The organism is Oceanobacillus sp. Castelsardo, assembly GCF_001659985.1.
In the GTDB taxonomy this organism is placed as follows: Bacteria; Bacillota; Bacilli; order Bacillales; family Amphibacillaceae; genus Oceanobacillus.
In genome coordinates, this window is the sequence record NZ_LYCS01000004.1 from 230,685 (window position 1) to 333,291 (window position 102,607).

At 34.4% G+C, this 102,607-nt stretch carries 106 protein-coding genes, 2 rRNA genes, 1 pseudogene and 1 other annotated feature (1 of these 110 running past the window's edge); of the genes and pseudogenes, 26 read left to right on the forward strand and 83 right to left on the reverse strand.

The window, feature by feature from the left end; translation table 11 throughout:
* The 4 genes from thiI to refZ all read right to left on the reverse strand — a co-directional run.
* Positions 1-191: the 5' portion of a tRNA uracil 4-sulfurtransferase ThiI gene (gene thiI / locus A9178_RS09590; protein ID WP_068674708.1), read on the reverse strand. Its footprint begins 1,006 nt before the window's first position; only the first 191 of its 1,197 coding nucleotides appear in the window; it begins with the start codon at positions 189-191; the stop codon falls past the left edge of the window.
* Between the two features lie 6 nt (positions 192-197).
* On the reverse strand, positions 198-1,337 hold the full coding sequence (locus A9178_RS09595) for a cysteine desulfurase family protein (RefSeq protein ID WP_068674710.1): 1,140 nt from the start codon (positions 1,335-1,337) through the stop codon (positions 198-200).
* A 248-nt stretch (positions 1,338-1,585) separates the two neighbouring features.
* On the reverse strand, positions 1,586-3,280 hold the full coding sequence (ezrA, locus tag A9178_RS09600; protein ID WP_068674712.1) for a septation ring formation regulator EzrA: 1,695 nt from the start codon (positions 3,278-3,280) through the stop codon (positions 1,586-1,588).
* A gap of 230 nt (positions 3,281-3,510) precedes the next feature.
* Entirely contained in the window at positions 3,511-4,143 is a 633-nt protein-coding gene (gene refZ / locus A9178_RS09605) for a forespore capture DNA-binding protein RefZ (protein WP_068674714.1), read from the reverse strand.
* 122 nt (positions 4,144-4,265) lie between these two features.
* Between refZ and A9178_RS09610 the strand changes: the two genes are divergently transcribed.
* Together A9178_RS09610 and rpsD are read left to right on the forward strand one after the other, a co-directional pair.
* Positions 4,266-4,748, forward strand: a complete 483-nt coding sequence (locus A9178_RS09610; RefSeq protein WP_068674721.1) for a GAF domain-containing protein — start codon at positions 4,266-4,268, stop codon at positions 4,746-4,748.
* 313 nt (positions 4,749-5,061) lie between these two features.
* The gene (gene rpsD / locus A9178_RS09615) at positions 5,062-5,664 is read left to right on the forward strand and encodes a 30S ribosomal protein S4 (protein WP_068674723.1); all 603 of its coding nucleotides are present in this window, start codon (positions 5,062-5,064) and stop codon (positions 5,662-5,664) included.
* Positions 5,665-5,879: 215 nt separating this feature from the next.
* Here the strand turns inward: rpsD and A9178_RS09620 are convergent, their stop codons facing one another.
* The 24 genes and pseudogenes from A9178_RS09620 to tyrS form a co-directional block, all read right to left on the reverse strand.
* Positions 5,880-6,167: a hypothetical protein gene (locus A9178_RS09620; RefSeq protein WP_068674725.1), complete on the reverse strand. Its 288-nt coding sequence runs from the start codon at positions 6,165-6,167 to the stop codon at positions 5,880-5,882.
* 542 nt (positions 6,168-6,709) lie between these two features.
* Positions 6,710-6,889, reverse strand: a complete 180-nt coding sequence (locus A9178_RS19650; RefSeq protein WP_369801964.1) for a hypothetical protein — start codon at positions 6,887-6,889, stop codon at positions 6,710-6,712.
* Entirely contained in the window at positions 6,879-7,091 is a 213-nt protein-coding gene (locus A9178_RS19655; protein ID WP_369801965.1) for an aspartyl protease family protein, read from the reverse strand. The genes A9178_RS19650 and A9178_RS19655 overlap by 11 nt, the downstream gene beginning before the upstream one ends.
* Entirely contained in the window at positions 7,075-7,335 is a 261-nt protein-coding gene (locus A9178_RS09630) for a hypothetical protein (RefSeq protein WP_068674904.1), read from the reverse strand. The genes A9178_RS19655 and A9178_RS09630 overlap by 17 nt, the downstream gene beginning before the upstream one ends.
* Positions 7,336-7,548: 213 nt before the next feature.
* Complete coding sequence (locus tag A9178_RS09635) at positions 7,549-7,827, reverse strand: hypothetical protein (RefSeq protein ID WP_068674727.1); 279 nt, start codon at positions 7,825-7,827, stop codon at positions 7,549-7,551.
* 172 nt (positions 7,828-7,999) lie between these two features.
* On the reverse strand, positions 8,000-8,344 hold the full coding sequence (locus tag A9178_RS09640) for a type II toxin-antitoxin system PemK/MazF family toxin (protein ID WP_068674728.1): 345 nt from the start codon (positions 8,342-8,344) through the stop codon (positions 8,000-8,002).
* A complete protein-coding gene (locus tag A9178_RS09645) occupies positions 8,337-8,534 on the reverse strand; it encodes a DUF2281 domain-containing protein (RefSeq protein ID WP_068674729.1) in 198 nt (65 codons plus the stop codon). Before A9178_RS09645 ends, A9178_RS09640 begins: the two co-directional genes overlap by 8 nt.
* 151 nt (positions 8,535-8,685) lie before the next feature.
* The gene (locus A9178_RS09650; protein ID WP_068674730.1) at positions 8,686-9,111 is read right to left on the reverse strand and encodes a hypothetical protein; all 426 of its coding nucleotides are present in this window, start codon (positions 9,109-9,111) and stop codon (positions 8,686-8,688) included.
* A gap of 139 nt (positions 9,112-9,250) precedes the next feature.
* Entirely contained in the window at positions 9,251-9,628 is a 378-nt protein-coding gene (locus A9178_RS09655; RefSeq protein WP_068674731.1) for a DUF3888 domain-containing protein, read from the reverse strand.
* A gap of 376 nt (positions 9,629-10,004) precedes the next feature.
* Positions 10,005-10,310: a DUF3784 domain-containing protein gene (locus A9178_RS09660; protein ID WP_068674733.1), complete on the reverse strand. Its 306-nt coding sequence runs from the start codon at positions 10,308-10,310 to the stop codon at positions 10,005-10,007.
* Between the two features lie 140 nt (positions 10,311-10,450).
* Positions 10,451-10,923 (reverse strand): annotated as a pseudogene (locus A9178_RS09665) (GNAT family N-acetyltransferase).
* A 70-nt stretch (positions 10,924-10,993) separates the two neighbouring features.
* A complete protein-coding gene (locus tag A9178_RS09670) occupies positions 10,994-11,323 on the reverse strand; it encodes a type II toxin-antitoxin system PemK/MazF family toxin (RefSeq protein ID WP_082918154.1) in 330 nt (109 codons plus the stop codon).
* Entirely contained in the window at positions 11,313-11,483 is a 171-nt protein-coding gene (locus A9178_RS18940) for a hypothetical protein (RefSeq protein WP_156520735.1), read from the reverse strand. The genes A9178_RS09670 and A9178_RS18940 overlap by 11 nt, the downstream gene beginning before the upstream one ends.
* A gap of 216 nt (positions 11,484-11,699) precedes the next feature.
* Positions 11,700-11,900: a hypothetical protein gene (locus A9178_RS09675; protein ID WP_058950415.1), complete on the reverse strand. Its 201-nt coding sequence runs from the start codon at positions 11,898-11,900 to the stop codon at positions 11,700-11,702.
* A gap of 460 nt (positions 11,901-12,360) precedes the next feature.
* Positions 12,361-12,573 (reverse strand): hypothetical protein, encoded by a 213-nt coding sequence (locus tag A9178_RS09680; RefSeq protein WP_068674740.1) that lies wholly within the window; start codon positions 12,571-12,573, stop codon positions 12,361-12,363.
* 714 nt (positions 12,574-13,287) lie between these two features.
* The gene (locus A9178_RS09690) at positions 13,288-14,157 is read right to left on the reverse strand and encodes a cation diffusion facilitator family transporter (protein ID WP_068674743.1); all 870 of its coding nucleotides are present in this window, start codon (positions 14,155-14,157) and stop codon (positions 13,288-13,290) included.
* A 305-nt stretch (positions 14,158-14,462) separates the two neighbouring features.
* Positions 14,463-14,882 (reverse strand): hypothetical protein, encoded by a 420-nt coding sequence (locus A9178_RS09695; protein WP_068674745.1) that lies wholly within the window; start codon positions 14,880-14,882, stop codon positions 14,463-14,465.
* Between the two features lie 13 nt (positions 14,883-14,895).
* The gene (locus A9178_RS09700; RefSeq protein ID WP_068674748.1) at positions 14,896-15,897 is read right to left on the reverse strand and encodes an ABC transporter ATP-binding protein; all 1,002 of its coding nucleotides are present in this window, start codon (positions 15,895-15,897) and stop codon (positions 14,896-14,898) included.
* Positions 15,890-16,915, reverse strand: coding sequence for an ABC transporter ATP-binding protein (locus A9178_RS09705; protein WP_068674749.1), 1,026 nt, complete (start codon positions 16,913-16,915; stop codon positions 15,890-15,892). Before A9178_RS09705 ends, A9178_RS09700 begins: the two co-directional genes overlap by 8 nt.
* 21 nt (positions 16,916-16,936) lie before the next feature.
* The gene (locus tag A9178_RS09710) at positions 16,937-17,794 is read right to left on the reverse strand and encodes an ABC transporter permease (protein ID WP_068674751.1); all 858 of its coding nucleotides are present in this window, start codon (positions 17,792-17,794) and stop codon (positions 16,937-16,939) included.
* Positions 17,795-17,818: 24 nt separating this feature from the next.
* Positions 17,819-18,763, reverse strand: a complete 945-nt coding sequence (locus tag A9178_RS09715) for an ABC transporter permease (RefSeq protein ID WP_068674753.1) — start codon at positions 18,761-18,763, stop codon at positions 17,819-17,821.
* A 345-nt stretch (positions 18,764-19,108) separates the two neighbouring features.
* Positions 19,109-20,710 carry an ABC transporter substrate-binding protein gene (locus tag A9178_RS09720; RefSeq protein WP_068674755.1) on the reverse strand — a complete coding sequence of 534 codons (1,602 nt, stop codon included), beginning with the start codon at positions 20,708-20,710 and terminating at the stop codon, positions 19,109-19,111.
* Between the two features lie 18 nt (positions 20,711-20,728).
* A complete protein-coding gene (locus A9178_RS09725; RefSeq protein WP_369801970.1) occupies positions 20,729-21,892 on the reverse strand; it encodes a M20 metallopeptidase family protein in 1,164 nt (387 codons plus the stop codon).
* Between the two features lie 260 nt (positions 21,893-22,152).
* Positions 22,153-23,424: a tyrosine--tRNA ligase gene (gene tyrS, locus A9178_RS09730; protein WP_068674759.1), complete on the reverse strand. Its 1,272-nt coding sequence runs from the start codon at positions 23,422-23,424 to the stop codon at positions 22,153-22,155.
* A gap of 175 nt (positions 23,425-23,599) precedes the next feature.
* Positions 23,600-23,811: a binding site (T-box leader), on the reverse strand.
* A 122-nt stretch (positions 23,812-23,933) separates the two neighbouring features.
* Between tyrS and A9178_RS09735 the strand changes: the two genes are divergently transcribed.
* The 4 genes from A9178_RS09735 to A9178_RS09750 all read left to right on the forward strand — a co-directional run bounded on the left by A9178_RS09735 (position 23,934) and on the right by A9178_RS09750 (position 29,581).
* Positions 23,934-26,804, forward strand: a complete 2,871-nt coding sequence (locus tag A9178_RS09735; protein WP_068674760.1) for a transglycosylase domain-containing protein — start codon at positions 23,934-23,936, stop codon at positions 26,802-26,804.
* A 309-nt stretch (positions 26,805-27,113) separates the two neighbouring features.
* Positions 27,114-27,767 carry a GNAT family N-acetyltransferase gene (locus A9178_RS09740; RefSeq protein WP_068674761.1) on the forward strand — a complete coding sequence of 218 codons (654 nt, stop codon included), beginning with the start codon at positions 27,114-27,116 and terminating at the stop codon, positions 27,765-27,767.
* Positions 27,768-28,424 carry an acetoin utilization AcuB family protein gene (locus tag A9178_RS09745; RefSeq protein ID WP_068674762.1) on the forward strand — a complete coding sequence of 219 codons (657 nt, stop codon included), beginning with the start codon at positions 27,768-27,770 and terminating at the stop codon, positions 28,422-28,424.
* Positions 28,421-29,581, forward strand: a complete 1,161-nt coding sequence (locus A9178_RS09750) for an acetoin utilization protein AcuC (RefSeq protein WP_068674763.1) — start codon at positions 28,421-28,423, stop codon at positions 29,579-29,581. The genes A9178_RS09745 and A9178_RS09750 overlap by 4 nt, the downstream gene beginning before the upstream one ends.
* Positions 29,582-29,636: 55 nt before the next feature.
* On the opposite strand, the gene motS is transcribed toward A9178_RS09750, so the two are convergent.
* From motS to A9178_RS09810, 12 genes are all read right to left on the reverse strand, one after another.
* Positions 29,637-30,428, reverse strand: a complete 792-nt coding sequence (gene motS / locus A9178_RS09755; protein WP_068674764.1) for a flagellar motor protein MotS — start codon at positions 30,426-30,428, stop codon at positions 29,637-29,639.
* A complete protein-coding gene (gene motP, locus A9178_RS09760; RefSeq protein ID WP_068674766.1) occupies positions 30,418-31,242 on the reverse strand; it encodes a flagellar motor protein MotP in 825 nt (274 codons plus the stop codon). Before motP ends, motS begins: the two co-directional genes overlap by 11 nt.
* Positions 31,243-31,314: 72 nt before the next feature.
* Positions 31,315-32,313 (reverse strand): catabolite control protein A, encoded by a 999-nt coding sequence (gene ccpA, locus A9178_RS09765; RefSeq protein ID WP_068674767.1) that lies wholly within the window; start codon positions 32,311-32,313, stop codon positions 31,315-31,317.
* A 151-nt stretch (positions 32,314-32,464) separates the two neighbouring features.
* Positions 32,465-33,541: a bifunctional 3-deoxy-7-phosphoheptulonate synthase/chorismate mutase gene (locus A9178_RS09770; RefSeq protein ID WP_068674768.1), complete on the reverse strand. Its 1,077-nt coding sequence runs from the start codon at positions 33,539-33,541 to the stop codon at positions 32,465-32,467.
* A 170-nt stretch (positions 33,542-33,711) separates the two neighbouring features.
* Positions 33,712-34,113, reverse strand: a complete 402-nt coding sequence (locus tag A9178_RS09775; protein ID WP_068674769.1) for a YtxH domain-containing protein — start codon at positions 34,111-34,113, stop codon at positions 33,712-33,714.
* Positions 34,114-34,124: 11 nt separating this feature from the next.
* Positions 34,125-34,538: a DUF948 domain-containing protein gene (locus A9178_RS09780; protein ID WP_068674770.1), complete on the reverse strand. Its 414-nt coding sequence runs from the start codon at positions 34,536-34,538 to the stop codon at positions 34,125-34,127.
* Positions 34,539-34,816: 278 nt separating this feature from the next.
* Positions 34,817-36,124, reverse strand: a complete 1,308-nt coding sequence (murC, locus tag A9178_RS09785) for a UDP-N-acetylmuramate--L-alanine ligase (RefSeq protein WP_068674771.1) — start codon at positions 36,122-36,124, stop codon at positions 34,817-34,819.
* Positions 36,125-36,231: 107 nt separating this feature from the next.
* Positions 36,232-37,347, reverse strand: coding sequence for a nicotinate phosphoribosyltransferase (locus A9178_RS09790; protein WP_068674772.1), 1,116 nt, complete (start codon positions 37,345-37,347; stop codon positions 36,232-36,234).
* Between the two features lie 95 nt (positions 37,348-37,442).
* Positions 37,443-39,932: a DNA translocase FtsK gene (locus A9178_RS09795; RefSeq protein ID WP_068674777.1), complete on the reverse strand. Its 2,490-nt coding sequence runs from the start codon at positions 39,930-39,932 to the stop codon at positions 37,443-37,445.
* Positions 39,933-40,141: 209 nt separating this feature from the next.
* On the reverse strand, positions 40,142-40,747 hold the full coding sequence (ytpR, locus tag A9178_RS09800; protein WP_068674779.1) for a YtpR family tRNA-binding protein: 606 nt from the start codon (positions 40,745-40,747) through the stop codon (positions 40,142-40,144).
* A 299-nt stretch (positions 40,748-41,046) separates the two neighbouring features.
* Positions 41,047-41,844, reverse strand: coding sequence for a DUF1444 domain-containing protein (locus A9178_RS09805; RefSeq protein WP_082918157.1), 798 nt, complete (start codon positions 41,842-41,844; stop codon positions 41,047-41,049).
* Positions 41,845-41,901: 57 nt separating this feature from the next.
* Positions 41,902-42,219, reverse strand: a complete 318-nt coding sequence (locus tag A9178_RS09810) for a thioredoxin family protein (protein ID WP_068674782.1) — start codon at positions 42,217-42,219, stop codon at positions 41,902-41,904.
* Positions 42,220-42,386: 167 nt separating this feature from the next.
* Between A9178_RS09810 and A9178_RS09815 the strand changes: the two genes are divergently transcribed.
* A complete protein-coding gene (locus A9178_RS09815; protein ID WP_068674783.1) occupies positions 42,387-42,827 on the forward strand; it encodes a YtoQ family protein in 441 nt (146 codons plus the stop codon).
* A 34-nt stretch (positions 42,828-42,861) separates the two neighbouring features.
* On the opposite strand, the gene A9178_RS09820 is transcribed toward A9178_RS09815, so the two are convergent.
* Together A9178_RS09820 and A9178_RS09825 are read right to left on the reverse strand one after the other, a co-directional pair.
* Positions 42,862-43,371 carry a DUF84 family protein gene (locus tag A9178_RS09820; RefSeq protein ID WP_068674794.1) on the reverse strand — a complete coding sequence of 170 codons (510 nt, stop codon included), beginning with the start codon at positions 43,369-43,371 and terminating at the stop codon, positions 42,862-42,864.
* Between the two features lie 45 nt (positions 43,372-43,416).
* Positions 43,417-44,481 (reverse strand): M42 family metallopeptidase, encoded by a 1,065-nt coding sequence (locus tag A9178_RS09825; protein ID WP_068674796.1) that lies wholly within the window; start codon positions 44,479-44,481, stop codon positions 43,417-43,419.
* Positions 44,482-44,657: 176 nt separating this feature from the next.
* Here A9178_RS09825 and A9178_RS09830 point away from each other — a divergent pair, with 176 nt between their 5' ends.
* Complete coding sequence (locus A9178_RS09830) at positions 44,658-44,972, forward strand: PepSY domain-containing protein (RefSeq protein ID WP_068674797.1); 315 nt, start codon at positions 44,658-44,660, stop codon at positions 44,970-44,972.
* A gap of 32 nt (positions 44,973-45,004) precedes the next feature.
* On the opposite strand, the gene A9178_RS09835 is transcribed toward A9178_RS09830, so the two are convergent.
* On the reverse strand, positions 45,005-45,859 hold the full coding sequence (locus A9178_RS09835; RefSeq protein ID WP_068674799.1) for a YtnP family quorum-quenching lactonase: 855 nt from the start codon (positions 45,857-45,859) through the stop codon (positions 45,005-45,007).
* Positions 45,860-45,989: 130 nt separating this feature from the next.
* Here A9178_RS09835 and A9178_RS09840 point away from each other — a divergent pair, with 130 nt between their 5' ends.
* Positions 45,990-46,577: a Maf family protein gene (locus A9178_RS09840; RefSeq protein WP_068674801.1), complete on the forward strand. Its 588-nt coding sequence runs from the start codon at positions 45,990-45,992 to the stop codon at positions 46,575-46,577.
* A 28-nt stretch (positions 46,578-46,605) separates the two neighbouring features.
* Here A9178_RS09840 and A9178_RS09845 read toward each other — a convergent pair whose 3' ends face one another.
* Positions 46,606-47,583: a ring-cleaving dioxygenase gene (locus A9178_RS09845; protein WP_068674802.1), complete on the reverse strand. Its 978-nt coding sequence runs from the start codon at positions 47,581-47,583 to the stop codon at positions 46,606-46,608.
* Between the two features lie 199 nt (positions 47,584-47,782).
* Between A9178_RS09845 and A9178_RS09850 the strand changes: the two genes are divergently transcribed.
* Positions 47,783-48,346 carry a MerR family transcriptional regulator gene (locus A9178_RS09850; RefSeq protein WP_068674804.1) on the forward strand — a complete coding sequence of 188 codons (564 nt, stop codon included), beginning with the start codon at positions 47,783-47,785 and terminating at the stop codon, positions 48,344-48,346.
* 321 nt (positions 48,347-48,667) lie between these two features.
* Positions 48,668-48,811, forward strand: coding sequence for a BA3454 family stress response protein (locus A9178_RS18945; RefSeq protein WP_156520737.1), 144 nt, complete (start codon positions 48,668-48,670; stop codon positions 48,809-48,811).
* Between the two features lie 149 nt (positions 48,812-48,960).
* Here the strand turns inward: A9178_RS18945 and putP are convergent, their stop codons facing one another.
* From putP to pruA, 3 genes are all read right to left on the reverse strand, one after another.
* Entirely contained in the window at positions 48,961-50,439 is a 1,479-nt protein-coding gene (putP, locus tag A9178_RS09855; RefSeq protein WP_068674806.1) for a sodium/proline symporter PutP, read from the reverse strand.
* A gap of 160 nt (positions 50,440-50,599) precedes the next feature.
* Positions 50,600-51,685: a proline dehydrogenase family protein gene (locus A9178_RS09860; RefSeq protein ID WP_068674808.1), complete on the reverse strand. Its 1,086-nt coding sequence runs from the start codon at positions 51,683-51,685 to the stop codon at positions 50,600-50,602.
* Between the two features lie 57 nt (positions 51,686-51,742).
* Positions 51,743-53,290 (reverse strand): L-glutamate gamma-semialdehyde dehydrogenase, encoded by a 1,548-nt coding sequence (pruA, locus tag A9178_RS09865; RefSeq protein WP_068674810.1) that lies wholly within the window; start codon positions 53,288-53,290, stop codon positions 51,743-51,745.
* A gap of 228 nt (positions 53,291-53,518) precedes the next feature.
* On the opposite strand from pruA, the gene A9178_RS09870 reads away from it, so the two are divergent.
* Complete coding sequence (locus A9178_RS09870) at positions 53,519-54,892, forward strand: sigma-54 interaction domain-containing protein (protein ID WP_068674812.1); 1,374 nt, start codon at positions 53,519-53,521, stop codon at positions 54,890-54,892.
* A 60-nt stretch (positions 54,893-54,952) separates the two neighbouring features.
* Here the strand turns inward: A9178_RS09870 and A9178_RS09875 are convergent, their stop codons facing one another.
* From A9178_RS09875 to A9178_RS09905, 7 genes are all read right to left on the reverse strand, one after another.
* Complete coding sequence (locus A9178_RS09875) at positions 54,953-56,026, reverse strand: tartrate dehydrogenase (RefSeq protein WP_068674814.1); 1,074 nt, start codon at positions 56,024-56,026, stop codon at positions 54,953-54,955.
* A gap of 1 nt (position 56,027) precedes the next feature.
* On the reverse strand, positions 56,028-57,179 hold the full coding sequence (gene alr / locus A9178_RS09880; protein ID WP_068674816.1) for an alanine racemase: 1,152 nt from the start codon (positions 57,177-57,179) through the stop codon (positions 56,028-56,030).
* Between the two features lie 34 nt (positions 57,180-57,213).
* On the reverse strand, positions 57,214-58,059 hold the full coding sequence (dat, locus tag A9178_RS09885; protein WP_068674818.1) for a D-amino-acid transaminase: 846 nt from the start codon (positions 58,057-58,059) through the stop codon (positions 57,214-57,216).
* A gap of 45 nt (positions 58,060-58,104) precedes the next feature.
* A complete protein-coding gene (locus A9178_RS09890; RefSeq protein WP_068674820.1) occupies positions 58,105-59,073 on the reverse strand; it encodes a pyridoxal-phosphate dependent enzyme in 969 nt (322 codons plus the stop codon).
* A 10-nt stretch (positions 59,074-59,083) separates the two neighbouring features.
* Positions 59,084-60,265 (reverse strand): M20 metallopeptidase family protein, encoded by a 1,182-nt coding sequence (locus A9178_RS09895; protein WP_068674906.1) that lies wholly within the window; start codon positions 60,263-60,265, stop codon positions 59,084-59,086.
* Between the two features lie 197 nt (positions 60,266-60,462).
* Entirely contained in the window at positions 60,463-61,896 is a 1,434-nt protein-coding gene (locus tag A9178_RS09900; RefSeq protein ID WP_156520738.1) for an NAD-dependent succinate-semialdehyde dehydrogenase, read from the reverse strand.
* 70 nt (positions 61,897-61,966) lie between these two features.
* The gene (locus A9178_RS09905) at positions 61,967-62,629 is read right to left on the reverse strand and encodes a GntR family transcriptional regulator (protein WP_068674822.1); all 663 of its coding nucleotides are present in this window, start codon (positions 62,627-62,629) and stop codon (positions 61,967-61,969) included.
* A gap of 206 nt (positions 62,630-62,835) precedes the next feature.
* On the opposite strand from A9178_RS09905, the gene A9178_RS09910 reads away from it, so the two are divergent.
* Positions 62,836-63,819, forward strand: coding sequence for a 2-hydroxyacid dehydrogenase (locus A9178_RS09910; protein WP_068674823.1), 984 nt, complete (start codon positions 62,836-62,838; stop codon positions 63,817-63,819).
* Positions 63,820-63,915: 96 nt separating this feature from the next.
* On the opposite strand, the gene A9178_RS09915 is transcribed toward A9178_RS09910, so the two are convergent.
* From A9178_RS09915 to A9178_RS09965, 12 genes are all read right to left on the reverse strand, one after another.
* Positions 63,916-65,103, reverse strand: coding sequence for a M24 family metallopeptidase (locus A9178_RS09915; protein WP_197482173.1), 1,188 nt, complete (start codon positions 65,101-65,103; stop codon positions 63,916-63,918).
* A gap of 205 nt (positions 65,104-65,308) precedes the next feature.
* Positions 65,309-66,010 carry an alpha/beta fold hydrolase gene (locus tag A9178_RS09920; RefSeq protein ID WP_068674824.1) on the reverse strand — a complete coding sequence of 234 codons (702 nt, stop codon included), beginning with the start codon at positions 66,008-66,010 and terminating at the stop codon, positions 65,309-65,311.
* Positions 66,011-66,056: 46 nt separating this feature from the next.
* Positions 66,057-66,383, reverse strand: a complete 327-nt coding sequence (locus A9178_RS09925) for a CHY zinc finger protein (RefSeq protein WP_068674826.1) — start codon at positions 66,381-66,383, stop codon at positions 66,057-66,059.
* Positions 66,384-66,455: 72 nt separating this feature from the next.
* A complete protein-coding gene (locus tag A9178_RS09930) occupies positions 66,456-67,628 on the reverse strand; it encodes a hydroxymethylglutaryl-CoA synthase (protein WP_068674828.1) in 1,173 nt (390 codons plus the stop codon).
* Between the two features lie 170 nt (positions 67,629-67,798).
* Positions 67,799-68,452, reverse strand: a complete 654-nt coding sequence (locus A9178_RS09935; RefSeq protein WP_068674830.1) for a ribonuclease H family protein — start codon at positions 68,450-68,452, stop codon at positions 67,799-67,801.
* Positions 68,453-68,692: 240 nt separating this feature from the next.
* Positions 68,693-68,854, reverse strand: coding sequence for a hypothetical protein (locus tag A9178_RS19150; RefSeq protein WP_197482174.1), 162 nt, complete (start codon positions 68,852-68,854; stop codon positions 68,693-68,695).
* 181 nt (positions 68,855-69,035) lie between these two features.
* A complete protein-coding gene (locus A9178_RS09940; protein ID WP_369801967.1) occupies positions 69,036-69,842 on the reverse strand; it encodes a mechanosensitive ion channel family protein in 807 nt (268 codons plus the stop codon).
* Positions 69,843-70,019: 177 nt separating this feature from the next.
* Complete coding sequence (locus A9178_RS09945) at positions 70,020-70,748, reverse strand: tyrosine-protein phosphatase (RefSeq protein WP_068674832.1); 729 nt, start codon at positions 70,746-70,748, stop codon at positions 70,020-70,022.
* Positions 70,749-70,946: 198 nt separating this feature from the next.
* Positions 70,947-72,188 carry a PcsB-like coiled-coil domain-containing protein gene (locus A9178_RS09950; protein WP_068674834.1) on the reverse strand — a complete coding sequence of 414 codons (1,242 nt, stop codon included), beginning with the start codon at positions 72,186-72,188 and terminating at the stop codon, positions 70,947-70,949.
* A 340-nt stretch (positions 72,189-72,528) separates the two neighbouring features.
* Complete coding sequence (locus A9178_RS09955) at positions 72,529-73,653, reverse strand: M20 family metallopeptidase (RefSeq protein ID WP_068674836.1); 1,125 nt, start codon at positions 73,651-73,653, stop codon at positions 72,529-72,531.
* 107 nt (positions 73,654-73,760) lie between these two features.
* Positions 73,761-74,072, reverse strand: coding sequence for a DUF378 domain-containing protein (locus A9178_RS09960; RefSeq protein WP_082918155.1), 312 nt, complete (start codon positions 74,070-74,072; stop codon positions 73,761-73,763).
* A 95-nt stretch (positions 74,073-74,167) separates the two neighbouring features.
* Positions 74,168-74,896: a YkgJ family cysteine cluster protein gene (locus A9178_RS09965; RefSeq protein ID WP_068674838.1), complete on the reverse strand. Its 729-nt coding sequence runs from the start codon at positions 74,894-74,896 to the stop codon at positions 74,168-74,170.
* Positions 74,897-75,057: 161 nt separating this feature from the next.
* Between A9178_RS09965 and A9178_RS09970 the strand changes: the two genes are divergently transcribed.
* Entirely contained in the window at positions 75,058-75,930 is an 873-nt protein-coding gene (locus A9178_RS09970; protein WP_068674840.1) for an ATP-binding protein, read from the forward strand.
* A 15-nt stretch (positions 75,931-75,945) separates the two neighbouring features.
* On the forward strand, positions 75,946-77,856 hold the full coding sequence (locus A9178_RS09975; RefSeq protein WP_068674842.1) for a vWA domain-containing protein: 1,911 nt from the start codon (positions 75,946-75,948) through the stop codon (positions 77,854-77,856).
* A gap of 57 nt (positions 77,857-77,913) precedes the next feature.
* Here the strand turns inward: A9178_RS09975 and A9178_RS09980 are convergent, their stop codons facing one another.
* From A9178_RS09980 to nadC, 3 genes are all read right to left on the reverse strand, one after another.
* Positions 77,914-79,884 carry a TRAP transporter permease gene (locus tag A9178_RS09980; protein WP_052771642.1) on the reverse strand — a complete coding sequence of 657 codons (1,971 nt, stop codon included), beginning with the start codon at positions 79,882-79,884 and terminating at the stop codon, positions 77,914-77,916.
* Positions 79,885-79,983: 99 nt separating this feature from the next.
* Positions 79,984-81,000, reverse strand: a complete 1,017-nt coding sequence (locus A9178_RS09985; RefSeq protein ID WP_068674846.1) for a TAXI family TRAP transporter solute-binding subunit — start codon at positions 80,998-81,000, stop codon at positions 79,984-79,986.
* Complete coding sequence (gene nadC, locus A9178_RS09990) at positions 80,993-81,844, reverse strand: carboxylating nicotinate-nucleotide diphosphorylase (RefSeq protein WP_047184215.1); 852 nt, start codon at positions 81,842-81,844, stop codon at positions 80,993-80,995. The genes A9178_RS09985 and nadC overlap by 8 nt, the downstream gene beginning before the upstream one ends.
* Before the next feature lie 488 nt (positions 81,845-82,332).
* Between nadC and A9178_RS09995 the strand changes: the two genes are divergently transcribed.
* Positions 82,333-82,872 (forward strand): transcription repressor NadR, encoded by a 540-nt coding sequence (locus A9178_RS09995; protein ID WP_068674848.1) that lies wholly within the window; start codon positions 82,333-82,335, stop codon positions 82,870-82,872.
* Between the two features lie 26 nt (positions 82,873-82,898).
* Here the strand turns inward: A9178_RS09995 and A9178_RS10000 are convergent, their stop codons facing one another.
* On the reverse strand, positions 82,899-83,468 hold the full coding sequence (locus A9178_RS10000) for an O-acetyl-ADP-ribose deacetylase (RefSeq protein WP_068674850.1): 570 nt from the start codon (positions 83,466-83,468) through the stop codon (positions 82,899-82,901).
* A gap of 275 nt (positions 83,469-83,743) precedes the next feature.
* On the opposite strand from A9178_RS10000, the gene A9178_RS10005 reads away from it, so the two are divergent.
* Positions 83,744-85,318 carry a peptide chain release factor 3 gene (locus tag A9178_RS10005; RefSeq protein ID WP_068674851.1) on the forward strand — a complete coding sequence of 525 codons (1,575 nt, stop codon included), beginning with the start codon at positions 83,744-83,746 and terminating at the stop codon, positions 85,316-85,318.
* A gap of 68 nt (positions 85,319-85,386) precedes the next feature.
* Here A9178_RS10005 and A9178_RS10010 read toward each other — a convergent pair whose 3' ends face one another.
* The 3 genes from A9178_RS10010 to uraA form a co-directional block, all read right to left on the reverse strand.
* Entirely contained in the window at positions 85,387-86,094 is a 708-nt protein-coding gene (locus tag A9178_RS10010) for a YqjF family protein (RefSeq protein ID WP_068674852.1), read from the reverse strand.
* Between the two features lie 168 nt (positions 86,095-86,262).
* On the reverse strand, positions 86,263-86,523 hold the full coding sequence (locus tag A9178_RS10015) for a YppG family protein (protein ID WP_068674853.1): 261 nt from the start codon (positions 86,521-86,523) through the stop codon (positions 86,263-86,265).
* 164 nt (positions 86,524-86,687) lie between these two features.
* A complete protein-coding gene (gene uraA, locus A9178_RS10020) occupies positions 86,688-87,947 on the reverse strand; it encodes a uracil permease (protein WP_068674854.1) in 1,260 nt (419 codons plus the stop codon).
* A gap of 349 nt (positions 87,948-88,296) precedes the next feature.
* On the opposite strand from uraA, the gene A9178_RS10025 reads away from it, so the two are divergent.
* The 4 genes from A9178_RS10025 (at position 88,297) to A9178_RS10035 (ending at position 89,635) form a co-directional block, all read left to right on the forward strand.
* Positions 88,297-88,503 (forward strand): heavy-metal-associated domain-containing protein, encoded by a 207-nt coding sequence (locus tag A9178_RS10025; protein WP_068674856.1) that lies wholly within the window; start codon positions 88,297-88,299, stop codon positions 88,501-88,503.
* 12 nt (positions 88,504-88,515) lie between these two features.
* A complete protein-coding gene (locus tag A9178_RS18950; protein WP_156520739.1) occupies positions 88,516-88,683 on the forward strand; it encodes a hypothetical protein in 168 nt (55 codons plus the stop codon).
* A gap of 102 nt (positions 88,684-88,785) precedes the next feature.
* On the forward strand, positions 88,786-89,031 hold the full coding sequence (locus A9178_RS10030; protein ID WP_156520740.1) for a hypothetical protein: 246 nt from the start codon (positions 88,786-88,788) through the stop codon (positions 89,029-89,031).
* Between the two features lie 145 nt (positions 89,032-89,176).
* Positions 89,177-89,635, forward strand: a complete 459-nt coding sequence (locus A9178_RS10035) for a YndM family protein (RefSeq protein WP_197482175.1) — start codon at positions 89,177-89,179, stop codon at positions 89,633-89,635.
* An 89-nt stretch (positions 89,636-89,724) separates the two neighbouring features.
* Here A9178_RS10035 and A9178_RS10040 read toward each other — a convergent pair whose 3' ends face one another.
* Positions 89,725-90,909 carry a DHH family phosphoesterase gene (locus A9178_RS10040; protein ID WP_068674861.1) on the reverse strand — a complete coding sequence of 395 codons (1,185 nt, stop codon included), beginning with the start codon at positions 90,907-90,909 and terminating at the stop codon, positions 89,725-89,727.
* Positions 90,910-91,169: 260 nt separating this feature from the next.
* On the opposite strand from A9178_RS10040, the gene A9178_RS10045 reads away from it, so the two are divergent.
* Positions 91,170-91,352 (forward strand): hypothetical protein, encoded by a 183-nt coding sequence (locus A9178_RS10045; protein ID WP_068674863.1) that lies wholly within the window; start codon positions 91,170-91,172, stop codon positions 91,350-91,352.
* A gap of 92 nt (positions 91,353-91,444) precedes the next feature.
* On the opposite strand, the gene trmB is transcribed toward A9178_RS10045, so the two are convergent.
* Entirely contained in the window at positions 91,445-92,080 is a 636-nt protein-coding gene (gene trmB, locus A9178_RS10050) for a tRNA (guanosine(46)-N7)-methyltransferase TrmB (RefSeq protein ID WP_068674865.1), read from the reverse strand.
* Positions 92,081-92,252: 172 nt separating this feature from the next.
* Between trmB and A9178_RS10055 the strand changes: the two genes are divergently transcribed.
* Positions 92,253-92,537 (forward strand): YtzH-like family protein, encoded by a 285-nt coding sequence (locus tag A9178_RS10055; protein ID WP_068674867.1) that lies wholly within the window; start codon positions 92,253-92,255, stop codon positions 92,535-92,537.
* Positions 92,538-92,555: 18 nt separating this feature from the next.
* Here the strand turns inward: A9178_RS10055 and A9178_RS10060 are convergent, their stop codons facing one another.
* The 5 genes from A9178_RS10060 to A9178_RS10080 form a co-directional block, all read right to left on the reverse strand.
* Positions 92,556-93,368, reverse strand: coding sequence for a phosphotransferase family protein (locus A9178_RS10060; RefSeq protein WP_068674869.1), 813 nt, complete (start codon positions 93,366-93,368; stop codon positions 92,556-92,558).
* Positions 93,369-93,542: 174 nt separating this feature from the next.
* The gene (locus tag A9178_RS10065) at positions 93,543-94,490 is read right to left on the reverse strand and encodes a hypothetical protein (RefSeq protein ID WP_068674871.1); all 948 of its coding nucleotides are present in this window, start codon (positions 94,488-94,490) and stop codon (positions 93,543-93,545) included.
* Between the two features lie 41 nt (positions 94,491-94,531).
* Entirely contained in the window at positions 94,532-95,098 is a 567-nt protein-coding gene (thpR, locus tag A9178_RS10070) for an RNA 2',3'-cyclic phosphodiesterase (RefSeq protein ID WP_068674875.1), read from the reverse strand.
* Between the two features lie 10 nt (positions 95,099-95,108).
* The gene (locus A9178_RS10075) at positions 95,109-95,822 is read right to left on the reverse strand and encodes a pseudouridine synthase (protein ID WP_068674877.1); all 714 of its coding nucleotides are present in this window, start codon (positions 95,820-95,822) and stop codon (positions 95,109-95,111) included.
* Positions 95,823-95,947: 125 nt separating this feature from the next.
* A complete protein-coding gene (locus A9178_RS10080; RefSeq protein WP_068674879.1) occupies positions 95,948-97,564 on the reverse strand; it encodes a putative polysaccharide biosynthesis protein in 1,617 nt (538 codons plus the stop codon).
* Positions 97,565-97,993: 429 nt separating this feature from the next.
* On the opposite strand from A9178_RS10080, the gene A9178_RS10085 reads away from it, so the two are divergent.
* The 3 genes from A9178_RS10085 to A9178_RS10090 all read left to right on the forward strand — a co-directional run bounded on the left by A9178_RS10085 (position 97,994) and on the right by A9178_RS10090 (position 100,800).
* Positions 97,994-99,262 (forward strand): BaiN/RdsA family NAD(P)/FAD-dependent oxidoreductase, encoded by a 1,269-nt coding sequence (locus A9178_RS10085; protein WP_068674914.1) that lies wholly within the window; start codon positions 97,994-97,996, stop codon positions 99,260-99,262.
* 76 nt (positions 99,263-99,338) lie between these two features.
* A complete protein-coding gene (locus A9178_RS18955) occupies positions 99,339-99,515 on the forward strand; it encodes a hypothetical protein (RefSeq protein WP_156520741.1) in 177 nt (58 codons plus the stop codon).
* Between the two features lie 109 nt (positions 99,516-99,624).
* Positions 99,625-100,800 (forward strand): dicarboxylate/amino acid:cation symporter, encoded by a 1,176-nt coding sequence (locus tag A9178_RS10090; protein ID WP_068674881.1) that lies wholly within the window; start codon positions 99,625-99,627, stop codon positions 100,798-100,800.
* Positions 100,801-100,908: 108 nt separating this feature from the next.
* On the opposite strand, the gene A9178_RS10095 is transcribed toward A9178_RS10090, so the two are convergent.
* From A9178_RS10095 to A9178_RS10105, 3 genes are all read right to left on the reverse strand, one after another.
* On the reverse strand, positions 100,909-101,835 hold the full coding sequence (locus A9178_RS10095; protein WP_068674883.1) for a ketopantoate reductase family protein: 927 nt from the start codon (positions 101,833-101,835) through the stop codon (positions 100,909-100,911).
* A gap of 304 nt (positions 101,836-102,139) precedes the next feature.
* Positions 102,140-102,254, reverse strand: a 5S ribosomal RNA gene (gene rrf, locus A9178_RS10100).
* A gap of 165 nt (positions 102,255-102,419) precedes the next feature.
* A 23S ribosomal RNA gene (locus tag A9178_RS10105) occupies positions 102,420-102,607 on the reverse strand; the annotation flags it as partial.

The window sequence follows — 102,607 nt, forward strand, 5'->3', positions numbered from 1 at the left end:
TCCATAATTGGTTCTGGTTCGTTCCCATTTAATAAAACAAACATTCTACCTTGTGTGCGTTTCACTTTTACATTGGGAAAATCTTTCACTTTTTGCTGTACATTTTGTTGTAGTTGATTAATAAATTGCTTAATATTTTTACCCTTTAGGGCCATTTCTCCATAACGAATTAATATATGATCAAATTCCATTGTTATCTACTCCAGTGCTTGTTTAAATTCATTTATTGCCCATTTTAATTCAGTAATAAATGTTTTGATTTCTTCCATTGTATTATCGTAGGAAAGGCTTATTCTTAATGCCGAAGTTGACCTATCCGCCTTAAAACCACATGCAGCAAGAACTTTACTTTCATCTTTTAATTTAGATGAGCACGCAGATTTAGTGGAAATAAATATATCTTTTTCTCCTAACATATGAATAATTACTTCTGGTTTAACCCCGGGTACAGAAATATTAACTATATGAGGTGCTGCCTTTTCCGGAGTATTTACTGCAACACAATCGATTTTTTTAACCTCTTGTATAATATACTGTTGTAGTTCATACATTTTAGATACTTCGTTTTTTTCTTTTTCTTTAATTAACCGTAGAGCCTTCACCATTGCCACGATACCAGCTAGATTTTCGGTACCAGAACGTAAATTTAATTCCTGACTACCCCCATGAAATAATGGAAATAGTTTAATTCTTCTATTAACATACAACATTCCCGTTCCTTTTAAACCATGTATTTTATGACCAGAATACGTACATAAATCAATTCCATGTTTTTTAAGATTTAACGGAACTTTTCCTAATCCTTGTACATCATCCACATGAAAAAAGAGTTTCGGATGTTGTTTTGCAATTTCTCCAATTGCTTCAATCGGTTGTATGGATCCTACCTCATTATTCACATGCATAATACTGATTAAAATAGTATCTTCTCGAATAGCATTTTTTAAATCCTGCAAAGAAATAATTCCTTGTTCATTAACAGGTAAGTAAGTAATTTCAAAGCCTAATTTTTTCAATCCTTCACAAGCTTCGTAAATAGAAGGATGTTCAATTTCTGTAGTAATAATATGTTTCCCACGATTTTGATGCTCTAGTGCTATCCCTTTTATTGCTATATTATTACCTTCCGTACCACCAGACGTAAAAATAATTTCTTCTTTATCTACGTGTAATAAATCAGCTGCTTGCGTTTTTGCGGATATAAGTAATTTTTCTGCTAAACCTCCAAACTGATGGATAGAAGAAGGATTACCGTAATATTGTGTAGTAACTTGATTAAAACTTTCCAAAACAGATGGGTCTGGTCTAGTTGTTGCACTGTTATCTAAATAAATCATTGTAAAACCCCTTATATTAAAAATAAAGTGTAAGGTGAAAAAAATTAAGAGCTTATCGATAAGTAAAAATCCCTATACTTATCGTAAGCCCTTAAAGATGATGTTCAAAAAGTCCGGTAAAAATGACACATCGAATTTCTTCGTTAGCTCGCTTTTCCGGTACTCACGTATTAATTGCATACGTTCTGTTCCTCAAAGCTACGCCGACTCGGTCCTTTTCATCCTCCTTTTTGAACTCGAACTTAAATTTAAACAGAAATGACAGCCTGTGTTTCTTCGATTTTTTTGAGTGCACCAGGTTCAATTTCTTCTATGGCCTTTGCAGCAGTCTCTAAAGCTAATTCATATTCATAAGATCTAAATAGTCGCTCTGATTCAGCTAATTTTGCAGCTAATAATGGATACTTACTGCGATATCTATTCGCATATTGAATGACCTGCTCTGTTAAATATGCTTGGTCAAGCATTAGGTCTGTATCTTCTATTGTTTGATCTAATGTTGTTTTAGCTTCTGATAACGCTTCTTGGACTGCCGTCATATCTAGCGGTGTCTTCTCTAACGCTGTTATTACTTGATTATTCTTAAACGCCGTATTCTCAATACGATTCCAAATAAACGTAGGGACTCCAGGGATATTGCTTTTCTTCAGTTTTCTATTTAGATTGTATAGCTGTGCTCGCATTTCTGCAAGTCTATCCCTAGCTTCGAGTTCATCCTTACGCAGATTTTTAATACTTTCTTTAAATTCCTCAAGATTTTCTTCTAATTCTTCCAGTTTTAGAAATCCATCTTCCAGTCTTTCCCTTAATTCGGAATGCCCCATTTCTTTTTTATCCATATTGATAGATAATTGTTCCAACTGATCTTCCATGGAGGAAACCAATTTTCCGAGGCTTAAATATTTTTCCATATCTGCATCTTCAAAATAATAAGCTTTTTTTAATTCCTCAACTTCATCTTGTGTAATTTGAAACTTGTTTCTAGCATTCTCAAAAGCTTCCCTAAAACTCGGAATTTTTGATTCTGTAAAGCTTTTAGCTATTGCTTCTCTTTCTAATAATTGGTACATTTCATTAATTCGTTCCTCAGTATCTACTAAGAATTGCTCTGCACCTTCTGTCTCACCTTTTTCGAGTTTTTGTACTAAGTCTTTCAGCTTCCCATGATATGTATGAATTTCTTTTTCAAATCCTAAGTGCTCAACTCGATAACCATCTTCTCTCATCTCTTTAATACCAGCTAAAAGATTATCTAATTGTGATGGTATATCATTTTTACACTTTTTAAAGGTAACAGGAAAATGATTAATTACTTTTTCTAGTTCTTCTTTTTCCAGTTTAATTTTCATCACAAGTTCTTTAGCTTCAAAATAATTACCATCATCCACTAGCTCATAATACTGTTTAAAGAAGTCCTCAAGCTTATCAATTTCTTTTTCAAAGAACAACTCTGCTTTTCCATATTGATATCGATTTTTTGAGAGAATTCTTCTTAAGCCTTTTATACTAGGTTCTAGTTCTTCTACTTCTTTTCTGCTAACCTCTTCAGATTCTAACAGTTCATCTAGACCATTTAATATTTCATCAATTTCTTTTTCGATGGATTGTAGAACTTCCTCTGCCTTTAGAAGAACTCTTTTCGCTTTTGGTATAAAAAATCGATCAGCGGCTTCTTCAGCATCCATTAAACATTCTTCGATATTAGGTAATTCTTTTGTAACGATAAGTTCCCATCGTTCTTTCCACTCTTCAAATCTCTCCAAAGTTTCACCAGAAAGATTTAAACCTTTTATACGACTTAATTGTCCTGCTACTTCTCTCTCCATAACATCCAATTTCCAAGTTTCCAGGCGGTCAACTGTGTCGTAAATCCTTTTTCTTAAGATCAACCCTATTATTAATAATACAATGACGACTAGTAATAAACTAATGAATAATGCCATAAAAAGCCTCCCAACCAATTCCAACAAAGAGGATACTCTATAAGAAATAAATGTAGTTCAATAGGTTATTTTATCAATTAAAACCTGATAAATATTAATCCTAATAGAACGAACACATTTGTTATTTAATCCACATGAATGAAAATTTAAAAATTATATAACTATGATATCATGGAATTGATATTTTTGGCTAAAATTATACAAATAATTTCATCTTTCGTCACGTTTTTTTAATATACTGCTTTTCTTTTTATTCCTTCACCACTCATTACAGTGAAATCTAGCCAATCTTTTATTACTCTTACATACTTTTTAACAAACAGTTGATGTGAATAATCACCGACCACTTGGTTTTTCCAATCATTGTGTAAAATATATGGTGTAATAAGCATCCCTTTTAATTGCATGAATAGATATTGTTTATAGTCATTTTTTAACCGTTCACCTAATAATTCAAAAAAAATATTTTTTAAATAAAAGTTCTCTTTTGCTAGATAGGTAACTGTCATTTCACGAACAAATACCGAATCTAGCGATAACTCCCTTTGTATAAAGCATGTTAATTGATAGTTGTTTTGTTTATATTGTATAATTGTCGAAATTAATGAATGTAATTTATCTATAGGAGTCAATAAATTAGTCTCATTAAACGTTTTTTCAATGGTAAATAAATAATTTTCATAATAATTTGTTACAGCGTATTCCAAAAGACCTTGTTTACTATTAAAATAATAGCTAATGGAAGACACGTTAACAGAAGCTCTTTCTGCAATATCACGAACCGAAGTGCCATGAAAGCCTTTTTGAAAAAATAAGGTAGAAGCAGCTTTAATTACTTTTTGTTTTGAAGGATTCTGTTTCATTTCGACTCAACTCCTTATTAGTTGAATACGACATTTTATCAATATATCCTTCATTTTTCACTCGACAAATACCGCCTTCGCTGTCGAAGTTTAGTATGATTAAAAAGGAGAGATTGCAAAGTATGTTCCAAGCAAGCCTGTATTCTGGAGATAAAACAAAAGACTATGAATTAACAATCAAACAATTAGAAGCTTTAATGAAGGATGAATCCGATAATATTGCGAATTTATCCAATGCATCAGCATTATTAAACCAGTTTTTAACAGATATTAATTGGGTAGGATTTTATATATGGAAAGGACAGGAGTTAGTTCTTGGACCATTCCAAGGACTTCCTGCATGTGTTAGAATAGCGTTTGGAAAAGGGGTTTGCGGTACAGCAGTGGAAGAAAGAAAAACTCAAAGAGTAGCAGATGTACTTGCTTTTCCAGGACATATCGCATGTGATAGTGCAAGTAGATCAGAAATCGTTATCCCTATTATAAAAAATGATCAAGTTTTCGGGGTTTTAGACATTGATAGTCCAAATACGAATCGTTTTGACGAAACCGATCAAATTTATTTAGAAAAATTTGTTAAAGTTTTAGAGAAATACTTAAATTAGAATATTCGACATTCATTATTTTGCAGAAAACACCTAAGTTGCACTTATAAAAAACTATAAATTAGAGATATTATTCTAATTCCTTATGATAAAGTTGACATTCATATTTTAAAATATTATACTAGTCTTTGTGTAAAATAATAGGTAGCCTAAGTGAACCGACGCTTGAACCCATTTCGTTCCTTGTAAATCAAGGTGTATCGTGTAACTCTCTGCTGCCAGAGCGATGGTACATGAAAATGAAATGGACAACGTAAGGAACACGCTCTTTTTATTTTATGCAAATAAAATAAATAAAAGGAGGACATTCTATATGTCTCGTTATACTGGATCGGTATGGAAAAAATCCCGTCGTCTTGGAATCTCTTTAACTGGAACTGGTAAGGAATTAGATAAACGCCCTTACGCTCCTGGTCAACATGGACCAAACCAACGTAAAAAAATATCTGAATATGGCTTGCAAATGCAAGAGAAGCAAAAATTACGCTTCATGTACGGATTAAACGAACGTCAATTCCGTAACTTATTTGCTAAAGCTGGTAAAATGAAAGGTATTCACGGTGAAAACTTCATGATTTTACTTGAATCTCGCCTAGATAACTTAGTTTACCGTTTAGGTTTAGCTCGTACTCGCAGACAAGCTCGTCAGCTAGTTAACCATGGTCACGTTTTAGTTGATGGAAAACGTTTGGATATTCCATCTTATAGCGTAAAACCTGGTCAAACAATTAGTTTACGTGAAAAATCTCAAAACCTAGAAATCGTTAAAGAAGCTTTAGAAGTTAACACATTCGTTCCTGAATTTTTAACTTTCGATGCAGATAAATTAGTAGGAACATTCTCTCGTTACCCTGAGCGTTCTGAACTACCAGCTGAAATTAACGAAGCACTTATCGTTGAGTTCTACTCTCGTTAATATTTGCATTAAGCATTTTAATGCAAATAAAACCCTTGAAATGTTGTTAAATCAACGTTTCAGGGGTTTTTTTGTTTTTATTTATTATGCAAAATAATGCACTAATTTGGGGCTACTGGGCCCAAATTGGGGCCAAAAAAATAATAGCATGGGTGAAGGAATGGAAAGAAAGAACACATCACTAGCAATTAGAAATCGTTGTAAATAAAAAGCAATCATTGTAACAACAAAATCTTTGGACACAATGATTGCTTTACTTCTCTATAATATTTCATATTTATATTATTAGCTTTTTTTTGCTCATATTCCCGATATACGTACTCAGCCCAATATTCCTCATCATAGTGATGAACATAAATTGGATCCTCCGAAAGTCGTTTTAGTAAACTCGATTTTGCCAGTACTGATGGGGCTTCATCTTTATAATATCTTTCAAGTACTATCTGAACATATCCTAAAAACTGAATATCTAGTTCATCAAACTGAAACTTTGAATAATTCAATTCAACTTACCCCCATTTTAAATACAATCTAATACTTTAAATTATATATAAGGATAACTATTTCAACGTATTAATACGTCGAACAAAAAATATTTATAGGAGTTTTCTTAACCTTATAAGTTGAGAGTGATTACTGCCTTTTGCTTGTGAAACTAAAGCACCATAGAGTGTTGAAGATGATAAAGAGACTTTTATTAAACAATGACACCCTCTTGATGAACATTAGTTTTTACTTTATTTCAGCTTTCGGAAGCAACTTATCTCCTATCAAGTAACCGATTAAGGCTGCTATTGCACCAATAATTATTGATATAAAAGAGTTTATAACAGGAAAAAAATTCCTTAACAAAAATAATAATTCCTACAAATACGCCTGTAAATAGAGCTTTATCAATATTTCTTATCTTCATAATCACCCTCCTTTGCAATATGGACCAATCCAGAAGGTCTTCGATTATTCCATTTTCGCACCAGTTAGTGGAATCTTCTACTTGTTGTAAATGTCTAAAAACAAAAGAGAGCTTTTTTATCTAAGGCTCTCTTTAGCTATTTCTATTCATTTCAAGTCGCATTAAGTCTAGTGTAAATTCAGCCTGCAATAACAAATCTAATCCAAGTAACCCATTAATATCTTCGTATCCAAAATCATTGAAATCTATTTCAATTTTATCAACTACAAAATCACCAATTTGAATTTGGTCTATTTGTTTTCTAAAGGGCATGTTCTTTTCCACCTACACCAAAATAGGTTACAATTTTATCGTGAAAATCAACTCGAAGATCAATATCTTCAACAACATCTTGGGAAATTAGTGTTCTAGCAGCTCCTGTATCTACTACCATATTTTCTATTACTTTACTATTTCCATTAAACGTTAATGTAATATCAACCAAAAGTAATCCGTATTTATACTTGATTTTCATGATAGTCGAATCTCCTTAATCCTACATCTTGACGGACTTCAAGCACAATATTTTCGTTAGCAGTATGATAAACTAACTCGTCACCTTTCGAATTTAGTAATTCCTTTGTTGCTCTTTTTTCGGTAACAGGTTTAATAACCGCCATATCTTCAATGAGTTCCTGACTATCCTCAATGTGAGATGATAACACTTTTAATTTAACAAATTGATTCGGGTATATTTCTCTAACCTCCGACCATTTCATACCTCTCACCACCCCTTCTTTTAATACCATTATTATAACACCGTTTTATACTTCAACCCTATAAATTGCTAATACTTTTTCCAGAAAATAATGAGAAATGAAAAGTCCCTCATTGTACATCATTTATACCGATTCTTGCGGAACTCTATTGCTTTCTTATGAGCATCCTCAATAGAAAGAAGATAATAATATGGTTCTTCGGATTGCTTTGTTTTAGTCACTGAATATATAGAATCCGAATTTTTGTTCCATTTCATAATTTAGATGACGAATGCTTTCCCATACCCTTTCTTCATATGGTCTATCCCCTGGAAACGGTACAGGGTGGTATCCTCTATAGGATTCAAGATATACCTTCTCATAATTGCTCTTATCATTGTCGAACCTTTTTACGGTATAAGTCTTTCCCCCATTGAATTGTATAATGTCACCAATACCAATCACATCAAATTTTTCCTTTTTTTGTAAGCTATTTTTAAACTTACGAAACACATTACCTCTCCTTTTTTATTCTGTTTTTGTTGTTAAACTCTACTGCCATTTAGTTAAAAAGACCGCCATATTGACGATCTTCTTGTTGTGTTAAAGCACCCGTTAGTTTAAGTGAAAATTTTCACAAATTCAAAGGAACAAAAGGAGTTTCCTAATAATTTTGGAAACTCTCTTACACAAGATCATTTATTAAAACATTAATTTTTGTACGAACATCTTCTAAAACTTCAGGTTTAACTTGGCCAAATCTTTTTATAACTATATTTTTTGAAAGTGTGTAAATTTTATCCGCTCTTATAGTAGAAGTTATTTTAAGAATTCCTTCTGTTAGGTCCTCTGAATCAATCATTACTGAATAATCAAGTTCTTTTAATTTTGAAGTAATAGCCACAACTATAAGATCTTCTCGCTTAACGTTGTAACTATTATTTGAAATAATTAAAACTGGACGTTGTTTTCTACTTGTTAAATCAGTAAATGGGACTGGAATTAAAACAATATCACCTTGTTTATACATTATTCCAGACCTCATCATCTATATCGTTATCCCAGAAATCCAAACTACTTTCACTAGCCTTAGATAAATCCTCATATAACTTATCTTCTTTCTTAGCCTTTATTTGCTCAGCAAAGTCTAAAATTTTTCTAATTTCATTTTCAGGTACTTCATCAATAATTTTCATTAAACGCTCTTTGGCTGTATTCATGTTGTGTATTCACCTCCATGAATATTTTATTCTATTATATCACTTTATTTTCCTTTTTGTTATTTAGGCATGTCTAAAAAGTTGTACAATATAAGGGATATTTATTATACAAAACGCCTCCCTTGAAGAACAGAAACAAAAATTATTAAGTTTAGTCAACTCTTTCAGCTATGTTGAACATATCAATAAATTCGATTTCAGTTGTTTTCTTATTACGGGAAAAAGCTGGAGGTAACACTTTTAATTTCATATGGGCTTGACCATCAGTAATCTTATCTTCATTATTCTTGAATTTATATATTACCGATACGATAATCTCAAACCACCTAGGGTCAAGTTGTTCGTGTACTAGCTTTAAATCAACAATCTCCTTATCTCTATAATTCCAGCGAACAAAATTTTCTCCATATTTTTCCCTCAAAATTTGCTCAACATCTGGCTTAATTATGTTTAGAATAATATCTTCTGCGGTAGCGTAAGACTCTAAAAACTCATCCTCATTTTCAGCATGGATTTCATTTGGTTTAAGACTTAAAAATAATAGCAAGCAAATGCTGATTAAAATAAACTTTTTCATATAATTCACCTCAACATTAGCTTTTCTAAATAATATTCTACTATGCAGCTATTCTACCTCCATAAAAAATTAACGACTGCTGCATATTCAGCAATCGCAACCGATAGCAAAAAATAGTATTGCTTTGTTCAATTTTATATTATTCTTTGTAAGAACAATGCTTTTTTAACTGTTCGGGTGATATATTTTCAGTACGATTAACATCAGTAACAGTTATCTTATCAGGAGTATCAATAAGTTTAATTCTGAACAAATCATGCGGTGGCATATGAGCCTTTTCAAACGTTACTACTTCTATGACTACTTCATGATCACGATTTCCGCCAAGTCTTTTTATATTAGTAATTCGTTCACACATAAATAATTTATCTGTCACTTCTAAAATGTATGGAAGATATCTTACAATTAGTGCTTCTTCTAATAATTCTTCTCTTTTGGGTTCCTTTTGAGCATGGACATTAGTTGTTGTTAAAAGTAAAAGTGTAATACTGAATATTAAAATTAAAGGTTTTCTCATGGCAATCACCTTCCACTGTTTTCTTAATGGAATAGCTTAACCATTTTCAATTTCCTTTATTAAACTCTACTGCCCGTTAGTTTAAGATCAATCCTTCACAAACACCTTATTACTCTTATTACTTACTTGTATATAAAGTAATTAAAAATTATTCCGTTAAATAGCCCTATTGCAGCAATAATTTACGTCAATCGCACCCCGATTATAGTATAGTTTTTATTTATCTCTTATGTCTTCTAAAACTTCTATAATACGGTCGTTTTGATTTTTTATATTTTTTAATTTTCTCTATTTCTTTTGTTCTATCTCCACTTCCTTCAGGATAGAGTTCCTCATTTTCATTGAAATTAAAACTCTTAAAATAGAAACACTTCTTTCAACGCCCCATTTGATCCAATCCGATTACAATAAAAATCATAATCCCATCAATAAGGGCTAGGATTGCAGAGATTTTCCCAACCACAGCTCCAAACCATATGGTAAATATAGCTGTTAAAATGGCAAGAACACCCAAAATGATAAAAAGAATACCAATCCTGTTGCCCAGTTTTTCGCTATTAACTGGTTCCCACGTTATCCAGAAGCCGGCTAGTAAGGAATATATCCCTTTTGTCCGAACAATATAGCCAACCCAAATTAAAAATACACCGATAATAAGACCGATTCCCGTTTCAATTCCCATTTTTGTCCTCGTCTCCTGTTATGCTATTTTCAATTGGAAGTAACGGATATTCCCAATGCTTTTTGAGGGAAAAACCATTGAATCACTTCCTTCTCTATTAAACAATCTGGCCCGATTCCTGAAGACTTAAAATGCTATAGTTAAGAAATCTTTTTCCCGAAGATAACCAAATCTCTCTTAATGCCGTCTAATTTAGCTACTTCCGGTAAATGAGCCCACTTTTCAAAACCAAAACTTGAGAATAGTTTAATACTTGGCTCATTATGTGCAAAAATAAATCCAAGTAAAGTATCAATCTTCAACTTGGGACATTCCTCTATTACCTTGTTTAAAGTCCTATTCCCAAGTCCTTTACCTCTTCGACAGTCTCATTATAGGCTGGTCTTCCGTAGAATGATTCGAAACTTATCCAACCACAAATTTCACCTTCATACTCAACAACCCATAAAGGTCTTTTTTTAGGGTTATGTTCCTTAAACCAATCTAGTCTATCGTTTACAGATATGAATTCAGTATCAGCGGTCGCCATTCTGCCCGGAATAGCTGAATTATAAATATCCACTATGATTGGTAAATCTTCAATGCCTGCATCTCTATATGTAATATTGTCCAATAAGAAAACTACTTTACCATATTCAATTAAATGGTCCTTTTGCAGAACTAAAAAACAACAAATTGCATTACTAAAATAACTTTTTGCACATATTAAGTACCCGCTCAAGATCATGGTTATGTAACTTGCCAATATGACGCTTCAATTCAGAACCGTGAATAGAAGTGATTTTTGAAGTACGTGCGACAGACGGTTTTAATAATCCTGCTTCCTCCCAATATTCCAAAACAACATCAAATGGATTTCTAGCCATTTGGTTTGTGACCGGTGCAATAATGACATCTACATCCAAAGCTAATTCATTTCCAACAATAATAACAGGGCGCTGTTTAGTTTGACGTGCTCCTTTAAAAAGAACATCTGCCACCCAAACATCACCCTGCTTCATTTTACTGCTCATTGTATATGTCATCCTCCTCATTATCCCACCAAGAGTAATTTTCGCCTACCACAAGAATATCCGTAGCCATATATTTTTCTTTAATTTTGTCGAGTACTTTTTTTCTATCTTGTTCACTCAGCATGTCAATTTCCTTTATAATTCTTTCGGGGATGGACATATAACACACCTCCATTAAGCTTTACTCTTATTATAACTTATATGTTCAGTAACATAAATGTTAAAATTAATTCTAGGTTAAGGAATGTATGCTAAAAATACTTGCTATAAAAGTCGTGTCTTAATTTCCCACTTCCCCCCTATCCTCCGACAATATGACCAAATTTCGCCACTGTGTTATTGGGTTATCGCGCCCGATTGGTGAACAAAAGCTATCTTATTCTTCGATATTTATTAATTCCGCTTTAACTATTTGATATTTCGTTAATTCAACCGTTTGACCATCTTCATTTTCTACAGGAATAAAATCCGTTGTAATACCTGAATATCTACTGCTAATTGACCCTTCGATTCGTACATTTTTAAACTGCTCTCCAGTTGATACTGTAATGTTGTATACGTGTATCTTTTTCGCCATAATATCCTCTTCTCATTTTAAAGTCTTTTGCCCCTTAATCTAATTTAGATTTAGTATCAACTCCTCAACAATCTTGGCCCGATTGCCGTATATTATTTAGAATTGGTTAAGGCTTTTAAAGAGCCTTAATAAAAACATTAGTCAATAAACAAAGAAAAGATTTTGTCTATGACGTAGTTTGCTCACTACGCCACACATGACTACTAGAATAATACCTAACACATAGCCTGTATGTTCAAAAATGTTATAGGCGTTTAATATATACAAAGCAATTACTGCAACAACAACGCCTATTAATTTACGCTAGTCATTTCTTCTTATTTTTCCTTTTTTACTTTCAAAGTCATCTTTGTTGTCATTTTTATTCGCCATAAAACCACCTTATATATATGATGTTCAGTTCCATAATCATGGCCGGATTGAGGCACAACCTTCTTTCACAAAGATGTTCGTTCTTTACTTAATTTGTAAAATTGATTTTAAAGGCTTTTTTCCAAAAAGGAATCAATAAAACCAACAACAAAATGGAACCGCCTGCCGCAAGTAATTTAGCAGCAATTGCCGTTTGTTCAAAAAACGTATATATTCCGTAAAGAAACATTAGGGTAAGTATGGTGCCTCCAACGAAAAATCCTATATTTGGATTACTTGTATTTGAGTTATTTTGTTGCATTAGGATCACCTCTCTCTAACTAAAGTTTAACATAGCGTTATTCAACATAAGTAATGTTATCTACAGTATCACCGACAAAAAGATTGATAGAATGCACCTTTTTATCATTGTGTGTATGTATGCCAAGATAAGTGGTTAAGGACTTGACGTGGAGACTCTTTGGGTACGATTTGTCTTGAAAGGCTGAAGCAGTTGTTTCATTGGCAACCGAGCCTATCATACCCACCCCTCCACAAAGATAGAGAGTAGCCATTTTTATTACTGGTTTAAACGTTGATATATCAAGGGTTAAGAGATTCGTTGAGTTCTACTCTCGTTAATATTAGCATTAAGCATTTTAATGCAAATAAAACCCCTGAAATGTTGTTAAATCAACGTTTCAGGGGTTTTTCCGTTTTTATTTACTTTGCAAAATAAAGCATGATAATGCACTAACTAATTCAGAGCAAAAAATTATTAGCATGGGTGAAGGAATGGAAGGTAAAATCATTTTCTTGAGTGAAATTTTAATTTAGTAAGCTCAGATCAATGACTTTCCTAATATTTATTATTTAGGATTTCTGCAAGTTCTGGTAATATTATATTTTTCACCAATAATTCATATCCAAGATTCCAGCACAAACATTGTACGACAAGCTTAGGTTTAAATTTTAACTATTTCGGAACATAAAAATACCCCGAAAGTTAGATTTCTTACTCTAACTTTATGGGGTATTAATTCGGTTCAACATGTACATGAACATTATATATATCATTTACCTCTTTTAGTTTCCTTTCTACCTTTGAAGAGATATCATGGGCATCCTTAATATCTAATGTAGAGTTAACTAGAATCACAGCATCAACTACTACGTTATTTCCGTAATTTCTTGCCTTTAAATCCTTTACTCCCTTAACACCTTGAACTTGTAGAATAGTCTTTTTATAAGAATTAAGTAAGTTCTGATCAAAACCATCTGTTAACTGATGGGAAGCCCCTTTAAAAATATCCCAAGCGGTTTTACAAATAAGAATTGCAACAACGATTGCAGTTAAAGGGTCAAGCCAAGGTATGTTAAACTGAGAACCGAGAATTCCAATGGCTGTACCTACACTCACCCATGAATCCGAAAGATTATCTTTTGCCGCTGCCATTACTGAGTGACTTTTTATTTTTTTTGCTAGGTTTTTGTTATATCGATAAACAAAGAACATAACTACTGCCGAAAATACACCTACCCATGCAGATAAGATGTCAGGAGGTTCATGCCCACCTTGATATATTAAAGTGATAGCGCCAATCATTACTTGAATTCCTACAACCATCATAATAAATGATGCTATCATTGAAGCTACCATTTCTGCTTTCCAATGCCCATAAGGGTGATCCTCGTCTGCAGGTTTCTGTGATAATTTTAATCCTATTAACACTGCGATTGATGCTAGTATATCCGTTATATTGTTCAAGCCGTCTGCTTTTAATGCCTCCGAATTACTTACATTACCTATATAAAGTTTCAACACTGATAAACCTATGTATGAAATGATACTTACTATTGCACCACGCTCACCCATTTTAAGTTTTCGATATTTTTGTTCATCCATAGTAATTCCCTCCATAGACCACTTGAACATTATATCAAGTCAAATTCGTGTGGGTCTATAGAAATCTTATTAGGGTTGGTAATATTATTAAGAAATAACCAAAAAAGTTGCTCACAGGAAATATCATAAAAGTTAAAGAACGTCCTTGAATACATAAAATGTATGTAAATTGTTCGTTTTAAATCTATAACTATAAAAAAATATCAATTACGATAGTAAGATACCACTATTCGTAATTGATATTAATTTAACATTTAACATCTATTTTTTATATAAGATTAAGTGGGGATTTTAACTTTTACCAGTTAAATCAACTCAATATGAAGAACTGTCTTCTCGTCAACCGCTTCTTCTTTTACAGCCCAATTTTTAGAGAGAAGTTTTTTTATTTGATCACGTTCCTCTGTGTCAAGATCTAAACCTTTAATACCTTTTTCCACCGTTTGATAATCGATTCCTTCGATTCTATTAAATTTTAATTTTAATAAGTTTTTTAATCCATTAAAAGTAACGAATTTCACTTGATATCCATCATTAACAATGGTTTGAAAGGCATCGGGGTCTTTCTTCCTTAAGCTTATCAAATCACCAAAATCAAAAGTGTCATGCAGATCATTCCAAACTTCAATGTCCTTTTGTTCTACTAACTCTTGATTCGTGACCCCCTTACTTCTTAATGTTTCTATCATATATGCATCCATTAAAGAAATCTTTTGTAGCTCCATACAATTTCCCCTTTCATTGGCGGATAAACTCTTCTTGTTTGTTTTCCATCGGATAGAAGCATGACACATAATGGTCTGCTTCATTGTTTTCATCCAATGTAGGTACATTTCCTTTACAAAATTCTGTAGCAAATGGACATCTCGTGTGAAAAACACATCCACTTGGAGGATTAGATGGGGATGGTAGCTCCCCTTTTAACACAATTCGTTCACGTTTCTTTTCCTTCAAAGGATATGGTAAAGGAATAGCGGAAAGTAATGCATTTGTATAGGGATGACGGGCATTCTTATACAATGATTCACTATCAGACATCTCCATCATCTTACCTAAATACATCACACCCACTCTATCAGAAATATGTCTAATAACTGATAAGTCATGAGCAATAAATAGATAGGTTAGACCTAATTCTTCTTGTAAATCTTCCAATAAATTAATTACTTGAGCCTGAACGGAAACATCCAACGCACTTACTGGTTCATCTAATATAATTAATTTTGGATTTAGTGCAAGGGCACGTGCAATACCAATTCGTTGACGTTGTCCTCCAGAAAATTGATGTGGCAACTTCTTATAATCATCCGCTTTTAAACCTACTAACTCCATTAATTCCAGTACACGTTTTCTTAAATGATCTCTTTGGTTGTACGCTTTTAATGGTGCGGCAATAATATCTCCCGCCCTCATTCTTGGATTAAGGCTTGTGTAAGGATCCTGATAGACCATTTGTACATCTCGCCTTAGTTGGTGTAATTCTTTTGAATGATATTGTAAAATACTTTCTCCTTCAAATAAAATATCTCCGGAAGTTGGTTTTAATAAGCCAACGATGGTACGAGCAAGAGTACTTTTCCCACATCCAGATTCACCAACAATCCCTAAGGTTTCTCCCTTATTTAAAGTAAAACTTACGCCATTTACCGCTTTAACATAGTTTGTCGTTTTTTGAAATACTCCTTGTTTCAATGGAAAATGCATGTTCAAATCTCGTATTTCCAATAAAGGTTCAGACATGATTCAAATCCCCTTCCCGTTCTACATTTTCCATACGTTTCTTCGCTTCTTTAAACTCCATTTCGGATAAAATGCAAGCTACATAATGCTCAGGCGATCTTTTCGTTAATTCAGGATCAACCATCTTACATTGTTCCGAAGCAAATGGGCAGCGAGGATGAAAATTACACCCACTTGGTGGATGAATTAAATTTGGGGGATGCCCTTCTATATTAAGTAGACGATTACGAGATTCGGAATCAATACGGGGTAAGGACCTTAGCAACGACCATGTATAAGGCATGGAAGTACGATAAAAGATATCTTCCACGTCCCCCTTCTCTACAATTCTTCCTGAATACATGACAAGAACTTTCTCTGCCATTTGAGCAATGACACCCAAATCATGGGAAATAATAATGATAGCCGTACCATATTTTTCTTGAATATTTTTCATTAGTTCCAGGATTTGTGCTTGTATCGTAACATCAAGTGCTGTGGTTGGTTCATCCGCAATCAAAATCTTCGGATTACAAGCGAGTGCAATAGCAATAAGGACCCGCTGACGCATACCTCCTGAAAATTGATGTGGATATGCATTCATTCTTTTTTCCGGGTCAGGGATACCTACATCTGTTAATAATTCAATTGCTCTCTGTTTTGCTTTACTTTTCGGCAAATGATGGTGCGTCAATATCGCTTCCATCAATTGATCTCCGATTTTAAATACAGGATTTAGACTCGACATAGGATCTTGGAAAATCATCGCTATCTCTTTACCACGTATTTTCCGAAGTTCCTTATCTTGTAATTGGAGCAAATCTTTTCCTTCAAATATAATTTCTCCTTGCGGGTAGAATGTAGGGGGCTTCGGGTTAAGCTGCATGATAGAATGAGCTAGAACACTCTTCCCACTTCCCGATTCACCCACTATTCCGACTGTTTCACCAGGTTTAATAGTAAAGGACACTCCATCAACCGCTCTTACCACCCCATCTGTTGTATCAATATGAGCTTTCAAATTCTTTACTTCTAGCACCGTCTATCCCTCCCACTATAATCATGAAGCATATTGTTTTTTATGTTTGAACATTCGTTTTTTAGCTTTCTTCTTCCCCTTCGCATAAGGATCAAAGGCATCTCTGAGCCCGTCCCCTAATATATTTAATGCCAGGACAGTAATAACAATAAAAATACCAGGAAAAATGGAAAACCAAGGAGCCATCGTAATATAAATCTGCGCTTCTTGTAACATGTTCCCCCATGTTGGTATAGACGGCTCAACCCCAACACCTAAGAAACTTAGTGCTGCTTCTGCTAATATAGATTTAGCAAAAATAAACGTTCCTTGCACAATAATAGGAGATAAAACATTAGGAAGAATGTATCTAGACAAAATTACAGGATCTTTAATCCCCGAAGTTTTGGCAGCTTCAACATATTGAATATTTTTTACTTGAAGAACACTTGAGCGTACAACTCGTGTCATGACAGGCCAAAAAGAAAAGGTTAATGCGATAATAATATTCGTTACACTTCCACCTAAAGCTGCTACAAGGGCAAGCGCCAATAATAGTGAAGGAAAAGCTAACATCCCATCAATAATTCGCATAATAATAGAGTCTAATTTTTTATAATATCCTGCAATAAGACCGGTTATTGTTCCCAATATCGTTGAAAGCAAGGCAACCGTAAAGCCGACTAATAAGGAAACCCTCGCAGCTATTATGGTTTGACCAAATATATCTCGCCCAAAGTGGTCCGTACCAAACCAATATTCTGCGGAAGGCGCCATTAATCGTAGACTTGAATCCATAAAGCTTGGGGATACAGGAAGCCACCATGTAGCTGTTAATGTTGCTAATAGTAATAAAATTAAAAAGATGAAAGGAATAAGATTTCTTTTTCTTCTTAACACGTGAGCACCTCCTCTTTGACTTTATCAATCATAACGAATTCTCGGATCTAAAAAGGCATATAAAAGATCGACAATTAGATTAATGAGTACATAAACAAAGGCAATAACTAATACTACACCTTGTATTACTGGATAATCCCTGCGATGAATCGAATCGATTAATAACTGACCAACTCCTGGGATAGTAAATATCGTTTCAATAATTACGGTCCCTCCTAGTAGACCAGCAATTGTTACACCGATAACGGTTGTTGTTGGAATAAGTGCATTGGAAAACACATGCTTCATTAAAACTGTACTTTCTTTTACACCTTTTCCTCTTGCTGTTTTTGTATAATCCTGGTTCACCGATTCAAGCATACTATCTCGTAGCATACGAGCAATTAATCCGATTTCCACAGCAGCTAGAACTATACCTGGTAAAATTAAATGATGTAACCAGTCCATCAAACTTTCCGAAATGGATATATAACCAGCTACCGGAAAAATAGGTATGGTGACACCAAAAACAAGAACTAGCAGTAACGCTAACCAAAACTCTGGAATGGAAGTTCCTAGTAAAGAACCTGATAAAAATAATGGATCCAACATTGTATTACGTTTCCATACAATAAATATAGCAGTTGGTATTGCAACGAGCAGGGTTAGTAACATTGATATAACCATAAGACTAAATGTCGGACCAATTCGTTCTGAAATGATTTGTGTTACTGGTTCCTCAGAATAGATTGACTGTCCTAGATCACCTGTAAAAATACTTCCTAACCAATCAAAATATTGGGCAACTTTCGGTTTATCAAGTCCTAATTGTTGTTCTAATTGTTCAATTGCTTCCGGTGAACTATCTTCCCCTAAAATAAGATAAGCCGGATTACCTGGAGTTAGATGAACAATCATAAATACAATAATACTAACAATTAATAAAACGGGAATGATAGCTAAAAGTCTTCGTAACGTGTAACGTAACACTTTTGTCCCTCCTTTATATGAATCTATGAAAAGCACAAAGGCGAAAGCGGCCGTTAGCAACGTACAAACTGGAGCACTTCGCAATGAGATAAAGGAAACATGCCCCTTAATAGGGGTATGCCGACGTTGGCCGCAAAGGCCGTACTTAGTCGGCCTTCCTTTAGTACCTCAAACCGATGTTGACTTATCGTAGTGTAGAAGTGTGAAGTTTGTACGTTGCTGGGCGCTGGAGCCGGACGTGGCTATTCCTTAAAAAGAAATTTTCCACTTCTCACCATTTTATAGTTTCCTAAATAAAACAAGGGAGCCAGTGTCATGGAAAACCGACAGTGACTCCCTTTAGACTTATTTATTCTTATAAGTATTCCAGAATCGTGGACCAATCCAAGCATCATAATCTTGAATTTCGTCACTCATTATATCTAATGTCGTTTCATTCGCAACTTTTAAGAAAGGAAGTTCGTCATATACCGTTTGGTTCATTTCTGCTAATATTTCTTGTCTTTCCTCAGAAGAAGCTGCTAACCCCCATTGATCCATTAATTCTGACCAACGCTCACTGTTGTACCAACCACTACTACCCGTATCTTGAACAAGGAACCCTAACTCGTTTGGTGAAAATCTAGTAGAATATCCAATAACAACGATGTCCCAATTACTAGGGTCTTGCCATCTCTCAAGATACGTCGCCCATTCATATGGATCAAGCTTAACAGTAAACCCTACCTCTTCAAGTTGTTGTTGTATCATTTGGGCAATACGTTTATATGTTTCCGTGTTATTAGCATACATAATTGTGATAGGTTCACCATTATAATCGGACTCTTCTAGTAATTCTTTTGCTTTATCCGGATTATGCACCAAATAAGCATCTATCCCTTCACCCGAATATAATTCTGTTTGGGTTGGATCAAAAAGTGCCCCATCCATCGCGTAAAACTCTTCATTCCCATATGTTGATTGAGCGATTGCCTCTTTATCCACTGCCTGGTTTAATGCTTGACGTACTTTTAAATCATCAAATGGCGCTTCTGATTTATCAGGTATAATCATTGAATAACCATTAATGTACGTTACTGGATTGGTATTTGGTGTTGTTTCAATGACTTCGTATAAATCTGTTGGTATGGCTTGGGCATAATCATATAAATCTGTTTTTAACCCATTCAATTTCACTTGTGGATCTTTTACAATTAAAAAGTTTAGTTGATCAAGGGTTGCTTCCTTCTTGCCTGTAAGTCCTCCCCAATCGGTTTCTACACGCTGTGAATATTCGTCAAACTTAGATAGAACAATTTCATTGCCACGTTCCCATTTTTCAAATTGGTATGGTCCTGTCCCAATAAGCTGTTCTGGAACTAGTGGTTTTTCCCCTGCTTCTTCAGCAATTGCTTTTGGAATAATTGCTAACCCTGTTTTCGGTGCTGCCATATCGTCAAGAAAACCGTTATACACTTCATTCAATGTAATTTCTACCGTTAATTCATCGACTTCTTTCACGTCTTCGATATATTCACTGGCAACTTTTCCTACTGAAGATACGAGTCTCCATCTTTCAATGGATGCTACTACATCTTCTGCTGAAACAGTTGTACCATCATGAAAATTCACATCTTCTCTAATGGTTATTGTGTAAACCTTTTGATCATCTGAAATGCTATACTCCTCTGCAATCATTGGCTTAACAGCAAAATCTTTATCAAGAGCTACTAATGTTTCAAATATATGCCAAGCAATGTCCCTAGTCGGACTTGAAGCATTTTGCATAATATCTAATGTATCTGGCTCATTAGCATAGGCAATATCAAGTGTTCCACCAGTTTGTTTTTCTTCAACTTCCGTATTTCCATCTCCCGTTTCTTCACTTGAACTTTCATTACTACATGCCACTAAAACCAGTGCCAATATGAATATAGTAAAAAGTTTTAAAGTATGTTTTATATGCACGCTGATCTCCCCTAGTAATTAGTCAACTAAATAGTGTGAAATAATTTTAATAAATGCCTTTTCAATATTAAGTAAAGCCCTCTCATCTATATCAAATTTCGGATGATGGTGAGGGTAGTGAGTGCTTTCGCTTTCATTTCTAGATCCTACTCTGAAATACGTTCCAGGTTTTTCTTTTAAAAAGTAAGCAAAATCCTCCGCTCCCATTGTTGGTTCCAATGCAACAATTTCTTCTTCATTAAATACTCCTTTTAAAATACGATCTACAGTTGCTGTCTCTTCAGGATGATTAAATAAAGATGGATAACCACGTAAAAAGTCAATTTCACAGTTTGCTTGATTAGCGTTTGCAATTCCCTTTACGATAGAACGAATTTCCTTTTCAACTAAATCACGCACATCCTCATCGAAGGTTCTAACTGTTCCCTCAATTTTAGCTTCATCTGGAATAACATTAAATGCAGCACCAGATTGGAATACCCCCAACGTAACAACGGCAGATTTCAACGGATCCACTCTACGGCTTACAATTTTTTGCAAGGATTGAACAATTTCACTGCCAATAACAATTGGGTCAATCGCTTCATGCGGTCTAGCACCGTGTCCCCCATGCCCTTTCACAGTTATCTCAAACTTATCTACTGCAGCCATTTGATACCCATCACCAACAGCAACTTGACCTAGCGGGAGCTCTGAAGCAAGATGAGCAGCAAATACATAATCCACTTCATCAAGTATCCCTTCCTCAATCATAAATTTTGCACCACCTGGCGGCTTCTCCTCAGCTGGTTGGAAAACGAAGAGAACTTTTCCCTTTATTCGATTTTTATATTTACTTAGTGCTTGTGCCGTCCCTAGAAGTGCTGCTGTATGACCATCATGTCCACAAGCATGCATGACACCCGGATTTTCGGATGCATACGGAGTGTTATTTTCTTCATGTATAGGTAAAGCATCGAAATCCGCACGTATAGCGATTGTTTTCCCCGGCTCTTCCCCTTCTAATTCCGCAACAATCCCATGGCCACCTATTTCCGTTTTCACAGGTAATCCAAAGCTTCTCAATCTTTCTTCTATAAATGAGGCAGTATTTTTTTCTTCAAATGATAACTCTGGATGTTTATGTAAATGTCTTCGCCAATTCTGAACGTCCGAAAATTGACCATCAACTTCATCAAAAATGGATGAAAATTCTTTAACTTTACTCAAATAAATCCCCCCACACTCTATTTTGATTATTATTTTTTTAAATTTATAAATAATAATAACCACATTATTCCTAGTTGTCAACTAGGTTTAGGGTATTTTTTATAGAAAAAAGTTAAATTTTTACTATCTTTATATAATACCTTGGATACATTTATCCCCTAGCAATTTTCTCAATAAAAAAAATACACTGACCATGTATAAGTCAATGTATTTTTGATTAGATCCCCCCCCAATTAATTAAAGGAGATTAAGAAATATTTTTTCTTCCCACGACGGATAATAGTGAATTTCTCTTCAATACGGTCTTCAGCAGTCACAGTATATTGAATATCTTGCTGACGTTCACCATTAATGGAAACTGCCCCATTAGAAATGTCTTCCCTTGCTTGACGCTTGGATGAAGAAATTTTTGCATTTACTAATAGATCAACTAGACCTATATCTTCTTTTGCCATTTCAAAAGTTGGTACATCTTTAAAACCTTGTTCAATGTCATTGGCAGATAATTGTTTTAATTCTCCACTAAACAATGCTTCTGTAATTTTTTGCGCTTGTGTTAAAGCCTCTTCACTGTGAACTAATTTAGTCATTTCTTCTGCAAGGCGTCTTTGAGCTACACGATTTTCCGGATGATTAGCGACTTCACTTTCCAATTGAGAAATTTCTTCTTCATTTAAAAATGTAAAATACTTAATAAACTTAATAACATCACGATCATCTGTATTAATCCAGAATTGATAGAATTCATACGGAGTGGTCTTTTCCGGATCAAGCCATATTGCTCCACCAGCTGTTTTACCAAATTTAGTTCCATCCGCTTTTGTTATTAATGGAACAGTTAAACCATATACTTTTATTTCATCATCTTGATTTTCCCTTGCACGGCGAATCAATTCCATTCCAGCGGTAATATTCCCCCACTGATCACTTCCACCTATTTGTAATGTTACATTTTCTTCTTCATATAATTTCATATAATCTAAAGACTGTAAGAGCATATAACTGAACTCAGTAAATGAAAGCCCGTGTTCGATACGCGTAGAAACGGATTCCTTGGCTAACATATAATTAATACTAAAATGTTTACCCACATCTCTTAATACATCAATAAAAGTTAATTTTCCTAACCAATCATGATTATTTCGTACTTTCACAGAACTTTCATTGTTCTCCACTTTTAAAATTTTATTTATTTGCTTTTTTAATGAATCTGCGTAATGTTGTACTGTTTCAGGTGTATTTAATGATCTTTCCGTGGAACGTCCACTTGGGTCACCTATCATCCCAGTTCCACCACCAACTAGAGCAATGGGATTATGACCAGCTAATTGGAATCGCTTCAGCATAATTAATGGTACTAAGTGACCAATATGTAAACTGTCTGCAGTAGGGTCAAAACCACAATACAAACTTACCTGGTTAGTTTCTAAATGTTTGATTAAACCTTCTTGATCGGTAGTTTGTTGAATTAGTCCACGCTTTTCTAAATCTTTTATAATATCCACTTCATGCACTCTCCTTTTTTTATTAGAAAACTTGGCATTCGTCAAGCCTTTCGGCGAATGCCTTAGTTGCACTTATGCAATTCTTTACGGTGGGGCGAGTAATCGGAGCCCCAGACGGGAAAGATTTTATACTTTCCTTACTGCTTAAATAAAAAAACTCATCCCTTTACTATAATAAAGGGACGAGTTTTCGAACACGCGTTACCACCCTTGTTGCACAGTTGTGCCACTCGGTCTTTGTTATCGATGTTTCCACCGTTTCTTTCATTTAAGAAAAAAATTGCTCCAGAACGTAATTCGCTTTACAAATATATACTAGTTTCCACCGACCACTAGCTCTCTTTGATAGGGATCTGTAAAACTACTTCATTCTTTCTTAGCTACATACATATATATAGAATGTTATTAATAATCTTTATCATATTCATTATTAAAATGCAACTAAATGCATCTATCTCGAAAAATATACTTATGTTATAATTATAAAAGAATTTTAGGGGGTTTTGCAAATGAAACTGAAAGAAATGTTTCATCAATTAAAAACGAAAACTAATTCAGCATGGAATACCTTTAAAAACTATGAATCTATCAATAAAGTAATAACAATATGGAAAACTGGTAAAATCCAGAAAACTTCACGTATTACATATGATGTTGTTTGGAATATCATATTATTCTTTTTAATTATAGGTTTTATAGGTGCATTCTTTGTTGGAGGGTTAGGTGCAGGTTACTTTGCCTCCCTTGTAAAAGATGAGTCCATTCGTAGCTATGAGGATATGAAGAAAGATATCTATAATTATGAAGAAACATCGAAATTATATTTTGCTAATAATGTTTATATAGGAGATGTACGAGCAGAACTTTATCGAGAAGAAACGACCCTTGATAAAATATCTCCTACATTAGTTCAAGCCGTTATTGCAACGGAGGATGAATATTTTGAAGAACATCAAGGTATTGTGCCAAAAGCTATTTTTCGTGCCTTATATCAAGAAGTATCCAATGCAAGTATGCAAAGTGGTGGTAGTACACTCACTCAGCAATTAATAAAAAACCAAATTCTTACAAATGAAGTATCTTTTGAACGTAAAGCAAAGGAAATGCTTTTAGCATTACGTTTGGAACGTTTATTTGAAAAAGATGAAATATTAGAGGCGTATTTAAACATTGTTCCATACGGACGTAATTCATCTGGTGGAAATATAGCGGGCATCCAGACAGCTGCACAAGGTATTTTTGGTATTAATGCTGATGAAGTAAATCTTGCTCAGGCTGCATATTTAGCAGGACTGCCACAAAGTCCGTCCTACTATACTCCATTTAAAAATAGTGGTGGTTTAAAAGAAGAGGAAGGAATCAATCCTGGACTAAATCGGATGAAAATTGTATTAAACCGGATGCTTGATATGGAATATATTACAAATGAGGAATACGAAGAAGCAATAAACTATGATATTGTTGCCGATTTTAAAGAAGAGGAAAAATCGCCGCATGAAAAATATCCAATCTTAACTAGAGAAATTCAATCAAGGGCAACGGATATTATCATGTACCACTTAGCCGAAAAAGATGGATATTCTAAAAAAGACCTTGAAAAAGATGATAAGAAGTTAGAAAAAGAATACAAAGAATTAGCAGCTAGAGCAATCCAATCAGATGGATATAAGATTCATTCAACCATTGATAAAGGGATTTATGATGCATTCCAAGAAGTTGCAGCTAATTATCAGTATTATGGAGATGATCGGTATACAACTGTCGATGGAAAAAAAATACTTCAATCCATTCAAGCTGCAGCTGTGCTTTTTGACAATAAAAGTGGAAGAATTATAAGCTTTCTCGGTAATCGTGATTATAGTGAAGATAATCAAACAAACTACGCAACATCTAAAAGACAGATTGGTAGTACATCGAAACCAACAGTAGTTTATGGGCCAGCATTAGAATTCGGAGTAGTTCAACCTAGTACAACCATAGTGGATGAACCGAGAAGTTGGGGTAAGTACTCACCTAAAAACTATGGTGGCGGAAATTACGGCACGGTCACTGTAAGAAAGGCTTTAGCTAGTTCTTACAATATCCCCGCGGTAATTACCTATGATAAAATACTCTCAAAAGACCCTGCTAGTTATTTAGAAAAAATGGGTGTTACTTCTTTAGTAGAAGAAGACCATTATAACCTATCATTTGCACTCGGGGCCTCTAAATACGGTGTACCTGTTGAAGAAAACATTAATGCTTATACCACATTTGGTAATAACGGGAAATTTGCAGACGGCTATATGATAGAAAAGATTACAACAGCAGATGGCGATCTAGTATATGAACATGAGACGGAACTTGTTGATGTTTTTTCACCGCAAACAACATATCTAACATTGGATATGATGCGTGATGTATTATCAAGTGGTACGGGAACTTATGTAAAATCTAGATTAAAATATGGTGGTGTTGATTGGGCTGGTAAAACAGGGACATCACAAGATTATAAGGATGCATGGTTTATTGCCACCAATCCGAACGTAACGTTTGGAACGTGGCTCGGTTATGAATATCCAGCTTCGATTTATAGTAGCTCTACTTCTTTAAGTTACAGCCAGCGCACTCAAAATTTGTGGGCTCAATTAATAAATGCAGCTTCTGATATCAATCCCGTACTTATAGCACCTTCTGAGAAATTTAAACAGCCAGATGGTATTGTATCAAGAAGCTACTGCAGCATTTCAGGTAACCTCGCTTCTGATTTGTGTCAAAAAGCTGGATTAGTGAAATCGGACATCTATAATTCCCAATATGTTCCAACGAAAGTTGATGACAGCTTAATTGCTGGTTCACAAATCGTTCTCGGTGGAAAAGCTGTTGCAGCAGGTTCTAATACTCCTCAAGAATTTGTATTAGGAAATGGCCTGATGTTTAACCCTGAATGGTTAGAACGTAACGGAATTAAAAGTGTAAGTAAACTAATCCCTCGAAACGAAACAGATAAATGGCAACGAATAGGTGCTCCTAGAGGTCAAATAGCATCATATAAGATTGAAAATGACGGTAAAGCTCCAGTAGCACCAACGTCTGTAAACTATTCGGATAATAAGCTTAAATGGAGTAGACCCGACTCGGGTGACATAGTAGGGTACCGTGTTTATCGCAAATCAAAACCTGACGGAAACTTTGAACTTGTTGGAAACACTTCAAGCACCGAATTCTCTGTTGAAACTGACGACGGGACTTATCAAGTAAAAGCAGTTGATTATTTCGGCTTAGAGTCGGAGCCCTCTAATGAAGTTGTAATTGGCAAAACTTCTGAATCAACTGAAGAAACAAAGCCGGAAAAAGTAAAAGAAGACAAGGAACAAAAAAAGAAAGAAAAGCAAGAGTAGTAGTCCCAATCAGAAAGCTATCTCATACTAAAGAAGATACTCGTTATGGAGTATCTTCTTTTTTTCTAATACATTCATTAGAAAACTAGACATTCGCCAAGCCTTTGGGCGAATGACTAAGTTGCACTTATGCAAATCTTTACGGTGGGACGAGTAATCGGAGTCCCAGACGGGAAAGATTTAATACTTCCCTACCTGCGAACACAAATTAAAAATCATTTACGAAAATGTTATAAAAGACTAAAAAAATTTTGAATTATCTTGTATACTATAGATAATACGGATGACCTGAAATTAGGTGGTGAAAACATGGAACACATCAAGAACTATTATAAGATGCAACGCGAGACCTCAACAGATACTATAGTGATTGAGGGTCCACTCACTACAACTGAATTACAGCAATATCATTTTCATGATAAATTAACTGCATTCAGACCAGCCCATAAACAATTTGAGGCTATCCAAAAAATTGCTGACTTTCCAGAGGGCAGAATAATAGTAGCTCGTACACAGGATACTATAATCGGTTATGTTACTTACGTCTATCCCGATCCACTCGAAAGATGGTCAGAATTTAATATGCAGGACTTGATTGAATTAGGAGCAATAGAAATTATACCGCAATTTCGTGGTGAAAAAGTTGCTTCAAACCTTCTAGAGATTTCGATGCGTGATGAATTTATGGAAAATTATATAATAATTTCTACGGAATATTATTGGCATTGGGATTTAGAAGGAACCAACTTAAGTATATGGAATTATCGGAAAATTATGGAAAAAGTGATGGCAGCTGGCGGATTATTACCCGCTCCAACAGACGATCCGGAAATTATCTCTCATCCTGCGAATTGTTTAATGGTCCGTATCGGAAAAAATGTTCCGGAAGAATCTGTAAAGAAGTTCGATGAATTACGATTCCTATCCAAAAATAAGAATCGTTCTTTTAGGGAGGGTTTATAGATGTTAGTCGAGGAAATCATGAAAACAGAGGTGATTACTTTACCACCAAATGCAACGATAGCTAGCGCCTTACAATTATTACAAGAACATCGTATTCGCCATATACCAATCGTCAATAGAAACAACGAAGTAATTGGTATTGTTTCTGATCGTGACGTAAGGGATGCTAGCCCCTCTGTCTTCATAAAAAATGAAAGTACCGAACATAGTGAATTAGATAATGAAATAAAAATGATTATGAGTACACCTGTTATTACCATTCATCCGCTTGATTTTGTAGAAGAAATTGCGCGTGTATTTTACGATAAGGAAATTGCTTGTTTACCAGTTGTGAATGAAAATAAATTAGTCGGTATTGTAACAGAAAAAGACATGTTATATACTTTAATTCAATTAACAGGAATTACTGTACAAAGTTCCGTTATTGAGGTAAAAGTTCCAGATATACCAGGAATTATTCCAAAGGTTGCAACTGTTTTTGGAAAACGTAAAATAAATATTGCATCCGTATTAGTATACCCATATAAAAACGATCCAAATTTTAAAATACTTGTTTTTCGTATCCAAACTATGAATCCGCTTCCAATAATTCAGGACTTGCGAAATGCTGGCTACAGATTACTTTGGCCTAATAATATTCCGGAGCCAAAAGCATGAAAAAGAACGCAGCTTTTATATTTTCTAATAAATTTTTAAATTACCACTTTCATGAAAAGCACCCATTTAATCAAAAACGACTTCAATTAACAAAGGAATTATTGGAACAATCGAATGCATTAACTTCTGAAGATTTAGTTTTACCAAGAGAAGCCTCAGATAAAGAAATAGCATTATTTCATGATGAGGACTATATAGAAGCCGTTAAAAGGGCAAGTTTTGGCCAATTAAGTGATGATGAAAAAAGTGAATTCGGTCTTGGTACGGAAGACACTCCCATTTTTGAAGGTATGCATGAAGCATCTGCCTTACTAGTCGGAGGTTCATTAACAGCCGTAGATGAGGTACTAAATAGACGTGTCAACCATTCTTTGAATTTGGGCGGTGGACTACATCATGGATTTAAGCGCAAAGCCTCTGGATTTTGTATTTATAATGATGGAGCTATTGCCATTAGATATATAAGAAAGAATTATAATTTAAGGGTATTGTATGTTGATACGGATGCCCATCATGGTGATGGTGTGCAAAGCGCTTTTTATGATGACCCTGATGTGTGTACATTTTCTATTCATGAAACAGGTAGATATTTATTCCCGGGCACAGGAAATGTGGACGAACGAGGAATTAAAAAAGGATTTGGTTATACATTTAATCTTCCCATTGATGCTTTTACTCAAGATGAATCCTTTTTGGAAGTTTATGAAGCTGCGATAAGAAAAATTGCGAAATTCTTTAAACCCGATATTATAGTTACACAAAATGGAGCAGATGCACATACATACGACCCCCTAACCCACCTTTGTACTTCTATGAAAATATATGAACGTATTCCTGAAATTTCCCATGAATTAGCCCATGAATACTGTGGAGGTAGATGGATTGCCCTTGGAGGTGGAGGCTACGATATTTGGCGAGTTGTTCCTAGAGCATGGGCGCAAATTTGGAATGTCATGAAGATGGATACAATCAACACAGGTCCTCTCCCACGTACATGGATTGAAAAATGGCAAAGAGAATCAACTGTAAGTATTCCTAATCATTGGCATGACACAAACATAGAAGCATTCCCCTACATCCCTAGAAAATTAGAAATTAGTGAAAAAAATAGTAAACTACTAAATCAACTATTGAAATATACTTTCCATGTCCAGTAATAGGAGTAGCACCGTTTCAAATCAAACTTTTTATTAAAAAGAGCAAGATGCTAATCTATTCAGCCTCTTGCTCTTTATATTCCATGATTACAATTTCTACTCTCCTATTTTGACTCCAGTTTTTTTCAGAGTCGTTTGGAGCTATTGGTCTTGTATCAGCATAACCAACAGATGAAAATCTTTTATCATCTAAATCATATTCACTAGTTAAATAGCGAATGACGCTACCAGCACGTGCAGCTGATAATTCCCAGTTCGATGGATACCTATAGCTTATTATCGGCCTTGAATCTGTATGTCCTTCTATACGCACTTTATTAGGTACATCTTTTAAGAAAAGTCCTATCTTATCTAAAAAGGATTGAGCTGAATCTAAAACAGTCGCCTCTCCGGTTTCAAATAGGATACTTTCCTGTAAAACTAATACAACACCTTCATCAGAACGATTAGCCGAAATTACGCCATTTAAATTATTTTCATCAAGAAAAGACTCTACCTCACTTACTAGGTTGTCAAGGGAATCTTCCTCTGTCGCAGGATTTTGCTCATTTGAATTACTTTTTAATTCATCAAACTCACTATCATTATCCCCAGTTTGATTATCTTCTTTATCATGTTTAGATTGATCAGTAGGATTATCTAACGGAACCATCGACGGATAAAAGTCAAAAAGCATTCTATTCTGGAATGATTCCTGGACCGCTTCAAATCGGGCTTCATCAAGGTTTGACATAGCAAATAATAAAATAAAGAAAACTAAAACTAATGTTACCATATCCGAATAGGTAGTCATCCACTTTGGTGCACCTGTTTGTTTATTTGACTTCCTATTTCTCCTACGCTTCATTGACGCTTTCTCCTACGAGATTAGAAGTTTCGCTCATCTTTTGCTTCTCTAGATCCTCACTCGAAAGAAAAGCATTTAATTTTTCCTCAAGGATACGTGGATTCTGCCCGGATTGTACACCAATAATTCCCTCAATTATAATTTGCTTATAAAAAGTTTCTTCTTCCGTTTTCCCCTCTAACTTATTTGCCATCGGCGTGAAAACAAGATTAGCTAACACTGTTCCATACAATGTTGTCAGTAAGGCCACAGCCATAGCTGGTCCTAAAGTTGATGGATCAGTTAATTTATTTAGCATCAATACAAGTCCAATTAACGTACCTATCATTCCCCATGAAGGTGCGTATTCAGCTGCCTTTTCAAATAAAGACCTACCTTTTGCATGTCTTTCTTCCAATGCTATAATTTCTGCTTCTAGAATGTCATTAATCACTTCAGGTTCGACACCATCTACAACAAGTAATATACCTTTTCGTATAAACGGATCATCAATTTCATCTAAATGATTTTCTAAAGCTAATATGCCCTCTCTTCTTGCCCTTTCAGCTAATCGAGAAAAAAGATCAATAAGATCAGGTAACTGCATACTATTTTGAAGTGAAGTTGCTTTAAACAATTTGAAAATTAATTTGAGTTGTTCCATTTTAAAAGTAATTAACATGGAGGCAATTAAGCCACCGATTACAATTAAAATACTTGATAGATCAACAAATGATATAATACCTTCTGTACCGCCACTTGAAAGTATGGCTAGCATAATTACTATAAAACCAAATGTAATGCCGATAGGAGTTAATATATCTTTTTTACTCATTTTCTAAATCTCCCCAACTATCTAAAAGTATAGATGAATGTAATTTACATCCATCTATATCTTTTATCGGCATCATTTTTCTAAAGTTGAATTTCTTATCTCAATTCTATGGGGTAATATAACATTTTTTTCTGTAACTTCTTCTTTGTTCATAAATTTTGTCAATAAACGCATAGCAACTGCACCGATATCATACATCGGTTGTACCACTGTTGACAGTGTTGGACGTACCATAGTGGCAAGTCTAGTATTGTCAAACCCAAAAATTTCTACATCATTTGGAACATTATACCCCATATCTTGAACACCATGGATAACACCTAATGCCATTTCATCAGAAGCGACAAAAACAGCCTCTGGTTTATCCTCCAAAGCAGCTAATTGTTTAGCTGCTTCAAGTCCAGATTCATAAGAATAATCACCTTGTACAATGAATTCTTCCTTCATCGTAACATTCGCTTCGGTTAATGCACGTTCATAACCAGCAAATTTATGTTTACTGATACTTGAATCTTCCCCGCCACCTACATATGCCGGGTTTTTGCCTTTATCAACAAAATGTTTAGTTGCTTCATAAGCAGCTTCTTTATAATCAATATTAACGGATGCCAATTCCTTTGTATCATCATAAGTTGCTGCTAGCACAATCGGAACATTTGAAGTATTAAATTGTTGCAAATGTTCTTCTGTAATGGTTCCACCCATAAATAATATTCCATCTACTTGTTTTTCTAACATTGTATTTATTAATGCTAACTCTTTATCTTTATTTTGGTCTGAGTTACTTAAAATAACATTATATTTATACATTGTTGCAATATCTTCTATTCCACGAGCCAATTCTGAAAAGAAAATACTGGATATATCTGGAATGATTGCCCCTACAGTAGTTGTCTTTTTGCTAGCTAATCCTCTAGCTACTGCGTTTGGTCGATAACCTAAACGTTCTATTGTTGCCAAAACCTTTTTACGTGTTGTCGGCTTTACATTGGGATTTCCATTAACTACTCTCGAAACCGTAGCCATAGATACATTAGCTTCTCTTGCTACATCATAAATTGTTACAGTCATTACTGTGTTACCTCCTATATTCCTAAATCCAGTTCTTTTGTTTATATCATACTCTAACATGATAAAAAAAACAAAAATAACTTCTTTTATTATTAAATTCTTAAAAAAGAAATAAAGACTAATCAATAATGATTAGCCTTTTCTAAACATCTTACTTTAAACGATTTTCTAGGTCTGTTAATTCTTCATAGAAACGATCGAATGTTGGAATGTCCATTTGTTGCGCTGAATCGGATAACGCTACAGCAGGATCTGGATGAACCTCTGCCATAATTCCATCTGCTCCGATAGCAAGAGCCGCTCTTGCCGTTGGAAGTAATAAGTCACGGCGACCAGTTGAGTGTGTTACGTCAACCATTACTGGTAAGTGTGTTTCTTGTTTTAAAATTGGAACAGCAGAAATATCTAATGTATTTCTTGTTGCTTTTTCATAAGTTCTAATACCTCGTTCACAAAGAATAACATTACGATTACCACTAGATACAATGTATTCAGCAGCGTTAATATATTCAGATATTGTAGCAGAAAGGCCACGTTTTAATAAAACTGGTTTATCAATTTGACCTGCAGCCTTTAACAATTCGAAGTTTTGCATATTTCTCGCACCAATCTGGATGACATCAATATACTCGACTGCTTTTTCTAAATCTGTTGGTGTAACAATCTCACTAATCGTAGCTAAATCATATTCATCTGCAATGCGTTTTAAGATTTGTAACCCTTCTAGTCCTAGACCTTGGAAATCATATGGTGATGTTCTAGGCTTAAAGGCGCCCCCACGTATCAATTTAAGTCCTTTACTTTTAATGGATTCAGCAACTTGTGCTACTTGGTCATAACTTTCAACTGCACATGGACCAAACACATGGTTAATATTGCCATTCCCTATTTTAACGCCTTTAATATCTATAACTGTGTTTTCCGGCTGTCTCTTACGGGATACAAGTAGCGCTTTTTGATGATCCTCTTCTTGCAATTCGAGTCCAGCCTTAAAAATTTCTTTAAATATATGAACAATGGTTGAGTTTTCAAATGGTCCAGTATTTTTTTCAGAAATAAGATCTAACATTTCACGTTCTCTAACAGGATCAAACTCTTTTCTAATACTTTGCTTTGTTTTTATTTGTCCAATTTCTTGAACTAGCGATGCGCGTTTGTTGATTAATTCAAGTATTTCTAAATTTACTTCGTCTAATTGATTTCTTAATTGCTCAAATTGATTCGTCATTTTATGCGCCCCCAGAAATATATTAACATTTATAATTAGTGACAATTATAGCTAATATTCTTTCATTTGTCACCATTAGTTTTACGATTTATGATATTTTTTCATTATTTCTTAAAATTAAAAAAGAAAAACTACAACCCTTTAAGGATTGTAGTTTAAGAAATAACTTTTTACTTGTCGGAATCTACTGCTTCAACTAAAGACTTTTCTTCATTATCTGTACCATTTTTAAACTTAGTGGATAACGTATTAGTTAAGTCTTGTGTTTTTTTACCTAGATCCTGAGTTTTTTGAGAAACGTTTTTCGTTAGGTTTGATGTAGTATCCATTGCTCGTTTTTTAAATTCAACGCTTGTAGTAAAAGCTTTATCTTTCCAGTCACTGCCCTTTTCCTGTGCAATTTCTTTCCAATCTCCTGCACGGTCTTTCACCTGTTGAGCACCTTGATTAATATCATCTCTTAACTCTCTTCCTGATTTAGGTGCAAAAATCAAAGCAACAGATGCCCCAACTATCGTGCCAACTAATGTCCCAATTACAAAATCCTTCGTGTTAATGTTGTTTTCACTCATATTTTTACCCCCTATTTAGTCTTGTTCTTCCTTCCATTTACAAAATCTACTATTGCAGCACCCCATTTAACAGCTTGGGCAGCTTTTTCTTGGTCAACCCTGGAAGCAATAGAAATACTATTTGATATCTCATTTAGAGATTGACTAAAATCTTTCATGGAATCCCCTATTCCCTTTGCGCCTTCAAATAAAGTATCTAATTTTCCGGTCTTTTCATTCATATCTTCAGCTAATTTATTAGTTTTAGATAATAACTGAGTCGTTTCTGTTGTAACGCCTTGCATCTGTTTTTCGATACCTTGAATTGTGACTGAAACATCGTTTAAGGTCTCTTTTGTAGCCTTTAATGCAATCACTACATAAATAACTAGAATAACAAACGCTAAAGCCGCAATAAACGCAGATATGTATAATAAAAATTCCATATCTCTTTCATCTCCTTATGTATAATAACTTATGTATGGCTTGACAACTATTCACTTTTAATAATTCCCTAATTGTCAATACCTAAACCTATCTTTAAATAAAATTCTAAAGCAGGTCTAGCTCTAGTATATAACTTTCTAATAATTAATTCGACAATAAACAGGTAAAACCTTTTTTGTCATAAAAAAAATTAGAATGTATGAGTTAAATTTTTTTCGTGGCCAAAAGAAAAAAGCCTGAAAACAATCAGACTTATTATTTTTTAATGAATATTAATTTAATGTTGTATTGCATTGTTTGCACTTTCATATGCTTCTTGGAATTTTTGAATATCTCCCGCACCCATAAAGATAAGTACACTGTCTTGATATTCAGCTAGAACTTCTGTTTGATCCAGTTCTAATATTTCGCTATCTGCAATTAAATTTTGTAGATCTTCAATCGTTAGTTTTCCTGAATCCTCTCTAGCAGAACCAAAAATATCACATAAATAAACTTGATCAGCATCACTTAAACTGTCAGCAAATTCTTGTAAAAATGTTTTTGTCCTAGTAAATGTATGAGGTTGAAAAATAGCAATAATTTTTTTATTTGGATATTTCTTTTTTGCTGAGTCAATTGTTGCAGTTATTTCTTTAGGATGATGTGCATAATCGTCAATTAAAACTTGATTTCCTAGTTTCTTTTCAGAAAACCGTCTTTTGACCCCTTGGAATGAAGAAATATTCTTAATGTCTTCTGCCTTTATATCTTCATAATGACACATCGCAATAACCGCCAATGCATTTAATACACTGTGATCTCCAAATAATGGTGTTGTAAAAGTATCATAGTAAGTATTTCTCACAAAGACATCAAAGGTCGTACCTTCTTCTGATTCATGAACATTTTGCGCTTGAAAATCATTTGTATCGCCAAATCCATAGTACACAACTGGGACTTTAGCCTGAATTTGTTGTAGTTGTTCATCATCCCCACAAGCAATAATCCCTTTTTTCACTTGATCTGCCATGGATTGAAAAGCATTAAATACATCATTAAGACTAGTAAAATAATCCGGGTGATCAAAATCAATGTTTGTCATTATTGCGTAATCTGGTTCATAGTTTAAAAAATGACGTCGATATTCACATGCTTCAAAAACAAAATATTCACTATCAACATGTCCCTTACCGGTTCCATCCCCTATTAAATAAGAAATCGGGAATGTTTCATCTAAAACGTGGGACATTAAACCGGTTGTTGACGTTTTACCATGTGCTCCAGTGATTGCAATACTTGTATATTGTTTTAGCCATTCTCCCAGAAACTCATGATAACGATAAAATGTACATCCTAATCGTTTTGCTTCTTTAATTTCTACATGTTCATCCGAAAAGGCATTTCCTGCAATTATCGTATAATCTTCTTTAATATTTTTTTCCGAAAAGGGAAGGATAGGAATGTTTTTCTCCTCTAAAGCAACCTGTGTAAAGAATCGTTTATCCACATCCGAGCCTTGCACGTTTTCCCCTGAATCGTGAAGTATCTGTGCTAGTGCACTCATTCCTGTTCCCTTTATACCAATAAAATGGTAAGTTGTCATAGAACGAACCTCCATTGTTCATCAAATACAAATAGCTTCTTAAAAATAAAATACACAATACTGAACTATTATATCAAAAAACGGATTAGATTTAAATGTAATATAATCTATTCATCAAAGTTCAAATATTCTACTCTTTCCAGACGTGGATTCGGACGGTATCTTCTTCCCTCTTTTGCTTCAGGTTCTCCGTTCAATAAAACATTATCCCCTGTAAACCCTATATTTAGGGTTAGGAGACTTCTTCCTACCCCATAAATATCTACCGGTACATTCTTTGACTCAAATTCTAAAATGCGCTTTTCATTAAATCCACCTGAAACCATAATTCTTACATGGTTATATCCTTCATCATCTAACGCTTTTCTTAAAGCGAAGATAAGTTCTGGATTAACTCCCCTTGGATCAAATGAACCCATTAAATGATGATTTCTTAAGAAATATTTATCAACTAGTGTTCGTGAAGTATCTAATCGAACAGAAGCTAATGTATCCCCAAATTCTCTAGCCACTTTTAGTGAATCAGTAATAACATCGTTGTTATAATCAACTAAAGCTGCTAATTCGTCATTTGGATAAATTTCATGATAAGCTTTAGTCGCTGCTACGACATCCCCGCGGAACATTTGAATTAATGCATGAGGCATTGTTCCCATTCCTTCTTTACCCCACCATTCATTCATCGCATGTGTTGCTTGAGCAGTAGAGCCTCCGATATAAGCCGCATATCCATCCCCAGCTTGAGTTGTATAGTGGTCATCTCTATCTCCCATAAAGATAACTGGTTTTTGTTTACCAGAGGACTTCGCAGCTTTTACCACATTGTATACATTTGTAGCTACTGATGTTCTTCTTGCAAGAATCCCATCAATAATTCCTTCTAAATAACCAAAATCTTGATATCTTCCGGAAATGGTTAGAACTGTTTCAAAAGGTTCAATTTTATCTCCGTCTTTTAATGAATGGATTTCTAAATCTTGCGGGTTTTCAGCAAATGTATGGACTAAAGCTATTGCTTCATCTGTACCACATAAAACCGCATTTTCTTTTTGGAAAAACTGCATCGTAACATGATTGTTCGAGACTTTTTCTTCCACAATCTTTTTCGTCTTCAGAAAATAAACAGCTGAAAACCAACCCTCTTTAATACGTTCATCAAATTTAAATGTTCTATTCGTTAATCTTTTAATTTCGCCATTTAGTTTTAATGTAATTTCTTTCATGTCTGCTACTCCTTCAGAAAATCATGAATATAAGCTATTAATTTGCATTTAACCTTCATGATGATGTGACTTTTTCAATAATCTTAACATAAATTTTACATATCTTCCTGTTTTTGTCTAATTAATACTTCTCTAGGTTTGCTGCCATTTTGCCCAGAAATGATTCCCTTATACTCTAATGTGTCCATGAGTCTTGCAGCACGATTATATCCGATTTTAAAACGGCGTTGAATCATGGAAGTACTTGCGCTATTTTGACTTAATACAAAATCAATAACTTCATGGAGAAGTTCATCTTCTTCCTCATCCACATGGATTTGTTCTAACAAATCTTCTTGATCGAATAAATAATTTGGTTCCGCTATACTTCTTGCATAGCTTGTAATCCGCTCAATCTCTTCATCTGATACAAATGGACCTTGAAGACGAACGCTCTTTCCTGCTCCATTTTCTACAAACAACATATCCCCTCTTCCAAGTAATTTTTCCGCCCCACTAACATCAATAATAGTGCGTGAGTCTACTTGAGAAGATACACTAAATGCAATACGGGTAGGGATATTCGCCTTAATTAAGCCAGTAATAACATCAACGGAAGGTCTTTGCGTTGCCAAAATAAGATGAATTCCACATGCTCTTGCTTTTTGTGCAATTCGACTTATCGAGTCTTCTACATCCTGTGGTGACGTCATCATTAAATCTGCTAATTCATCAATTACAATGACGATAAACGGCATTTTTTCGTCCATTCTATTTTGTTGTCTTATTTTTTTATTATAAGCTGCAATATTCCTAACACCTTCATGGACAAATCTTTCATAACGGTCTTCCATTTCCGTTACTGCCCATTTCAAACTTTGTGTTGCAGCTTTCACATCTGTAATGACAGGTGTCACTAAATGGGGAATCCCATTATATGGTGCAAGTTCCACCATTTTAGGATCGATTAACAATATTTTCACATCTTCATGACTCGCTTTATATAGGAGACTTACAAGCATTGTGTTAATACAAACACTTTTACCTGACCCCGTTGCACCTGCAATTAACCCATGGGGCATTTTTTGAATATCAGTAATTTTGGGGTCCCCTTCAATACTTAACCCTAATGCAACTGTTAACGGTGATTCACTTTCTTTAAAAGCTTCCGTCTCAAATATTTCTTGAAGTCCAACCATTTGAGATTTTTGATTGGGTATTTCAATCCCAACCGTATTTTTCCCTGGAATCGGCGCTTCAATTCGAATATCTCTTGCTGCCATATTTAATTTCAAATCATCACTTAAATTTTTGATTTTACTTACTTTTACTCCAAGTTCTGGGTGTACTTCAAATCGAGTAACAGATGGACCTTGGGTTGCCTTTACCACTTTTGCCCTTACATTGAAATGTTTTAACGTTTCTTCAAGTAAACGTTGCTGTTCTTCCACCCAAACACCATCTGAATCACTTCTTTCAACCCGATCGTTTAGTAAATGATTCGGGATTAAGATTTCATTTCCACCACTTGCTTGATTTAATGGATTCATTTCAATTTGTTGAGTTTTTTCATTTGGTTGAAATTGATTTTTACTTTCATTTGGTTTATCCTCATTAAAAGTTGTTTTCATCTTTTCCATTTTTCTTCTATGCAAGTTCCGTTTGTCACTTGGTGTCATAATTACATTAAATGGGATGACTGAGGTCCTTTCGTTATCTTTTATCTTTGTAGAATTATTATCAGATTCTGTATTCGTACTTATGGATTCTTCCTGTTTGTCAACTTCTGACGTTTTTTCTTCTACTGTAGCTGCAACTTCCTCTTCATCCTCAATTACTTGTATATTTTGTATTTGTAGATTATCCTTTTCTTTCTCAACTACCTCTATACGCTCATCTATATATTCTTCTCCGTTGCTCTTAGAATTATCTATTTCTCGTATTTCCTGTTCATTCGAAGATTCTTCTATTACATCGATTTCATTTTCCTTTAATTCATTCTTCTTTTCCATTCCTATTGAAGAGGTAGTATCAGTTATATTATCTTCATCATTATTATTGTTTTGATTTTCTACTTCCCTAGAATAAAAATCCTGTGGTCTGCCTTTTTGTTCAATTTCAATTTCCTTTTGTTTATTATCTTGACTTATGTAAGTTGGAATATCGGATGTCTGTTCTTCTTTTCTTTCCCTTTTTTGAAATCCATATATTGGCGATGGAATCTCGGATACTTTAAATGGCTCATCTGTTTTTTTATATATTTTTTTATTATTTGAATTAGGTGGATTACTGTGAACATTGGGCTCTGTATGAACCGATCTAATTTGTTCATTTCTAATACGTTTATTCATATCCGTTTTTATTTTATTTTGTTTGACTACAGTTTTTTCCTCTTCAAAACTTCTTACGTTAGTATTTTCCTTTTTTTCATCTGGAATAACAGGAAAACGAAACGGTTTCTCCTTTGGATAACGATACGTAACTCTCGCCTTTAAATCTTGTTGAACTTCCTGGTTATACCCAGATTTAATTTCATGATGTTGATTTTCTTCAGGATCACTTTCGTTAAATAGTTCTCTTATTTTACTTTTCCATTTTTCAAACATAAAACTCACTCATTTCTATTTCCATCAAATTTCTTGGTGTCTATTCTTGGTGTATAATCATTACTTAATAAGTTCTATTGTAGCATGTTTTACATTGATTAAAAGGAAAATTGTACCTAAATAGCACTCATGGTTAGATAGGTAAAAGGCTTTAGTTAATGAACAAAAGCAAAAGCAACCCTTAAAAGAACATTGGGTTGCTTTTGCTTTTAAAATGTAAATTCCTCACCTATTTGGTTTGAATCATCCAATACATAAATTCCTTTTTCAGTTGGCGCATTTGGCATTCCCAATTCTTTTTGAGAACAGATCATGCCATTCGATGCTACACCACGTAATTCGGTAGGTTTAATTTTCAATCCACTCGGCATTGTTGCACCTACCTTAGCAACTACTACTTTTTGACCTTTGTCTATATTTGGTGCACCACATACGATTTGAAGCGGTTCTTCCTCACCAACATCTACTTGACATATACTTAATTTATCGGCATTTTCATGCTGTTCTTTACTCATCACATAACCTACAACAAACTTAGGACTTAAATCAAAATCCAAACTATCTTCTACTCCGTTTTCGACAAATAAATTCTTAATTTGGCCTAATAATTCTTCAGTTAATTTGACTTTTCCTGTTTGATTTAATGGAAAATGACTTTTCGCATTGTAAATATTATATCCAAGTACTTTACCGTTACTTGTTAAAATCCTTGTAATGTCGGCTATTTTTTCAAATTTAATATCATAACGTTCTCCATCCTCAATAGGAATGATTAGTACGTCACCTATACCTTTTGGATTATAAAATACATCCATCCTAAACTTCCTCTCTTAAAGGCTGTTCGAAAAAGTCCGAAGAAAATGACACTTCGCATTTCTTCGTTGGCTATAGGGGAATTTCTACTAAGACCGCCCACGTCCTGTGGGCAACGTAGAAGTCAGCACCTCCCGTGCAAGTCCGATACTCACGTATTCCCCTATACGTTCCGTTACTCAAAGCTACGCCGCCTCGAACTGCTACGCACAGGACGTGCTAGTGTCGGCGTTGCAATAGGACGTTGCGCATTTAGCCGACCTTGGTCCTTTTCATCCTCCTTTTTGAACACGCACTCTTACTATTTCTGTGGTCTATTTTTCGCAAGTATGAAAATGGGTTCTAATTTTTTGTTTTCATATATAAACGGAAGGGACGTAATCGGAATTCTTCCTTCTGCAAAAAACTTCATTGTCATTTGCGCTAAAATATCGTAACCAGTACTATTTTGAATATCCCCAATAATTAGTACATCTTGATGAGGGACAGCCACTGCAACCTCACCTTTTGCATTAACTTTCATTTCTTCTAAAAAAGCTTCGTTAAGAATTCGGCTTGCATCGTAACCATCTTGTGTAGCTATGAAGTAAAAGTCATTATCTGCTACTCTATCTTTTTTAGGCTCTACAGAAAGAGAACGGACGTTAAAAGAAGCAACTTCATCAATATGCTCTTTAACCCATCCTTCTTTTTCCAGCAATTCTTCATCTAATAGTTGATAGGATCTGCCTAAGTCTAGAGCATAGAAGATTCTTGTTTCCGCAGTATGCTCCTTCGTAAGCAGCTTTTTTCCTTTCTTCGTTTCTGTCGGAAAAGAAGTAGATCTTATTACTGGAAAAATATTTTTTTCCATACCAGAAAGTTCTGGTGTTTGGTTCATGATTCTTAAAGCCTCTCTAATATGAGATTCAAGATCATCGATTGCTTCCTCACCGCGCTGATTATACTTGCCAATCACATTTGGCAAGGAAATAGTCATACCTTGTTTTGTATCTTTCCATTCCACTCGGAACGCGTCTTTATCACGATCAAAGGACGTTCTCCAATTTTCGTTCTTTAAGCGCTCATCTAATTTCTTTTTCATTTGTAAACTAGTCATCTTCAAAATAAGTCCCTCCTTTCCTTAAACTGATAAGCGTCATGGAAGCTGATTTATTTAAGCTGGTAAACCTTTTATAAATTCCATGATTTCTTCTTTTGTTTTACGATCTTTACTAACAAATCTACCTACTTCTTTACCATTTCGATATGCAAGAAAACTTGGAATTCCTAAAATATCATTTTCTTGACAGATTTCAATAAATTGATCACGATCAATTTTAATAAATGTATATTCAGGAAATGCTTCCTCAACTTCGGGTAGTTCTGGTTCAATAAAACGGCAATCTACACACCAATCTGCAGAAAATACCATAATTACATTACTATCTTTTACAAGCTCCTTATATTCTGTTACAGATTCTAATTGTTTCATTCATAATCACTCCTTCTTTGATTACTATAACGTTGATTCTAATATGTTTCAATTAACAAACATTATATTCAACATATTTGAAAGGAAACTAATTTTATGCAATTTCTTGGAAAATATGTAAAAATTCATATAATATTAAAATCAAGATGAATAGGGAGGAAGAAAACATGGAACTTATTGTATATTTAGCTGGACAAATTCACGACAATTGGAGAGATGAGGTAGAGCAAATAGCACAAACAAAACAACTACCACTTACATTCGTATCTCCCCAAACGAATCATGACCGTTCTGATGATATTGGAGAAGCCATTCTAGGGGAACAGCCTGGTGATCTATATAAAGACGATGCTGCGTCAGATGTTAATAATTTCAGAACACAAGTATTAATGCAAAAAGCGGATATTGTTATTGCTTTATTTGGAGAAAAATATAAACAATGGAATACTGCAATGGATGCAAGCACCGCAATTGCTATGAATAAACCGACTATACTTGTTCGACCTACATCATTGATTCATCCTCTTAAGGAACTTTCTAATAAAGCGAATGTTACAGTTGAAACGGTAGAACAAGCTCTAGAAGTAATTGCATATATATATGAATAATAATAAAAATAGGAACTAGAATGACCACGGCATTCTAGTTCCTATTTTTATTTTCATATTCCCACTGGCCACGCAACAGTTTTACTACATGACTGAACATTTCTTTTCGCGATATCAAATCATTAGTAAAAATTCCAATTGCACCTTCATTATTTCTTACTTCTTTTCGCATAGAATAATTATCCATAATGTTACCCAATTCCATGCCTTCTTGTAACTTTAAGTCTATTTCTTTCGGTAAAAGAATACGAGCACCACTTGCAGTAAATGTTTGGTTTGCTGTCATAAGTGCTCCCCAATTACATAAATAAAGCTCACTTCCTACGTACATTACTCCACCTTCAAGGCCAATCCCGATTACATTTGCGGATGAATCCTGACAATACTTAGCACGATTAATCGCACCTTTTCTTGTTTCCTCATCGGAAAAGGGTTGTGCGGATACATCAGAAGATACATTTAGTGGAGTCACTTTAGCTTCGGGAAATATTTCTTCTACTGCTTTAATCTTTGTTGGGTTTTTAGAACCTACTATAATATTCAATTTAAAGCCACCTTACTGCTGTTCATTTAACAGCAGTTACCTTTGTTATTTTCCACGTATTAATTCAACTGTGTTTTGGTCTGTTGCTTTTACTAATTTAATTAGTAACTCTTTTGCTGCTGCATAATCATCTACATGAATTAAAGAAGCAGATGTATGAATATAACGTGAACATATTCCTACTACTGCCGTTGGTACTCCTTCATTAGAAAGATGAATACTACCTGCATCTGTACCACCTTGAGAAACAAAATATTGGTATGGAATATCATTTGACTCGGCAGTATCTAGGATAAACTCTCTCATACTTGGACTAGTAATCATAGTACGATCAAAAATTCTTAACAGTGCTCCTTTTCCTAATTGGCCAAAGGCTGTTTTATCCCCAGAAGCATCGTTAGCAGGAGAGGCATCTAATACATATGAAATATCAGGCTTTATCATATTTGACGCTACTTTCGCACCTCTTAATCCAACTTCCTCTTGTACAGTTGCCCCCGAATATAATTTATTTGGTAAATTCTCATTTTGTAGCTCTTTTAATAATTCAATGGACAATCCACATCCATAACGATTATCCCAAGCTTTTGCTAATATTTTTTTGGGGTTAGCCATTGGTTGAAACGGCGTTACTGGTACAATCGAATCTCCAGGTCTAACTCCCATTTTTTTAACATCCTCTTTATCATCAGCACCAATATCCAATAACATATTTTTAATTTCCATCGGCTTCTTACGTTGTGCTTCAGACAATAAATGTGGAGGAATAGATCCGATTACTCCTATTACTGGTCCAGTTTTAGTTAGAACTTGCATACGTTGCGCTAGTAATACCTGATCCCACCATCCTCCTAGCGGCTGAAAGCGAATCATTCCATTATCTGTAATTTGTGTCACCATGAACCCAACTTCATCCATATGGCCTGCAACCATCACCTTTGGTCCATTCCCATGTTTTACTCCAAACAAGCCGCCCAAATTATCTTGAACGATTTCATCAGAATACTTTTCTAATTCTTTTTTCATAAAAGCGCGAACTGCATGTTCATTGCCAGACGCACCCGGAAGCTCTGTTAATGTTTTAAATAGATCAAGTGTTTCTTGATTCATTTCATCCCCTCCAATATTAATATATGTATGTCTTAAGTGTGAACAACCTCTTTTAAGTATAACGGAAATAGTATATTTTATTCCAATCATGCTCTTCATTTCCATTTAGAAATAGATAATGTATACTAATTTATAGAAAGCACAACACTACAATGAACGGTCCAGGAGGTTTAGTTATGAAAAAGAGAAATATTTTTTTAGCTGCGGCAATTGGTTTTACTTTCGGATATATAACAAATCAACAAGTACAATTACGCCAAAAAGTAAGTCCTGAAACAGCATTAAAAAACGCAAAAGAACTTTTTAAAAAATCAGGTCCAATTATTGGCTCTTGGATTTATATGAAACCTGAATCCGTTGTGAAGAATGGTCTTCCATATCAAGCTTACCGCGGCGGTATAACACGAAATATTAACGGAGAAAACGTCCAATACGAATTCTATGTTGATATTGAAACTGGTGGAATCATTTCTTCCGACAAAACCGAATAAGAAATTGGCAATCGCCAATTTCTTATTCATTATCAATATTCATAACGCTCACGCTTTACTTCATCTACTTTTTTACCTTCTTGGTTGAATTTGATCGCTCTATAATAAGCATCATGATAAAAGGTATACCATGATCCCTTGTTGTACCCAAATTCCATCCAGTTTTCCTTTTCATGAACGGATGTTACAGGATAATCATCATATGCCATTGCCCATAGTTTATTTTGATGGGCGTGAGTACCCATTAAATCAGCCATATGAATAAAAGATTCTTCCCCTTCTTCAAAAACGATTATAGCATGTCCATCACTATGGCCGCCTGTATAAATCATACGTAAACCTTCCAAAATTTCTATTTCATCCGCAAATGTTTCTACTTGCTCTTCAACAGGCTGCCAATTACTTTCCCAATATGTATTGACAGATCTGATATTCGGATTTCTCATTTCATTCCATTCTATTGCCGATGTATAAATCGTTGCATTTTTAAAAATAGACTCATATTCTTCCTCATCTGTTTTCTTTGTTAATCCCGAAGCATGATCATAATGGAAGTGAGTCATTAAAATCATATCAATATCATTTACACTTAAATTTAGTTCTTTTAGAGACTTATTTATAGATGATTGTTCTAATATACCAAAGTTTCGTATTTGCTTTTCAGTAAATTTATCATTACCCAATCCTGTTTCAATTAAGATATTTTTTCCATCTATTTGTAATAGTATGGGATCAGCTCTTAATTCAATTTGATTTTTATCATTATATGGATATAATTTGCTCCATAAGGCTTTAGGTACCACACCAAACATAGCACCACCATCTAAGAACGACACTCCACCGTTTAACCAAGTTAAGTTTGCTCTTCCAACTTTCAATTTCTCCAATCTATTCATCCCCTTTCTCTACTCATATCTTAAATTAATTTTGAATATTCCGCAATCAATAATTGAATCTTAAAATTCTTTCATGTTAAAATTAATCTGATTCGCATACTTACAAAGAAGGATGATAATAATGGAACAACGGTTAATATTAGCTTCTGGTTCTCCTAGAAGAAAAGAATTGTTGCAAAATATGAATCTTTCATTTGATGTTATCGTTAGTGATGTTGAAGAAACGATAGATAGAACATTATCACCTGAAGAATTAGTTCAATCAATTTCCTACCAGAAGGCTTTTTCAATTGCCAAAAATCATCCAAAAGCATTCGTAATCGGGGCGGATACGGTGGTGCTTTTAGATAATCAAGTACTTGGAAAACCTACAACCGAGGAAAATGCTTTTCAAATTCTTCATCAATTATCCGGACGACAGCATGAAGTGCTAACAGGAGTCACTATTATAAAAGATAAGCAAATCATTTCTTTTTATGAAAAGACCCTTATTGAATTCTGGCCGTTAACAAAAAGTGAAATATGGGACTATATTAAAACAGGTGAACCAATGGATAAAGCAGGTTCGTACGGAATTCAAGGTCTCGGTTCCTATTTAGTTAAGAAAATAAATGGTGACTATTGTACAGTTGTCGGTTTACCTGTAGCAAGATTATTAAGAGAATTAGAACAGATGGGATATAAGAAAGAACAAAAACCTACACCCTGAAATAATCTTGGGTGTAGGTTTTACTCTCTTATTCTTTTTCAAATTCAATTGTACTTCTTACTGTATCAATTGGTCTTACTAATTTCTCAATTTGTTCACGTTTATCCTCAAAAAATGGTGGTAGTGCTAGCTTTTCACCTAACGTTTCATATGGCTCATCATCCATGAATCCTGGTCCATCTGTTGCGAATTCAAATAATATATATGGTGCAACACGTACATATAAAGATTTAAAATAAAAACGATCTACTAAACCAGACGTTTGGAAACCGAAGTTTTCCATCCTCGTCATCCAATGTTTTAACTCTGATTCATCTTTTACACGAAGAGCTGCATGGTGTACCGTACCAAACCCTTGCATTGCTTGAGCTAATACGGTATTTTCTTCCACTATTACCCTTGCACCATTCCCACCTTCATTCACTTCAAATAAATGCAGGGAACCCTCTTGATCTACTTCTTTAAATTGTAATACTTTTTCCATCATATCTTTAAAGTATTTGAAATTTGCTATTCTAACATGGATTGGACCTAATCCTGTAATAGCGTATTCTAAAGGTACCGGACCTTTTTGCCAAGGAATTCCCGATTGAACTCCATCTATGCCTTCATCAGATACAAGTTGATATTGTTGGTCATCATAATCAACAAAAGGAAGTGTTTTTACCCCAAATTGATTTTTAATTCCACTATGCTTCACTTCTAATCGATCAAATCGTTTCACCCAGTATTCCAATGCTTCATCACTAGGCACACGAAAAGATGATCTAAAAATTTCGTTCGTACCATGTGAACCCTTTGGAATATTTGGAAAGTCAAAAAATGTCATATCTGTGCCTGGATTTCCTTTATCATCAGCAAAGAATAAATGATATGTCTGTATATCGTCTTGGTTTACCGTTTTTTTAACCAATCGCATTCCTAATATATATGTGAAAAATTTATAATTTTCTTCCGCACTACTTGTAATTGCTGTTACATGATGAATCCCTTTTAGTTCATTCATTTAATATGCCTCCAAGCCAAATATACTCTTAATTTATATTTCTTTAATTAAGTATAATTTACCACCCATTCATTTAAAAGTCAATCGAATTAATTTTTTCAAGAAGCAAATATTTTATCAAAATTTGTCATACAAAACACAGTCGCATCAAAGAGGATTAATTCATTTCATGTTGAATTGTTTAATATGGGGTGATTACATGCATGAAAATGTAGAATGGAACAAAAATGCTTATTCTACAGGTGAAATAGCTACAATGTTAGACATGGGTGTGACAACAGTTAGAAAATATGCACAGCATTTAGAGAAGGCTGGATATGAATTCCAAAAGACAAAGAATAATGCGCGAATGTTTGTGGATAATGATATAGATAAGATACGACATTTAAAGGAATTAAGAGAAAATCCTAATATAACGGTTCAACAAGCTACAAAAATCGTGATGGGAAAGATGAAAGATAAAAAGACTCAGAATATTATTGCCCTACCAAATACTACTTCCCGATTAATAAAAGATGAAAAAGTAATTTCAAAAGAGATCCTTGAAATGAAAGAGTTAATAGTAAAACAAAATGAAACGATCATTTCTTTAATAGAAAGACTGGACCAACAACAAACCATCATTAATGAATGGTTAAATGAACGAGATAAAGAATTAATGAGAGCGATTACCGAAAGATTAGAAACTCAAAGACTTATCGCAGCTACCACAGAGGAAACAACGAATAAAAAGTCTTTTATGGGAAAACTTTTTGGAAAATAAATGATATGTATGATATTTTAACCCTTTCCTTTCTTTTTTTATTAACGGAATATCACATGGGACAACATCCTCGAATAATCTGTATTTATTACAATTTAATGATAAAGAAGACTTGGTTCAGGTGGAGTTTTAGTAACGCCGCGTAGATAAGGAATAAAAAAGCAGTAAAATCCTCGCTTTCAATTTCGGGATCTTACTGCTTATTAGTTAATTTTTAACACGTGTAACTTGCGTTTTGTTATTTTTTATAGAAAATTATGAATATTGACTCATCAATTAGGTTGTGATATAATTAATTATCTTATAGAAAGGGTGATATGAATGATACAAGTTAATGTAACTGTCGATTATGAAGGACAACTTTACCACACAAATGTGATTACCAACCATTATGTGACACAAGATAAAATCCTTGAATTAGCATTAAACCAAGTAAAAAAACAATTGTCTGAGACGGAAAATTAAGCCTTTCTATCTCTTCCCCTTTTTCTCACCCTGTCATATCATCTTCCATGAATTCTCCTTTCATTTCAATATTTAATAGCACTTTTTTGTAAATTAAAAACTAAAAATTGGGATACTATTCTGTACCCCAATTTTTTTATTTGCTATATTTACTTTTCTTCTAAAATTTCCAACGTTTTATCGAATTCTTTTTCAATTTCCTTATTCGGTTTATAAGTTAGAATACTTACAATGTAAGCTACAATTAGATTTAAAATGAATCCTGGTACAATCTCATACAAATAACCTGACAAAGCAGTAGATCCCCATATAAATGCTGTTACCGCACCTACGATCATTCCTGCTAAGGCACCTGTACCAGTAATTCTCTTCCAATATAATGAAAGTAAAATAATCGGGCCAAATGATGCCCCAAACCCAGCCCATGCAAAGGAAACTAGACCCAAGATGGTATCATTTTGTTGCCAGGCAAATATACCAGCAATGATAGAAACTAATAATACCCCTAAACGACCAAAATTAACATATGTTTTATCGGAAACTTCCTTTTTAACTAAAGTTTTTAAAATATCCTCTACTAAAGCTGAAGAAGTTACGAGTAATTGGGATGAAACAGTACTCATAATTGCAGCGAGTACAGCAGCTAACATAATCCCCGCAATAAAAGGATGGAAAATAATTTGACCCATAACGATAAATACAGCTTCTGGATTACTTAAGCTAACATCTGGGTTTTGTTGGAAATAGGCAACACCGATTAGTGCCGTTGCAGCGGCTCCGACTAATGATAGAATCATCCAGCCAATTCCAATTCTTCTTGCTGATTTTGTTTCTTTCACATCCTTAATGGCCATAAATCTAACAATAATATGTGGTTGACCAAAATACCCAAGTCCCCATGCTAAAGATGAAATGACGCCAGCAGCCGATGCAGTTGCAAAAAAGCTAAGTAAGTTTACATCAACTGAACGGATGGACTCTAACGTTTCTCCTATTCCCCCAGTTAAAAATAACCCACTCACCGGTACGATGATAAGCGCAATAAACATGATAGTTCCTTGTATAAAGTCGGTGTAACTAACCGCAAGAAACCCACCTAAGAAAGTATAAGCAATAACAACAACAGCTACAATAATTAATCCGGTATGATAACTATAACCAAAAGAACTTTCAAAAAATACACCACCAGCAACCATTCCAGAGGAAACATAAAACGTAAAGAATACTAAAATGATAACACCTGAAATAATTCTTAATAATTTGGTGTTTCCTTTAAAACGGTTATCAAGGAAACTTGGTATTGTAATGGAGTTGTTTGATACTTGTGTATAAACACGTAAGCGTGGCGCAACATAGTACCAATTAAGCCATGCTCCAATCGTTAGACCTATGGCTATCCAACCTTCTACTAATCCCGCTACATAGATGGCACCAGGTAATCCCATCAATAACCATTGAGACATATCGGCCGCTCCAGCACTAAGAGCTGAAACCGCTGGACCAAGATCACGGCCACCTAACATATAATCGCTAAAGTCTTTCGTACGCCTATATGCATACAAACCGATTAATACCATTCCAAGTAAATAAATAATAATTGCTATTAATTGATACGTAAAATCAGTCATTTTTTCTCCCCTTTTAAAAATTTAATATACTAATAAAAATATGTTTTATTTGAAAATGGAGATCTTCACACATTCCTTTATTTTTCCATAAATGAAATATGAAAACAAGTGATATAACCATTATTTATGATTTAGAAGATAGGAAACTTCTTCCTACCTTCTACCCTTTTAATTTTTTCCTCTTAGAAATCTTGTCATTCGCTAATCCTTTTGGCTGAATGCCATAGTTGGAATTATGCAGAGAGAAAGTGTTATATTTTCCAAGCCGCCAAAAAATAAACGATAAGGTTAAGATAAGGCTTAAAACAATAGGTTGTTTTTTTAATCGATTATCTTTCGTGTACAACTTATCTTTTACGATTAAATTTATATTTTGAGGACGCTCCGCTAAACGACGCATAAAATAACCGAACCAATCTGTTCCGAATGGGATATAGGTGCAGAAATTATAGCCTTCTTTTGCTAATTCATATTGCATTTCAGTACGAAATCCATATAACATTTGCAACTCAAAGTTATCTTTTTTGACACCGTTATCATTAACAAAACGGATTAATTCTTGAATAATAGAATGGTCATGGGTTGCTATAGAGGTATAGCTATGGCCTAATAACCTTTCTTTTACTAGTGAAATAAATTCTCTATCTATCTCTTTCTTTGTTTGATATGCGACTTCACCATTCTCCTTGTACGCACCTTTAACGATCCGGATTCGAACATTCTTTAGCTTTTCAAGATCCTCCCTGGAACGATATAAATAAGATTGTATAACTGTTCCTACATTTTCATAGTATTTCTGTAATTCCTTTAAAACTTTTAAGGTACGTTCATAATGAGAATAATCTTCCATATCTATATTAACAAATATATTATATTGATTTGCTTTATTTAGAATTTCAAGCATATTTTCTACACAAAACGAATAATCAATATCTAATCCAAGCTGCGTTAGTTTAACTGAAACATGGCAATCAAGTTGTTCAAAATAAATTCTGTCTAACGTATATAAAATTTGTTTTTTTGCTTCTATGGCCTCTTCTTTTGAAAAAATAAACTCTCCTAAATGATCGAGAGTACATCTTATGCCCGCTCGATTTAAATTATTGATTACCTCTATAACTTCATCAATGTTTGTACCGGCTACAAATTTATTCGCACCTAATTGAAATCCCCAACGTTTCGCATTTTTATTTAAAAACTTATTTTTAGATAAAGCGATAAAGAAATCCCTCGAAAGATTTACCACTCCGCATCTTCCTTTTTGGATTTTTTATGAATCCGAAAAGCTTTTTGAACATCCACTTTAATAAGTTTCTGAAACTACCTTCGCCTCTAAGAAATGTAGCAAGTAATCAGGTCCACCTGCTTTAGAATCTGTACCTGACATTTTAAATCCCCCAAATGGCTGATAACCAACAATTGCCGCTGTACATCCACGATTAAAATATAAATTACCAACGTGAAAGTCATAGCGAGCACGTTCTAAATGTTCACGATTATTGGAAATTACCGCTCCAGTTAACCCATATTCCGTATTATTTGCTATATCTAGTAGATTGTCAAAGTCTTCCCCTTTAGCAAAAGCAACCACTGGACCGAAGATTTCTTCCTGCATCAATCTTGCCACTGGGGAAATATCTTTAAAAATCGTCGGTGTCACAAAATATCCGATTGAGCAATCCGTTTGCCCACCAAATACTAGCTTCCCTTCTTTCCTACCAAGTTCAATATAAGTCTTAATTTTCTCGAATTGTTTATCATTGACTACAGCTCCCATATAATAGTTTTTCTCTGTAGGATTACCAACAGTTAACTCTTCTGTTTTAGCTATTACTTTCTCAAGTACCTCATCATAGACATCTTTGTGCACAACCGCTCTTGAACAAGCGGAACACTTCTGTCCAGAAAAGCCAAATGCAGAGTGAACAATTGCTTCCGCAGCTACATTTAAATCCGCACTATTGTCCACGATAATAGTATCCTTTCCGCCCATTTCCGCAATAACTCGTTTTAAATGTTGTTGTCCCTCTTGTACTTTCGCTGCCCTTTCATAGATTCTAGTACCCGTCTTACGTGAACCTGTAAAGTTAATAAATCTCGTTTCCTTATGATCTACTAAATAATCCCCTATTTCTTCCGGGTCTCCCGGAATGAAATTTAATACCCCTTTTGGAAGTCCCGCTTCTTCTAATACTTCTACCATCTTATAAGCGATTACAGGAGTATTTTCCGATGGTTTTAATAATACCGGATTCCCGGCAACAATTGGAGCGACTGTCGTTCCACAAACGATTGCAAACGCAAAATTCCACGGTGGAATAACAACCCCAGGACCCATAGGTTGATAAAAATAAGAATTATGCTCATTTTTTCTATTATTTAAAGTCTTACCTTGTGATAGTTCCAATATTTGTCTCCCGTAGTACTCCAAAAAATCGATACCTTCTGCAGTATCACCATCTGCTTGGTCCCAAGGTTTCCCAGCTTCATAGACTAACCAGGCAGAGAATTCATGCTTTCGGCGACGTACAATGGCAGCTGCCCTAAAAAGAATATCCGCACGTGCATGAATGGACATTTTCCTCCAACTCTTAAATGATTCTAAAGCAGCTGCATATGCTTGATCGACATGTTCTTTTGTGGCTTTAGCAACGCTACCTATAACCTGTTTCTTATTAGCTGGATTTACAGAAGCCAATTGATCTTCCGTATAAACTTTTTCTCCATTAATAATGAGTGGATACACTTTACCAAGTTCTCCTTCAACCTTTTTCAAAGCCAATTTAAATTCTTCACGATTAATCTCATCCTTAAAATCAGTAAATGGCTCATGTTTAAAAGGTAATACCATATGGAAACCTCCCCTTATACTCTTGTTTTTATTCTTCCACTTATTACATGCAAAAATTGTGCCAATTATTTGATGTTAGAAAAAAATAGTGTAATCCCCTCTTTATTCAAGATCCATCTTAATCTACTGTCTAAATATGGGTAAGGATTGTAAAATTTTTTTACACATATGTAAACTCACTGTGCAATATATTTACAATAATAGGAGTATTTTAAAAAGAGGGATCACATGAATCATAATCATTTTTATTTAGAGGCTATTTTATCAGCTGAAGATGATGCGATTACCGTTATTAACCAACATAAAGAAGTTCTCCTTTGGAATGATGCCGCTGTTCAAACATACAACATACAGAAGTCAGAAATCCTAAACAAAAAGATAACAAACTTTTTTCAGAATGAAGATTTAATGGTTTTAAAAGTACTTAAATCTAAAATACCTGTTAAAAATACTTACCATCGTCCACGTCCTGATAAACATGTTGTCATTAATGCTTCACCTGTATTTAATGAAAGAGACGAGTTAATAGGAGCTGTCTCATTGGAAAGAGATATCACTTCAATTGTGAAATTAAATGATCACCTTCACACGAAATCTGAGGAATTAAATAAACTAAAACAAAAGATGCTTTATTTAGATGAGACATCACCTTTTTCTAAACTAATCGGAAAAAGTGTAGCCTTACGTAAAACGATTCAAATAGCAAAAAAAGCGGCAAAAACAGATGCAACTACATTAATTCTTGGTGAAAGTGGAACCGGAAAGGAAATTTGCGCACGGGCAATCCATGAGGCCAGTAACAGAAAGAATGCTCCATTTATACCTGTCAATTGCGGGGCCATTCCTAGTGCGCTTTTTGAAAGTGAGCTATTTGGATACGTAGGTGGTGCTTTTACCGGTGCAGACAAGAAAGGAAAAGCAGGAAAAATTGAAATGGCAGAAGGTGGTACATTATTTTTAGATGAAATAGGAGAACTACCGCTTGATTTGCAAGTAAAACTGCTCCGAGTACTGCAAGAAAACGAACTATACCGAATTGGTGAAACAAAAGGAAGAAACATAAATGTAAGATTTATTGCAGCAACCAATCAAAACCTAGAAGATTTAATGAACCATCAACAATTCCGCTCTGATTTATATTATCGATTAAATGTAATCCAAATAATTATGCCTCCATTAAGGGAAAGAACTGGCGATGTAATGGAATTATGTCAGCAGTTTCTACAGCAATTTGCTTCAGAATATCAATCTACTATCCCAATCCTAGCTGAAGATGCAATACAAGTTATGAACGAATATCATTGGCCAGGAAATGTTCGTGAACTTCGAAATATTGTTCAGCGAATGATTATTTTATCTGATCAATCTATCATACACCAAACGGATATGGAGCATCTATTTCAACACGGACATTCAACATCGTCTAAATCTGATGTCAAAACGAGTGGCAATTTACTGAAAGAAAAAGAATCCATGGAAAAACAACTAATTGAACAAATACTAAATCAAATGAATGGAAATAAATCAGCCACAGCAAAAAAACTTGGTATATCACGCGTCACACTTTATAATAAATTAAAGAAATACGGCATTGGAATATAAACAAAATGCCAAATTCAAATAAGTTAAAGCTCAGAGAAGTATATCCCTCTGAGCTTTGAATTAATCCCTTTTATTCATAAGTAGTTGGACAAATTGATTCCCAAGTCCTTCTGTTGAAGCAGATCCTCCCAAATCTGGTGTTAGATATGTATTTTCTTTTAAGACTTGTTTAATTGTGTTAAGAACTGCCTCAGCCCAGTCCTCTAGTCCAAAGAAATCTAACATTTGACTAACAGACCAAATAGCAGCAATTGGATTAGCAATTCCTTTCCCAGCAATATCGGGTGCTGAACCATGCACCGGTTCAAACATAGAAGGATATTTTCTTTCTGGGTTAATATTCGCCCCTGTTGCAAGACCCATTCCACCTGTAATAGCAGCCCCGATATCGGTTACAATATCACCAAATAAATTGGAAGTTACCACTACTTCAAATCTTTCTGGTTGAGAAACAAAGAATAAACTAGCCGCATCTACTAAATAAGAATAGGTTTTTACATCTGGATATTCTTTTCCAACTTCCTCAAAAACCTGATCCCAGAATACCATGGAATAATTTAATGCATTTGCTTTACTTATACTTGTTAATGTACGATTTGATTTACGAGCTTCTTCATACGCATAACGGATAATACGCTCTGTACCTTTTCTTGAGAAGACCCCTGTTTGTAATACAACTTCTTCTGGTTTATTTTTAAAAAGCCAGTCACCTGCACCGGAATATTCCCCTTCACTATTTTCTCTAATAACGAGCATATCAATGTCTTTTTCTGTTTTTTCTTTTAGTGGGGTTAAATCCGGATGCAAAAGTTCTACCGGTCGTAAATTAACATATTGATCAAAGCCTTTTCTTATTTTAATTAGTAAATCCCTCAAAGAAATATGATCGGGAACTCCTGGATAGCCTACTGCCCCCAGATAAATAGAATCATAATCTTTTAATTTATCTAAAGCATCGTCATCCATCATTTTTCCGTTTTTTAAATAATACTCACATCCCCATGGGAATTCCTTAAAAGTAAAGGAAATATTTTTATCAACCTCTTCAATCGCTTTTAATACTTTAACTCCTTCCGCTACTACTTCTGGTCCAATTCCGTCTCCTGGTATAAGTGCTATATTGAAATGCTTCATCTTATTTCTCCTTTTCCCTATATATATATATCCTATTTATTCGCTGCATGATACTAGCCAATATTTCATCCACGTTACTTTGAATCCATTTTGCTATATCTCTAGCTGAAATAGTGTTATCTCCTTGTGTTCCAATCAAGATGACTTCATCACCCTCTTGAACATTCGGTATATTTGTCACATTAATAAATGTTTGATCAAGAGAGATGGTTCCAACAACTTTTGCATATTTACCCCTTACAAGCACATATCCCTTGTTTGATAACCCTCGTTTATAACCATCGCCATGGCCAATTGGGATAATCGCTATTTTCTCATCTTGCTTTGTTTCATACGTACCGCCATAACCTATTTTGGTACTCGCAGGTAATTGATGCAATTGTACAATTTTTGTTTTCAAAGTCATTACTGGTTTTAAATCAATTAATTTTTTTTGCCGTTCATCAGGTTGATAACCAAAAAGCGCTATACCCGGGCGCACCATATTCTTATGCATATCGGAACGCTCAATCGCTACCGTTGAAGCGCCTACATGTTGGAGGGGAAAAAAATACCCATTTTGTTTTAATTTATTAACTGTATCTAGGAATAATCGATACTGTTTTTCTGTAGTAACCCAATCCCCTTCATCCGCACAGGAAAAATGAGTATAGATTCCTTCCCAATTCAAAAATGGTAAGGAATAACAATTTTCACACAACTTCATGATATAATCAGGAACCATTCCAAATCGGTGTAAGCCTGTGTCTAATTTTAAATGAACCTTCACTGTCTTGTTTTGTTTAGCCCCTTCTTGACTAAGGGCTTTAGCTATATGTTCTGAACTAATAGATGAAATCAAGCGATAATGAACAATCGCTTTGACATGGCTAGGTAATATAGCACTTAATATTTGTATAGGATGATTTACACCATTTTTCCGTAAAGTAACAGCCTCATTCACCGAAGTGACACCTAACCTATCTGCACCAGCTTTTATTGCTTCCTTTGCAATTGGAACAATCCCATGGCCATACGCATTCGTTTTGATGACAGCCAAAAATAAACTTTTAACTATTTTTTTCTTTAACTGTTTTACGTTGAAATGAAATGCTGCTAGATCAATTTCTGCCACCGTTACATCTTCTATTTGCGGATTGAAATGTGGTAGCATAATGATCCCTCCAAGCTAGCTAATCATTAATTTCTTAGTCAATTCGTTCCTGAATCGAATCCCTGTACGCATAAACGATTTTCTTCGCAATATTTCCTGGAGCACCTGTTCCAATTAGATGTTGGTCTACCTTAACTATTGGTACAACATCTAATTTTGTTGCAGTGATAAATACTTCATCCGCATTTAATAAATCGTTTATTGTGTAAGTTTCTTCACTTACCTTTATTCTAAATTCTTTACAAATTTCGAGCACTTTTCTTCTCGTAATACCATTTAAAACCAAATGATTTGCTGGATGGGTAATCACTTCTCCATTCCTCACAATAAAAACGTTAGATGCGCTTGCTTCTGTAATTACATTTCCACGATGAAGAATTGCTTCAACTGCATGTTGCTCCACAGCTTTTTGCTTTGCTAGGACATTTGGAAGTAAATTCAATGTTTTAATGTCACATCGTAACCATCGAATATCTTCCGTTAGTATAGCTGTTCCTCCATTATCCTCTTCTCGTTTCATGGTTTGTTCTAATTTTGTATAAGCAACTAGAGTTGGTGACGTATTATTGGATGGAAAATGATGCCACCTTTCTGCTACTCCTCTAGATACTTGTAAATAAACTACCCCTTCTTTAAGCTGATTCACGTCTACAAGCCTCTTAAGTTGTTCAATTAATTCTGACCTTTTAGATGGAAGAGATAATTTTATTTCTTTTGCGCTTCTTTCTAACCGATCAATATGTTCCTCCAACATAAAGAAATGTCCATCATAGACTCCAATTACTTCATACACACCATCACCAAATTGATAACCTCTATCCTCTATATCTACTAATTTCTCACGCTCTATAATAGAATCATTGAATAAAATTTTATTCATAAGGTGATGCCCCCATATATCAAATAATTTATAAATACGCTTTCATTATAATACCTTTAATAAATTAAGTACAACTGAAATATCAACACTTGAGCCGGTGACAACGATAACCATATTCGTACCAAGGTTTACCCTTTTGTTCAAAATGGCTCCAATCCCAGATGCTGCAGCCCCCTCAATAATCATTCGATGTTCTTTCAACATAAACATCATTCCGTCTTTAAATTCCTCTTCTTGTAATAGCTGTATGTCATCAACGTACTTCCGAACCATTTGGAATGTATATTTATTCTGTAAACCAATCCCACCTAATAAACTATCAGCTAATGTGTCTTTTTCCTCCACAGAAATCGGTTTACCTGCCTTGATACTTTCAAACATTGCTGCTCCATTAGCGGTGGAAAGCCCGATTAATCGGATTTCCGGTTTCGTCTTTTTTAATGCGACACCTAAACCAGAATGTAAACCACCCCCTGAAAGACCTGCTAATACCGTATCCACTTCAGGTAGTTCTTCTAAAGTTTCCAAACCAATGGTTCCTTGGCCAGCTATAACTTTCGCATCATCAAATGGATGTATGACAGTTAAACCTTGTTCTTTTTCTAGTTGATAACTGTAACGTTCCGCATCATCTTGCGAATCTCCTACTATCTTAATTTCAGCACTTAAGTTCTTTAAATTTTCGACTTTCGCATGAGGAACTCGATTGGAAATACATATAACCGCACGTATCCCTAACTTTTTTGCTATATATGCTACACTAAAACCAAAATTACCCGTTGAAAACGTTGTAATACCCCGAAGTTTTTCAATTTCTGTTAAACTTAAAATCTTATTTGCCGCACCCCTTATTTTAAAAGAATTTGTTGTATTTAAATTTTCCAGTTTTAAATATACATTTTTACCTGTGAAGCCTGATAAAGATTCAGAATATATAAGGGGTGTGCGCTTAGAAAAGGGAGTGATTCTCCTTTTTGCGTCCCAAACATTTTGTAAAGTAATTGGATTTTCTATTTCACCTCACCTACTTCTTATCAAGAAAACTTCTGGTAATTTCAACAAATATTGCTGCGCCTACTGAAAGCACCCTTTCATCAATGTCAAAATAGGATGTGTGCAAATTTCTTTCCTTCCCATCCGCCAAACTACAACCTAAAAAGAACATCGCAGCGGGAACATTCTGTGCCACATGAGCAAAATCTTCCCCTGCTAACCCAAAAGGTTTATCTATTAATTTAAAATCCGGGTAAATTTCACTAAATGCGTTTCGGATATATCGATTCATTTGTGGATCATTATATAATGCGGGATCTTCCTCTATAAATTGCAATTGGAATTCTCCACCAAAATTTTTCACCAATTGAAAAGATTGATAGATTTCTTCTAATAAAGAATTCCTTATTTCAGGGGAGTAGCTTCGAATGGTTCCTTCTAATTCTACGATAGATGGAATGACATTGCTTCGTTCACCACCTTGAATTTTCCCAACACTTATAACGGCAGGTTCAAGTGGTGTCACCCTTCTTCCGGGAATAGCATACAACGATTGTAAAACATGAGACAGCATCCAAAATGGGTCGGTGCCTAAATGAGGATAGGCACCGTGACCACCGGATGCTTTGATTTGTGCTTTAAATACATCTACATTCGCCATACTATAGCCATCATTTATTTGTACTTCTCCAAAATTATTTTCCGGACTCATATGCAAAGCAACAGCTGCTTCAACATCATTTAGCGCACCAGATTGAATCATATATGGTGCACCACTTAAACCAGTATCATCTACATGTTCTTCGGCAGGCTGAAATAAAAATTTCACTGTACCATGTAGTTGCCTTTCTTGAAAAAGTTCAGAGAGTATATGGGCAGAACCTAGTAAAATTGCCGTATGGGCATCATGTCCGCAAGCATGCATAATTCCCTTATGTTTCGATTGATAGGAAACGTCATTCTTTTCCAAAATGGGTAGTGCATCCATATCTGCACGAATTGCAATGGTAGGCCCAGATCCAGAAGTAAGTGTACCAACAATTGCAGTAGGGTATCCAACTGCCTGTTGAATTTTCATACCGGGGATTTTTTGTAGTTTTTCCACCACAAATTTGGACGTTTCTATTTCATGAAAACTTAATTCAGGAAAAGAGTGGAGATGTCTTCTCCAGCCAATCATTTTATCTTCCATCCTTTCCACTCGTTTCAACATTTCCAATACACTCCCCCCTTTCAGGTAACCTACATTTTTAAACTATGCAGCATATGCTTGATTAAATGCATAAACATTTACTTCTGACAAATCAGTTAGATGACAAGTCTTGTGAACAATATTTTCAAATGTCACAGCCCTACTCATATCAATTCATCCATTTACTTGCCTCTTTATCACAAATGCCCCATTTTCACTTATTCCATACCTATTGCTACATACTGGGTTTCTACAAACGCATCAATGCCTTCATGCCCACCTTCTCGACCAACACCACTTTCTTTCATTCCGCCAAATGGAACTTGTGCAGCTGAAGGGGCTCCATCATTCCATCCAACAATGCCATAGTCTAGTCTCTCAATGACACGCATTCCTCTTGCTACATTTTCCGTAAATACATAAGCAGCTAATCCATATGGCGTATCATTGGCTAGTTGAATTGCTTCTTCTTCTGTTTCAACTTTTTGGATTGGTGCCACTGGACCAAACGTTTCTTCCTCCATAACAACCATGGACTCATTTACATCTTTTATTACTGTTGGCGTGTAGAAAAATCCAACATTTTCTTTAGTATATGGACTTCCACCGGCGACTACTTTAGCCCCTTTGCTCACTGCATCCTCCACATGATTTTCTACTTTTTCTAAACCTTCCTTATTTATTAATGGGCCAACATCAACCATTTCATCCATCCCATTTCCAACTTTTAAACCTTTTACCGCTTTAGCAAATTTTTCCACGAATTCATCATATATACCAGATTGAACATATATACGATTTGCACATATACAAGTTTGACCTGTATTTCTGAATTTTGATGCTATTGCTCCTTTTACTGCAGTATCAACATTCGCATCATCTAATACAATTAATGGTGCATGCCCACCAAGCTCAAGAGAAAGTTTTTTCACTTGATCTGCACTTTGTCTAATTAAAATTTTTCCGACTTCTGTAGAACCAGTAAACGTAATCTTACGTACTTTATTATTTTCCATAATTGCTTTTGTAATTTTAGAGGATGAGCCCGTTACAAGATTAACAACCCCCTTTGGGAATCCTGCTTTCTCACAAAGTTCAATAAGTTTAATAGCACTTATTGGAGTTTCACTAGACGGTTTAATGACTACCGTACACCCTGCGGCTAAAGCAGGACCCATTTTCCTTGTAAGCATTGCTATCGGGAAATTCCAAGGAGTAATTGCAGCTACAACACCTACTGGCTTTTTCCATACTTGCAGTCTTTTACTCCCTGCATGAGTCGGAATCGTTTCACCATATATACGTTTTCCTTCTTCAGCGAACCAATCAATAAAGGATGCCGCATACTGAACCTCACCACGAGACTCTTTAATTGGCTTTCCCATTTCTAATGTCATCATTTCAGCTAATTCTTCTTGGTGTTCCATCATTAACTGATACAGTTTTCTTAAATAACCTGCGCGGTCGTAAGCAGTAAGTGATGACCACTTTTTAAACCCAGTATGAGCTACATTAATTGCTTGATTTGTTTCTTTCTCTCCAGCATACGGGACTTCTCCTACTAACTCTCCATTTGCCGGGTTTATTACTTTGATAGTTTCATAGCCTTCTCCAAACCATTGACCATCGATATACATGTTATATAATTTCATTTATCCAGCACTCCCATCTTATAAATCGCCTATTTTTATATTCCATTTTGAAAGGGTATGTAAACATAACCTAATCACCGGAAGAGTTTTGCAGCAATTTTTCCCCTACATTAGTTATATGCTCTATAGTCTTCTTTTCAACCAAACTAGCATCTTTTTTCAATAATGTATCAAATAGCTCTTTATGTTCTTGATAAAAAGACTTCGGACTGGAATAATATTGATCTAAATGTGCTAAATAAACCCTCATTTGGACATTAATTGATTCATAAATTTTAATCATCCGAGAGTTATCACTCATACTTACAACATATTGATGAAACTGCATATCTAGATCAAATAAAGCATTCCAATCACTTTTTTCTGCTGTATCTTTCATTTTTTCAATCATTTGTTCTAAGTCTCGAAAATTCTCTTCATTTAAAATTGACACCGCATTCACAAATGCTCTTGGTTCAATTATAAGGCGTAACTCTATCATTTCATTTAAATCTTGTTCTGTGAAATCTGATACAAACGTTCCTTTTCGTGATTTACTAAAAACCAGCTCTTCTTGCTCTAAAATTTTAAAGGCCTCTCTGATTGTACTTCTACTTACATCAAAACGTTCCGCTAAATCAGCCTCAATTAGGCGTTCACCAAATTTTATCTTTTTATTATATATATCTTTCTTTAAATACCCAGCAATTATCTCCCCCAATGACTTTCTAACAATTATATCTTTATTATTCATCTGGTTTTACTCCTTATTGTATTTATCAAAAACGGATTTATGTCGATTGTCGACAAACAACTAATTATATTTTAAAAGAAGCTATTTAAATTGTCAATAAAATTCCGAATTATTAAAATCAATTAAAATCATCTTGACTTATCCAGTTATTCCCGTTATTTTGAACGTATGTTAGATGAATTACTGTATTGGAGGGGAGAATTATTATGAAAATTTTAGCCTACGAAAGAGTGGAGAAACCTGTTCTAAATGCACTAAAAAAGCATTATAATGTTTGCTTTTTCAAAAATATCGATATAAATTCTGACCCAAATTTTATACAATCCCTTAAAGAGGCTGATGGAATCATCGGATTAGGGTTACCCGTTACTCGTGACTTATTAGATAGAGCACCGAACCTAAAAATTGTTAGCAATGTATCCGTTGGCTATAATAACTTAGATGTAGATGAACTAACAAAACGAAACATCATGGCAACCAATACCCCGGGAATTTTAACTGATACGGTTGCAGACATGGCTCTTGGACTAATATTAGCAACCGCAAGAAGAATTCCAGAACTAGATCACTATGTTAAATCTGGTCAATGGATTGAATCATTGACAGAGGAACACTATGGTATTGATGTGCATCATAAGAAACTTGGAATCATAGGTATGGGTAGAATCGGGAATGCGATTGCCAAACGTGCCCACCATGGATTTGATATGGAAATCTTATATCATAGTCGAACAAAAAAAACGGAAGCTGAAGAGAGATTTAATGCGACTTATAAAGATCTTGATGATCTATTAAAAGAGGCTGATTTCGTTTGTTTAATTACCCCATTAACGAAAGAAACGGAAGGGTTAATCGGAAAAAGAGAATTTCAACTAATGAAGAAAACAGCTATTTTCATTAATGCTTCTAGAGGAGGAACCATTGTAGAGCAGGACTTAATCGCAGCATTAAAAAATAAGGAAATATTGGCTGCTGGACTTGATGTATTTGAGCAAGAACCGATAAATTTAGATAATGAATTACTAACGCTAAAAAATGTAGTTACATTGCCTCACATTGGATCCTCCTCATACGAAACAGAATTAAAAATGTCACAATTAGCAGCCCAAAATTTAGAAAATGGTCTAAATGGAAAAAGACCGCCAAACTTAATCAATCCAGATGTATGGGAAAAAATAAATAATAAATGATAGCAAAAGGGCCATTTCCTGTTTTGTAGGAAATGGCCCTTTATTCTGAAGGTCAATATATATATCCACCTGAGGGTTGATTATAAGTCTACCTAGTTAGGCTAGGCGAATGTTTGGTTTCGTCAGTAGTTCACGCGGAAAATTAGTTAGTACCTCGCATCCATTTTCTGTTACGCGGAAAGATTCACTGATTTCAATCCCCATTTTATCAAGCCAAATTCCAGGTATCATATGAAAAGTCATATTAGGTTGTAATATGGTATTATCTCCAGCTCTTAAACTAGCAGTATGCTCTCCCCAATCAGGGGGATAATTAAGTCCCATCGAATATCCTAATCGGGAATCTTTACTTATTCCATATTTTTCGATAACTTTTTTCCAAATTAATTCCACTTCCCCACATGTCATTCCTGGACGAATGGTACCAAGTGTTGTATTTATACCTTCTACAACAACATCCGCTATATATTGTGATTTTTCATCTGGAATACCAAGAATGATTGTACGGGCTAAAGGCGAATGATATCGATTGTAACAACCTGAAAGTTCAATAATCACAGGATCACCTTGATAAAATGGCTCATCTGTCCACGTTAAATGACATGCAGAAGTCTTTTCTCCTGTTGGTAATAATGGCACTATAGCTGGATAATCCCCCCCAAAATCATCGGTTCCCCGGATTTGTGCATGAGAGATTGCTGCAACCGCATCTGATTGTTTGACCCCGACATCAATGGTGTCAAACGCAGCTTGCATAGCATTTTCTGATATTTTGGATGCTTTTTTTATAAATTCAATTTCTTTTTCTGATTTAATAATCCGAACCCAATTCACTAGATTTGTAGCGTCTACAAATCTAGCATTAGGTAATTTTTCACGTAATTTTAAGTAATTTTTTGCGGTAAAGTAATATGCGTCAAATTCCGCACCAACGGTATATTTGTCTCGCTTTTTCGATTTAAGGAAATCGCTTACAAATTCCATTGGATGCTTTGTCGCCGATTGGACATAATCATCCTCATATGGATAAATGTGGTCCTTATTAAGCCATGTCGTATGCATTGCTGCACTTGCATCCTGCCCTCTTCCAATCCAGTACGGCTGATCTTCGTCTATAAAAATAACAAGTAACTGATGCACATAAAAAGACCAAGCATCATAGCCACTTAAATAGTTCATATTTGCAGGGTCTGTTACTAATAATACGTCAATTCCACTGGCAGCCATACGGTGTTTTGTCTTCTTTAATCTTTCTTGATATTCAGAAGTGGAAAAAAACACCATACAAACCCCTCCATATATAAAAATTTTTAGAAAATAAACTCCCTTTCTACATTGTATGCTGAAGTTTACAGATTAGATTCTTTTTAGAAACCCATTTTCTATTTGGGAAAAAGAATTACAATTTTTAACTCATACATTAAAAAGTTCTATATCAGACATATCTAAAATGAATACTCTACTGAATGAAGTTGAACTGAACAGGACTCTACTGGCTACTCAATCCTTGGATGGATACTTTAAATAGCTTTAAAGATTCCATAAAAGCATTAGGAGTTTCCAACATGACATGATGTCCAGCATTCTTCAATACGTTAATTTGGATGTTAGGGTTCCTATCCTTTAACTCTTCAACTGTGTTCCTAGGAAGTAAACGATCTTGGTCACCAAGAATTGCTAATACTGGAATGTCTAAATTGCTAATTATTTCTTCGCCTCTAGAATATTGGTTACATGCAACAAAGTCAAAATAGGTTGTTTCAATTAAAACCTTTTTCCTATCTCTCATCTCTTCCTCAAGCAGCTGCTTGTCCACATCTCTACTATAGGATGCATGAAATAATCCTATTGGAAAATTTCCATCCTTAAGCTTCTGCAATACATTCGCATCTACTGGCAATTGAAAATGACTATTCACTAGAACGATTCCCTTTACAAGTTCGCTCCTAATTGCCAATTCTAGTCCAATTAAGCCTCCCATGGAATGACCAACGACAATAACATCATTGTTCAGTTCGGAATCTAGTATCATAGCGAAATCTTCAATGGTAGAATAATCTTGTGACAATTCTAAACGATTGGGCAAATCTATTATAATAGATTCATTACGAATGTCTTCTGATATTTTCCTCCATTTATTTTTTGTTCCACCAGCACCATGAATAAATAGAAACTTTACATTCTCACCCATCTCTCTTCCCCTTTCTAACTTATATGTAAAAATTACAATTATATCTTTACAAGGCAAAATAATAACGATAATGATTCGAACATCCCGGATTAAAAGTTTTCGTACATACTGGACAAGTTGACTTACTTCCTAAATACTCTTTTATCGTTAATTCCGTACCACACGAACCACATAACACTGCCTTTTCATCAAATTTTTGGTGTGGCCATACTTTTTGTTTTCCACAACCATGTTCATGATGACAAGTAATGCAAGAAAAATATTCATTACAACAATAAAATTTAACTGCTATACGGTCATTATATCCATGATAATGCTTACAACGAGTTTCATTATCTATTGCACCTTTTACTTCTTTATTATGAATAAACATAAATAGTACCTCCTAAAGTAAACTAAAACAAAAAAACTCTGTTCTTATTATAATAACAGAGTTTTTTCATGTTTATCTTAATTTATTTACATATTTACGCATGTCATCAATTAAACCGGATAAGCAAATATGAGCTGGATCTTCGTGAATATCTAATTCCATATTACTTCCATCAGTTGGTAACGTTTTTTCAAAGATTTTTTCGTATTCTTCTACAGATACTTCCTTACGGGATTCAAATAAATCTTTATGTTCTTTTATTAGTAGATATTCTTTATAATCTTCCTCTAATATCCCCGAGAAGAATTCTCCAACCGCTCCAGAACCATAGCTAAACATACCGATTCTTGAACCAGCCTTGATATCATCATTAAGTTCAAGTAATGAAAGTAAGCTTAAATACAAAGATCCAGTATAAATATTACCTACATTTCGATTATATAATGTACTAATTCTATAATGTTCTTTTAATCGTTCTTGAACTTCTTCAGATGCATCATTCAATACAGTTCTCATCGCCTTAAGGCCCATTTTTGTATATGGTAAATGGTAACAAATTGCTTCGAAGTCTTCCAAATCCATTCCATTTTCATCCTTATATTTATCCCACACTTTTTGGAAAAATGAAATATACTGTTCATTTGAAAACTTTCCATCAACAAGTGCTTTATCTGAATATAGCGGACGCCAAAAGTCCATAATATCAGCAGTTAAAGAAGCACTTTTATTTTCTAATGTCATAATTCTTGGATTCGCACTAATTAATAGGGCTACTGCTCCTGCACCTTGAGTAGATTCTCCACCAGTATTTAAGCCATATCTTGCAATATCGGAACCAATAACTAATACTTTACTTTCAGGATTTAATGCAACATGTCCTTTTGCCATTTGAATTCCTGCAGTTGCTCCATAACAAGCATGTTTAACCTCCACACAACGTGCATTCGGTTTTAACCCTAGCAAATGGTGAATATAAACAGCGCCAGATTTGGAATGATCGATACCTGTTTCCGTACCAAAAATAACAAAATCAATTGCTTCTTTATCCGCTTCATCAATTATTTCTAAAGCAGCATTAGCCGCTAATGTTACAGAGTCCTGTGTGATTGGGGGAATTGCCATTTTATCTTGTCCAATTCCAATGGTGAACTTCTCTGGTTCCACATCTCTTGCCACTGCTAATTTATTCATATCCACGAACAAATGAGGAGTATAAAATCCTATTTTATCAATACCTATCTTCATGATATTCTCCTTTTCTCATGTATAAATTAAGTCTAATAAATAATAATTTTTTCCACTATAAATGGTAATACAATCTGTTAATTTATACAACTTTTGTGTTAATTTGTCGTAAAATTTATTTAGCAGAAAGTAAGAAGATGCAGTAAAATTCAACTGTCCTTTTCAGTCAGTTATAATTGAATATTACTAGAAATCTCTACCCCTTCTAACGCTTGGGATGCTAGGTGATCTGCTTCACGATTTTTTTTCCTCGATATGGCTTCATATCCAGGGTGTATTCCCATTTGCTTCATCTTGTCCTCGACTCTATCTGCCCATTTAGATAATGCTTCCTCATAACAAGGCCAATCTCCACTCAATTGATTAATAACTACTTGAGAATCTCCTATAAACCTAACTGGCAAATGATGTACACCTAGGTCTTCCAATTCTTGAAGTCCAAAATATAAAGCAGCATACTCCGCCTCATTATTCGTTTCTATGTCCTCAACAAAGGCATTCTTTCTTATTCGGAATTGTTTACCATTTTGCTCATAATAAATAACACAGCCTAACCCCGATTTCTTTGTATTTTGATCAAATCCACCATCAAAATAAACCGATATATGATGTGGTTCGGTTTGAAGACCCTCCACAAACTTTTTTAGTTCTTTCAATGACCAAGTTCGATTCTGTACATCGATAAAAGAAACTTTTTTTAACCGACCCGTCTTATCCATATCTTCGGCAATAAGAATTGCTTTTTCCATTTTCATTTCATCTGAAAAAAATCTGGTTTCTACACCTTTAGATGTTTTATAGATTAATTCCATTCTTATGTTCACGATAAATCATCCTTTTAAGTAGAAATGCATACTTATCATCTTGCATTTAGTATAACCAAATGAATGCTTTTGATTTTTAACATAAAGTATTTTAACCTAGTAAAATCCAAACATGATTGGAGCGAATAATCGCTCCAGAAATACAATGCTAAAAAATACCGATAAATCCAAAGTTAATTGTAATATAATCATAAATAGAAGCATAAAGAAGGATAAATTCTTTATGCTTCTAAACAAGTTCTATTTACGTTTTCTTTTATTCTTCTTACCGTTTAAGTTAAGAAACTCGCTTTCTTCTGAAAACTCTACGTCTTCGTTTTCACGATTAGGTTCTGTATTATACTTGATAACGTTTCGTTGTCTTCCCTTATCTTTATTTTTATTCTTATTTTCCTCTGACATATGCATACTCCTTCCTATTCATTTTAAATTATTTACCTTTATTCTTTTCAAAACCTCCCTACCTCCCTTTAAAATTAGTTTGAACGATTTATTGGAATTAATCCGAAAAAAAACCTTAGGATGAATTACCTAAGGCGTAAATGAAAGTAATAAATTATTTTATAACCAACGATTGGTAAGGTTAGGAAATAGTCATACCGTTTTGTTCTAGTGCTTCTTTCATCATTTTTCTTAATTTCCTTTCTACACCAAACTGTGCATCTGTTTTTGTTTTACCTATCACTCGTAGAACAACACTAGATGTTTCTAATGACTGTACCCCAATTACGTTAGGACCTTCCACAATATTATCATCCTCATCTTGAATTCGATCACAGACATCTTGCAATACCTGGATTGCTTTATCGATATCTTCATTATGGGAAATACTTATATCAACTAGTGCACGCATGTTTCCACGAGAATAGTTACTTACAGTTCCTATATTCCGGTTTGGGATATAATGTACGGTTCCATCTGACCCTCTTAATTTAGTAGTTCTTAATCCAATTTCTTCCACAACCCCATCTATCCCAGCAACTGTTACATAATCATCCACGTCAAACTGTTTTTCTAATAAAATAAAAAAACCAGTTACAACGTCACTTACTAAACCTTGAGCTCCAAATCCAATAGCAAGACCGATAATACCTGCTCCGGCTAATAAAGCTTTAATGTCTAATCCAAAAAGTTCAAAAATAATACCAATGACAATAAATAACAAGAAATATGTAAATACATTAATACATAAAGCTTGCAACGTATGAGCTCTTCCAGATGTTAATTTTTTAGTTGATCTTTCAAATACTTTTTGGATAGTACGTTTCCCTATAGATTTCACTATGTAATAAATAATTATTATTGCAATTAATTTAAGGGCAACTATCCCAATATCTAAAACTAACTTTGTCCAATTTATTCCTTCTATCCAATCAATCAAAACATTCACCTCAATATCCTTTCTAAATTAATTACTAACTAAATGGGTTCCTCTGGAAAAGGGCAATAAATGTCGATACATGTTATATTACCCCGAAATAAATATGATAAAACATTTTTACTTAAAAAACTACTATTCGCTATTCGAATAGTAGTTTTTTATATTACCGCACTGGAACTGCCCCTATTAATTAAATTGTATTAACCTTTCTCGAATCTTTTGGATATCCTTTTTAGATATACCTGCAGAATGTAAATAATTCTCGAATGTTCCATAGTTATGGATAATGTGATCATATGCTTGTAAGATATATTCACGATGAGAGTATATAAAATGGAAAGAGGTATTATCTTCTAAATCGTGCAGGGATTCTAATTTAGAATAAGACACCTCATAATTGGCAACAATATCCTTTTTTTCCACCCCAGCTAACCCTAATAACAGCATGGCTAGAACTCCAGTACGATCCTTACCTACACGACAATGGAAAAGAATACATCCATCCTTTGCCCCAGAAATGGTTTGAAAGATTTCTTTTACTGCTGTTTTCTGTTTCAACAGTTCTATGTAAAAGTCTCCCATTGTATAGATCGAGTCCGCATCGTTATATTTGGTTATATCATATATACTCTGTGTAATAAATGGTAAATTATAATAATCAAATTCAGCCATATCAGACAATGGATTCGGTTCTAACTCTAATTCTTCGTCTCTTCTTAGGTCAACAATTGTTTTTACACCATAAGCTTTTAAAAAATTAATATCTTCTTTATTCAATTTACTCATATCACTTGACCTTAAAAATGAATGCCATTTCGTTTGTTGTCCATCATTCGTACTATATCCACCTAATTCTCGACAATTTTCTAAACTAGGAATTGGCAATCGTACCCAATTAAGTTTTGCGTTTTTCATAATCAGCCTCCTATATTCGAAAAATTATGACCATTCAATCTAATTTAGATTATATGTAATCCTTTATAGAAATACAACCTTTTTGAATGGTTAGAAACACTCACTTACTATCTAGGAAGAATTTTAATTGTACTTATTTATAATGCTTTACAATCAAAAAAAGAAAGCACCTTTATTACAGATACTTTCTTTTCCATCTTATTGAATTGTAATTTTAACTGTTCGGAAACCCCAATTAACAGCCGCCTGATGTGTTGGAACATAGACATCTATTTTATTTCCTTTTATAGCACTTCCGATATCCCCTGCGATTGCATAACCGTAACCTTCTACATGGACAACAGATCCAAGTGGAATCACTTTAGGGTCAACAGCTATCACTTTCGCATTTGGATTTTTTCTCAAATCAATTCCAGTATACGTTTTTCCAGATCCACCTGCACTTTCTAAAGTATATGCAGTAGCATTAACAGTTAATGTTTTCTTTTCTTTTTCAACCTTTTTTTCAGTCGTTTTTTCTACTGTGTTTTTTTGTTCAGTTTTTGGCTTAGAAGAGGCGCTAGTTTCGGTAGCCTTTTCTTCTACTTCTGGCTTAGAGGAGGTGCTAGATTTACTTGAATTACTATCGGTACTAGTTACTACTACCTTTTTATTTTGTTGTTTACTAACTTCTTTTGCCTTTTCTTCGGCAGCAACTATTTTTTGTTTTACATCTTCTTCAAGAAAAGCAAGATTACGATCCTTACTTTTGAGTTCCGTTACTAGTCCTTGTAATTGACCTTGTTTTTCCGCCAAAGCATTTTTACTGTTTTCACTTTTCGCTTTTTGCTCTTGAACAACGAGCAGTGCTTCTTCATGTTCAGCTTTCATTACATTTAATTCATTTAACTTATCCATGGAAAGTTTTTGATTTTCTTCCACTTTTTGAATATCTCTATCTAATTGTTCCATTAAAGCTGCATCTGATTCTACTATTTTATTAACTGTTGATACCCGGCTAATAAAATCTCCGAAACTTTCTGAGCCAAATATAACTTCTAAATAATTAACAGATCCGCCCGATAACTGATAGGAAGAAGCTCTATTTTTCAATATATTATAGCGTTTCTCAATGCTTTTCTCTAATTCATGTATTTCCTCTTGAAGTTGATTTATTTCCTCTGTTGTATAATTAATATCTTCTGTGGTTTGATCAACTAAAGCTTGTTTCTCTGTTAAGACTTGACCAACTTTTTGAATTTCTTGATTTAATGATTCCATATCAGAAATGATACCATTCATTTTTTCTTCTGTTGCTGATAGATTTGCTTGTATATCACTTCGCTCTGCCTGTATGTTATGTAAGTCTTTTCCTGATTCAGCGTGGCTTACCATACCAAAAAAAGAATTCCCTAGAACCATTGTAGTAGCTAAGGTGATTGCAGTTAATTTTTTCTTCAACTTTTTCCCCTGCTTCCTTTTATATTACATTTAATAGATTATTAATATGGTGAAAGTATACCATTTAAAAATGTCATGATTGTTAGAGTTTTATTACAGTTATATTTCACGCCTCTTCATAGGGGTATGCCGACGTTGGCCGCAAAGCCCGCACTTAGTCGGCCTTCCTTCACTACAACCGATATTGACTTTCACCACAGGGGTATCAGTGCGAAGTTTGGAACTACGCTAAAGCTCGTCCCATCAAAAAACTGCTAGTTACTAGGCGAGGATGCTAGACATCAAAGATTATTCTTATCACAAAAAAAAAACAGTTTTCGCGATAAACTGTTTTTTACATTTATAATTCGATAATTAATTTACACAATAAAGCTGTTCGGCCTGGGATTTCGTTTGCTAGAATATGTTCATTTTTTTCATGGATTCCATAACCTATAACACCTAGACCGTCTAAAGTTGGAACACCCAAATTGGCAGTAAAATTAGCATCGCTACCTCCCCCAACATAAGCCTCTGTCAATTCTAGGTCAAGATCTGTTGCTACTTTTTTAGCTATCTTAAATAATCTTTTTGTTCCTTTATTCCGATTCATTGGCGGCCGATTAATTCCACCACGAACTTTAATGGCAATACCCTTTTTTGTTGGTCTTAAATTTTTAATTAGATAATCAATCCTTTTTTGTTCTTCTGACGTTCGTGCTCGTACATTTACTCCAAATACAGCTTGGTCAGGAACAACATTTAATTTCCCCCCACCTTTAATGGAACCAGTATTAAGCGTTGTCCCTTTATAATAATTAGTTAAGGATTGCAAAAATAATATCTGTCTTGCCGCTTCTTCAATTGCATTAACGCCTAATTCATGATGATTTCCAGCATGGGCAGATTTCCCTTTTATTTCTACAAAATATCTAGCTGAACCTTTTCGTCCAGTCTTTAACGCGCCTGTTCCCGACACAGGTGGTTCCGTTACAAGGGCAAAGTTACTTTTTTTAGCCTCTTTCTCAATAATTCTTCTTGACGAAGGACTGCCAATCTCTTCATCACTAGTACAGAGAAAAACTACTTTTTTTGTTAATTTTATTTTTAAATCTTTAATTGCCTTTAAAGCCCAAATTGTTTGAACAAGTCCACCCTTCATATCTAGAATGCCGGGGCCATAAACCTTATTCCCTTCTATTTTAAAAGGCAGATCACCTTTATCCCAAACGGTATCAAAATGGGATAATATAAGAATGGTTTCTTTTCCCTTTCCTATTGTAAAGCGCAAATGATTACCATACTTTTCTTCTTTAATTTCTTCAGCTTTATAACCAAAGTATCTTAAGAATAGTTTTTGTATACGTTGTTCACAGGCATCCACTAGTTCCTTATCCATGGAAGGAGAATCCCTCTCCACAAGATACTGTATATCTCGTAAAATATCTTTCTGATGAAGCACCATATATCTCTTGATCCGATCCATCATTTCTCCCCCAAAATTCATAAATACATATTCTATATATTATATACTTTTTTAGCGGGCCCGGCACTCTTGTTTTAGGTATTAAAAATAGCCTTTTATTTGAAAGGCTATTCCTCATCTTTTTCCGTTGCTCTCCTATTTTCCTCATATTCCTCTGCAACTTCTGTACTATATTTGACATTTCCAACATTTCCATCTATCGTATCGACCGTCGTAATGATGCCAATTGGATAAAGCGTTTTTGTTAAATAATACAAACCACCTAAACCAATAATCCCATATACTAACCTAGACAAAAACGCATCTTGCCCTCCAAAAAGCCCCGCAACAAAATCTAATTGAAAAAAGGCAATTACCCCCCAATTAATCGCACCAACAATAATCAATGTCAATGTAATACTATTTATAATCCGAATCATTCACTATCACCCCAAAATAAAATCTACACATGTAGCATTTGTATTTTTAGAAATTTTATTTATAAAGGTAAAGGTATTATTATTTAATTTTTCATTCACATCGAACGTAACCAACTAGCTAAATAATCTGTTTGATAAACATCATCTGGATATTGAATAAAAGTTGTATCTCCTTCTTCTTCATAAAGGAATTGCATAAATTCATTCAATGCACCCATATATTGTTCATATAAAAATTCAAAGCTCACAGTTTCTTTAGGCATTAATTTTTCTTTACAAACATCAGGATTTGTATAATTTACATACGTACGGCACGGTATTGGACGAACTTCATACGCCATACATTGATTTGTTTTTGTATTAAGAAGCGGACATGGTACAAGACTTCTGCGGTATTTTAATTTAAAATCTTTATCTTCATTAAAATCAAGTCGTGTTAATGATTCTAATTTTTCTCCATATTGTTCATAATAGTTAGATAAATGGTTTTTAATCCTATTTCTTCTTTCTATCGGAAAATTTTCGATAGCTTTTTTCATTATTTTTGCTTCCATTTCATTAATTATAATAGGAAAATAACAACAAAATGCACAGCCCATTCGACAAGTTGCCTCCAATTGAACCGTACGCTCCATATCACTCATTTCTTGACTTACCATTTGCAATAATTCTATAAAACTATTCAATATTTTATCTTCAATAGAAGCGTCTTGAGCCGCCCATTTTTCCACTATTTGATAAAACTTTTCTTCGTCTATTTCATAAACATCACTTAAACGACTACATTTATGTTGTATTTCGTCAATAGAAAGATATCGTTCCATCTATAAAACTCCTTTTTTTACACTATCTATCTATTTTAATAAAGTTAGGGAAAATGTAAAGGTGTCTACAAACTTCAAAATATTAAATGAAGTAAAAATACAGTTGGGAAAGTGACAAGTATTGAAAAAAACCTTACAATGTTTGGGAAAGGAGTATGAACATGAACTTAACTTATTCGTTACCAGAATCGATTCAAACGATTCTAGAAAAAAATAGAAAGACAAATCATACATTAAATACACTCATTCGCCAAGGTGGATATTTACCACCAAATATGGATCTATTAGTAGATGCGATTACCGCTCTAAGTATGGGGAAAAACATTTTACTAAAAGGACCAACAGGTGCAGGTAAGACGAAATTTGCTGAAACATTATCCAATCTATATAACCAACCGATGTTCAGTGTAAACTGTTCTGTAGACTTGGATTCGGAAAGCCTATTAGGATTTAAAACCTTATCCTATGAAGAGGAAAAACAAGTAATTGAATTCATCCCTGGTCCAGTTATAAATGCAATGAAAAACGGTACATTTCTATATATAGATGAAATTAATATGGCAAAGCCAGAAACATTACCTTTGATAAATGGTGTTCTTGATTATCGGAGAACCATTACCAATCCATTTACAAACGAGATGGTAACGGCAAAAGATGGATTTGGTGTCATTGCCGCAATTAATGAAGGATACATAGGAACTGTTCCATTGAATGAAGCATTAAAAAACCGCTTTATCGTAATTGAAGTTCCTTATATTGAGGGAGAACAATTAAAACAATTAATTCAAACGAACACCAAACTAAACGATGATAAAACAATCGATTTATTTGTTAAATTATCGGCCGACTTTATTCAAGCCGTTTACCAAGGGAAATTATCAGAAGATGCTGCTTCCATCCGAGCACTTTTAGATGCTTGTGATTTAAGTGTTGTGATACCACCTAAACGTGCGATTCAACGAGCAATTATCGATAAACTGGATGAAGAAAGAGAACGTGAATTCATCTACAATTTAACTGAAACATTATTTTAGTTAGGAGCATTTATCATGTATCGTTTTCATAATAGTAATGTGGATACAGATCTTTTCATGCAACTTCAAGATTTAACAACCGTTTTAACTGAAAATGAAAAGACTGCCTTTGAATATAGTTTCGGTTCGTTTATCGATATTATCGACAACAAAGTAACTGCCAGTCGTATGTGGGATACGGCAAAAGAAAAATATAAAGAAGCCGGTTTTAAATCGGACGTATTTCTCCGTACAATTGGTTCTTTCCGTTATTCTAGTATGAAAGCAATGAAGGAGTATTTAGAAATTGTAAAGGAAACCGATTTAACAAAGTTTTCCTCGCAATTATTTGCGCTACTTGAAGATATTAGACTGGAAGAAATCATTAAAAAAGAACGTCCTGGTACGAAAAGGGTGTTTTCTGTACGGAGAAAATACTTAAAACATAAATTTGAAAATGAGTTGAATTCCCATGTAACTCGCGGATTAGCACTGGACGAATTATTTTGTCTTATCTATTTATTAATTCAGGCAGACAGTCCTGACCCAAGTTTCCCAAGGGCAAATGAGACGCAACTCGACCAGTTAGAAAGAATAAAACCGCTCCTCTATTCTATCTTTGAAGCAAAAACTACTAATGATATCGTTAGGATTTGTGAGCAAATCGTGTTTCAATTAAATTCTATTTATAAAGATACCATTTATGAGTATTTTATTTTCCCAATAGGTCATGTGGAAGAAATGGAAAAAGATAATCTATTTGATGAATTGACACGCACAGATGAACTTAAAAACGATGACAAAGAAGAACTGGATGAGGACAAAAATGAATATATTGATGAACGTTTTTCTAGTTGGCATCGTGAAAATCAAAATAGTGACAGAAAACAAACATTTCTTCAATTTGAACTAGAAGTAGGAACAAAAACAAATATCATGGGCGGTGGTGCACGAGAAACGGAAGATGCAGACCAAGCCATGGGGACGATCCAAGGATCTTCTGGTCAATCGAAAAATAAAGACTACTCCGACATTGAATCATTAGATAAACAAGAATCCACACAAGGTAAAAGTGGCGAGTACGAATTTGGAGAAGAAAATAAAGACGCTGTTAAAATTGTAAAAGAAGCTTCCAATCCGACCAACGAAGAGGTGGCTACGTATAAAGAATATGTGAAAGATATTGAACCTCTAAGGAGAAAACTTGCGAATACGATTAAGAAAACAATCGAACATAAAAAGAATGCTCCAAGAAAAGATTTAGTCTACGGCCGGCTGTCCAAAAAATTACTTCCAATGATACTGGATGATCATCCACGGGTCTTTTATAAAAAAGATTTGGAATCAAAAGAATTTGATGCTGTTTTCACTTTGCTAGTTGACTGTTCGGCATCGATGCAGGGGAAAATGGAAGAAACAAAACGAGGGATCGTTCTATTTCATGAAGTATTAAAGCAATTTAACATTCCGCATTCTATTATCGGTTTTTGGGAAGATGCGATGGAAGTGACGGAAAATTATCAACCGAATTATTTCCATATGATTCATACCTATCAAGATTCTTTCTACCAAAATAATGGAGCAAAAATTATGCAGCTTGAACCAGAAGAAGATAATCGAGATGGATTCAGTATTCGTGTAATAACGAAAGATTTAATCGCTAGACAAGAAAAAAATAAGTTTCTGCTCGTTTTTTCTGACGGGGAACCTGCTGCATCTGGTTATGACCAAAATGGAATAGTAGATACCCATTTAGCAGTTTCAGAAGCACGAAAACAAGGTATCGAAGTAATTGGAATGTTTTTAGCTGATAGGGAAATTGATGAAGCGGAAGACTTAACGATGAAAAATATTTATGGAAAAGAAAGACTTATGGTTCCAAGTGTTTCTGAATTACCAGAGCAATTTGCTCCATTACTGAAAAAATTACTATTAAAAACAATCTAATTCGGGAAGTGCTAGCACCTCCCGAATTTTCTACTATTAGTGCGTGTCCAATCCCTATTAATTTCCTATATGAATCGATTGTTTCTTATGAGTGTTCCTATCCTTTTCCAATTTAGAATATTCTAGTCTTCTTTTTTGTTGCATAATGAAAACTAGAATGATAGCTGCTATCCCAATTGCATCTGATAATAGACCTGGATACATCGTCATAACCCCACCAAGTATTAAAACAAAGCGTTCTAAAACATTTGTCTTTGTTATCATCCAACCAATTACCCCTGCAGAAAAGATAACTACGCCAATAATTGCCGTTACAACGGCTAGAATTACTTCTATTGTTTGCCCTTCCATTAATAATGCTGGTTCTAAAACAAACATATAAGGAACAATGAATCCTACTAATGCTAAACGTACAGCTTGAAATCCAACTCGATTTGGATTAGCATCGGCAATCCCTGCAGCAGCAAACGCAGCAACCGCGACTGGAGGAGTAATTGCAGAAAAAATAGAAAAGTACACAATGAATAAGTGTGCAGACATGGTGGATACTCCTAATTCCATTAATGCAGGTGCTGCTAACATAGCTGTTAAAATGTAAGCTGCAGCAACCGGCATTCCCATTCCAAGAATTATACAAATAAACATGACTAGAAAAAGAGTCGGGATAAGCATTCCTTCCGTTAAACTAAGAACAATACTAGTTAGTTTCCCACCTAGTCCTGTAGACATAATTCCTGCAATAATTAGTCCTGCAGCACCACACGCCGTCGTTACCGGAATGGAAGATTTCGCCCCATCTATCATGGACTCAAAAATAGATTGCAACCCCATTCTTGTTTCTTTTCGGAACCAACTCACAATAACAATACCGACAATTCCAAAGAAACCTGCACGTGAAGCACTATAACCCTGAATTAAAAGAAAAATTAAGATGAATAATGGAATAAAATAATACCATCCCTCTTTTAAGCAGGTGGATATTTTTGGGATATTTTCACCTTCTGTACGTGGTAAATCTAGCCGCAATGCCTCGAAGTGAACCATCATAAATAAAGAAGCGTAATAAAGCACAGCTGGAATCAGCGCAGCAATAACAATCGTACCATATGACACTTGAGTAACTGCAGCCATTAAAAAGGCGGACGACCCCATTATTGGCGGCATAATACTACCACCTGTTGATGCTGCTGCCTCGACAGCTGCAGCAAAGGTTGGCTTGTATCCCGCCTTTTTACTAACAGGTATCGTAAATGTCCCAGTTGTCACAACATTAGCAGTAGGACTTCCAGAAATAGAACCAAAAAATGCACTTGCCAAAATTGCAACTTTTGCAGCTCCTCCTTTTGTTCTTCCGGCCAAAGCAATCGATAACTTAAAGAAGAATTCTCCTGCACCAGCTTTATTTAAAAATGCTCCGAATAACATATACATAAATACAACGGATGCTGCAACAGAAATAGGAGAGCCCCATAGCCCATTAAAACTGAAAGCCAGTTCATCTAAAAATTCAATTACTGTAAACTGTCGATGCCAGAGAACCCCTGGCAAATAATGACCCAATAAGGCATACGCAAAAAACAAAAATATGATAAGAACAATTGGAATTCCAATTGTTCTTCGTGTAGCCTCTATCGTTAAGATAACTAAAATAAGGCCAAAAAAGATGTCTAAAGCAGTCAATGGTTCCATTATTGGAATTCTACTTGCTATCCGTTCGGCATGAACTGTAAAATAGATTCCTGCACCGAATGCGAGTAACACAAAAAGATAATCGATCCATTTAGGTACATGATTAGTTAATGATTTTGTTCCTTTTGAATAACCATAAACTAAAAAGGTTAAACCTAATATAAATACCAAATGAATGGCCATTTGGTTAATTGGATCTAATTTCCCCCACATCATGGACCAAATTTGGAAAACAGATAAGGAAAAACCGATAATTGCAACGATAAGTAAATGAACACCAAATAGAGAGCGTCTATATCCTATCTGCAACCAATCCGTTATTAACTTTTTTATGTACATGATCCTGTAACTCCCTTTTAGAAAACTTAACATTCGTTCAAAGACTTTAGTTGCAATTACTGGCTGGAAAGATTTTGTGCTTTCCCAAAAATGTAGCGATTAATTCATTAATCCTTTCTCGTTAAAGAATTTCTCCGCACCAGGATGTAAAGGGACACTTCCAACATTTGACATTTTATCTGGTGTTAACTTTTTGAATTCCTTGTGTACCGTACTTAAATAATCTAGATGTTCATATATTGCTTCCGTAATCTTATAAACTTCATCTTCTGGTACATTTTTGTTAACCATTAATATTGCTGGAGTGTTTAATGTTTCAATATCGTTATCTAGAAATTCATAACTACCGGCTTTTATGATCCCAGTTTCCATGCCCAATTTTTCTGATACACTTTTAATTACCGTTGGATTGATACTGATTAGTTTTAATTCATTCGTTGCAGATGCTTCAATGATACTGCTAGAAGGTACGGAAACCGCATCACCAGTAGCATCCATACGTTTATCGGCCATTAGCTCAAATGTTTTCGAGTCACTAAGGTGGTCTACTGAACCACCCCAAGAAAAAATATCATCATACGTTACACCGTATTCTTGTAAAATGGTTCTTGTAATGATTTCACCAGCAGAACCCACTTGGTCTACTGCTAAACGAATTGGGAATTGTTTTTCAATCATTTCATCTAAGGATTCATATTCTACTTCTGCTCTAACGATAAATTGATAATAGTTTGCCGGCACAATCACACTAATCGCCCGAAGATCACCATAAGCTTGATTATAAGGGGCATTTCCACGATACGCAGCGTAGGCTGTCATCGCATAGGACAAGCCATAAGGTACTTTATTTGTTCCAACGTACACTGGATTTTCTACTATACCACCAGGTTCTACTGTGACGATTGTACTTTCATTTTCCCTTCTCACTGCTTCTGCTACCCCTTCGGAAAATATAGACCATGCTCCACCAGTTCTTCCACCCATCATTGTCATATGAAAATAGTCTTCACTTGTATTTAATTCCTTTGCAGACTTATCTTGATTAGTTCCACATGCTGATAAAATGATGAAAGAGACGAGAAATATGGTTAACATTTTCCCGACCTTTCTAGGCATCCTTCTTATTCCCCTCTTTGACCTGTAAACTAATGTCTAGTGCTTTGACAGAGTGCGTTACATATCCTAGTGAAATATAGTCTACTCCACAACCACTATAGCTGGCTAAATTTTCCAAACTAATACCACCAGATGCTTCAGTAACAATATGATGAGGCACTAACTTTGAAAATTCCTTTACTTCTTCTGGGGAGCGGTTATCAAACATGATTACATCTACACCCGCTTCTACCGCTTCCAGTATCTCCTCTTTCGATTCTGTTTCTACTTCAATTTTCACCATATGTCCTATTTTTTCTCTAACTGCTTCTACTGCTTTTGTGATCGAACCACAATAAGAGATATGATTATCTTTAATCATTACCCCATCATACAACCCTTGACGATGGTTTTTTCCACCACCACAAATGACAGCATATTTATCAAACATACGTAAACCGGGAACGGTCTTTCTCGTATCACAAATTTGAATCGATGGATCGTTTAAAGTACGTATGCATGTATTTGTCATAGTGGCAATACCACTCATTCTTTGGATTAAATTTAAAATAACACGCTCGCCTGTGAGTAAATGAGCAATGGAACCATAAACTTCCGCAATCTTTTGACCTTTTTCTACCCGTTCACCGTCTGAAAAATAAAGATTTACCTCAATCTTTGAATCAAGAAGATGATAAGCTTCTTTAATAATTTCTATACCTGATAAAACCCCATTTTCTTTTGCAATAAATACACCTCTCCCATTTTCCTCTACTGGAAAAATGGATTGACTTGTAATATCCATATCCCCAATATCTTCCAGTAAAAAGGATTGAAGTGATGTTCTTAATTTTAGTTGATTCATTATTTCTAACTCCTTCATTAAAATTTGTGTGCAGAAAATGCAAGAAACATCATTCTCTGTTGTTAATAAATTCACATTGAAGTCTATACTATTTCATCATCTATTCATTATCATAGACCACTTTCTATACTAAATTGACTTTTTTGTTGGTTAACAAGTGAAATTAATCACTTAGAATTAACACCTGTCTTGACACCTATATTTACATTTAGTTTAATATACTTACATAGGATTTACAATATTTTTTTCATATATTGAGAAAATAAAGTGAAACTTCAATCAGTGGGGGGTCTTTTCATCCGCCACTGATTGTTAGTTAAACGAATCGGGCTTTTACTGGCTGTTGGTCCCCACTTACAATTCCTGTTATCTTTGGAATTCTTGAAGCGGGACCTTCAGCCAGTTAATGCGGGATTAATAGATATACTTACGGAAATCGTCAATGAAGTATACGGGTGTACAAAGCAATTTTAAAGGAGGAAGTAGTGATGAAAGGCTCAAAGAAATTATCATCGTCAGAAAGGCAAGAACTTATCATTCACTCTTTAAAAGGGGCAAATAAACCTATTACGGGGACAGAATTTGCTAGGCAGGCAAATGTCAGTAGACAAGTTATCGTACAAGATGTTTCTTTATTAAAAGCTAAAGGGGAACCTATCGTTGCAACAAGCCAAGGTTACATCTATTTAAATGAAAAAGAATCCGAAAATAAAGAGAAAATGGTTATTGTATGTAGGCACTCTCCCGAACAAACTCCTGAAGAGCTCTTCCTTATCGTTGATCATGGGGTCACTTTAAAGGATGTCATTATTGAGCATCCTGTCTACGGTGATTTAACAGCCTCTCTACGAATTAGTAATCGTTTTGAGGCCAACCAATTTCTACAGAAAATTAAAAATACGAAAGCTTCCTATTTATCTAATTTAACAGACGGGGTTCATCTTCATACTATTGAAGCAGATTCAATAAAAAAACTAGAAAGTGTCTGCATAGATTTAGAAAGAGCGGGAATTTTGATTAAAAAGTAAAAAAAATCCCTCCATTGAAGGGATTTTTATACCGCATATTCAAATTTTTTTAATACATTTTTTAACGCTTCCTCGTAAACTTGATACTCTTGTTCAGAGAATAGCGTCATTGTTACTTCACCAAATCTATTACTTTGAAGGAACTCTACAATTGTATGTAAGGCTACTACTGAAGCTAATTGTACAGGATAACGGTATACCCCAGTCGATATAGATGGAAAAGCAATACTAGTAATTCCATTTTCCTTTGCTAGGTTAAGCGTATTTACGTAAGATTCTTCCAATCGTTCGCTAGCTACTTGGTTATTCCCATCCCATACAGGTCCTACTGTATGGATAACAAATTTTGCTGGGAGGTTATATCCTTGTGTTAATACAGCTTTTCCTGTACGAAGGTAATTTCCGTCCAAATCTTCTTCTCGAATCTTTCTACATTCTTCTACCAATTCGCTACCAGCAGCCTGATGAATAGCACCATCAACTCCACCGCCTCCCATTAACGTACCATTAGCGGCGTTTACAATAGCTTCTGTTGATTGTTTCGTAATATCCCCTATCATCAGTTTTAGAGTGTTTCCATTAACCTCTATTTTCATGCTTGCCAGTCCCTCCTCAAAACCTAATAATTTACATAGACTTTACAAATAATCATTATAACAAGAAATCATTTGTCTGAACATAAGAATTTAATAATTGTCAAAACTTTCCCAGCTTCTACCATTAATATTCCAAGTGCATTCATACGTTACAATATGTATTCTGATATAGTATATTAATAAAGGTAATCATTCTATGATAGAAGGAGCGTTTCTTACATGTGATTTAAATCCCGCAAACCTATCAATAAACTTAAAATGAAAGGGATTTTTATATGATTAAAAACGAAGTAAATAAAAGAAAGACTTTTGCTATTATCTCCCATCCGGATGCGGGGAAAACAACTCTAACCGAACGTTTACTACAGGTTGGAAACTTAATCCGTACTGCTGGTACAGTTAAAGGAAAAAAATCAGGAAAATTTGCTACATCTGATTGGATGGAAATTGAAAAACAACGTGGCATCTCTGTCACATCCAGTGTTATGAACTTCCAATACAATGATCTTCAAGTTAATATTCTCGATACTCCAGGGCATGAGGATTTTAGCGAAGATACGTATCGAACATTAACAGCTGTGGATAGTGTTGTTATGATTATCGACTCAACGAAAGGGATTGAAGCACAAACCCTTAAGTTATTCAAAGTATGTAAAATGCGTGGGATTCCAATTTTTACTTTTATTAATAAATTAGACCGTGAAGGAAAAGAAACCTTCGAATTACTAGAGGAAATTGAAGAGGTATTAGAAATCGAAACGTATCCTATGAACTGGCCAGCTGGCATGGGGAAAGGTTTTCTTGGAATTTTCGATCGCTATGGGAAACAATTTGTAAAATATAATGGTAATGAAGAAGAATCCATGATCTCTTTTGATGAATTGGATGAACATAAAGAATTGACTGATAATGCTACATTTGAAGCAGCAAAGGAAGAGGTCGATTTACTTGAAGAAGCGGGGAACACTTTTTCCATGGATGCCGTATTAAAAGGAGAACTAACACCAGTATTTTTCGGTAGTGCATTAGCCCCTTTTGGTGTAGAAATTTTCTTTGATACATTTATAAATATGGCTCCTACACCAAAACCTAGAAAGACAACAGAAGGCGTTATCCAACCAGATAACCCTGACTTTTCAGGCTTTATTTTCAAAATACAGGCTAATATGAATCCAGCTCACCGAGATCGTATTGCATTCCTCCGAGTATGCTCTGGTAAATTTGAACGAGGAATGAGTGTAAATCTTGCTAGAACAGGGAAAACATTAAAATTATCCCAATCTCAACAAATTGTTGCTTCCTCTCGAGAAACAGTTGACGAAGCATATGCGGGAGATATTATTGGGATATATGACCCTAATGCTTATCAAATCGGGGATACATTAATAGAAGGGAAAGATACCTTTGAATATAATGAACTCCCACAATTTCCACCTGAATTGTTTAGAAAAGTAACCGCAAAAAACGTCATGAAATCAAAACAATTCAAGAAAGCAATTGAACAGCTCGTGCAAGAGGGTGCCATCCAACTATTTAGAGATAAACGGACAGAATCTTATATTTTAGGAGCTGTTGGTGATTTGCAATATGATGTTTTTAAATATCGAATGGAAAATGAATACAATGTAGAAGTGATGTTCGATCCTATTGGGGAAAGAATTCCACGCTGGTTAAATCCAGAACAGCCGATTAATGAATCTCTTTTTGATGAAAGAAGAATGCTTGTAAGGGATCGAAATGAGAACTATCTAGTTCTTTTCCAAAATGAATTTGCCCTTAACTGGTTCCAAGAAAATAACTCAGAAGTAGATTTAATCGATTTATTTGAAGTGAACACCTATACACAATAAGATAAAACACGAAAGTAGATAGTACAATAAGTAAGGTGAGACTTTTCCGTTAAAAAGTCTCACCTTACTTATTCTTCTTTTTTCGGAATCCAATTCACTGCCACCTTTGATTCTGCAAAGTGAATAATTGGTTGTTTCTTTTTCAACTGCTTTGATAAAAATGCTAGTAAGGAATTTTCTTTTATTTCCATCTTTGCTTGTTGTACTTTCCAACAACTATGTTTAATATCTCCTCTATACAGTTTTCCATATTTATAACTCCAAGCTACATACCTCTCCAATAACCAATGATCAATACTTGATGGATCGGGATAGGAAGGATTTCCTTGGCTTTTATAGCGTACTTTCCATTTTGCATTCGATTTATTTCTTGAGCTAATCATCGTAAAAAATCCGAATCGTTTTGTCATTTTCATAGATGCCTTAAAGTACGGTAACGTAAACAACCTAGCACCAGTAGCTGCTGAAAGCTTATTTGTATCTACTGTAAAAAAATAGACTCCTTTCTCTCCGTTTTTTGTAACATACGTACGAACATTTACTTGTAACATAGATGGTATGTAAGGAATTCTAGGCAAATAACGTATACGAGTTTTATTAACTTTAAATGTAACTATACTTATCCATGCACTATCTTCCCAAAGGTCTAATTCTAATCCTGGAGGTAGGTGTTTCTTTAGTAATTCTGCTGAAACCGACCAATGGACAAATAATAGATTCTCCCATTTTTGCAACATTGCCCATTTTCTTCGTTTGGTGTCTTTAACATACATCATTTCCTTTTCCTTTCCATAAAGTTACTTCCATAATAGTTTTCCTCTAGATTTGAGTAATTTATTCTTTCCATACAAAAACTTATCTCGAATATTTGAAAGCCAAGCAATCGCCGACGACTTAAGCGATTGCTCGTGAATTTATTAAGGTTACGGATTCATTTTTATTATTTACTTTTTAATAAATTTTGAAATCATTGGACTGACTTGTTTATAAATACCATTAATTTGGTCGGCAGTTCCCATAATTTTTTCTAAATCTATATTTCCATCTTCTGTTTGAAACATAGACATTACATTTTTAAGGTTTGATTGCTGTTTATATTCTCTTCTTTGTCTAGGTGGCCCACCAAATAAAAATGGATCACGCATTGGCCTTGATGGTCTTCTGTTACCTGGCCCCATTGAACGCATTGGCCTATTAGGAAACATTTTATTCCCTCCCTTTTTCACAGAAATGATTCTCCCATAATATTATATGGTTATAAGTTCACACTGGTATGAGTTAAATATAACGGAACTATTTAGATTCCCGTCTATTTTTAGATATAAGAAAAACCCTACAGGTAGCTGTAGAGTTTTGAGGAATGTATATTTTATTCATTTGATAATTTAAGAAAATCCAATAGTCTAAAGAACAAACTTAATAAAATGGCAACAACTGTTGCTAAGCCCATACCAGATAACGATACAGCACCGAGTGATAAAGATGCCCCGCTAATTCCAATACCCAACACTACACAAGTCAAAATTAAGTTTTGTGAATTATTGTAGTCTACATTTTGTTCAACTAACATGCGGAGACCACTAACAGCAATAATTCCGAATAGAAGTAACGAGATACCACCCATAACTGGAGTAGGAATAGACTGTATTAACGCAGCAAGTTTTCCACAGAATGATAATACAATTGCTATTAATGCAGCTCCTCCAATAATCCAAGTAGAATACACACGGGAAATAGCTAGAACTCCAATATTCTCACCATACGTTGTATTTGGCGTGGAACCAAGGAAACTTGATATCATCGTTGAAATTCCATTACCTAATAAGGAACGATCCAATCCGGGATCTTTCACTAAATCTTTTTTTACAATATCTCCTGTTACAACAAGGTGACCAATATGTTCTGGGATTAACACTAATGCTGCAGGTAAAATAATGATAATATCAGACCAGTTAAATTCAATCCCATAATAGGTTGGCATTTGAATCCATCTTGCTTCGCTAACAGCAGAAAAATCTACTATTCCATAAATAGCTGCAATAACATAACCTGTTACAATTCCAAGTAAAATAGGTATGATTTTTAAGAATCCCCTCATTGTAACCCAATAAATAATGGTAGAAGCTAAGGTTAGTAAAGATACTGTTATAGCAGTTGTATCGATTGGAACGTCTGGTCCTCTTAATAATCCTGCCATATCCGCTGCAGTTGGAACAAGTTCTAAACCGATAACCGCTACGATTGCTCCCATAGCTGCTGGAGGAAAAATAAAATCAATCCACTTTGTCCCAACCACTTTAACTAATAATCCCACAAGTGTTAAGACTAGACCAACAACGAAGAATCCACCTAATGCTGCACCATATCCTCCACCATCTGTTAATACTGCTGTTACTGGTGAGATAAAGGCGAAACTAGAACCTAGAAAAGCCGGTATTTTTCCTTTTGTTATAAAAATATATAAAATCGTTCCAAAACCGTTCATTAAAAGAATCGTAGCAGGATCAACACCAAACAAAATTGGAACTAACACAGTGGAACCAAACATTGCAAACAAATGTTGAAAACTTAACGGTAAACTTTGAAAAAATGGCAACCGTTCATCCACTTGGATTTCTCGTTGTGACATATTCTATCTCTCCCTGTATAGAATCCTTTTTGTCTATTATATTCCAAAAACAAAAAACCTTGCCTGAATTTTGGCAAGGTGCACATGAAGAGATAACAAAATAATAATATATTACTTTGCTTACATAAAATGAATTGTCACGTTCAACCTTACCAGCCTCACAGGACTGATTTAAAGATTCTATTATTTTATTTCATAATACAAATTATGATACAAAAAGTCAAGAACTTTTTTTAGGGAAGTATAGAACCATTTTGTTTCCATTTAATACAAGTACTTCTTTTTAAACATTTTTTATAAGAAATCGGAATAATAATAATAAGGATAACTCATTAAAGGGAGAATACAGATGGCTGAAATAACTTTTTTTGTAAAAGAGGCTACAACTGGCCAAGTTATTCAACACATTGAACATTTTTTAAATGAATATGACGGAATGGAAAGAGTCTTAATCGACACAGAAGACGGTGAAATAAAAATTGAATTTAATGATAATGTAATTACTGAAGAACAGATTGCGACTGCTCTAATGGAGCAAAATTATTTATTACATTAGGAGTGAAATAGGATGGAGAAAGAGGAAAGAATGCATAAATTACAAATTACTGAATCTGCACAGGCACCAGGAATAGACCCTGAAGATTCTTATGGTAAAAATGCAACTGACAAAGAAATCGAAAAAGGGGAATCCACTCAGGTTACCCGACTTATATATGATGAGTATGACACCAAATGATGTACGGAATTGGTAAACAAAGAGATGTATATATCTTAGCTAATTTTATCAAACTAAGTTTGCTTCCATTTAAGGAAGCTAAAATTGACAAAGGGTGATTCCATGAATAACCGGAGTATGATGACTTCTCTACTAACGATAGGTGCAGCTGGTGCAGCGATTTATGGAATAGGTAAAGGAATGCAAAATGGTTCTTTACAAAAGATACCACAACAAGTTTCCAATATGGTTCAAAATACGTTAAGCAACCCTAATGTCCAACAAGTAACAGAACAATTCCAGTCTATGATCAGCAGCCAAAGTAATAATCAATCAAGCCCAAATGGAAATGAAATGTCTGGAAATTAAAGTTCCTCTGATTAAACTAGACCATCATCCACGATGGTCTAGTTTTTTTAAAAAAATCAATAATGTAATTAATGGTCACTTTCCTTATTTGCATATTTCTTATCGCCTTATCTAATACTAACAAAAAAAAAGAAAGGAAAGTATGATGAGACATATAAAAGCATTAGCAATCAAATTTATGACAATTTTAATTATATTATATTCCCTTTTAGCCATTTTCGAATCTGCAACGCTTGGTGAATTTCTTCTTATTAGTGCATTAGTAACTGGAATTGCTTATATAATAGGTGACCTCTTTATATTACCTAGGTTTAATAATGTCGTTGCAACCATTGCCGACTTTGGATTGGCTTTTGTGGGGATTTGGGTATTATCAAGTATGTTTATTTATCCAACTACACCTATTGGAATTGTATCAGGTTTTGCAGCCTTTTTCATAGCAATTAGTGAAGCTCTATTTCATGTTTATATGAAAGAAAAGGTGTTAAAGAAACAATATAACCATCGTGAACCTTTTAGCGTTTTAAACACCCGTCTCCAAACGGAATTTTCCGAAGAAGAAGACATAGACTATATCAAGAAGGTCAATAAAAATCGTGAATAGGGGCATTCGCTATCGCTATCAGGCTCAGCGAATGTCTTAAATGGATAAGATAAGGCGCTTTCCTACACAGGAAATGCGCCATTTTACATTTATTCATCACTCTTATTATTCTTCACTCGATTCATTAAGTATTGTACAAAAACCTCATCTTTAGCAAGCCATGCTTCGTATTTTCTTTTTAAATACATTTCGGCTTCTTGAAAACTGAAGAACTGTCGCTCCAACTTAACATTATCTCTTTCAATTACCCAGTTTTCTTCCTCTTGACAAATAAAAAGAATATTATCGGATTTTGTTTTATACAACGTTCCAAAAGATGATTCTTTCATGTTAAAACGATTCCTTTTCGCATCCTCGTGTAAGGGATCAAGTTCAAATGTTTCTTCCACAAATAATCGGAACGCAAGATCATTCATCGTACATCCCGCTGCTTTTGCATGACCCCCGCCATCAAATCGTACAGCAACTTCTGAAACGTCAATATGATCATGAATGGTTCGAAAACCCATTCGCCGTCCACCAATATTTAAAATAGCAATATAATCTAGATGTGGATATTCCTTACCAAGTTGATTTCCTAATTCGGAATGATAGGACTCTGCAAATACAACTCCCGCATACAATTCTCCAACTTTTTTCTGAACTAATTCTCGTCGTTTTTTCCGTATGTATCGTTCAATCTTATTTTCTTCCATATTAAGAATCTTTTCCTCAAATTCATCAAAAAAGAAATGATCATTAGACTGAAGCCGTTGGATCATTACCTCTTCAAATTCCTCGATGGAAACTAGGAAAAATAAAGAATTCAGACGCTGTGCTTTTTCATTACTATTTTTCTCCCATTCCCAAGTATCGTATTGCCTCACTAATTCTACAAATTCTTCCACAGCCTTAGATGATTCAAGAAATTCATGGTTCAATAAATATTCATAAAATAAAGATGTTGCAGAAGTTAAACGCTCCTCTTCATCTTCAACAATAACATGACCCCAATCATAATCATTAAAAGAAAGTGCTGTTTGATGGTGGTCAATTAACTGAAGTTTTCCACCATCTTTATAATATTCTTCTAACCGGATTTCATTTTTCTCATTTACAGATAAATCCGTTATAAATAAAAATGTATCTTTTTCATTTTCTAAAAACCATTCAACTTCTCTATTTAAACTACCTACAGAATTATAACGAACCCTGACATGATTTCCAAAAGCAAGCTTAGCCAAGATTCCACAACCGACTCCATCTAAATCATTATGGGATAATAGTTTATACATTTATATTCACCAACCTATAATATATTTTTCCTGTCTTATATTAACCAACTGAATACAGTTTATCCCAGTAGCCGACGTATAATTATGTTTCCAATGTACAAAATAAAATTAAATATTATTTGTTGTAAAAAAATGTCGAATTAAAGGGTTTAATTTGTTATTTTTGGGCAGAATATAACTTGTCGATGAAATACCTCAATAGAAAAGGGCCCTTTTCGTAAAATTATTTCATCAAATACTTAGTAGGAGGGTCGATTAATATGGCGAAAAACAACCGCAATCGCAATAACAACAACAACAACAACAACAACAACGATAATAATAACAACAATGAAGTAAATAATGTTGAATTTGCGAATGAGAATGAGTTCAACGATTTCGATAACAACAACGACAACAACAATCGTAATCGCAATCGTAAGAACAATAACCGTAATAACTAATTAATTAAGACCCAAAAAACCTGTATTAAGGGAGACTTTCTCCCTAATACAGGTTTTTGTTTGGTGAGTTAACGAATCACTGCTGTTATCGATTAAAAGTAAGCTTTTAATCGATAAATAGGTTGACCTTTTGCCGAGAACTTTTCTTCATACTCGGTCATTATATTTGATTCATCTTGGATAGCATGTAAATCCAAATTAACTTCTTCTAGCCTTAGACCATAATCGGTTAAGCTCACAAGGGAATATTCAAACAGTTCACGGTTATCCGTTTTAAATATGACTTGTCCTGGTTGTTTGAGTATTGCTTTGTATTGATCTAAAAATGCTTTGTATGTCAATCTTCGTTTCTCATGACGGTTTTTGGGCCATGGATCGGAAAAATTTAAATAAATAGTGGACACTTCATCTTCAGCAAATATTTCTGTTAAATCACTGGCATTTTCATTCAATAATAATACATTTGTAGGATCAGCTTCTAATACCTTTTCTGCTGCGGTCACAACAATACTTTTTGCCAATTCAATTCCAATAAAGTTAACATCAGGATATTGTTTAGCCATACCAACAATAAATTGTCCTTTCCCCGTACCAACTTCTATATGGATGGGATTATTGTTTTCAAATAACGTATTCCATTTTCCTTTATAATTACTAGGATTGGGGATAATTAACTGAGTATTTTCCATTAAAAAGTCATCAGCCCATGGTTTATTACGTTGACGCATGTTTGTACCTCTCTTTTTAGTATTTTAACTTAGATGTAATTCTTAGAAAACTCGGCATGTGCCATAGAAATTGGCGAATGCCTTAGTTTTTAGAGAGAAAGTTTTATACTTTCTTATCTGCGAAGTATAGAAAATAGAAAATGACAAAAAATAGTGTCATGAGGTGATTCCGATGACACTAAATACAAATCATTTATTAACATTATTACATGATATTCTTGATGAGCAATGTGTAGATTGTTGTGCTGAAGTATCAGAATATCAGCAGATTAAACGATTAGTAAAAAATATGATGGCAAAAAATGAAATAACAGATGACCAACTACTACAGTTACTTCCTGAGATCTATAATTATGGAATGCAAGGTGAAAACACAAATAATGTAGAAGATCACATTACAGCTAATAAAGAAAATTTAGAAACTTGGATGAGTGCAATACAAAATACAACTTTATAGCATGTGTTAAACAATCATTTATATCATTTTTTCCACTTGATCGTTTAATCCCTTTAAATCCCGCAATCTTTCCATCACTTTTGCGGGCTCTTTTCTTCTTAAATGCCATATTAAGTAATGTAAACTGTCATGAATTAAATACCAGTACATTCTTTCTAATATATTATCATCTTTCTCGATTCCATAGTTTTTTAACCAATTGCGCCATTTATCTTTAGGTATATACCACTTTAATATTAAACCAAAATCAGAAGCGGGATCAGCAATAGTTGCATTATCCCAGTCTATCAAATACAAGCTTCCATTTTTAGACATTAATAAGTTGTTATGATTAAGGTCATTGTGACATACAACAAGTTTTTGACCTCTTGTTTTCGGTAATAATATTTCAAGGTGTTTTAAGGCAATTTGAACATCTACATTGTCTTTTAGTAAATCCAACTGAGAAAGTTGTTTATTAATTGTTTGGAATATATCATCTGAAGTTAAAGGTGTAATCCCAATTCTCATTAACATATCTAGTAATTCAGTGGAATGGTGAATTTTGTGTAAAAGGCTAGCTACCTTTTCATCCTTCATATCATCTGGTTTTAATTCTCGTCCTTCCAACCATTCTTGTGCAGTTATGACATCACCATTTTCCATTCGTCTCGTCCACACAAGCTTGGGAACAATTCCTTCTGCGGATAAAACAGCTAAAAACGGAGAAGAATTACGTTTTAGAAATAACTGTTTATCATCTTTTTTAGCAAAGAAGGCTTCACCGGTTAAACCACCTGCTGTTGTTAACTTCCAGCCATCTCCTAATGCTTGTTCAATCCATTCCAACATGTTGTATTCACATCTTTCAAAAATAGCATTTCTTTTCATATTTTATAGGTATAAAATCTAAATTACAACCATTTCATGCGATTTTTATTCATTTTGTTGATTTTTTGTATTGTTTTATCGAAATTTCAGCAAACAATATATCAGTTTTACTAATTTTACGAAACTTTATCTCCCTCATAAATCCTCCAGATCACCAATCGTTTGGATACTAATATCATCGTCCCATTCTGGCCGCTGAACAGAGGTAGATTGACAATGACGCAATAAAGCCTCGGCAGCTTTTAATTGATTACTTTTTAATGTTGATATTAATTTACGCCTATCATGAAACCAAGTAGGATATTCTTTCTTTCCAACTATTTTAGTTTGATACGGTTCATTTGTAAAAAGAATTGAATTTGTACGTGATATAACCGTCTTATAAACTGGAAATTCTATCTCATGCATGAGTAATATACTTTTAATAATCTGTTCTGTACGCTTCAAAGCAATATTTGGATTTAAAATTTTAAAAGTCTCATTATTCCTTTCGACCGTCCAAACTCTTTCATTTCCTGCCATAATAACAGCTTGATCGTCTTCTTCTATAAAGTATAAAATCTCTATACCTATTGGGGAGACTAATAAAATTTCACTGTCAATAGGAACATCTTTCACATTAAAAACAGGGGTATACATTAGTAAATAAGTATCCGGAAAGCGTTGTAAAAGATACTTTAATAATGGATCCGTATAATACTTTTTATGAACATAAGAAATACGATTCACTGTTGATGTAGCCCATTTCAATTGAAAGTTTAATATTTTGTCTAAAAAGTAATGCTTTAATTCCTCTTCTGTTTCTGGTAATTCGGTTAATTTCTGTTTTGGATTAGCTTCATTTTCTTGTTCTTGATTGGTCTCTTTTTTTATAAATGCTTTCCATTTTGCAAACTTTGATGGACGTTCAACTTCAATATAATCATCAAATTCTATATCAGGTGTGTACGTAACAGGATTTGACCACATCTCATATAACTTTTTCCAATTTTGTTTCTTAACGCGAATAAATTGTGTTGGGTATCTATATAGATCCCATTCATAACGGGAAATATAGTCTTTTAACTTTATCAATTGTGCCATCTTCTCCACCCCTCCTTCTTCTTTTTTATTTCTATCACAGTTTAACGTAATTTAAATTTCCTAACCGGTTCGTATTTTGGTTTTCGATTTGGATGTATCTGATACAATGTTATTTCACTAACATACAAAGAAGCTTGTAAAGTATATTCTTTCTTCCATTTTTCCACAACCTCTTTATATGAAAGACTAGTTTTACCGTTCCATTTTTTTGCTAACGTAATATGAGGACTATAATTCCTATTTTCTTTAGGAAAACCAACTTCTAATGCGGCTAATTCAACAGTCTGTTGAACTTTATTTAATGGCTCCACCCTTTCCACTCCAGCCCATAGGACACGTGGATTTATTGGATTACCAAACGTACCTAATGTACCAACTTTCATACTAAAAGCAGATAGTTCTTCTACTTGCTTTAAACGAGCTGTTAGTTCATCTAATTTTTCATCATCTACCGCCCCTAAGAATTTCAGTGTTATATGCAAATCTTTTTTGTTATACCACTGTTTATAAGGTAATTCACCTTGTAGCTTATTTTGCCATGAAGCGAAAGTATCTTGTAATTTCTGGGAAAGTTGAATAGCAATGAAATAATGTGGGATTTGGCCCATTTTCTTCCTCCTAATTAAGCTTTTGACAATATGTTAGCTCCTCCTCATTTAATTCCCGGTACGTACCTAAAGCTAACATTTCGTCTAGCTTAAGTTTTCCCATCTGGAGTCTTTTTAAATAGACCACTTTCTTCCCTACCGCTTCAAACATTCTTTTTACTTGATGGAATTTCCCTTCTGTTATGGTAATCTCTATTTCCGAAACTTCATTACTTTGAAGTATGTCAAGTCGAGCAGGTTTACATTGATATCCATCATCTATAACGATTCCTTTTTTAAAAGCTTCCACGTCCGACTTAGTAACGATGCCTTGTATTTTTGCATAATAAGTCTTCCCTACTTCTTTTTTCGGAGAAGTCAAACGATGGCCTAGCTCCCCATCATTCGTTATTAATAGTAAGCCTTCCGTATCCTTGTCCAGCCTTCCTACTGGAAATGGTTCAAATAATTGATGTTCTTTCGTTAATAGATCGATAACTGTTTTTTCTTTTTGATCAACGGTAGCTGATATAACTCCTGGTGGTTTATTCATCATCAGATAAATATATTTCTTATATACGACTTGTTTCCCATCTACCACTACTTTGTCCATCTCTGGATTAACATGTTTGCTACCATCTTTAGCTACTACCCCATTAACGAATACTTGTTTTTTCTTTAGTAGGCTTTTTACATCTTTTCTACTACCAAAACCCATATTAGCTAATAACTTATCTAAACGCATTGTACATTCACCCATCTTTCTACGTCTTTAACTGGCCGTATTCCCCTACGTAAATCGAAAAGCAAAATTTAAGTGGGGATTAACAGTCAGAGGAGAAATATAGCCTTCTAACAAATTTTTTAACTTTATCTATTTCGTTTTCTTCTAATTAAATCGATTGAAACACGTTTACCTAAAATTCGTTCAAGTAATGTAGATGTTTGGGCAAGATATAAATAAACTCCACCACCAACCATTACTCCGACCATTAGATGAATGATAACATTTATACGGGTTTCCGCTGGAATAATAAATTCTAGAACTAATTTCACAATCCAAACAGCAATTGCCATAATGGATGTAAAAATTAGAATAAGTAAAGTACGTTTGAAAAGCTGCATATAACTAAAATGTATCGATTTTTTAATATGGATCAAATTAAGAAAAACGGCTATTCCAGAGGCTAAAGCTGTTCCAAATATTGCCCCTTTCGCTCCAAACCAGTGAATGAGTTGAGCGTTTAATAATATTTTCACAAGTAAACCTGCTAACAAACTAACTACTGCAAAACGTTGTTCATTAATCCCTTGTAAAATAGCGGCACTTACACTAAATAAACCAAACAATAAAACTACTGGGGAATACCAAGCTAATAGTGGACCTGCAATATCATTCAGTCCATATAAAGCTCCATATGTTTCGTTAGATAAAATCGCCATTCCAACTGCAGCAGGAATAACAAGCACAAATACAATCTGTAATGCTTGATTGATTTGATTGTTTAAAAGTTCTCGATTATTTTGCGTAAAAGACTTTGTTAAAGTAGGTAATAAGGATAAAGATAGTCCTGTTGCTATCGTCATCGGGATGATTACAATCTTATGCCCGTAATAATTAATAACAGCATAAGCTAATTCCCATATTTCCTCTAACCCTGCAGCAACCATAGCTCTTTCAAATGTAAACTGGTCTACCAATTGATATAGCGGAATAGCTAACCCTACTAATATAAAAGGTCCAGCATATCGGAATAATTCCACTAACAATTCTTTTGTTGAAACATCATAAGACTTTTGTTGCATTTGTAACTTCTCATTAATGGAAGGTTTTGTTTTCTTCCAATAAATAAATAAAACAATACAAGATGCTAAGGCACCAATAAATGCAGCAAAAGTAGAAAAACCAACTGCTGCAACAACAGACCCGCCCATTACTTTAATAATGACGAATGCACCAACTAAAATAAATAAAATCCTAATAATTTGTTCAATCACTTGGGAAATAGCTGTCGGCTTCATCGTTTCATAACCTTGAAAAAAACCTCGGGAAATACTCATAACAGGGATGATGAGTAGGGCGAAACTTACCATTTTTGTAACAAAGGTAACATCCTCAACTGTAATACCAACAGGATCATCGCTTGTAATCATCCAGTGCGCAAGCCACTCTGCACTGAAAAACAACACTAAAAAAGCGACAATACCTGTTATCGCCATGATTTTACTTGCTATTCTGAACATTTTAAAGCCTGTTTCAAAATCCCCTAATGAATTATATTTAGAAACAAACTTAGAAACAGCCACAGGAATTCCAACTGTAGAAAGACTAATAAAAATACTATAAGGTGTGTATGCAAAACTAAATAACGTCCCACCAGTTTCACCTACTAAAGCATTAAATGGGATAACGTAGATCATCCCTAAAAACTTAGATAAAAAAGATGCTAGCGTTAAAATAAATGCACCTTTTACTATATTCGACATATTTTCACCTTGATTCTCATTTTTCTATATGAAGTTGTTCAAAAGTCCTGTAAAAATAACACTTCAGTATGATAGATCTCCGATTAAGTTCAATCACGCCTTGAAAAAGAAAAGCACTTCTTCTGTATACAACATCGAGAAGCGTTGAAATAGAATATTACGACTTTAGCTAACTTGGTCCTTTTTATCCACCTTTTGAACAAGCATAATAAACTAGAGTACACATATACACGTTATTTTACCACATTCCATAGTTGATAGATAACGTTACAACGTAAACTTTAAAAGATTTTTCTAGATTCTTCGATAATTATTTTCGAGTAATCCTAAATTTTAAGGAGTTTTCGCGTCTATTTCTTAACACAGCAAGTTGGAATTGAGTTACTACATATGTAAATGGTATGATACTACCGAAAGGAATGAAAAATGTTGAATTATGATGTCATAGTTATCGGGGGCGGTCCTTCGGGATTAATGGCCGCCATTGCAGCAGCGGAACATGGTGCTAAAACAATGTTAATTGAAAAAGGAAAAAAGTTGGGAAAGAAATTAGCTATTTCAGGTGGTGGAAGATGTAATGTTACCAATCGCCTGCCCCAAGAAGAAGTTATTAAACATATACCAGGGAATGGAAAATTTTTATATAGTGCATTCTCTATATTTAATAATTACGATATCATTGATTTTTTTGAAGGTATGGGTGTAACTCTGAAGGAAGAAGACCATGGAAGAATGTTTCCGAAGTCTAATTCCGCTAAATCCGTAGTTGATGCCCTAATAAATAAAATGGCAGAACTAAAGGTAGAAGTAATATTAAATTCCCCAGTAGAAGCTATTCATTTTGATCAAAATGAACATACCGTCATTTTAAAAGAAAATGGTCACAAAATAACAACAAAATCAGTAGTCATTGCTGTTGGCGGAAAAGCCGTACCCCACACAGGTTCAACAGGCGACGGTTATGCTTGGGCAAAAAAAGCCGGGCATACTATAACAGAACTATACCCAACAGAAGTAGCATTAAAATCAAACGAAGAATTTATTAAAAATAAAGTATTACAAGGTTTATCTTTAAGAGATATTGAACTGTCCGTTTTAAATAAACGGAATAAACCAATCATCACGCATCGTATGGATATGATATTTACACATTTTGGTATTTCAGGTCCTGCAACATTGAGATGTTCTCAATTCGTCGTGAAAGAACTAATGCGTGGTAGAGAGCAAGTTACTATGGTTCTTGATGCTTTACCCGATGAACATGAGGAAAAATTGATTCAAAATATTACTAAAACGATTAATGACAATCCAAAAAAAGCATTTAAAAATACGATAAAAGGAATTGTTCCTGAACGATTTTTATCTTTTATCTTACAACAAAACCAAATAAATGATGAACAAAAATGTGCGAATATCTCAAAAGAAAGTATCCGTGCTATCGTACATAACATGAAAAATTTTACTTTCTCTGTTTATGGATCGCTCCCTTTAGAAAAGGCATTTGTAACAGGCGGTGGAATCTCAATAAAAGAAATTATTCCAAATACAATGAAATCAAAAAAAATGCGTGGTTTATATTTTTGCGGAGAAATATTAGATATCCATGGTTATACCGGTGGATATAATATCACATCAGCTCTTGTAACAGGAAGACTTGCCGGAATGAACGCCGCCCAGAATTCTAACACAAACTGGTAGATGATACCTAGCATGAACACTCGATTCTATCACAAGATAATACTGTCTTGACTAATATCTTGAAAGGGTGATAAGGATGCAAATGAATAATCAAAATTGGTTACCAATTATAGCATCTGTTGGCATAGGAGCTGCAACTTATTACACAATGACCAAGAAAAATCAAGGTTTAGGTCAAACGGTACAAAAAGTACTACCATTTGTCTCTGCTATGAGCGGCATGGGTGGAAATCAACAACAAATGCATCATTAATGAAAAGCACGCCTTATTATGGCGTGCTTTTTCATTATATATCTATGCATTTGTCGAACTATGTAGTAAAATAAAAAAAGTATGTATTAAAAAATAAGGAGAGTTACTTTTGAAACGTATCGGACTTTTAACACGTATAATTATCGCTATTGTTTTAGGTATCCTTATAGGTTCATTTGCAAATGAATTTTTTATTCGTTTGTTTGCAACATTTAATGGATTATTTGGCAACTTTTTAAGTTTCATCATACCTTTTATTATAATTGGTTTCATTACCCCAGGAATCGGCACAATGGGTCGGGGTGCTGGGAAATTATTAGGGATGAGTGCTTTTTTTGCTTACTTTTCAACAGTCATTGCCGGGTTATTCGCCTTTTTCGTAGCAAAAGGCTTATACCCTACACTACTTAACAACCAATCCCTTAAGGCTTTTACAGATCCATCTGAAGGATTAAGTCAGCCATTTTTAACGGTTGAAATGCCAGCACCAATGGAAGTTATGACGGCACTTCTTTTGTCTTTCATCCTTGGAATTGGATTAGCAGCTATCAAACAAGACACCCTTCTTAAAACGATGATTGAATTTAAAGAAATCGTTCAATTAGTAATTGAGAAATTCATTATCCCACTCTTACCTATTCATATTTTTGGGATATTCGCTAATATGACTCATACTGGTCAAGTGGCTGTTATACTGAGTGTATTTATAAAAGTATTTGTTATGATTATCATACTTCACATATTATATTTAATTTTCCAATATACAGTTGCTGGTTCTCTAAGTAAACAGAATCCTTTTAAAATGTTAAAAACGATGTCACCGGCTTACTTTACTGCATTAGGAACTCAATCGTCAGCAGCAACAATACCAGTTACACTTAAACATGCAAAGAAGCTTAAAGCAGATGATAATATAGTTGATTTTACAGTTCCCTTATTTGCTACTATTCATTTATCCGGAAGTACAATTACAATTGTTAGTTGTTCCTTAGCTGTATTATTCCTTCAGGGACAGGTTGAAACTTTGAGTGCTTATTTTCCATTTATTTTAATGCTAGGTATTACAATGGTTGCAGCACCCGGTATTCCAGGTGGAGCTGTTATGGCTGCTATAGGTCTTCTTGAAAGTATGCTTGGTTTCGGACCTACAATGGTTTCATTAATGATTGCTTTATACCTAGCACAAGACAGCTTTGGCACAGCAACAAACGTTACAGGTGACGGAGCAATTGCGTCCATCGTAAACTCCTTTAATCGTAAAAAGAAAGAGCCAAAAGAAAATTAAACAATAGTAGCGATAAGTATTGCACCTCCATAGAAGAAAAACTGAATACTAAATAACAAATAGCATACCAGTTTTATCTTGGTATGCTATTTGTTCCTTGATATAACATTAATTTGGTTTACCATTCTCATACGGCTTTAATATTCCGTAAATGGTCTCAATCACCGGGATTGTAACGTTGTGTTTTTGAGCATAGCGAACCGCTCCACCCTGAAGATGTTCCACCTCAATTGGTAATCCTTTTCTCAAATCCTGATGCATAGAAGATGTAGTATCATTTGGATATTGTTTAAATAAACTTATAATTTTATCAACTTCTTCTCTTGCAAAGATAACACCTTCTTTTTCAGCAATGAGATTCATTTCCAATAAAATATTTTTTAAAACATTAAATGTAGACTCTGAGTTTATAGTAAATCCTGAAGGTAATTGCGTTGCAGATGTAATGCCAGAAAAAGCAGTAATTAATAAATATTTTCTCCACATCTCTTTTATAATGTTTTCGTCTAATAATAGATTTGTTTTTACATGTTGATTCATTGAATTTAATTGATTACAAACTTCTATTTGAGACTCATGTCGTGAACCGAATTTAATAGAACTACTATTTCCCCCATGAACAACATGACCTTGTTGATTTAATGTAGCAAAAATATATGCGAATCCACCTAATACTTTTTCCTTCCCAACCGCTTGATCTAATTTATCGATATGTTCGAAACCATTCAGTAACGGTAACACAAATGCTCCAGTTTGTTCCATAATTATCTTTAACTGTGGAATGACATGTTCTAAATGATATCCTTTTACCGCTAGGATAATTAGATCAGTATTTTTAACCTCTTTCTCAGATGTATGTAAGGTCAGATTTTTTGTTACAAAATCACCCTCTGGGCTAATTAATTTTAACCCTTCCTCTTTTAACTGCTTTGCACGTTTTTCTCTAACAAAAAATGATACTGAATGGTTTGCCTCTAACATCCTTCCACCAAAATAAGCACCAACTGCTCCAGCACCAAACACTAAAACATTCATAATATCCCCCTTTTTACCCCTCTAATTTTCAATCTTAAATTAATTTTAACATATTCAAACAATAATCTGTCTATTTCTGTAAACTAATTCACTACAGATGGTTCAGGGTTGTCACAAGAGAAAGCTCACCCAAACTAAAAATTATAAAACTATTTAATTGTCTAAGACTACCAATTGACTTAGCTAAGCCCCAGTCATATGAACTTTAGCCGAATCACTGTGAACTTCGAGATTACATAATGGAATAGTTTTTCAACTAAAAAAAAAAACAGAATACATTATTATGTATTCTGTCTTCATTATTGCCTGGCGGCGTCCTACTCTCGCAGGGGTAACCCCCAACTACCATCGGCGCTGGAGAGCTTAACTTCTGTGTTCGGTATGGGAACAGGTGTGACCTCTCCGCCATCACTACCAGGCCTACACGATGTAGGTCGTTCGGTGTTGTCCACAAATGATTTTCGGTGGGACGAGTAATCGGAGTCCCAGGACGTGGACGGTTTTAAGTGAACTTCCTTTAATATTTTTCAATTAGGATTTGTATCCTGAAAACTAAATAAGAGTAATCTTGACATCGAAAGAAGTTAGTTAAGTCCTCGATCGATTAGTATTTGTCAGCTCCACGTGTCGCCACGCTTCCACCTCAAACCTATTAACCTCATCGTCTCTGAGGGATCTTACTCATTTAAAATGATAGGAAGTCTCATCTTGAGGGGGGCTTCATGCTTAGATGCTTTCAGCACTTATCCTTTCCACACGTAGCTACCCAGCT

What these genes read in the sequence shown, in the direction of transcription:
- A9178_RS09595 (WP_068674710.1), bottom strand. Translation starts at nt 1,337, where the DNA reads ATGATTTATTTAGATAACAGTGCAACAACTAGACCAGACCCATCTGTT.
- ezrA (WP_068674712.1), bottom strand. Translation starts at nt 3,280, where the DNA reads ATGGCATTATTCATTAGTTTATTACTAGTCGTCATTGTATTATTAATA.
- refZ (WP_068674714.1), bottom strand. Translation starts at nt 4,143, where the DNA reads ATGAAACAGAATCCTTCAAAACAAAAAGTAATTAAAGCTGCTTCTACC.
- A9178_RS09610 (WP_068674721.1), top strand. Translation starts at nt 4,266, where the DNA reads ATGTTCCAAGCAAGCCTGTATTCTGGAGATAAAACAAAAGACTATGAA.
- rpsD (WP_068674723.1), top strand. Translation starts at nt 5,062, where the DNA reads ATGTCTCGTTATACTGGATCGGTATGGAAAAAATCCCGTCGTCTTGGA.
- A9178_RS19650 (WP_369801964.1), bottom strand. Translation starts at nt 6,889, where the DNA reads ATGCCCTTTAGAAAACAAATAGACCAAATTCAAATTGGTGATTTTGTA.
- A9178_RS19655 (WP_369801965.1), bottom strand. Translation starts at nt 7,091, where the DNA reads ATGAAAATCAAGTATAAATACGGATTACTTTTGGTTGATATTACATTA.
- A9178_RS09630 (WP_068674904.1), bottom strand. Translation starts at nt 7,335, where the DNA reads ATGAAATGGTCGGAGGTTAGAGAAATATACCCGAATCAATTTGTTAAA.
- A9178_RS09640 (WP_068674728.1), bottom strand. Translation starts at nt 8,344, where the DNA reads ATGTATAAACAAGGTGATATTGTTTTAATTCCAGTCCCATTTACTGAT.
- A9178_RS09645 (WP_068674729.1), bottom strand. Translation starts at nt 8,534, where the DNA reads ATGAATACAGCCAAAGAGCGTTTAATGAAAATTATTGATGAAGTACCT.
- A9178_RS09650 (WP_068674730.1), bottom strand. Translation starts at nt 9,111, where the DNA reads ATGAAAAAGTTTATTTTAATCAGCATTTGCTTGCTATTATTTTTAAGT.
- A9178_RS09655 (WP_068674731.1), bottom strand. Translation starts at nt 9,628, where the DNA reads ATGAGAAAACCTTTAATTTTAATATTCAGTATTACACTTTTACTTTTA.
- A9178_RS09660 (WP_068674733.1), bottom strand. Translation starts at nt 10,310, where the DNA reads ATGGGAATTGAAACGGGAATCGGTCTTATTATCGGTGTATTTTTAATT.
- A9178_RS09670 (WP_082918154.1), bottom strand. Translation starts at nt 11,323, where the DNA reads ATGAGCAGTAAAATGAAGCAGGGTGATGTTTGGGTGGCAGATGTTCTT.
- A9178_RS18940 (WP_156520735.1), bottom strand. Translation starts at nt 11,483, where the DNA reads ATGTCCATCCCCGAAAGAATTATAAAGGAAATTGACATGCTGAGTGAA.
- A9178_RS09675 (WP_058950415.1), bottom strand. Translation starts at nt 11,900, where the DNA reads ATGGCGAAAAAGATACACGTATACAACATTACAGTATCAACTGGAGAG.
- A9178_RS09680 (WP_068674740.1), bottom strand. Translation starts at nt 12,573, where the DNA reads ATGCAACAAAATAACTCAAATACAAGTAATCCAAATATAGGATTTTTC.
- A9178_RS09690 (WP_068674743.1), bottom strand. Translation starts at nt 14,157, where the DNA reads ATGGATGAACAAAAATATCGAAAACTTAAAATGGGTGAGCGTGGTGCA.
- A9178_RS09695 (WP_068674745.1), bottom strand. Translation starts at nt 14,882, where the DNA reads ATGGAGCTACAAAAGATTTCTTTAATGGATGCATATATGATAGAAACA.
- A9178_RS09700 (WP_068674748.1), bottom strand. Translation starts at nt 15,897, where the DNA reads ATGTCTGAACCTTTATTGGAAATACGAGATTTGAACATGCATTTTCCA.
- A9178_RS09735 (WP_068674760.1), top strand. Translation starts at nt 23,934, where the DNA reads ATGAAACTGAAAGAAATGTTTCATCAATTAAAAACGAAAACTAATTCA.
- A9178_RS09740 (WP_068674761.1), top strand. Translation starts at nt 27,114, where the DNA reads ATGGAACACATCAAGAACTATTATAAGATGCAACGCGAGACCTCAACA.
- A9178_RS09745 (WP_068674762.1), top strand. Translation starts at nt 27,768, where the DNA reads ATGTTAGTCGAGGAAATCATGAAAACAGAGGTGATTACTTTACCACCA.
- A9178_RS09750 (WP_068674763.1), top strand. Translation starts at nt 28,421, where the DNA reads ATGAAAAAGAACGCAGCTTTTATATTTTCTAATAAATTTTTAAATTAC.
- motS (WP_068674764.1), bottom strand. Translation starts at nt 30,428, where the DNA reads ATGAAGCGTAGGAGAAATAGGAAGTCAAATAAACAAACAGGTGCACCA.
- motP (WP_068674766.1), bottom strand. Translation starts at nt 31,242, where the DNA reads ATGAGTAAAAAAGATATATTAACTCCTATCGGCATTACATTTGGTTTT.
- ccpA (WP_068674767.1), bottom strand. Translation starts at nt 32,313, where the DNA reads ATGACTGTAACAATTTATGATGTAGCAAGAGAAGCTAATGTATCTATG.
- A9178_RS09770 (WP_068674768.1), bottom strand. Translation starts at nt 33,541, where the DNA reads ATGACGAATCAATTTGAGCAATTAAGAAATCAATTAGACGAAGTAAAT.
- A9178_RS09775 (WP_068674769.1), bottom strand. Translation starts at nt 34,113, where the DNA reads ATGAGTGAAAACAACATTAACACGAAGGATTTTGTAATTGGGACATTA.
- A9178_RS09780 (WP_068674770.1), bottom strand. Translation starts at nt 34,538, where the DNA reads ATGGAATTTTTATTATACATATCTGCGTTTATTGCGGCTTTAGCGTTT.
- murC (WP_068674771.1), bottom strand. Translation starts at nt 36,124, where the DNA reads ATGACAACTTACCATTTTATTGGTATAAAGGGAACAGGAATGAGTGCA.
- A9178_RS09790 (WP_068674772.1), bottom strand. Translation starts at nt 37,347, where the DNA reads ATGAAAGAAATTACATTAAAACTAAATGGCGAAATTAAAAGATTAACG.
- A9178_RS09795 (WP_068674777.1), bottom strand. Translation starts at nt 39,932, where the DNA reads ATGTTTGAAAAATGGAAAAGTAAAATAAGAGAACTATTTAACGAAAGT.
- ytpR (WP_068674779.1), bottom strand. Translation starts at nt 40,747, where the DNA reads ATGGATGTATTTTATAATCCAAAAGGTATAGGTGACGTACTAATCATT.
- A9178_RS09805 (WP_082918157.1), bottom strand. Translation starts at nt 41,844, where the DNA reads ATGACTAGTTTACAAATGAAAAAGAAATTAGATGAGCGCTTAAAGAAC.
- A9178_RS09810 (WP_068674782.1), bottom strand. Translation starts at nt 42,219, where the DNA reads ATGAAACAATTAGAATCTGTAACAGAATATAAGGAGCTTGTAAAAGAT.
- A9178_RS09815 (WP_068674783.1), top strand. Translation starts at nt 42,387, where the DNA reads ATGGAACTTATTGTATATTTAGCTGGACAAATTCACGACAATTGGAGA.
- A9178_RS09825 (WP_068674796.1), bottom strand. Translation starts at nt 44,481, where the DNA reads ATGAATCAAGAAACACTTGATCTATTTAAAACATTAACAGAGCTTCCG.
- A9178_RS09830 (WP_068674797.1), top strand. Translation starts at nt 44,658, where the DNA reads ATGAAAAAGAGAAATATTTTTTTAGCTGCGGCAATTGGTTTTACTTTC.
- A9178_RS09840 (WP_068674801.1), top strand. Translation starts at nt 45,990, where the DNA reads ATGGAACAACGGTTAATATTAGCTTCTGGTTCTCCTAGAAGAAAAGAA.
- A9178_RS09845 (WP_068674802.1), bottom strand. Translation starts at nt 47,583, where the DNA reads ATGAATGAACTAAAAGGGATTCATCATGTAACAGCAATTACAAGTAGT.
- A9178_RS09850 (WP_068674804.1), top strand. Translation starts at nt 47,783, where the DNA reads ATGCATGAAAATGTAGAATGGAACAAAAATGCTTATTCTACAGGTGAA.
- A9178_RS18945 (WP_156520737.1), top strand. Translation starts at nt 48,668, where the DNA reads ATGATACAAGTTAATGTAACTGTCGATTATGAAGGACAACTTTACCAC.
- putP (WP_068674806.1), bottom strand. Translation starts at nt 50,439, where the DNA reads ATGACTGATTTTACGTATCAATTAATAGCAATTATTATTTATTTACTT.
- pruA (WP_068674810.1), bottom strand. Translation starts at nt 53,290, where the DNA reads ATGGTATTACCTTTTAAACATGAGCCATTTACTGATTTTAAGGATGAG.
- A9178_RS09870 (WP_068674812.1), top strand. Translation starts at nt 53,519, where the DNA reads ATGAATCATAATCATTTTTATTTAGAGGCTATTTTATCAGCTGAAGAT.
- A9178_RS09875 (WP_068674814.1), bottom strand. Translation starts at nt 56,026, where the DNA reads ATGAAGCATTTCAATATAGCACTTATACCAGGAGACGGAATTGGACCA.
- alr (WP_068674816.1), bottom strand. Translation starts at nt 57,179, where the DNA reads ATGCTACCACATTTCAATCCGCAAATAGAAGATGTAACGGTGGCAGAA.
- dat (WP_068674818.1), bottom strand. Translation starts at nt 58,059, where the DNA reads ATGAATAAAATTTTATTCAATGATTCTATTATAGAGCGTGAGAAATTA.
- A9178_RS09895 (WP_068674906.1), bottom strand. Translation starts at nt 60,265, where the DNA reads ATGTTGAAACGAGTGGAAAGGATGGAAGATAAAATGATTGGCTGGAGA.
- A9178_RS09900 (WP_156520738.1), bottom strand. Translation starts at nt 61,896, where the DNA reads ATGAAATTATATAACATGTATATCGATGGTCAATGGTTTGGAGAAGGC.
- A9178_RS09905 (WP_068674822.1), bottom strand. Translation starts at nt 62,629, where the DNA reads ATGAATAATAAAGATATAATTGTTAGAAAGTCATTGGGGGAGATAATT.
- A9178_RS09910 (WP_068674823.1), top strand. Translation starts at nt 62,836, where the DNA reads ATGAAAATTTTAGCCTACGAAAGAGTGGAGAAACCTGTTCTAAATGCA.
- A9178_RS09915 (WP_197482173.1), bottom strand. Translation starts at nt 65,103, where the DNA reads ATGGTGTTTTTTTCCACTTCTGAATATCAAGAAAGATTAAAGAAGACA.
- A9178_RS09920 (WP_068674824.1), bottom strand. Translation starts at nt 66,010, where the DNA reads ATGGGTGAGAATGTAAAGTTTCTATTTATTCATGGTGCTGGTGGAACA.
- A9178_RS09925 (WP_068674826.1), bottom strand. Translation starts at nt 66,383, where the DNA reads ATGTTTATTCATAATAAAGAAGTAAAAGGTGCAATAGATAATGAAACT.
- A9178_RS09930 (WP_068674828.1), bottom strand. Translation starts at nt 67,628, where the DNA reads ATGAAGATAGGTATTGATAAAATAGGATTTTATACTCCTCATTTGTTC.
- A9178_RS19150 (WP_197482174.1), bottom strand. Translation starts at nt 68,854, where the DNA reads ATGTCAGAGGAAAATAAGAATAAAAATAAAGATAAGGGAAGACAACGA.
- A9178_RS09945 (WP_068674832.1), bottom strand. Translation starts at nt 70,748, where the DNA reads ATGAAAAACGCAAAACTTAATTGGGTACGATTGCCAATTCCTAGTTTA.
- A9178_RS09955 (WP_068674836.1), bottom strand. Translation starts at nt 73,653, where the DNA reads ATGGATCGGATCAAGAGATATATGGTGCTTCATCAGAAAGATATTTTA.
- A9178_RS09960 (WP_082918155.1), bottom strand. Translation starts at nt 74,072, where the DNA reads ATGATTCGGATTATAAATAGTATTACATTGACATTGATTATTGTTGGT.
- A9178_RS09965 (WP_068674838.1), bottom strand. Translation starts at nt 74,896, where the DNA reads ATGGAACGATATCTTTCTATTGACGAAATACAACATAAATGTAGTCGT.
- A9178_RS09970 (WP_068674840.1), top strand. Translation starts at nt 75,058, where the DNA reads ATGAACTTAACTTATTCGTTACCAGAATCGATTCAAACGATTCTAGAA.
- A9178_RS09975 (WP_068674842.1), top strand. Translation starts at nt 75,946, where the DNA reads ATGTATCGTTTTCATAATAGTAATGTGGATACAGATCTTTTCATGCAA.
- A9178_RS09980 (WP_052771642.1), bottom strand. Translation starts at nt 79,884, where the DNA reads ATGTACATAAAAAAGTTAATAACGGATTGGTTGCAGATAGGATATAGA.
- A9178_RS09985 (WP_068674846.1), bottom strand. Translation starts at nt 81,000, where the DNA reads ATGCCTAGAAAGGTCGGGAAAATGTTAACCATATTTCTCGTCTCTTTC.
- nadC (WP_047184215.1), bottom strand. Translation starts at nt 81,844, where the DNA reads ATGAATCAACTAAAATTAAGAACATCACTTCAATCCTTTTTACTGGAA.
- A9178_RS09995 (WP_068674848.1), top strand. Translation starts at nt 82,333, where the DNA reads ATGAAAGGCTCAAAGAAATTATCATCGTCAGAAAGGCAAGAACTTATC.
- A9178_RS10000 (WP_068674850.1), bottom strand. Translation starts at nt 83,468, where the DNA reads ATGAAAATAGAGGTTAATGGAAACACTCTAAAACTGATGATAGGGGAT.
- A9178_RS10005 (WP_068674851.1), top strand. Translation starts at nt 83,744, where the DNA reads ATGATTAAAAACGAAGTAAATAAAAGAAAGACTTTTGCTATTATCTCC.
- A9178_RS10010 (WP_068674852.1), bottom strand. Translation starts at nt 86,094, where the DNA reads ATGATGTATGTTAAAGACACCAAACGAAGAAAATGGGCAATGTTGCAA.
- A9178_RS10015 (WP_068674853.1), bottom strand. Translation starts at nt 86,523, where the DNA reads ATGTTTCCTAATAGGCCAATGCGTTCAATGGGGCCAGGTAACAGAAGA.
- uraA (WP_068674854.1), bottom strand. Translation starts at nt 87,947, where the DNA reads ATGTCACAACGAGAAATCCAAGTGGATGAACGGTTGCCATTTTTTCAA.
- A9178_RS10025 (WP_068674856.1), top strand. Translation starts at nt 88,297, where the DNA reads ATGGCTGAAATAACTTTTTTTGTAAAAGAGGCTACAACTGGCCAAGTT.
- A9178_RS18950 (WP_156520739.1), top strand. Translation starts at nt 88,516, where the DNA reads ATGGAGAAAGAGGAAAGAATGCATAAATTACAAATTACTGAATCTGCA.
- A9178_RS10030 (WP_156520740.1), top strand. Translation starts at nt 88,786, where the DNA reads ATGAATAACCGGAGTATGATGACTTCTCTACTAACGATAGGTGCAGCT.
- A9178_RS10035 (WP_197482175.1), top strand. Translation starts at nt 89,177, where the DNA reads ATGAGACATATAAAAGCATTAGCAATCAAATTTATGACAATTTTAATT.
- A9178_RS10040 (WP_068674861.1), bottom strand. Translation starts at nt 90,909, where the DNA reads ATGTATAAACTATTATCCCATAATGATTTAGATGGAGTCGGTTGTGGA.
- A9178_RS10045 (WP_068674863.1), top strand. Translation starts at nt 91,170, where the DNA reads ATGGCGAAAAACAACCGCAATCGCAATAACAACAACAACAACAACAAC.
- trmB (WP_068674865.1), bottom strand. Translation starts at nt 92,080, where the DNA reads ATGCGTCAACGTAATAAACCATGGGCTGATGACTTTTTAATGGAAAAT.
- A9178_RS10055 (WP_068674867.1), top strand. Translation starts at nt 92,253, where the DNA reads ATGACACTAAATACAAATCATTTATTAACATTATTACATGATATTCTT.
- A9178_RS10060 (WP_068674869.1), bottom strand. Translation starts at nt 93,368, where the DNA reads ATGTTGGAATGGATTGAACAAGCATTAGGAGATGGCTGGAAGTTAACA.
- A9178_RS10065 (WP_068674871.1), bottom strand. Translation starts at nt 94,490, where the DNA reads ATGGCACAATTGATAAAGTTAAAAGACTATATTTCCCGTTATGAATGG.
- thpR (WP_068674875.1), bottom strand. Translation starts at nt 95,098, where the DNA reads ATGGGCCAAATCCCACATTATTTCATTGCTATTCAACTTTCCCAGAAA.
- A9178_RS10075 (WP_068674877.1), bottom strand. Translation starts at nt 95,822, where the DNA reads ATGCGTTTAGATAAGTTATTAGCTAATATGGGTTTTGGTAGTAGAAAA.
- A9178_RS10080 (WP_068674879.1), bottom strand. Translation starts at nt 97,564, where the DNA reads ATGTCGAATATAGTAAAAGGTGCATTTATTTTAACGCTAGCATCTTTT.
- A9178_RS18955 (WP_156520741.1), top strand. Translation starts at nt 99,339, where the DNA reads ATGCAAATGAATAATCAAAATTGGTTACCAATTATAGCATCTGTTGGC.
- A9178_RS10095 (WP_068674883.1), bottom strand. Translation starts at nt 101,835, where the DNA reads ATGAATGTTTTAGTGTTTGGTGCTGGAGCAGTTGGTGCTTATTTTGGT.